We start from the raw sequence: 115,343 nt of genomic DNA, 5'->3' as shown, positions 1-115,343 counted from the left end.
ACATAAGCCAGCCCCTGGCGGGCGATCTGAAATGTTTTCAGGCCGGCCAGCTGGACGCCGTCCAAGCGCACCGAGCCGCTACAGCGCAACATGCCCATGGCAGCTTTAAGCGTAGTGGAGCGGCCGGCGCCGTTGCGGCCCAGCAGGCTGACGATTTCTCCGGCGCCGACATCGATATCGACGCCATGCAATACATGGCTTTTCTCATAAAAAGCATGCAAACCACGGATCTCAAGCAAGACGCTCATGGCTGCTGTACCTCCAGGCTGCCGAGATACGCCGCCTGCACAGCGCCATTGGCGCGGATCGCCGCCGGCGTATCGCAGGCGATGATGCGGCCGTCGACCAGTACCGCGATGCGGTCCACCAGGCCGAACACCACGTCCATGTCGTGCTCGATCAGCAGCAGGGTCTTGCCGGCGCTCACGCGCTGGATAAGCTCAGTGGAGGCGGCAGCCTCCTCGCGGTTCATGCCGGCGGTCGGTTCATCCAGCAAAATCACATCGGCATCGCCGGCAATCGTGATGCCGATTTCCAGCGCGCGCTGGCCGGCGTAGCTGAGATCGCCGGCCGGTGTGGCGCTGTTCGCCTGCAAGCCGCATTGCTGCAGCAGTTCCTGGATCCGATGATTGACTTCCTTCATCCCCGACAGGCGCCGCCAGAAGGTATAGCGGTGGCCATGCGCGGCCAATACCGCCGCTCGCAGGTTATCCGCCACACCCAGGCGCGGGAAAATGCTGGTGATCTGGAAGCTGCGCGCCAGGCCCAGCCGACTGACCTGGAACGGACTCATGCCGCCTATCTCGCGCCCGTGCAGCAGAATCTCGCCGCTGCTGGCGGCCATGCCGCCCGATATCAGGTTGAACAAGGTCGATTTTCCGGCGCCGTTGGGGCCGATCAAGGCCAGCCTTTCCCCTTGCCGCAATTGCAAATCGGCGCCCTTGATGATGCGCGTGGCGCCGAACTGCTTGTGCAGATTGCGCAGCTCCAGAATGGCAGGATTTACTGTTCCGCTCATAGGACCGCCGCGCGCCGGTACAGCATTTCGATCAGGAACACGGCGGCGCCGGCCATCAGCAGCGCACCGGCCAGGCGCAGCAGAAATCGCATTGTGATTCGGCGCCAGCCGGCCAGCGAACTCATCCAGACACCAGCGATACCGCCCGGCGCAAACAGCACCACAAGCACAAACAGCAAACCCAGATACAGCTGCCAGCCGCGGGTATAAGCCGATAGCAAAGAAGAAAACAGCACGCCGACAAGCGCGCCTATCATTGGCCCGAAAAAATAGCCGATGCCGCCAATGAAGGTGAACAGCAGGATTTGCGCGGAGCGCAGCAGGCCGAGGTTTTCGGCGCTGACGATTTCAAAATTGATCGCGGTCAGCGCGCCGCCGACACCGGCGAAGAACGCCGACAGCATGAACATCAGGTAGCGCACCCGGCGCGGGTCGTGGCCGATGAAGGCAGCGCGCTGCGGATTGTCGCGCACGGCATTGGCGATGCGCCCCAGCGGCGTCTGCGTCAGCCCGTACATGGCTGCCGTGCAAAGGAAAAGCCAGAATGCGATCAGGTAGTACACCTGCAACTGCGAGGCAAAATCAATGCCGAGCAGGGGCGCGCCTAGCACGCGATCGGTGCTGACGCCGCTCTCGCCGTCAAACCAGCCGGGAAACATCAACGCCGCGGCGGCAATCAACTCGACCAGCGCCAGGCTGATCATCGACAATGCCGTGCCTGCCCGGCGCGTAGTGATATAGCCAAATAGCGCGCCCGCCAGCATGCCGGCCACGCCGCCCGCCAAAGGCACCAGCAACAGCGCCGCCGGACTGCTGCCGGCCAGCCGGTTCATCAAGTGCACGCTGGCGAAAGCCGCCAGCCCGGCATACAGAGCATGGCCGAAGGATAGCATGCCGCTCTGCCCCAGCAACATGTTGAAGGACAGCGCCAGGAGCATCATGCAGCCGCATTGCGACAAGATCGAGAGCGCGCCGCTTTGGCGGAATGCCAGCGGCGCCGCCAGCAAGATCAAGGCGAACGCCAGCCACGCCGATTTGCCGCGCCAGGAAGAAAGCATCAATCCCGCACCCCGAACAAGCCGCGCGGGCACAGCAGCATGACTAGCACCAGCAGCAGATAGGGCAAGACCGGCGCCACCTGGGCCAGCGTCAGCCGCAGTAAGGGATAGCCGACGGCGTCGGGCGCCAGCTGGATGCCCCAGTGCGCCAGGCCGCTCAACAGGGAAACATCGAGCGCCACCGCATAGGTTTGCAGAATGCCGATCAGCAGCGATGTAATAAAGGCGCCCTTCAGCGAACCCAGGCCGCCGACCACCACCACCACGAAAATGATGCTGCCCACCCCCGCTGCCATGCCTGGCTCGGTAACGAAGGCGTTGCCGCCGACCACGCCGGCCAGGCCGGCCATGGCGCAACCGGCGGCAAACACCAGGGTAAACAGCCGCGGCACATTGTGGCCGAGCGCTTCCAGCATCTGCGGATGGGTCAGCGCCGCCTGGATCAGCAAGCCGACACGGGAGCGCTTCAGCAGCCAGCTCGCCGCCAGCAATATCAGCAGCGCGAGCAGCATCATGAAACCGCGATACGCTGGAAAGGCTGTCGAATACAAGGTAAACAAGGGGCCGTCGAGCTGCGCCGGGATCGCGTACGGCAATGCCGATTTACCCCACACCAGCTGCACCAGTTCGACGATCACATAGGACAGACCGAAAGTGAACAGCAGTTCCGCTACCTGGCCGTGGCGCCGCACATGGCGCAAGCCGATCCGCTCGACCAACGCCCCCAGCAAACCGGTCAGCAGCGGCGCCAGCAGCAGCGCCGGCCAGAATCCCAGCTGGATGCTGATGGCATAGGCGAAATAAGCGCCCAGCATATAGAAACTGGCATGGGCAAAGTTCAGCACCCCCAGCATGCTGAAAATCAAAGTCAGTCCCGACGACAGCAGGAACAGCAGCAAGCCGTAACTGAGGCCGTTCAGCAGTGTGATGAGGGTAAATTCCATTGTGCGATATGTAAGGCTCAGGTAATGCTCAGGTCCGGCATTCTACCGCTTTGTCCAATAGCCGATTTTCAGTTTGCCAGCTGCGCCAGCACCATGTCGAGCAAGGCGCGCAGCCGCGCCAGGCGCCGCATGTCGCGATGATAGCCGAGCCAGGTATCGCGGCCGGGCGGCTGTTCGCCCAGGTCGACGCGCTTGACGCCAGGCAGGCGGTCCCCCAGTGGCCGCGGCAAAACCGCCAGCCCGGCGCCGCGCGCACACATCTGCGCCTGCACATCGCGGTCGTTGCTGCGGAATACCACGCGTGCATTCGGCAGCATTCGTTCCAGCCAGGCGGCATCCGGCATGCCGCCAAAGGCCGTATCCATGCTGATCAGCGCTGCGCCCTTGCCATCGCCAGCCACGGGATGCGGCAAGCCGGCCGCAAGATACAAGCCGTAAGGCATGTGCAACAGCTTGCGCGACACCACGTCGGGTTCGTCAAAGGGCAGGATGCGAAACGCCAGATCGGCCTCGCGCCGCGCCAGGCTGAAGAAGCGCGCATCGGTCAGCATTTCAACCGTGACGCGCGGATGCTTGCCGGCGAACTCGGCCAGCACCGGCGTCAGTACATGGGCGGCAAACCAGCCGGAGGCGGTAATCCTCAGCATGCCTTCCAGATGCTGCTCCTGACCGGCCAGCTGCCGCTGGAAGGCTTGCGCCTCCTCTTCCATCCGCTCAGCATGGCTCAGCACCGCAGCGCCCTCGTCGGTGAGGATGAAGCCATCGCTTGTACGCTGGAACAATTGGTGGCCGACCGCCTGCTCCAGGACCCGCAAGCGCCGGCCCATGGTCGGCTGGGTCTGCCCTATCTTGCGCGCCGCCGCGCCCAGCGTTCCTTCCCGCGCGATCGCCAGGAATATGCGCAGATCACTCCATTCCATGCTGTTGCACCTTTATCGGCTGTGTGGATCTATTTATCGCGAATGGCGTCGCGCTAACAATTACATGCATTTTTGCATGGATATCATGCAAAACATTTGATTTTCATGCAGATTACACAGGTATATCTTGAAGCGGTCAACTCAACTTCAAGGAAAATCATCATGACTCAGGCAAACTCAATGCACGCCACCGTATTGGAAAACCACGGCGCGCCATTCCGCCTCACTACTATCGCCCGTCCCATTCCCGGTCCGGGACAAGTGCTGGTGCGCATCATGGCCAGCGGCGTCAATCCGCTCGACCTCAAGATACGCAGCGGTGAAGCAGCCCATGCCAGGCATCCGCTGCCGGCGATCCTCGGCATCGACATGGCCGGCGTAGTGGAAGCAGTCGGGCCCGGCGTCAGCAATTTCCGCCATGGCGACGAAGTGTATGGCATGACCGGCGGCGTCGGCGGCGTGCAAGGCTCGCTGGCTGAGTTAGCCGCAGTCGACGCCGAACTGCTGGCGCTCAAGCCGGCCAACTTCAACATGCGCGAAGCCGCAGCCCTGCCGCTGATCTTCATCACCGCCTGGGAAGGCCTGGTGGACCGGGCCCGCATCCATGGCGGGCAGAATCTGCTGGTCCAGGGCGGCGCCGGCGGCGTCGGCCATATCGCGATCCAGATAGCGCTGGCCTTCGGCATGCGGGTATTTGCCACCGGCTCCGCCGACAAAGCCGGCTTCATCGAACGCCTGGGCGCCACCGCCATCGACTACAAGCAGGCTACGGTTGAGCAATATGTCGCCCTCCATAGCGGCGGCCGCGGCTTCGATGTGGTCTACGACACTGCCGGCGGCGCCAGCCTGGATGCCTCGTTCAGCGCCGTTGCACGCTTCGGCCATGTGGTCAGCTCGCTCGGCTGGGGTACGCATGCACTGGCTCCGCTCTCCTTCAAGGCGGCCAGCTATTCTGGCGTCTTCACCTTGCTGCCCTTGCTCAGCGGCGAAGGCCGTTTGCAGCATGGCGATATCCTGCGCGAGGCGACGCGGCTGGCCGAGAGTGGAAAAATCATGCCGCTGCTGGATCCGCACCGCTTTAACCTGAGCTCAGTCGACGCAGCCTACGCATTGATAAAAAGCCGGCAGGCTGCCGGCAAACTGGTAATCGATATTGCCGGATAAGCCTGCGGAGTCAGGGCGGCCTGAGAAATCCGGCCGTCGTCGGAAGATGGCGTTGCATAAGCAAGTATTTTTACCAAGGTAATATTGACCGCGCAATTAAACCCGGGTAATATTGCATCACTTACTTAACTTATGAGAGTCATTACGCCATGAGCACTCCCACCAATCCGGTAATCGCCTTTGCCGGATCGCACCGCATCGCCGCAGGTCAGCTCGCGCTGGTGGCCTTGAAAGCAAAAGAACTTATAGACCGCAACGACAGCGCCGCCATCCTGATTTTCGACGACGTCACCAGCGAGCAGGTCGAAGTGGATTTCCGCGGCAGCGCAGAGCAAGTGCTGCAGCGCCTGGCGGCCAACGACACTCCTGCCGCCACGCCTAAAGAGAACTCCGGCAGCCAAGAACCTGCGCGCGGTCCCGGCCGTCCCAAACTGGGCGTCATCGGCCGCGAAGTCACCCTGCTGCCGCGCCACTGGGACTGGCTCAACGCCCAGTCAGGCGGCGCTTCGGTAGCCCTGCGCAAGCTGGTAGAGGAAGCGCGGCGGCACAGCGAGCAGCGCGACCAGCTGCGCCGCGCCCAGGAATACGCCTATCGCTTCATGTCGGCCATGGCTGGCAACAGCGCAGATTTCGACGAAGCGGCGCGGGCTTTGTTTGCCGGCGACCAGGCTGGATTCGCACTGCTGGTCGAGTCCTGGGAGCCGGACGTCCGCGATCACCTCAAGGTCTTGGCAAGCCGGGCCTTTACAGCATGACCACGCGAGTATTTAGCGTCAACGCCGAAGAAATCGGCGCTTTAATCCAGCGGCCCGGATAACAATATCAGCGCTGCCTGAGCTTGCAATTGGTGCGCAGAGTCAAACGCGCCCCTCTCAGGATCACTTGCCCAGGCGCGCGGATCCGGACCAAATGCCGCTTCCGGCTGCCAGGCAAACAGGGTGCAGACCAGCTCACCCAGTTCGACCCCAAGATGATCGCGTGCCGCCGCCGCGCCGCCATCGGCCAGATCGGCGGCCAGCGCAAACTCCCTGAAAGCGTTCCAGTCCTTGGCCATATGCGCCACTAGGATACGCGCCAGATCGTAGGACAGAAGATTGCCGTCATCGGTCCGGAGAAAAGACTGGCCCGACCAGAACTCTTGCAACGTGTCTTCGCGCCAGAATGCCAGGTGCTTGCGGTGCAGCTCTTGCGGCGTGCGGCGACGATCAGCCCGCGGTGCGAAACGCTGCTCGGTGTTCACGGCCAACCCTTCGTTCAGCCACGCCGGCAGCGGCAAATGGCTTACGCAGCCATGCGTCATTTCATGCGTGATGACAGGTTCTATCTGGCGCAAGTCTTCCTTCACCGTCACATAATGGCCGCAGCCGCCGTTGATGTACATGCCGCCGCTGAACGCGAACTCCCCGGCATCAGGGTAGCAACAGGAAACATAGTTGTAATAACTGTCGCCGTCATCGAAAATTATCAAGATATCCTTCCCCAACGGCACCACCTGCGCGATGCCGTCAAGAGTCTTGATCACCCGTTTCAGGGTGAGCTCCATGTAGCCGAGCGTGGCGCGGGCTACGTTGTTCTCGAGCGAGGACAACAGGATGGCGTTCTCGGATTCACGTATTGCAAAACCAGTTCCGAGAGCGGCCCTGAAGTGCAGCAGCCATGCTCGCTCGCTCGCCAGCCAGGCTTTCGCCTGGAGATCTGGCGGCACAGTTTCGCTGACCCAGGCCCGCACAGCGTCCCAGTCTAAAATGGGGAATTTTTCGTGATACGCGATTTGACTAGCGAGCTGAAACGAAATATTTTCATCCACCACCACTTCCGCTGGCAGCGTTTCAACGTCGGCAAATATCGGCATTTCGGCGACAACCTGACTTCTCTTGGCTGGCAACAGCGCGTTACGGATAAAATCAAACATGGGATGCGGATTTGTTAAAGAAATATGTCATGTTTCGGAACCTTCTACTTTTCGAAAATCATGTCTTCAAGTGTTCCAGCGCATTTTGCGCGTCAACGACGCCCTCCTCACAAGCTTGCCGGATAAAGTCCAATCCCGCTTCCCGGTTTTTCACAATTCTGTTAGAGCCATGAAAAAGATCCAGCCCATGACTCAGCATGGCGCGCGCGTACCCCGCTTCTGCGGCTTTCTTAAACCAGGCTGACGCGACGCTTTGATCCTTTACTACGCAATCCCCAACGTCGTAATAGACGCCAAGCAGATATAAGGCTGGTGGATGGCCCAACTGCGCGGCTTCTGTCACGAGCGCCAGATGGCGCCGCTCAAAACCTTCTTCCGTTTCTGTCCCTGCAATGCTGAAACTCGCATACAAGAACAATGCTTCTGGCCATTTTTCCGCTACTAACGGCCGCAAGATCTTCTCCGCAGCCTTGCAGCTGCCGCTGTCAATTTCTGCTTGCGCCGTTTCCAGCAAATGCTGCCGTTCATTCGGGCTCATGTCTACCGCTTTCGTATACGCAGGGATCACCAATCCGGCATTTTTCCAATTTCATCGACAACCGAAAACGGCACCTGTAATGCTGAACACGTTGCAACGAGGTCGTTAAAAAGCCTGTCCTGATTTTTACCAAAAAACAAGGGTTGACGTTCGGCGCCCACATAGGAATTCCAAAGGGAGAACTGTTCGCAATGAGCGCCGATCCAATCCAGCAAATCCAGGTCGATCCTTGCCCCATACACAATCAGATCCAGTACCGGACGATCCGGGACCGGGAAGTCTTTGCCATATCTCGCGTAGAGTTTCTGCCGTGCTACTGCGATCCTGTACTAGGACATTTCCCGGGCCGCTAATGCGAAAGCACTATTTGTCTGATGAAAACAGATGCCGCCGAACGCCGATATTCTCGAAAGAAAAGCGCGGGAGTCAGCGGGATTCTCATAGGTGATTATATTTCCGGATTTATCAGCAATGCTGCCATTAAGCAGTATCGAGTTCAGAACCCGCTCTCCCGGTTCACTTGAAAAGAAACAGATCTCCCCTGAATGTTCTCGGTAAGTGATCAAGGTGGAGGACGCATTATCCAAAATTGGAGAGCACATTCCCAGTCCACCATTGCCTTTATGAACGAAGACGCCCGATTTCATTCCTTTTTTCTTTCTGAAAAATAGCCGAAGCGACGGCTTGTTCCCATCGGATGGGCAGTGCTTTGCGACCAGTCACGCCGTCGCGTTTCAGTCAATAGCATTGGCGTCATGGCATCGGAATAACAAAGACACCGCTATGGCGATTCAAGTCCTTGCTGGTTGGCGACCTCGGAGCATATGACCATAAGATTGCAATCGATGATTTAGCATGGACTTGGTCAAAGTCGGCAAATCTCTCATCTAGGGCTATGCTTCCATCAATGAATTCAGTCGGCTTCAGCGTTATCGTGCCCAGTAAATGATGTATACGCCCCTGCTCCATCATTTCCTCAAAATTTGCCGTGAGTGCGATTCCCTTCAGGGACAAATTGCCAGGGCGATCGAGCCAAGGGAGGCCATCCCGATAGAGCGTCAGATCTTCTGTGCCCAGATTCTCCATTTTCAATTTGAGGAAATATTTTTCACCATTTTTCTGCATTTCCGCATGCATTCCCAGCTGCTCTCTTCCATGAGCTGGCATCAGGACCAGAAAACTCCCCGCCACCGATAACATCAATAGCCAATAATTGAATTTCACCATGTCTATTTTCAGGTAAATTGCTTCCGCTTAGATGCTGAATATCGTTGCGGCAATGACACCGAGCACGATCAGGCCCATGATGATTTGCAACCCAGCAGGTCCCAGAAAGCCAAAAAATCGTCTTGCCGCCGCCACATCGCTATTGCCGCATTCAGGACACCCCACATGCGTAAACTCCGATAATGAAAAATGCCTTTTTGCGGAGAACAATAGGTCCCTTGGTTGTGGCGGCTCGGGGCTGTCAAACCCATGCCCGCATTGCGAACACTTGTGCACTTCCATTTACGCACACGCTCCATTGAAAGTAGGGAAGCCTGCAGAATTACATTTTTCTGCGCATTTCAAACTGCCCGCATCGGCTATCGATCGGCTGTCGTTAACGTTGCCAAAGCTGGCTGACAATTGACTTCATCAGGATCCATGTGCAAACACCGGCGGCAGTCGGTAGCAGTAAAGCGATCAAGCTGCCTGCAGTCATGTTCCCGACCAGCGAGATCAACCCTGCCTGCAAATCGTGATATCCGATAAAAATCACTATCGATGTCGGCAACAGGACGGTGAAAATCAAGAGAAGCACCAATATCTCGACAGCCCTGGTTTGTTTGGCAAGGAAAAACATAGCAATGGTCGAAATACAGGCCGAAACGGCGTTCCCGATATGACCACCTATCGGATTGACGAGCGCGACCGATAAAAATATCGCGGCAAATAACAGATAAAAACCTATTCGCTTCATTGCGGCGCTTTCTTGTTGCTGATGTAGCTGCCGGCGGAACAAGCCAGCACGACGACCATATCCCCCCACGGCTAAATCAATTTCATATTTAGCCACATTTTAATTATCCAATTATCAATGCAATATGGCAACTAATTTAATTGCCCAAGGAAAATCTCAGCGGGCTTGCGGGCCAAAACCGAATTTGCTTACATCAGCCGGCCATTCTGCCGCTTCATGCACAAACAACCGCGCCGTAAACTAAAATGCTGTATTAACGTCGCTTGCAACCAAGCCGTAACCATCAGGACTGTTTCCTCCCAATGACCGCCCAACTGAAAACACCAGCTGCACATCCCCTCGACCATCTGAAAATAGCCAACTCCTTTGCCGAGCTGCCGTCGTCGTTCTACACCCGCCTGATGCCAACGCCGCTGCCGGCGCCCTACCTGGTCGACGCCAGCGCGTCCGCGGCGAGCCTGATCGGACTGACGCCAGCGGCTTTGGCCAGCCAGGAGTTGCTGGAAGCGCTGGCCGGCAACCGCCTGCATCCCAACTCGACCCCGCTGGCAGCCGTCTACTCCGGCCATCAGTTCGGCGTCTGGGCTGGCCAACTGGGCGATGGTCGCGCCATCCTGCTGGGTGATGTCGAGGCGGCCGCCGGCGGGCGTATGGAATTGCAGCTCAAGGGCGCCGGCGCAACGCCCTATTCGCGCATGGGCGACGGCCGCGCCGTGCTGCGCTCTTCGATCCGTGAGTATCTGTGCTCGGAAGCGATGGCCGCGCTTGGCATCCCTACTTCGCGCGCGCTGGCGATCGTCGGCTCCGACCAGCTGGCGATGCGCGAGCGGCCCGAGACCACGGCGGTGGTGACACGCATGGCGCCCAGCTTCGTGCGCTTCGGTTCCTTCGAGCACTGGTATTACAACAACCAGCACGACACCCTGAAAACCCTGGCCGACTATGTCATCGCCGGCTTTTATCCGGAATTGCTGGCGGCCGCCAATCCCTATCAAGCGCTGCTGGCCGAAGTAACCCGCCGCACCGCCCATCTGATGGCGCAATGGCAGGCGGTCGGCTTCATGCATGGCGTCATGAATACCGACAATATGTCTATCCTGGGACTGACGCTGGACTACGGCCCGTTCGGCTTCATGGAAGCCTACGACCCCAGCCATATCTGCAACCATACCGACCAGCAAGGCCGCTACGCCTATAACAAGCAGCCACAGATCGGCCACTGGAACTGCTTTGCGCTGGGCCAGGCCTTGCTGCCGCTAATCGGCAGCGTCGAGGCGACCGAAGCGGCGCTGAGCAGTTATCAGGCGCAATATGGGGCGAAACTGGATGAATTGCTGCACGCCAAGCTGGGACTGGCGACGCACCAGCCGGACGACGATAAATTGCTGGATGCCATGTTTGCGCTGATGCAAGCCAGCCATGTCGATTTCACACTGTTTTTCCGCCGCCTGGGCAATCTGCAGCTGGACGGCGCCGGCGCCGATACCCCCTTGCGCGACTTGTTCATAGACCGTGCGGCATTCGATGCTTGGGCGTTACAATACCGGGCGCGCCTGAAACTGGAAAATAGCCGGGACGACAGCCGCAAGCTTGCAATGGATGACTGCAACCCCAAATACGTATTACGAAACTATTTGGCGCAAACCGCAATCGAACAAGCGCAAAATAAGGACTTCTCGGAAGTCAGGAAACTGCTGGAAATTCTTGAAAACCCGTTTGACGAACAGCCGCAACACGCAAAGTACGCCGAATTGCCCCCTGACTGGGCGCGCGGACTGGAAGTCAGCTGTTCGTCCTAGATTGGAATCTTAAAACATGAGCAGCAGCAAAATCGTCAAGACCGATGCCGAATGGCGCGCCGAGCTGGACCCGATGGAATACGAAGTAACCCGCCATGCGGCGACCGAACGGGCATTCACCGGCCGGTTCTGGGATCACCACGAACATGGCATTTACACCTGCGTGTGCTGCAACACGCCCTTGTTCGAATCGGACGCCAAATTCGATTCCGGCTGCGGCTGGCCCAGCTATTTCAAAGCCATCAATCCCGACAATGTAGAAGAGCGCGTTGACCGTACTCATGGCATGATGCGCACTGAAATTTTATGCAAGGTGTGCGACGCCCATCTCGGCCACGTGTTTCCGGACGGACCGCCGCCTACAGGCCTGCGCTACTGCATCAACTCGGCATCGCTGCGGTTCGACCCGGCGGGCTGATTTATCAACCGCGCATTTATCCTGACTTATACTGACTGAAAGCACAGCAAACACATGAAGTTCCTGTTCGACCTTTTCCCGGTAATACTTTTCTTCGGCATCTTCAAGTGGAGCGAAGGAAGTCCTGAGGCCGCGCAATCGCTGGTCAGCCACTATCTGTCAGGCTTCGTTTCCGGCGGCGTCGTCACTGCCGCGCAGGCGCCGGTGCTGCTGGCGACCGCGGTAGCGATAGCCGCTACCGTGGCGCAGATCGGCTACCTGCTGCTGCGCCGCAAGAAAGTCGACGCCATGCTGTGGGTTTCGCTGCTGATCATCACCGTGTTCGGCGGCGCCACCATCTATTTCCATAACGAGACCTTCATCAAATGGAAGCCGACCGTGCTGTACTGGGCCTTTGCGGTGGCATTGATGGTCAGCCAGCTGCTGCTCAAGAAAAACCTGGTCCGCACCATGATGGAAAAGCAACTGGCCCTGCCTGAGCCGATCTGGACGCGCGTCGGCTTTGCCTGGATCGCCTTCTTTGCCCTCATGGGTTGCCTGAACCTGTACATCGCCTTCAATTATCCGACCGCGACCTGGGTCAACTTCAAGCTGTTCGGCGGCATGGGCCTGATGTTCGCCTTCGTGATCGGCCAAAGCATCCTGCTCTCCAAATACATCAAGGACCCCGATGAACCCAAGGCTTGATACCATTCGTAACAAATTGACAGCTGCGCTGGCCCCGCTGGAATGTATAGTGGAGGACGAATCGGCGCTGCATGTGGGACACGCCGGCGCCGCCTCAGGCGGCGGACACTACCGGGTGCGGATAGTTTGCGCGCTTTTTGAGGGACAAAACCGCTTAAAACGGCATAGGCTGGTGTATGATTGCCTAGCTGAAATGATGCACGCCGAAATTCATGCACTGGCTATCACTGCACTGGCACCATCTGAAACAAAAGCTGCGTAGAACATATTTATATGTAATCGGAAAGAATAATTGTCCTTCAAATATACTTCGGTTATTCTGCCCTGGTTTCGCATTAATTTATTAACAACCTCCCCAATTTAGGATTTGATAATGACATTTAAACCTTCACGTTTACTGGTGGTACTTTTTGCAGCTGCTGCATTGCCTGTCATGGCCCAAAACCTGGCAGTCGTGAACGGTAAGGCAATCCCTTCGTCGCGCGCTGACATGATGGTCAAGCAATTGTCCGCACAAGGCGGTCAGGCTGACACCCCGGAACTGCGCAACATGGTCAAGGATGAACTGATCAACCGTGAAGTGCTGATCCAGGAAGCCGACAAGCTGGGCCTGGGCAACAACGCTGACGTCAAGGCGCAAGCCGACATCGCTCGTCAATCGATCCTGATCCGCGCCCTGGTCGCCGACTTCATCAAGAAGAACCCGATCAAGGATGCCGACATCCAGGCTGAATACGACAAGTTCAAGGCACAGGCCGGCGACAAGGAATACCACGCACAGCATATCCTGGTTGAAAACGAAGCCGATGCCAAAGCCATCATCGTCAAGCTGAAAGCCGGCGGCAAGTTTGAAGACCTGGCCAAGCAATCGAAGGATCCAGGTTCGGCAGCCAATGGCGGCGATCTGGGCTGGGCAACGCCAGCTTCGTTCGTGAAGCCATTCTCCGATGCACTGGTGGCGCTGAAGCCAGGTCAACTGACTGAAACACCAGTCAAGACCCAGTTCGGCTACCACGTCATCAAGCTGGATGAAGTCCGCGCCGCCAAGATCCCTACCCTGGCTGAAGTAAAGCCGCAAATCACTGAAGCTCTGCAACAGAAGAAACTGCAAGCTTACCAGCAAGATCTGCGTGCCAAAGCCAAGGTGCAATAAGACCTGCGCAGCATAACCGGCAAAACACCCGCTGGAAAAAGCGCTCTTCGGAGCGCTTTTTTTACGCCCTCGCACTTATCGATCGGCGTTGAGAAAAGCGAAACAAGCAATTACAATGAGGCAACTCAAACTCGGGATTGCACAATGGCCGCCACGCTGCTCAACGTATCCAGCCTTTGCAAATCCTATGGCGACCGCCGCGCGGTCGATAATATCTCGTTCCAGGTCCGGCAGGGGCAAACGCTAGGCCTGATCGGCCCCAACGGCGCCGGCAAGTCAACCACGGTCAGCCTTATCTGCGGCCTGCTGCGGCCGGACGCCGGCGAGATCCTGCTGGATGGGGTGGCCGTCAACGCCGGTAATAGCGCCGCCAAACACAAGATCGGACTGGTACCGCAAGACCTGGCGCTGTACGAAGACTTGTCCGCCAACGAGAACCTGAAATTGTTCGGCGCGCTCTACGGCCTTGGCGGCAATCACCTGAAGAGCCGTTGCAGCGAAGTGCTGGCGCTGGTCAACCTGAGCGACCGCGCGGCCGACAAGCCGAGCAGCTTTTCCGGCGGCATGAAGCGCCGGCTCAATATCGCCGCCGCGCTGCTGCACGATCCGCAACTGCTGATCCTGGACGAACCGACCGTCGGCGTCGATCCGCAAAGCCGCAACGCCATCTTCGACAGCCTTGAGCAGCTCAAGCGCCAGGGCCGCTCGCTGATCTACACCAGCCACTACATGGAAGAAATCGAAAGGCTGGCCGACCACATCGTCGTCATCGATCACGGCAAAGTACTGGCCGATGAAAGCCCGGCTGCGCTGTATCGGCGGCTACCGGCGCAAGCAGCGCTGCGGGTCGATCTGGCGTTGCCCGCCGGCGCCATCCTGCTCGATCAGATCCGCCGTCAGCCGGGCGTCATCGATATCGCCGGCAAAGACAGCAGCCTGGAGATCGGACTGCGCGCAACGGAGGATGCGCTGCCGCTGCTGCAATGGCTCACCGCCAGCGGCCAACCGCCGCTGCACTTCATGACCGCCAAGGCCAAGCTGGAAGACATTTTCCTGGGCCTGACCGGACGCAGCCTGCGCGACTGAGCGCCGGCAAACATCAACATTCCTCCCTCTTCCGTTTCGGAGCACCGCCCATGAGCGCCTTGACCGCCCTGGTCCGCAAGGACCTGATCCTGTACCTGAGCAACCGCCGCGCGCTGCTGATCAGCCTGCTGATGCCGATCGTGCTGGGCGCCTTTTTCGGCTATCTGTTCGGCGGCTCCGGCGCGGTCAGCAACGGCAAGATCGACATCGCCCTGGTCCAGCTCGACGACAGCGGCACCAGCCGCAAGATCGCTGCGGGACTCAAGGGCGACAGCACGCTCAATGTCCAGGAACTGCCGCTGGCTGCGGCGCAGGACAAGGTCCGTCATGGCAAGCTGAGCGTGGCGGTGGTGCTGCCGGCCGGCTTCGGCGCGGCTGCCAAGAACGCCTTCTTCGGCGGCCGCAACAAGCCCGCGATAGCGGTGTACTACGATCCCTCGCAGCAAGCAGTGCTGGCGATGGTGAAAGGCATGCTGACCCAGTACGTGATGCAGAATGTCAGCGCCGAGATGTTCGATATCAAGGCTAGCGATTCCTACCTGAACACCAGCATCGACGCCTTGCAGCGCAATGCCTCGCAGAATCCGGATCTGCTGAAAATGCTGAGCAGCGTCAAGGAATACCAGTCGCGCACCGCTAAAAAAGAAGAAAACAGCGTGGATGAAAAACCGGCAGCGCCAGAGCAAGCAGGCTTGTCCGTGCCCTACTCCACCAACGACCAGGCACTCACTTCCGGCCTGCAGAAATACAATGGCTACGCCCACGCCTTCGCCGGCATGAGCGTGCAGTTCATCCTGTTCATGGGCATCGACGCCGGCATCGCGGTGCTGCTGTGGCGCCGCATGGGGCTGTGGAACCGGCTGCTGGCGGCGCCGATCACGCTCAATACGGTGCTGCTGGCGCGCGCACTGTCCAGCGCGATCATCGCCTTCGTCATCCTGTGCGTGATCTTCCTGTTCGCCATGCTGGTGCTGAAAGTGCAGATCGCCGGCAGCCTGCCCGGCTTCATCGGCGTCGGCATCTGCTTCGCCCTGGTCACCGCCAGCTTCGGCTTGCTGATCGCCGCCTTCGGCAAGACCCCGGAAGCGGCGCGCGGGCTGGCCATGTTCGCGACGCTGATCATGGTCATGCTGGGCGGCGCCTGGGTCCCGAGCTTCCTGTTTCCGCAGTGGCTGCAGACGCTGACGCTGGCGGTGCCGACACGCTGGGCGGTCGATGGCCTGGATGCCATGACCTGGCGCGGGCTGGGATTTGACACCGCATTGCCGGCGATGGCGGTGCTGTTGGGATTTGCCGTGCTGTTCGGCGGCCTGGCCGTATGGCGCTTCCGGCGCGATGCACTCAAAGAATAGGGAGTCAGCCGGCTTGGCTCAAATAAAAACGCAGCCCTGTAACAGCGGCTGCGTTTTTATTTGAAGACCAGATTCTTACAAGACGGCCGACGGCACTTCATGGTGAAGCGCCAGCCCGCTGCCAGCCGGGCTTAGCCGACCCACTTGCGCGCATTGCGGAACATGCGCATCCACGGAGAATCCTCGCCCCACGATTCAGGATGCCAGGACTGCTGGACGCTGCGGAATACCCGCTCGGCGTGCGGCATGCAGACCGTGAAACGGCCGTCCGGCGTCGTCACCGAGGTGATCCCTTGCGGCGATCCGTTCGGATTGTAGGGATAGCCTTCGCTGACCTGGCCCTTGTTGTCGACAAAACGCATGGCCACCAGCGCTTCCTTGATATCGCCGGTTTGCGAGAAGTCGGCAAAACCTTCGCCGTGAGCGATGGCAATCGCGCTCTGGGTGCCGGCCATGTCCTGGAAGAAAATCGAAGGTGACGATTCAACCTGCACCATGGAGAAGCGTGCTTCGAACTTCTCCGACTTGTTGCGGGTGAATTTAGGCCATGCCTGGGCGCCGGGGATGATGGCTTTCAGGTTGCTCATCATCTGGCAGCCGTTGCAGACGCCCAGCGCGAAGGTGTCGCCGCGCTGGAAGAACAAGGAGAACTGCTCGGCCAGCTTGGCGTTGAACAGGATGGTCTTGGCCCAGCCCTCGCCCGCTCCCAGCACGTCGCCGTAAGAGAAGCCGCCGACGGCGATGAAGCCCTTGAAGTCGTCCAGGCGGGCGCGGCCAGCGATCAGGTCGCTCATGTGGACGTCGACCGCGGTAAAGCCGGCCTGGTGCATCACATAGGCGGTTTCCACATGTGAGTTGACGCCTTGCTCGCGCAGGATCGCCACCCGTGGCTTGGCTGCCAGGTTGAGGAAAGGCGCGGCGATATTCTCTTGCATGTCGAACCGGATCTTTGGCGTGATGCCGGGATCGGCCGCATCCAGGATGCGGTCGTATTCGGCATCGGCGCTGGCCGGATTGTCGCGCAGGCGGGCGATGCGCCAGCTGGTTTCGCTCCACAGGCGCTGCAGGTCGATACGGGTCTGGCTGTAGATGGTCTTGGCGTCGCGGCTAAACTCGATGACGTCGCGCGTATTCGGCTTGCCGATGATGTGGCTGCAGGCACCCAGTTTGAAGCTGCGCAGCACATTCATGACCTCCGACTTTTGCTCGGCGCGCACTTGCAGCACCGCACCCAGTTCTTCGCTGAACAACGCGCGCAAGGTCAGCTCGTTGCGGCGCTCGGCCACCTGGCCGGTCCAGTTCTTGGAGTCGCCCCAGTCGGCTGCGTGCTCGCTTTCCATGGTCAGGATATCGAGATTGATCGACAGTCCGCTGTGGCCGGCAAACGCCATTTCGCACAAGGTGGTGAACAGCCCACCGTCGGAACGGTCATGGTAGGCCAGCAGTTTCTGTTCGCTGTTGAGTTGCTGGATCGCTGCGAAGAAGCCCTTCAGGTCTTCCGCACTGTCGACATCCGGCGTTTCATTGCCGATCTGTTGCATGACTTGCGTCAGAGCCGAAGCGCCCATGCGGTTCTTGCCGCGGCCGAGGTCGATCAGGATGATCGCGGTCTCGCCGGCATCACTGCGCAATTGCGGTGTCAGCGAACGGCGCACATCGCTGACCGGCGCGAAGGCGGAAACGATCAGCGACACTGGCGAAGTCACCGACTTGGCTTGATCCTGGTCCTTCCAGGTGGTGCGCATCGACAGCGAATCCTTGCCGACCGGGATGCTGATGCCAAGCGCCGGACACAGTTCCATGCCGACCGCTTTCACGGTATCGAACAAGGCGGCGTCCTGGCCGGGCTGGCCGCAGGCAGCCATCCAGTTGGCGGAAAGCTTGACGTCGGAGATGTCGGCGATCGCGGCGGCTGCAATGTTGGTCAAGGCTTCGCCCACCGCCATGCGGCCGGAAGCCGGCGCGTTGATCACGGCCAGCGGCGTGCGCTCGCCCATCGCCATCGCTTCGCCCAGATAGCCTTCGAAGCTCATGCTGGTGACGGCGCAATCGGCTACCGGGATTTGCCACGGGCCGACCATCTGGTCGCGCACCGAAGTGGCGCCGACGGTGCGGTCGCCGATGGTGATCAGGAAGGATTTGTCGGCCACTGCCGGCAGTTTCAGCACGCGCTGCGACACTTCCAGCAGGTTCATGCCGGTCAGGTCGACCGCCGGAAGCACCGGATTGAGGTGCTTGACGTCACGCAGCATTTTTGGCGGCTTGCCGAGCAAGACATCCATCGGCATGTCGACCGGGTTATTGTCGTGCTCAGGATCGATGACCTTCAGCTGACGCTCTTCCGTGGCGGTGCCGACCACCGCAAACAGGCAGCGTTCGCGCTGGCAGAAGTATTCGAACAGCGGCAGGCTTTCCGGTGCGATCGCCAGCACATAGCGCTCTTGCGATTCATTGCTCCAGATTTCCTTGGGCGCCATGCCGCTTTCTTCCAGCGGCACCTTGCGCAAGTCGAAAATCGCGCCGCGCTTGGCGTCGTTGGTGATTTCCGGGAAGGCGTTGGAGAGGCCGCCGGCGCCGACGTCATGGATAGACAGGATAGGATTCTTGTCATCCATCGCCCAGCAGGCGTTGATGACTTCCTGCGCGCGCCGTTCCATTTCCGGATTGCCGCGCTGGACCGAATCGAAATCCAGGTCCGCCGTATTGGAGCCGGTCGCCATCGACGACGCCGCGCTGCCGCCCATGCCGATGCGCATGCCGGGGCCGCCCAGCTGCACCAGCAAGCTGCCGACCGGCAGTTCGTTCTTCTTGGTGTGCTTGTCGGAGATGCTGCCGATGCCGCCGGCGATCATGATCGGCTTGTGATAGCCCTGCACGTTGCCGCCGACGTTTTGTTCGTAGGTGCGGAAGTAGCCGCCCAGGTTGGGACGGCCGAATTCGTTGTTGAAGGCAGCGCCGCCGAGCGGGCCGTCGATCATGATCTGCAGGGCCGAAGCGATGCGCTCTGGCTTGCCGTACGGCTTTGCTTCGCCCTGGCCGGTGACGGTCACGTCGGTGGCATTTTCCCAGGCTTGCTGCGCTTCCGGCAGCAGCAAGTTCGATACGGTGAAGCCGGTCAGGCCAGCCTTCGGCTTGGCGCCGCGGCCGGTCGCGCCTTCGTCGCGGATCTCGCCGCCGGCGCCGGTGGAAGCGCCAGGGAATGGCGAAATCGCGGTTGGATGGTTGTGCGTCTCGACCTTCATCAGGATATGCGTCAGCTCTTCCGAAGCGCGGTAGGTATTGCCTTCGGCGGCGCCGCGCGCATAGAAGCGCGACACGCTGGCACCTTCGATGATGGAGGAGTTGTCGCTATAGGCGACGATGGTGCCCTTGGGCGCCAGCTGGTGGGTGTTCTTGATCATGGCGAACAAGGACTTGTCCTGCGCTTCGCCGTCGATCACCCAGTCGGCGTTGAAAATCTTGTGGCGGCAATGTTCGCTGTTGGCTTGCGCGAACATCATCAGCTCGACGTCGGTCGGATTGCGCTTGGCGCTGGTGAAAGCGTTCAGCAGATAATCGATCTCGTCGTCCGACAGCGCCAGGCCCAGTTCGCTGTTGGCGTGTTCCAGCGCAGCCTTGCCGCCTGCCAGCAGATCGACGAAGGCCAGCGGCTTGGCGTCCAGTTCGCGGAACAGGCCAGCTGCCTGCTCGGCGCTGCGCAATACGGTTTCGGTCATGCGGTCGTGCAGTACGTCGGCGATGGCGCGTACGCTGTCCTCGCTCAGCTTCTTGGCCCCGCCCAGCAAGCCGCTCTTCAGCTTGACCTGATAGGCAATGCCGCGTTCGATGCGCTTGATATGCGCCATGCCGCAGTTGTGGGCAATGTCGGTGGCCTTGCTGGCCCACGGCGAAATGGTGCCGAAACGAGGAATCACGATGAATTCTTCGCCGCCTTCGCTAGCGCTGAACGGGTCGCCATAAGTCAGCAAGGCGTTCAGGCGGCCGATATCGTCCGGGCTGAGCGGTGTCGAGGCGTCGACAAAATGATCGAAACGGCCGCTGACTTCGACGACATTGCTGTCGATCGCTTGTAACTGGGCCAGAAGGCGTTGGGAACGGAAGGCGGGGAGAGCGTTGGAACCGGGCAAAATCAACATGGCGAGGGGGGAGTTGATGCAGCGTGGCTGCGGGTTAAATCAGAAGCCGTCATTATACAGTGATGCCCTGCCCCTGGCCTCTGCAAGTGATGACAAAATCACCCTTTCTACCCGCACGATAGCCTCGCGGGCCGGAAAAGCTGGAAAGCCCCCGGCCCACAATTGCATTTAAGGCAATTTATTGTTTAAAAATCCTTCAAGACGATCTTGCCGATCACGCGCCCGGTCTCCAGCGTGGCATGGGCCTGGCGCAGGTTGGCGGCGTTAATCGGCGACAAAACCTGGTTCAGCGTGGTGACCAGCGTTTTCTGGTCGATCAGGCGCGCTACCTGGTCCAGCAGATTGCCCTGCTCTTGCATGTCCGCAGTCTGGAACATCGAGCGGGTAAACATGAATTCCCAGATAAAGCCAGCGCTCTTGGCTTTCAGCAGACTGACATCCAACGGCGCGGCGTTCTCAACGATGGTGCAGATCATGCCTTGCGGCGCCACTGCCACGGCGGCGGCCGGGAAATGGCGGTCGGTATCGTTCAGAATCAGCACGTAATCGACGCTGTCGAAGCCTTGTTCCTTGAGCTGCGCCGGCAGGTCGCCGAAATGGTTGATCACGTGCTGCGCGCCCAGTTCGCGCACCCATTGCTCCGACTCGGGACGCGATGCGGTCGCAATCACATTCAGGCCTGCGATCTTGACCGCCAGCTGGATCGCAATCGAGCCGACGCCGCCGGCGCCGCCGATGATCAGCAGCGACTTGGCCGGCGCGCTGGAACGAGCCGGCACCTTGAGGCGATCGAACAGCGCTTCCCAGGCCGTGATCGCGGTCAGCGGCAAAGCCGCCGCCTGCTCGAACGACAGCGTCTGCGGCATGTTGCCGACGATGCGCTCATCCACCAGCTGGAATTCGCTGTTGCTGCCCGGGCGGGTAATGTCGCCGGCATAGAACACCCGGTCGCCGGCCTTGAAACGGCTGACTTCCGGACCCACCGCCTGCACCACGCCGGCGGCGTCCCAGCCCAGCACGCGCGGCGATTTTTCTACCGTGTCTTTCGGCGCGCGCACCTTGACGTCGACCGGGTTGACTGCGATGGCCTTGATGGCGACCAGCAGGTCGCGCCCTTTTGGAACCAGCTGGTCGAGCTGGACGTCGACCAGCGATTCGGGATTTTCGATGGGCAGATAACGGCTTAAAGCGATGGCTTTCATGTTCAAACTCCTGGAATGAGGACCGTTTCAATCTGAATCCGGTCGTGAATTGGGGTACTTGAACGCCATTATGATAATGTTGAATTATTTTATAAACATGCCAGTATTTGATTCACTTTCAATTGAAATTTGATAATGTACTCAACCACCGACCTCCAGCTTTTCATCCACACGGCGGATCTGGGCAGTCTGTCCAAGGCGGCACGCCAGCTCGATCTGCTGCCCGCCACCGCCAGCGCCAGCCTGAAGCGGCTGGAACAACAGCTCAACACCCGCCTGTTCGTGCGCTCCACCCGCAGCATGCGGCTGACGCCCGAGGGCAGCATGTTCCTGGAATATAGCCGCCAGGCGCTGGCCTTGCTGAACGAGGGACAGGCGCTGCTCAACGCCGAGGGGCCGGTGAGCGGCCATTTGCGCCTGTCGATGCCGTCCGATGTCGGCCGCAATGTGTTGCTGCCCTGGCTCGACGTTTTCCAGGCGCGCCATCCGCAAGTCACGCTGTCGCTGCAGTTTTCCGACCGTGTCATCGATCTGTTCCGCGATCCGGTCGACGTCGCCTTCCGCTATGGTCCGCTGGACGATTCGACGCTGGTGTCGCAAGTCCTGGCCGCCAGCCGCCGCGTCGTCGTGGCGGCGCCATCCTATCTGGCAAAGCATGGCCGGCCACAAGTGCCCAAGGACTTGGCCAGCCACAACTGCCTGCTGTATTACCTGCAGCACGGCCTGTTCAACAACTGGCGCTTTTATTCAGGGAAGACGGCGATCGACGTCAAGGTGCGCGGCGACCGCATGAGCGACGATGCTTCGATTGCGCGGGCCTGGGCCGTTGCCGGCATCGGCATCGCCTACAAATCCTGGCTTGATGTGCGGCAGGATGTGGCCGAGGGCCGCCTGGAAATCCTGCTGGAGCAGTTCGGCGGCGAAGACACGCCGCTGAACATGGTGTATCCGCACCGCAGCAGCATGTCGCCGTCGCTGCGCGCCTTGCTGGCGTTCTTGCGGGCGCAGTTTGCCGCACTCAATCTGTCGCAGTAGAGGGCACGACATCACGACCGAAATGCGCCAGCACGAATTCGACGAACGATTTCAGCTTGGGCGTCATCTTGCGGTTCGAAGCCACCACCAGGTGCATCGGCCGGTGCTGCAGTTCGTAATCGGCCAGCAAACGCTGCAGCCGGCCGGCCGCCACCTCGTCGCGCAGCAGGGCTTCTGGCTGCATGATGATGCCGATGCCTTGCAAGGCCGCGGTGCGCAAGGCCATGCCGTTATTCGCGCGGAAATTGCCGTGCACCTCGATCTCATGCTGCACGCCGCCAAGGGAAAACTGCCACAGGTTATAGCGGCTGCCATGGACGAAGCTGAGGCAATTGTGCGCAAGCAGCTGCTGCGGTGTTTGCGGCGCGCCGTGCCGCGCCAGGTAATCCGGTGCAGCGCAAACCATGGCCCTATAGGGTTGCAAGGGCCGCGCGATCAGGCTCGAATCCGGCAGGGGGCCGATCCGCAGCCCGACCTCGAAACCCTCTTCGACCAGGTCGACCACGCGGTCGTTCAGGGACAGGTCCAGTTCAACGTCGGGATAACGCTCCAGATATTCTCGTATCACCGCGGTCAGCATCAAGCCGCCGAATGTCGCCGGCGCGGTCACCCGCAGCACGCCACGCGGCAGCAGCTGCATCTGCTTGACCGAGGCGTCGGCCGCCTCGATTTCCAGCAGCGCCTGTTTGCAGCGCTCGAAATACAGCTGGCCGATCTCGGTCAGGCTCTGGCGCCGCGTGGTGCGGTTGAGCAGCCGCACTCCAAGCTGCTCCTCCAGTTGGCGCACATGCTTGCCGACCATGGTGGGCGAAATCCCTGCTTCCTCGGCGGCGGCGGAAAACCCGCCCTTCTCCACCACGCGGACGAAAATCTGCATGCTGGTCAGTCTGTCCATGATTTGCCGCCCCAATTAAACACCACCAGTTCTAAGTGATATGAATAATATGATATTTATCCATCAATGAGAAGCAATCATAATCAGTTCCTGATCTCACTTATCAAGGAGTGCAACATGAAAATAGCGGTTATCGGTGCCACAGGCACAGTCGGCAAGGCAGTCGTCCAGCAGTTGGCGGCCCGCCACGACATCATCGAAGTCGGCAACAGCAGCGGCCGATATCAGGTCGACATTACCGACATTCACAGCGTCGAACGCCTGTTCGAGCAGATCGGCAAGGTCGACGCCATCGTCTCGACCGCCGGCAAACTGCATTTCGGCCCGCTGCAGGAATTGACTCCGGAAAAATTCCAGGTCGGACTGCGCGACAAGCTGATGGGGCAGATCAACCTGGCGCTAGTGGCCCAGCACCACCTCAACGACGGCGGCTCGATCACTCTCACCAGCGGCATCCTGAGCCACGAACCAATCCTGCAAGGGGTCAACGCCACCACGGTCAACGCCGCGCTGGATGGTTTCGTGCGCGCCGCCGCCATTGAACTCGAGCGCGGCATCCGTATCAACATCGTCAGCCCGACCGTGCTGCAGGAATCGCTGGCCAGCTATGGTCCGTTCTTCTACGGCTTTGAGGCAGCGCCGGCCAGCCGTGTGGCGCTGGCTTACAGCCGCAGCGTCGAAGGCGCGCAGAGCGGCCAGGTTTACCGGGTCTGGTAATTCAGCGCCGCCTCAGGGCAAGCTGCGTCATCGCCGGCAGCGATCTTGTCAAGATATGTCAGGATTTTGTCAAGATGATGCAGTAAGATTGGCTGCAGAATAAGTCAAGCGCAGCCAATCCTTCCCTTTCAAGAGGCCTGTCATGGTGAATGTAGTAAAGCGCATCCAAGAGTACAACGCCGGCCGCGATCCGCAGCGCCTGCAGCTCAAATACAAGAATATCCGCAACGATCCCTTCACCTTCCTGCGCGGCACCTGCCATCTGTTCTATGAGCGCCTGCCATACAGCGGCTTGATGCGGAGCGCGCCGCTGGCGTGGATCTGCGGCGACCTGCATCTGGAAAACTTCGGCAGCTACAAGGGCGACAACCGCCTGGCCTACTTTGACATGAACGATTTCGACGAGGCCGTACTGGCGCCGGCGAGCTGGGAACTGGTCAGGTTCCTGACCAGCGTACTGATCGCGGCCGACGGCTCGTCCGCCAAGCCTGCCGATACGCGCCTGCTATGCCGCAGCTTTATCGACGCCTATGCCAATGCGCTGAGCCTGGGCAAGCCACGCTGGATCGAACGCGACACCGCCACCGGCATGGTGGGCGACTTGCTGAACAGCCTGCGCGGCCGCCTGCGCCCGACTTATCTGGATAGCCGTAGCGTGCGCAAGGGCAAGCAGCGGGTACTGCGGGTGGACGGCAAGAAAGCGCTGCCGGTGTCCGACAAGCAGCGCGCCAAAGTCACCAAGTTCATGCAGAAATTCGCCAGCAAACAAGCCAATCCGGCGTTCTACAAGGTGCTGGACGTGGCGCGCCGCATCGCCGGCACCGGCAGCCTGGGCGTCGACCGCTATGTGATCCTGGTCGAGGGCAAGGGCTCTCCCGACGGTAACTACCTGCTGGATCTGAAGCAGGCGCTGCCTTCTTCATTGGCGCCCTACCTGAAGGTGGCCCAGCCCAAATGGGAGAGCGAAGCACAACGCGTGGTGGCGCTGCAGCGGCGCTGCCAGGCGGTCTCCATGGCCTTTCTGCAGCCGGTCATGCTCGGCAAGACACCGTATGTGCTGCGCGGCCTGCAGCCGAGCGAAGACCGGGTGGTGCTGAAGCAGCCGCGCCATAGCACCAGCGAAATCCAGCAAGTGATGACGGTGATGGGCGACATCGTCGCCTGGGCGCAATTGCGCAGCGCCGGCCGCCAGGGTTCGGCGAATGCCGACCAGTTGATCGCCTTCGGCCAAAGCAAAAAGTGGAAGAAACAATTGCTGGACGCCGCCCAGAGTTGCGCAGCGCAAGTGCGCCAGGACTGGCAAACCTACAGCAAGGCCTACGATGCCGGAGTCTTTGAGCTGTAGCAGTGCGGATCTGCAATCCGGCGCCTGTTTCAATGACTTGCGGCCGCCGGTTTCCGCGGAAAGATGTAATTGCGTACAGTGCTGTCCTATTATCAAGTAATTCAAGGTATGATTCTGATCGCTGCATCCAGTACGCAGACCAGAAAAACATCCAGGAGCAATTGCCGCACCTGCCCGGATATCTGCGAAAAACTCCTTGAGAACAATAGTGATACAGCAACAGACACAGAAACAAATCGTGGTGATCGGCGGCGGCGTGATGGGAGTCTGCAGCGCCTACTTCCTCGCCGAAGCCGGGCACCAGGTCGCCGTAGTTGAACAACGCAGCAATGTGGCCGAACAATCGACGCTGGGTAATTCCGGCATCTTGTCGGCCGGTTCGGCCCTGCCTTGGTCCGCACCCGGCATGCGCAAGAAAATCCTGGCCGGCATGTTCAACCAGGAAGCCGCCAACGTCCTCAACGCCCGTTTCAGCCCCTCGCTGTGGCGCTGGATGCGGCGCTGGATGGCGGAATCCGAAATCCAGCGCTTTCGCTCCCATACCCACCAGATGCAGCGCCTGGCGTCCTATAGCCAGGATTTGCTGGATCAGATACAGCAGCATTTCCAGCTCGATTTCGAGCAAAGCCCGGGTATGCTGCGTCTGTTTCGCAGCGAAGCCGAACTGGCGGCGCTGCAGCCCACGCGGGAGCTGCTGATCGAATGCGGGGTTGCCCACCAACTGCTGGACCAAGCCGCGGTACAGGCGCTGGAACCGGCCCTGGCCAGCGCCGGCAATCTGGCCGGCGGCCTGCATTTTCCCGATCTCGGCTCCGGCAACTGCACCCTGTTCACCAAGCAGCTGAAAGCCATCCTGCAGGGCCTGGGAGTGCAGTTCCATTTCGACAGCACGGTCACCGCCATCGATCCGCAAGGCGCCCGGGTCGGCCTGCACATAGGCGGCGAAGTCTTGAGCGCCGATGCCGTGGTGTGCGCCGCCGGCAGCGCCAGCGCCCAACTGCTGCGGCCGCTGGGACTGCGCTTGCCGCTGCACGCGATCAAGACTTATACCGCCACCGCCAGCGTCAAGAACTATGAGGTGGCGCCGCAGATGGCGGTGCTGGACGACAGCTACAAGATCACCATGGCGCGCATCGGCGCCCGCATGCGCCTGGCCGGCATCGCCGAATTCGGCGCCAAGGACATGGCGTTCGACGACAAAGCCCTGCGCACCTTGCTGAAAGTGGCGCACGACTGGTTCCCCGACGCCGCCAACTTCAACAGCGCCAGCTTCTGGTGCGGCCACACGCCTATGCTGGCCGACGAAGTGCCGCTGATCGGACCGACCGGCGCCAGCAATGTGTTCGTCAACATCGCCCACGGCGGTTCCGGCTGGAGCATGGCCCTGGGCGCCGCCAAGGTCCTGGCCGACCAGGTCTCCGGCCGGGTGCCGGAAGTAGATCTGGACGGCCTGACCGTAGCGCGTTACCGTTAAAACACGGCGCAACGGAAGAGCGGCTGGCGCAGCCAGGCGGCATCAGAGTTTTTTTACGGCCGGCCGTATCGTCGTAAAATGACTCTGTCCCCACTGAATGGACAAGGTCCCAACATGAGCGCCATCTACTCCATCGCCGAGATCCGGAAAATCGAGCAGGCAGCCTTGCGCAATCTGCCCTCCTATACCCTGATGCAACGCGCCGGCCAGGCCGCCGCCCAAGCCGCCCTGCGCCTGCTCCCCTGCCCGCCTCACAGCGCCGCGATCCTGGTGCTGGCCGGTCCCGGCAACAATGGCGGCGACGCCATGGAAGCGGCAGCCGGCCTGGCCGAAGCCGGCGCCGAAGTGCTGCTTTTGCTGACAGCCCCGCCCTCGCAATTGCCGCCCGACGCCTCCCAGGCGTTAGCCCGCGCCCAGCAACAAGGCGTGCACCTGATGCCGCCCGAACAGTTTGCCGACATCGACAGCGCGCAATGGACGCTGGTCATCGACGGCCTTTTCGGCATCGGCCTCAGCCGCCCGCTCGACGGCGACTGGCGCAGCCTGGTGCAGGCGGTGAACGCCATGCCCTGCCCGCTGCTGGCGCTCGATGTGCCGAGCGGGCTGGATGCCGATACCGGCGCCGTGCTTGGCGGCGCCAGCGGCATCGCCGTCGCCGCCAGCCACACCATCACCTTCATCGCCAACAAAGCCGGCCTGCATACCGGCGACGGCCCCGATTATGCCGGAAGCGTCGAACTGGCAACGCTGGAGATTGCAGAGCAGCACCTGCCGGCGCCGGGCATGTGGCTGAATCAGCCTGATCTGTTCCGCGACTACCTTCTGCCGCGCAGGCGTAATTCCCACAAGGGCAGTTTTGGCAACGTCGCCGTGATCGGCGGCGCCCCCGGCATGACCGGCGCGCCGATCCTGGCAGCGCGCACCGCCCTCAAATGCGGCGCCGGCCGTGTGCTGGTCGGCTTTGCGGATAATCCGCCGGCATATGACAGCATGCAGCCGGAACTGATGTGCCGCCACGCCGACGATCTGGATTTTTCTGCCGCCGTGCTGGTGCTCGGTCCCGGCATGGGTATGGCCGACAGCGCGCAGGCCTTGCTGACGCGCGCGCTGGATGCGCTCAGCTGGCTGGTGCTGGACGCCGACGCCCTCAATCTGCTGGCGCGCCAGCCGCAGTTGCAGATCCAGGCAGCGCAGCGCCAGCACGCCATACTGATGACGCCGCATCCGCTGGAAGCTGCGCGCCTGCTCGGCCTCAGCACCAGCGAAATCCAGGCCGACCGGGTAACGGCGGCGCGCAAGCTGGCTTGCCGCTTCAATGCGGTGGTGGTGCTGAAGGGCGTCGGCAGCATCATCGCCCGCGCCGACGGCGCAGTGGCGGTCAATCCCACCGGCAATCCGGCGCTGGCTACCGCCGGCAGCGGCGATGTCCTGTCCGGCATCTGCGGCGCCCTGCTGGCGCAAGGCTGGCCGCAATGGGAAGCGGCGCTGGCGGCAACATGGCTGCACGGCCGCGCCGCCGACCAGCTGGTCGAACAAGGCATGGGACCGGTCGGCCTGACCGCGGGCGAGCTGATTCCGGAAGTCCGGCTACTGCTGAACCAGCTGCTGCAGGAGCGCTGACGGCCAGGCTTTATCGCGGATTATTGTTCCGGCGGACTGCGCCGAAATGGCGCGATAGGTACAGTCCCAGGATCAGGAAGCCTGCCAAGAACAAGACCGATCCAAGGTTGACGCCAACTGTAAACGGATAAGCCGCATACAACAGAGCGCCGGCCACGAGATTGGCCAAACCCCACAGGAAGTTCGCGGCCGGCGACGAATCGCCCACCCCGCGCGGCTTGGCGAACGGCGTGGGAAACAGCTCCCCGCGCAAACCGCAGGACAAGTGCGGGATGCAGTTGCACAGAAACGCGCCGGCGAAAAAAGTCGCCACGTATTGCAGAAAATTCATATCGATCCAGAGTTAAAAGAGAATTTGCAACGTGCCTGACTTTGTTACCGCCCCCACGGCACCACCGCCACTCCCATCAACTGGCGATGGAAAGTCATTACCAGCAGCGCCAGCAGCAATCCCGAAACCACCGCGATCACATCGTACTTCAGTGCCGGCTCGAACGGTTTGTAGCTGCCGCGCCTGAGCACGGAAATCAAGTCAATCACGACAAAAGCCAGGAACGCGGAAAACAGGATGGTCGCCTTTTCGTGGCCATTGGCCAGCAGATGCACCAGCGCCCAGATACCTACCCCCAGCAGCATGGGATGCTTGACCCAGGCGCGGATGTGGCCTTTCATGTTCGCCGCTGCCAGCAGGATGAAACTGATCACCATGGCCAGCGGAGCGCCATGTCTCGCGCCAATGAACGAGTTGAAAAAACGCGGTTCGCCCGGCGCCTTGGCATAGCCGACGATGATCAGGATCAGCGCAAGCGCAGCCAGGATGGCGAACATGGCTTTGTAGCGGTTTTCGCCCAACGATTGCAGCATGCCGGCTTTCAGAGTCGGCAAGGTGGGAATCAGGTGAAGGCCGATGAACAGCAGCAGGCCGAGAATTAAAATTTCCAAATCACTCTCCTTGAAAGGACAGGCTATCGACGGAAGCTGCAATGAAAAATCCCTCCCGGCGTCGCCACCGGGAGGGATTCATTATATGAGAAATGCGCTTTTCCTAGTGCGCCAGGATTTCCTTGGCCAGCTCGCCGCCGCCATAGACCTTTTCCAGGGTTTCCAGGATCGCCCCGCTATGCACCGCCACCGAACGGTTGAAGCGTTGGTCATACCAGAAGGCGCCGCCCAGCGAGTGGATATTGCCGTCGAAAATCAAGCCGACGATTTCGCCGTTGCGATTGATCATCGGGCTACCGGAATTGCCGCCGATGATGTCGTTGGTGGTGGCCAGGTTATAGCGTTGCGCCAGGTTCAGCTTGCTCTTGGGGACGTGCCAGGAAGCCGGCAAGGCGAACGGATCGGCGCCGGTGTCGCGGGCAAAGGCGCCGCCGATGGTGGTGAACGGCGGAATCTGCTGGTCGCCCTCTTTCCAGCCCTTCACTTCACCATACGACAAGCGCAGGGTAAAAGTCGCATCCGGATAAGCGCTGGTGCCTTGCTGGGCAAAACGGGCTTGGGCGATCAGTTCCGAGTTCTTTTGCTGAACCGATTCCACTTCCTTTTCATAACGGCTGCGGATCGCGCGCGCGGCCGGGTCCAGCGCCAGCTCCATCTTGATGAACGGATCGTCGGATTTCAGGATGGCTTCCTTGCCGCCCTGCCACAACGCCTTGCGCACTGCCGGGTCGCCCAGCCTGGTGTTGTCGATCAAGGCCGCGCTGAGCTGATCCGGCGATTGCTTGCCCAGCACCTGCTTGACGAAAGCGTCGTCGGTGCCAAGGATTTCACGCATCTTGGTGAGTGAAAGCCCGAGCGTCACTTTTTCGAAATCAGGATAAACCGGGGCCGTGGAAAACAATTCCTGCTCTACTTCCGGCAGCTTGGCGTCGGCATATTCAGGCAGGCGTTCGCCGTTCGGCTTGGCGCGTTCTTCCGCACCGCGCACCAGGTCGCGCGCGTAGCTGAAGTACTTGCTGCTGAAGCCGCGGCCGCCTTCGATCATGCCGTAAGGCGCTTCGATCTGGCGATAGGCTTGCTGGGAAGCGGCAATCGCATCCCAGGCGCCGCCAACCTTGGCTTGCAGCGCCGGCGTCTGCGCCACGAATTTACGCAAGGCGGTTTCGTCGTCCTGTTTCTGCTGCATCAGCACCGGGTCTTGCAAGGCGCTCAGGCGTCCGCGCAAGGCCTTGTAACCGTTTTCCACGCCGAACAGCATCTGTCCGGCATTGCGCGCTGCTTCCGGGCTGCTCTTGCCGTACTGTTCCAGCACGCCGCGCAATTCCGACAAGCGGATCAGCGTGTTGACCAGGGTCAGGTCGCGCATGGTGGTCAGCTGCGAGACGGTCAGCTGGCGCTGGGTCGAACCCGGCTGGCCGGTGACGAACACCATTTCGCCTTCTTTCGCACCGTCTTTACTGAACGGGAAGTAATCCGCGATCTTGGCAGGCTTGCCGTCTTCATAGGCGCGCAGCAAAGTGATGTCGAGGTCGTAGCGCGGGAAATTGAAGTTGTCCGGATCGCCGCCGAAGAACGCGGCAGCCTTTTCCGGCGCCCATACCAGGCGCGTATCCTGGAAGCGATGGTATTTATAAACCTGGTACTGGCCGCCGTGATACAGGTCGACGACGTCGCAACGGACGGTTTCCTTGTCGTTGCCGACGCAGGCCGATGTCAGCTTGGCCTTGACGGCATTCTGCGCGTTCTTGAAGGCGGCGCCGTCCAGCCCTGCGGTGGCTTTCTTGACCTCGCTGGTGACGTCGGTGATCTGTTCCAGCCGGTTCAGTTCGATTTCCGGGCAGCTCAGTTCCTGCTCGCGGTTCTTGGCCAGGAAGCCGTCCTTGATCAGGTTCTTTTTCGCCGTCGACATCTGGTCCAGGCATTCAGATGCACAGTGATGATTGGTCATCACCAGCCCGTCTTTCGAAACAAAGGATGCCGAACAGCCGCCGGCAATCCGTGCCGATCCCAGCATGGTGCGCTTGATCCATGCATCGCTCGGGGTGAACCCGTATTCGGCCTGCATCTTCGCCTTCGGCAAATTGTCCAAGGTCCACATCCCCTCCGCCGCCATGCTCATGCCTGGAACCAGCAGTACCGCAAAAAGCCAATGAATTCGCATCGTCTTCCTAACAATAAATAATTTTTAGGAGTGAGACATTACCACATTGAAATGAGAATCGTCACCAGGAATCCAGGTCCGATTTGATGGCGATGATTTGACATTCATCTGGCCGTATTTACGCTCTTGTTTGACAATCGGAAGAACGATTCGCGGCGGCTGAAGCGGCTGCGGAAATGCGTAGCCGTTTCAGCCGCTGGCGATCTCGCATGCCTGCCGCTTGTCTAGCGCTTATTGCAGGTGCTCGAGCAAGGAAGGACCAAAGACTTCTTGCTGGATCTGCCGTTCCGGTACGCCGCGCGCCAGCAAGGCATTGCGCTGGGCGCGCATGAACGGCGCCGGGCCGCACAGGAAATACGCAGCGTTCTGCGGCAGCAGTGCATCGGGCACGGCCGCCAGCTGCAGGTAGCCTTGCTGCTGGTAATCCTGCGGCACGCAATCATTCGCCGCCGGCCTTTCATAAGCCACATAGGATTGCATCTGGCTGTGCAGCAGCAGCAGGCTGTCCAGTTCCCGCTTGAGCGGATGATGCCGGCCATCGAGCGTGGCATACAGGAAGTTGACCGGCCGTTGCGGGCTCAACTGCAGGCTGCTGTGCAGCATGCTCATCATCGGCGTGACGCCAACGCCGGCGCTGATCAGCACCAGCGGCGTATCCATGTCACCCGACGGCAGCACGAAATCGCCGCAGGGCGGGCTGACCCAGAGCACGTCGCCTTCCTGGAACCGGTCGTGCAGCAGGTTCGACACCAATCCAGCCGGACTGCCCTCCTCACGCTTGACGCTGATGCGCCAGTGGCCGCTGCCCGGCGCGCCGGACAGGCTGTATTGGCGCAGCTGGCGCAAGGACAGTTCGGCGACATTGACGGCGACGCTGATGTACTGGCCCGGCTGGAATGGCGGCAGTTCGGCGCCGTCGCTGGCCTGCAGATAGAAGGAACTGACAGTGTCGCTTTCCTTCTGTTTGCGGACTATCCTGACCGCGCGGTATTCGCCCGGCTCGACGCCATGCGCTTGGTACAGCCTGCGTTCTTCCGCGATCAGGGTATCCGCCAGCAAGCCATAGGCTTCAGCCCAGGCGGCCAGCAAATCCGGCGTGGCGGCGACGCCGAGGATTTCGGCGATGGCGTCCAAGAGATGCTTGCCGACGATCGGATAGTGCTCGGCGCGGATTCCCAGGCTGACATGCTTTTGCACGATGCGGCTGATGACCGGCGCCAGCGCGGCGGGATTATCGATGTTGGCGGCATAGGCGAAGATGGCCGAGGCCAGCGCCTGTTGCTGGCTGCCGGATTCCTGGTTCGGCATGTTGAAGATGTTCTTCAGTTCGGGATGCGCGGCAAACAAGCGCTGGTAGAAGCAGCGGGTAATGCTGACGCCATGCTCGCGCAGGACAGGAACGGAAGCGGCGATGTAGGGACGGGAAGCGGCTGAAAGCATATCAAACTCCTATTGTGACATTTAAAATACTACAATTAGATTAAAAAAACGCGCCGCCATATTTACCCATACCTGGAAAGGAACGGACGGCGCTCCGGCAATCGATGAAATCAGTGCACGGCCATAGGCTGGAACTGCATGCGCGCAATCACCGTCGAGGTCGGTGGCATCACCAGTTCGGCCAGGTTATACCGGTTCATGCCGGCATAGAATTCGCGCTGACCGATATCCAGCACCCGCTTCAAGTGGCAGCTGCCGCGCAATGCGCACGGCGGCTCATCGCAATCCACCAGCCCCTTGTGTCCTTCCAGCGCACTCAGGATGTCGCCCAGCAGCAAACCGGCCGGCGCCTGCGCCATCCGCAAGCCGCCGTTGCGCCCCGGCGTGGCGCTGATCCAGCCCAGCTTGACCAGGCGGTTGACCACCTTGTTCAGATGATTCTTGGGGATATCGAAATGACTTGCCAGCTCGCCTACCGTAATCATGCCCTGCTCCGGGGTGGCCGCCAGATACATCAAAACGCGCAAGCCGAAATCTGTAAATTTGGTGAATTGCATGACTTTGCTTCCTGCCGAGAGCGGAACATGAGTCCGGGATGTCATCATCATATAATTGTTGCATTTAAAAAGCAACAATAAGTCAATTTAACAATCCTTCCTGAATGACATTTATTGATGAAGAGAGCGTTACCAGCAAACGCAAAGGATTTTTGTGTCCGGCAAAAATACAAAATGTAACTTGACGTTGCTTCTCTATGAAGCCAATAATGGCGCAAAGAAATATTTCCTTGTGGAAAATCTTATTGGGGAAAGTGCGGCATGAACAAATAGCCAGGCATTTGCCTAGGTTTCCACAACATTAAATGTCAATCGGGAGATTTGTCATGAAAAAGTTTGTACGGAACGGCATTTTGATTATCGCTTCAGCAACGGTATACAGCACAGTTTCCAACACCGCTTCCGCAGCCACCGCCACGGCGACCATGACCAATACAGTCACGATTGCCAACAACTGCATCATTTCCACGACCGGCTTCACCACTACCTACGATCCGATCGTCGCCAACCTTTCCACGCCCCAGACCACAACCGCCAGCGTCTCCACCACTTGCACCGTCGGCGCCAGTCCGGTGATTACCCTGGGCCAGGGCGCAAACGCCAATACCGGTTCGACCAACGCGGTGCCGCTGCGCCGCCTATCCAGCGGCGGCGGCAGCCCGACCTACCTCAACTACGGCCTGTTTTCCGACAGCGGCCATACCACAACCTGGGGCAACACCGCCGGCACCGCGCCTGCGGCGGTCACCGCCACCGGCCTGGCAACCCCGATCACCATCTACGCCAGCATCCCGGCTGCCCAGTCCGAGCCCGCTGCAACCTATACCGATACGGTCGTTGCCACCGTCACGTTTTAGGCGCGGCGAGCAATGATGATCATGTTGAATAATGCATGGCAGCGGCTGCTGCTGGCCGGGCTGTGCGCCGGGTTATTCACCGGCTTGGTTAATCAGGCGCATGCAGCATCGTTCAACGTAAATCCGATCGGCTTCGAGCTCAGCAGCGAGCGCAGTTCCGGCGTGCTGCAAATCAGGAATACCGGCGACCAGCCGGTGCGCATCCAGGTGGAAGCAGTCGACTGGAGCAGCGATGGCAGCAAGGAAGTGCTGAGCGATACCGATGCACTGTTGCTGAATCCACCGATCTTCACCATCGAGCCGGACCAGATGCAATTCCTGCGCTTCGGCCTGCGTCATCCGCAGAACTCGCCCAGCGAGAAAAGCTATCGGCTGCTGATCGATGAAGTTCCGCAAGCCAGCTTGCAAGGGTCCGGCCTGAAGACTTTGCTGAGGGTCAGCATTCCGGTATTCATCGGCCCGAAGATTCGCCAGGAAAAGATTTCCTGGCAATTGAAGCACGTGTCCGGCGCGCTGCTGCTGAGCGCCGCCAACGAGGGCAACGTCCACAGCAAGATTAACCGCATCACGCTCCGCAACGCCGAAGACAAGGATGCTGTGCAGATCGCTACACCTGCTTATGTTTTGCCGGGTCAGCGCAAGGAATGGTCCTTGGTAAACGGAAAAATCCGTGACGGCGCGGTCCGGCTGCACATTCAGACAGACAAGGGCGAGATTGAAGAACACCTCACGCTGGAGGCTGACCAGGTATCTAGCCGCTAGCCTGATCGCCTGCCAAACCCCGGCGCTGGCCACGGCGGAGAGGCCATCGGCAGAGCAGGAAATATTATTGGCCGTTGTCGTCAACGACAAGAAATTGACGGACGCAACGCTTATTCTGCGCACTGCGGCAAATGGCATCATCGTGCCGTCGCAATTATTGACGGAGGCCCGCTTGCGCTTGCCGAATTCCGCCGCCATCAGCAGCCATCAGGAAAACTACTATCCGCTGGATGCCCTGCCTGGCGTCCACGCCGAGATCGAAAACAGCACCCAGACGCTGATCATCCAGGCGCAGGCAACCGCCTTCATCGACTCGGAATTCAATCTTGGCGATCACCGCCAATTGCTGGAACAGACTGCCGAAACCGGCGCCTTCCTGAACTACGACATCAATTACGCCAGGGGCCAGGGTCAAAACAATCTTTCCGCGGTGACGGAAGTCGGCGTGTTCAGCGGCGGCGGCACCTACACCAGCCGTTTTGTCGGCCAGGACCTGACCGGCAAGCGCTCGGTGTTCCGGCTCGACAGCCAGTACACCCGGGATTTCCCGGAACAGCAGGCCACCCTGGTGCTGGGCGACAGCGTCACCGGCAGCAGTTCCCTTTCGCGCCAGGTGTATTTCGGCGGCATTCAATGGCACACCAAGTTCTCCACCATTCCTGGCTACCAGGCGATCCCCTTGCCGGCATTCAGCGGCACGGCGGCAGCGCCATCGGTGGTCGACATCTACGTCGACAACATCCTGCGCCTCAAGCAGCCGGTCGACACCGGGCCGTTCACCATCAACAACCTGCCGGTGTATGCCGGCCAGGGCAATGTGCAGATGGTGGTGCACGATGTGCTGGGACGGCAGCAGGTCTACACCCAAAGCTATATCACCAGCGCCCGGCTGCTGCGGCAAGGCAGCAAGGATGTTTCCTATGAAATCGGGGCCTTGCGCAATAATTTCGGCAGCAAGGACAGCGACTATGGCCAGGCCTTCAGTTCCGCCACCGTACGCTACGGCGTCAGCGACAGCAGCACCATCGAAAGCCACGGCGAGGTGATGCGCGGACGGGAGTCGCTGGGCATCGGCGGCGCCGTGGCGCTGACGGATATCGGCTTGCTGAGCGGCGGCGTCGCCGCCAGCAATTCGGAGCGTGGCAACGACACTCTGCAATACCTGCAGTTCGACCGCCAGGGCAGCCAATATGCCATGACTGTGCGCGTACAGACAGCCGGCGCACGCTTTTGGCAGCTCGGCCTGGGCGACGATATCCTGGCGCCGGCACAACAGATCCAGGCCCAGGCCAACTTGTCGCTGAGCGCGCGCACCAACCTGGCCTTAGGCTACTTGAGCCAGGTCAACCGCGGCCAGGACAATGTGCGGGCCGTGAATGCCGGCATCAATTTCAACTTGCGCCGCTACGGTACCGTCAGCGTCGGCTTCCTCAAATCGCTGACGCAAGACCGGCCGCTGTCGGCCAACGTGGTCTGGGTTATTCCGCTGGAACACCAGAGTTTCGCGCAGGTGGTGGCCACTGGCCAGCCGGGCAGCAAATCCTTCAGCGCCGGATACCAGCAAACCGCGCCGCAGGAAGGCGGCTGGGGCTACCGTGCACGTAAGGCGTTCTTCGACAATGGCGGCGAAGATATCGGCGTCAATTACCTGGGCTCCACCGGCGAATATACGATGAGCGCTAATCATGCCGATGGCCAAAGCAACCTGCAGCTGGAGGCGCGCGGCGGCATTGCCCTGCTCGGCGGCCACGCCCGGGCGACGCGCTGGATGGACGAGAGCTTCGCCATGGTGGAAGTGCCGGTGTCCCAGCCTATCGATATCTACGCCAACAATGTCAAGGTCGGCCAGACTGACAAATATGGGGTCGGCTTCGTTCCTCGCCTGGTTCCTTACGAACCGAATAACGTCTACCTGGATACCGCCGGCCTGCCCTTGTCGATGACGCTGGATCTGAACCAGAAATCAGTCACTCCGGGGCCGCGCAGCGGCAGCCTGCTGAAATTCAGCGCCCAGCAGAACCAGAGCGCAACGCTGGTGCTCAGGGATAGGCAAGGAACGCCGCTTGCGACCGGCACCCTTGTGTATTTGAACGGCAGTACGGAAGCGCAGGAAGTGGCCTTGCGCGGCCAGGTCTTTATTCCGGCGATGGTGTATCCGGCCAGGATTGCAGTAACCGACAATACGGCCCGGCCGATATGCAGTTTCGACATTCCCGCACCTGCCAAGGCAGAGGCTTTCCCTGTACTGGGGCCGTTTTCCTGCGGCCAGGAGACGAAATGAAACGTTGCTTGCAATGGCTGGTTTCCCTAGGCATGCTGGCGCTGCCGTTGAGCGCCCATGCCCTGCTTGCAACATGTACCGTAAGCGCTACTGGAATTACGTTTCCTGCTTATACCTCTCCCGGCGGCGGCAACGCCGACAGCACCGGCGACGTTGCCGTCACCTGCACCGCCACACTGGTAGCAGGCACCGGCAGTTACACCATCGCCCTCAGCACGGGTAGCGGCACCTATGCTACCCGCACCCTGAAATCAGGCGTCAATATTCTCAACTACAATATCTATACCGATAGCGCCCGCAGCATCGTCTGGGGCGACGGTTCCGGCACCACGCAAACCGAATCCGACAGTTATCTGATCCTGTTGACGCCGACGACTCGCCACTACACGCCATACGGCCGCATCCCAGGCGCGCAAAACAAACCGGCAGGCACTTATACCGACACGGTGACTGTCACCATCACTTACTAGCAGGCTTTCCCCGCTTCGTCAGGCTCTAGTGCGCGGCGGAGGTGTCCGCAATGCGCGTCGGCTTGGGCGCAAACCACACCGCGATCGCTCCTAGCAGGAAGGACAGCGCCGCCATCATGAACATGTGATTGGTCGACAGCATGATGCTTTGCGACTGCACCGTCTGTTCTATGCTGGCCCTTGCCTGGTCGGCCGACATGCCGGACTGCATCAGGCTGTTGGCGGCGTCGCCGAACTTGTCTACCAGGCCGGACAGTTCCGCGTGATAGTAGGCGGCATTGTTTTCCCAGCCGGTATTGACCAGCGAGGTCGCAATCGCGCCCGACATGGTGCGGCAGAAGCTCATCAGGCCAGCCGCCGAGGCGGTTTCCGAGGGATTCACGCTGCTCAGCGCCAGCGCCGTCAGCGGCACGAAGAACAGCGGCATGCCTATGCCCTGCATCAGCAGCGGCCAGCCGATCTGGAAGGTGGTCATGTCCGAACTGTTGAAACTGCGCAGCAGAGTCACCATGCCAAGCCAGAGCACGCCGCAGCAGACCAGCTTGCGCGGATCGACCTTGGTCGACAGCTTGGCGACGAAGGGCGCGGTCAGCACTGCCAGGATGCCGGACAAGGCCGTGGTCTGACCCGATTGCGTCGCAGTGTAGCCCATATAGCCTTGCAGCCACAGCGGCGTCAGCACGGTGGCGCCGAAGAAGGCGCCGAAGGCCAGGCAGATGGTAGTCACGCTGGCCGAGTAGCCGCGGTGGCGGAACACGCGCAGGTCGACGATAGGATTGCGCTCGGTCAGCTCCCAGATCAGGAAAGCGATGAAACCAATGGCGGCGGTCAGCGCCAGCACCACGATTTCAGTCGAGGCGAACCAGTCGAGTTCCTTGCCCTTGTCCAGCATCAGTTGCAAGGCCGCGACCCAGATTATCATCAGCGCCAGTCCGACCTTGTCGATCGGCAGTTTCACCAACGGTGATTCGAAGCGCTTCAGCATTTTCCAGCCGATATAGCCGCAGATCAGCGCCACCGGCACGTTGATGTAGAAGATGTAGGGCCAGCTGTACTGGTCGCACAGCACGCCGCCCAGTATCGGCCCCGCAATCGGTGCAATCAAGGTGGTCATGGCCCACAGCCCGACCGCCGCCGGCGCTTTCTCTTTCGGGAAAATCCGCAGCAGCAAGGTTTGCGACAAGGGGATCAGTGGGCCGCCGGCCAGCCCTTGCATGACGCGGAAAGCGATCAGCAAGCCGAGCGAATTCGCCAGTCCGCACAGCGCGGAAAAAATGCCGAACATGATCATCGAGGTAATGAACACGCGCACCGCGCCGAAGCGGTTGGCCAGCCATCCGGTGAGCGGCACGGTGATGGCCTCGGCCACCGCGTAAGAGGTGATCACGTAGGTGCCCTGGCTGGACGAAGCGCCCAGTGCGCCTGAGATGGTAGAGACCGAGACGTTGGCGATGGTGGTGTCGAGTACCGCCATGAAGTTGGCGGCCGCCAGCAGCAAGCCGACGCCCAGCAATTGCGCGCCCTGCAGCGGCTTCACCGGCAGTTCGGAAGACGAAGTGGATGACATGATGCTGCTTTCTTACATGGCGGAGGAAGGCGCTGCTTTAGCGGCGCGGGTATCAATCTCGACTTCCATCGACAAGCCGACGCTCAGCGGCTGCTGCAGCAACTGCTTGGGATCGACAGAGATCCGCACCGGCAAGCGCTGCACCACCTTGATCCAGTTGCCGGTCGCGTTCTGCGCTGGAATCACGGCGAAGGCTGAGCCGCTGCCACCGGACATGCCCTCTACCGTGCCGTGGTATTCCACCGACCCGCCGTAGAGATCGGCCTTCATGGTGACCGGCTGTCCGATCTTGACCTGGGTCAGCTGGCCTTCCTTGAAATTGGCGTCGACATGCATCAACTGGGTCGGCACGATAGCCAGCAAGACGGTGCCGGCCTGCACCCGCTGGCCGATCTGCACCTGGCGCCGCGCGATCACGCCGTCCACCGGCGCCCGCAGCACGGTGCGCTCCAGGTCCAGCCTAGCCTGGTCGCGCTTGGCGCGCGCCAGCGCCACTTCCGGATTGGTGTCGACAGTGGTGTCAGCGGTCAGCACCGTGCTGGCTTTTTGCGCGCCTACAGTGGCGAAGCGATTGGCCTTGGCTTGCACTTCGCCTGCTTCCGCCACTTTCAGGTTGGCTTGCATGGTCAGCAAGGCGCTGCGCGCATTGCTCAGTTCTTCTCCCGATACCGAGCCCGATTTGGACAAGGCTTCGCGCCGCTGATAATCCAGCTCGGCGCGCTGCAGGTCGGCCTGCGCCGAAATGGTCTGCGCCGCCGCCCGCTTCTGCTCCGCTTCGCGCGCCAGCACCTGCGCCGCTAGCCCGCTGTCATTGGCAAAATATCCCTGCACCCGGCGCTGCGCCCGGCCCAGGTCCGCTTCGGCCTGCGCCAGCGCCAGCCTGGCGTCGCTGTCGTCGATCACCACCAGCACCTGGCCCTGCTTCACGGCCTGGGTATCAACCACCTTGACGTCGGCGACGATGCCATTGATGGCTGGGGTCAGCTGCGAGATTTCCACCGCTGTATAGGCATTGTCGGTGCTGACATAGCGCGAGCCGATGAAATGCCAGTAAGCGGTGTAGCCGACGCCGGCAATCAGGATCACGCCGGCCAGCGCGCCGAACAGCTTCTTGCGCTTCTGGGTTGTAGCCTTGGCCTCTGCCTTGGCGATGACGTCTTCCACCGCCAGGTCCTTGATGACTTGAGAATCGCTGTGTGACATGTTGCTATCCTTAAAATATATTTTGAATGCTTGATCAGCGCGCAGCCAGTTGGCTGTGCTGATCGTGCTGATCGTGCTGATAACCGCCGCCCAGCGCCCGCACCAGCGCGACATCGAGCGCGAACAGGCGCGAGCGCAGCGTCGACAGCTCGCGCTGGTTGGTCAGCAGGGTGTCCTGGGCATTGAGTACATCGAGGTAGGTGGCCAGGCCGCCTTCATAGCGGTTGCGGGCGATGCGGTAAGCATCCTCGGCCGCAGTGACCGCCTCTTGCGTCTTGTCGAGCCGGCCGGTCAAGGCTTTTTCGCTGACTGCCACATCGGCTACGTCCTGCAAGGCCTGCGTCACCGCACTGTCGTAATTGGCGACTGCCTCGTCATAGCTGCCGCTGGCGGAACGATACTGGCCGCGCAGGCGGCCGCCCTCAAAAATCGGCAGCGAAATCGCCGGGCTGATGCTGCCGACGTCAGAACCGGCCTTGCTCAGCATGCCCAGGCCCAGCGCCTGCAAACCCAGGTAGGCGGTCAGGTTCACATTCGGATAAAACTGCGCCTTGGCCACTTTGATCTGCTTGGCCGCGGCTTCTACCCGCAAGCGCGACGCCACCACATCCGGGCGCCGGCCCAGCAGATCCACCGGCAACTGCTGCGGTATACCAAACGGATGCGAGATGTCGATATCCGGGCGCAGCAGGCGCAAGCCGCGGTCCGGTCCGGCGCCAACCAGCGTGGCCAACTTGTTGCGTTGCAGATTGATGGATTCGGTCACGCTCAGCAAATCGGCTTCCGCCATGGCGCGCCGTGCCAGCACCTGCTTGACGCTGCCCTGGGTTTCCAGGCCGTTGATACGCCGTTGCTCGAACAGATCGTAGGTTTTGCGGCGCACCTGCAGCGCCGCCTCGGCGGTATCGCGCTGGCTCAGCAGCCGTTCGAATTCGGCATAGGCGGCGGCAATCGAGGTCGACAAGGTGATCCTGGCCTGGGCCGCATCGGCGCGCGCTGCTTCCAGCTCCGAGGTGGCGGCGGCCAGCGCCGCGCGGTTCTTACCCCAGAAATCGATTTCGTAGCTGAAATTGAGCGTGGCGCTGCCTTCGTTGTTATAGCCCTGTGGCACGAACTCTGCCGGCACGCCATTGTTGTAGCTCTGCTTCATGTAGTTGACCGAGGCATTCGCGCTGACTTGCGGCAGCAAGGCGGCGCCCTGCTGCTGCGCACTGCCCTCCGCTTTCAGCAGCCGCGCCTGCGCCGCGGTCATCGAGGGCGCGTCTTGCAAGCCTTCGCCGATCAGCGCATCCAGCTGCTTGTCGCCGTAGACGGCCCACCACTTGTCATCCGGCCAGGCGATTGCATTGCCGGCCAGCTGTTCTGAAGTTTGGTAAGCAGAGATGTCTTTCGGTTCGGCACGCGGACCGATTTCTGAGAATTGCGCACAGCCGCCGAGGGTGAACGCCAGCACGCACAGGCTGGCGATCCCGCGCAAAGCAGGCGCCAGATATGGTGAAAAATGTGGGGAAAAACGAGAGCCTTGCATGAGAAAATCCATTCATAACTGAACTGTACGGTACAGTATAGTATTGACTTTTGAACGTCGTCAAGTAAAACTAAGCGGCAACAAGCCCAAAAAGCAACGCACAGATACGGCGGTTTCGATGCCGTAAAACAGGAAAAATTGACACATGCGCAAGAAAAGCGAGGAACGACGACAGGCCATCATCGATGTCGCGGCAACAATCTTTAATGAAATAGGATTTGAACGAGCATCGATGTCGGAAATATCGGCGCGCCTGGGAGGATCGAAGGCAACCTTGTACAACTACTTTTCGTCAAAAGAAGAAATCTTTGTCGAAACCATGCGCCAGCAGATCGGCCAGCACTATGAAGCGGTATTCGAGCAGCTGGTCGAGAGCGACGATCTGCGCCTGACCCTGCAACGCCTGGGCGCCAAGTACCTGCAAGTGATCCTGATGCCGGAAGTGGTGTCGGTCAAACGCCTGGTGCTGTCCCACGCCGAACGCTGGGATATCGGCAAGATGCTGTATGAACGCGGCCCGAAGCTGGGCTGGACTCGGGTGGCCGATTTCCTGAAGAAGGCAATGGACAAGCAGCAGTTGCGCAAGGCCGACGCCTGGGTGGCGGCCCTGCAATTGCGCGGGCTGGTGGAAACCGAATGGATGGAAATGCGGATGCTGGGCGTGGTGACGGCGGCGACGCCGGAGCAGATCAAGGGGTCCACCGAGCGCGCCATAGATGCCTTCATGCGCATCTATGCGATTTAAATAGCACCGGGCTGGCTCCGGCGGTGGTTTCAATTCAACTGCAAGCGAGCATAAAAAAGCCCATCTTTCGATCGTAATGCCGTTCAGTCAAGACTGAACGGCATTTTTATTTGCGGAGCTCGTAGGGTGGGCACTCCGTGCCCACGCGGACGGGTCGGGGCGCGTAGCCGGGGCACGAATGTCAGGGACACGAATATCCACGATACTGCGTGGGCACGGAGTGCCCACCCTACGCCATGTCGTTCTGTCCTAACTGAACAACATTAGGTCTTTCGACCGGCCTTTTTATCTCTGTGCGAGCATGCGGCGCATGCGCCGCCAGCCAGACTTAAATTTCCTCGTACAGCGGCAGCGTCAGGAACTCGGCAAACGAAGCCGATGTCGACATTTCTTCAAAGATCTTGGCGGCGCGGTCGTAGGTAGCGCCATCGCCGACCAGCGCCTTGACCTTGGCCAGCTCTTCCGGAATCATCGCGACCACCATCTCTGCAGTCACCTTCTTGCCGTCTTCCAGCACACCCTTGGTCGAGCGTATCCATTGCCACACTTGCGCACGGCTGATTTCCGCGGTGGCGGCATCTTCCATCAGGTTGTGGATAGGCACGCAACCATTGCCGGCCAGCCAGGCGCCGAGGTAATGGATGCCGACATTGATGTTGTAGCGCAGGCCGGCTTCGGTGATCGGCGCTTCCGGCTTGAAATCGAGCAGATCGGCGGCGCTGACGTTGACGTCTTCACGCTGCTTGCTGATCTGGTTCGGCTTGTCGCCCAATACCTTGGTGAACTCGGTCATGGCCAGCTCGACCAGACCTGGATGGGCAACCCAGCCGCCGTCGTAGCCATCGGTAGCATCGCGCGCCTTGTCGGTGCGCACGCCGCCCATGGCGATCTCGTTCTTGGCCGGATCGTTCTTGATCGGGATCAGCGCAGCCATGCCGCCGATTGCCGGTGCATTACGCTTGTGGCAGGTCTTCAGCAGCAACAAGGCGTAGGAACGCATGAATGGCGCGGTCATGGTGACCTTGGCGCGGTCGGCCAGGCAGAAATCCTTGTCCAGCTTGAACTTCTTGATGCAAGAGAAAATGTAATCCCAGCGGCCGGCGTTCAGGCCTGAGCTGTGCTCACGCAGCTCGTACAGGATCTCATCCATCTCGAAAGCGGCCAGGATGGTTTCGATCAGCACGGTGGCCTTGATAGTGCCTTGCGGCAGGCCGAGTTCGTTTTGCGTCATCACGAAGATGTCGTTCCACAGGCGCGCTTCCAGATGCGATTCCATCTTCGGCAGGTAAAAGTAAGGACCGGCGCCGCGCGCCAGCTGTTCCTTGGCGTTGTGGAACATAAACAGGGCGAAGTCGAAGATGCCGCCGGAAATGCGCTTGCCGTCGACCAGCACGTGCTTCTCATCCAGGTGCCAGCCGCGCGGACGCACCACCAGGGTGGCGACCTTGTCGTTCAGCTTGTAGGACTTGCCGTTCTGTTCCAGGGAAATGGTTTTGCGGATGGCGTCGCGCAGGTTGATCTGGCCGGTGATCTGGTTGTCCCAGACCGGCGAGTTGGAATCCTCGAAGTCGGTCATGTAGCTGTCAGCGCCGGAGTTGAAGGCGTTGATCACCATCTTGCGCTCGACCGGGCCGGTGATTTCGACGCGGCGGCATTCCAGTGCGGCCGGGATAGTCGCGATCTTCCAGTCGCCGTTGCGGATATGTGCGGTTTCAGGCAGGAAATCCGGGCGCTCGCCGGCGTCCAGGCGCTTGGCGCGCTCGACCCGCACTGCCAGCAATTCCTGGCGGCGCACTTCGAAAGCGCGGCTCAGCTTGGCGACCAGGGCCAGCGCCTCAGGCGTCAAAATTTCTGCGTAGCCGGCTTCAATCGCGCCGTTGATTTCCATTCCTGCGGGCAGTGTCAGTTGCGTCATGCTCTACTCCTGTTTGTTCTATGAATTGATCAGTGTCTTCTACAGCATGCACCATGGTGCAGTGCTACATTCCGCTTTTTACCATGTCGGCTATGCATAAACCCGAATGGCATTATCTAATTTTTACGCTATATAGTATATTTAAACTAAATCATCATAGGTTGAACGAATTATCATTTGATCTATGCGTTTTAGTCACAAGTGAGCTTACCACAGCTCCCTTTCCACAAACCCGAGGCGGCAGCAGTAGATCAACGCAATGGATCAATTCAAGCAGATTTCTACCTTCGTCGAGGTGGCCGCCAAAGGCAGCCTGTCAGCCGCCGCGCGCGCCGAGGGGATTGCCCCGGCCATGATAGGAAGGCGGCTGGATGCATTAGAGGAACGCCTCGGTGTCAAACTTTTGCAACGCACCACGCGCAAGATCGCGCTGACCAACGAAGGCGAAGCCTTCCTCGAGGATTGCCAGCGCATCCTGTCGGACCTGGAAAACGCCGAATCGGCGGTGTCGGAGCGCAGCGCCCACGCCAGCGGCCATTTGCTGATATCGGCGCCGGCCGGCTTCGGACGCCAGCATGTGGCGCCGCTGATGCCCTCCTTCCTGACCGAACACCGCGACGTCACCCTGACCCTCAACCTCAATGACCGCGTGGTCGACCTGATCGGCGAAGGCATCGACGTCGCCATCCGCATCGCCTCCTTGTCCGACTCCTCCCTGATCGGCGCCAAGCTGGCGGACAACAAGCGTATCGTGGTGGCCTCGCCCGCCTATATCAAACGGCACGGCAAGCCGCTCACCGTGGACGACCTGCAAAAGCACAACTGCCTGGCGATCAGCAGCGAAGGCAGCCAGCGCGGCTGGAGCTTCCGCCAGAACGGCAAGATCGTCACCGTCAGGGTAGCCGGCAACATGGTCTGCAACGACGGCCAGGTGCTGCACGACTGGGCGCTGGCCGGCAAAGGATTGGCCTGGCGCTCGATGTGGGAAGTCGGCAGCGAGATCGAATCCGGCAAGCTGGTGACGGTGCTGGATGAATTCGCCGCACCGGGCAACGATATCTATGCCGTTTTCGCGCAACGACGGCATTTGCCTTTGCGGATCCGGGTATTTGTCGATTTCTTGCGGCGCGCCTATGCCCAGCCCGAATATTGGCGCCACGGCTGACTGTCCTTGCCATTTTTTTCTTTGCCGATGTACAATAGCGCCCAGTTGCACGGCATTCTGCGTGCAACACCCTCTCAAAGGGGAGTAGCTCCTGAACATTGGTACGGCGTCTTATTCGCTGCTCAATGTTCTGCAAGGTAGTCGTCATCACGGAACAGGCACAACGCCTGCGCCCGGTTACCTTGGCAGCAGCGCTGTTGAGCAAGACCTTTGTCAGCATGGATTCCATGCAGGCAATGTGTCGCGTTTACTTCCCGCCACTCCTGTTGTTATCCATGCTTGAGGTTATTTGCTAACCCTGTTGGAGACTACTTTATGGATTTTTCTGGTTTATTTTCAATGCTGGGCATGGCGGACTGGAATGTCGGCGCCTTCTTCGCCGCACTCGCCGCCATCGTCGTGATCGACCTAGTGCTGGCCGGCGACAACGCCATCGTGATCGCGATGGCGGCGCGCAGCCTGCCCGACCACCTGCGCCGCAAAGCCATCATCTGGGGTACTGCGGGTGCGGTCGTCATGCGTGTGCTGATGACTATCGGCGTGGTCTGGCTGCTCAAGATACCCGGCCTGCTGCTGGTCGGCGGACTGGCCTTGCTGTGGATCGCCTACCGCCTGCTGACGCAGTCGGATGACGGCGAAGCGCATGGCGTGAAAGCCACCACCATGGCGGCCGCATTGAAAACCATCATCATCGCCGACACCGTCATGGGCATCGACAATGTCCTGGGCGTCGCCGGCGCAGCCAAAGGCAGCATGGCGCTGGTGATCATCGGCCTGCTGATTTCCGTGCCTATCATGGTCTGGGGTTCGACCCTTGCGCTGAAGCTGATCGAACGCTTCCCGCTGACGATCTTCATCGGCGCCGCGATCCTGGTCTACACCGCGATACACATGATCGTTACAGAACCGGTCTTGCAACCGTTCTGGGACAGCCTGCCCGGCCTGAACTATGCAGCTTACGTACTGGGCTTTGTGGTGGTGCTGGGCGGCGGCTGGATGGTTTCCAAGCGGCGTGACGGCGTCAAGGTCACTGAGTAAAATCCTGGAATTGAGAAGTACGATTTGAAAATCCCGCCTGAGCGCCAGGCGGGATTTTTTTCGGTTCAGGAATCTGCCGACAGTATCCGCTGGTGGAAAGCCAGATGATCCTCGATCAAGGTCGAGATGAAGTAGTAACCGTGGTCGTACCCTGCATGACGGCGGAGCATCAGGCGCTGCCCCGCCTGCGCGCAGGCTGCTTCAAACTGTTCCGGCAGTAGTTGCTCGGCCAGGAATTTGTCCCCCAGGCCCTGGTCGATCAATATCTCTTGCGGAAACGGCCGCTGCAAACCCAGCATCAGCTGCGTCGCATCATAGTCGCGCCAGCCGGCCTGGTCCGCCCCTAGATAATTGCCGAATGCCTTTTTCCCCCACGGACATTGGCTGGGCGCAGCAATCGGCGCAAATGCCGACACTGAGCGAAACACATCCGGATTGCGCAAGGCCAGCACCAGTGCGCCATGGCCGCCCATCGAGTGGCCAAAGACGCCGATATTGCCGGCTTGCGCTGGAAACTCCTGAATCACGGTTTGCCGCAGCTCATGCAATATATAGGAGTACATCTTAAAATGCTGCGCCCACGGCGCCTGCGTCGCGTCCAGATAGAAGCCGGCGCCATTGCCGAAATCCCAGCTGTCGCCCACGCCGTCTATGCCGGTGTCGCGCGGGCTGGTGTCCGGCGCCACCAGCATGATGCCGTGCTGCGCTGCATAGCGCTGCGCCCCGGCTTTGATCATGAAAGTCTCTTCAGTACAGGTCAGCCCTGCCAGGAAAAACAGCAGCGGTACCGGCCCCAGCCTGGCCTGCGGCGGCTGGAAGACGGAAAAGCGCATAGGCAAGCCGATCTCGGCCGACTGATGGCGGTAAAAGCCCTGCATACCGCCGAAACAGGCGTGCTCGCTGATGATTTCCATCAGTAGATCACCACCGAACGAATCGACTCGCCGCTTTTCATCAGGTCGAAGCCTTCATTGATGCGCTCCAGCGGCAAACGGTGCGTGATCAGGTCGTCGATATTCAGCTTGCCATCCATATACCAGTCGACGATTTTCGGCACGTCGGTACGGCCGCGGGCGCCGCCGAAAGCCGAGCCCTTCCAGACCCGGCCGGTCACCAGCTGGAATGGCCGGGTGCTGATTTCCTGGCCGGCGGCGGCGACGCCGATCACGATCGACTGGCCCCAGCCCTTGTGGCAGCACTCCAGCGCCTGCCGCATGGTAGTCGTGTTGCCGATGCACTCGAAGCTGTAGTCGGCGCCGCCGTCGGTCAGGCCGACGATGGCGTCCACCACGTTTTCCACTTCCTTGGCGTTGATAAAATGGGTCATGCCGAACTTGCGCGCCATCGCTTCGCGCGCCGGATTGATGTCGACGCCGATGATCTTGTCGGCGCCCACCATGCGCGCCGCCTGGATCACGTTGAGGCCGATGCCGCCGAGGCCGAACACCACCACATTCGCACCCGCCTCCACCTTGGCGGTGAACAGCACCGCGCCGACGCCGGTGGTGACGCCGCAGCCGATATAGCAAACCTTATCGAACGGCGCATCTTCGCGGATCTTGGCCAAGGCGATTTCCGGTACCACGATGTAGTTGGAAAAGGTCGAGGTGCCCATGTAGTGATAGATCGGCTTGCCGTCGATGGAAAAGCGGCTGGTGGCGTCCGGCATCAGGCCGCGGCCCTGGGTCGAGCGGATCGACTGGCACAGATTGGTTTTCTGCGACAGGCAGAATTTGCACTGGCGGCATTCCGGCGTGTAGAGCGGGATCACATGATCGTTCTTTTTCAGGCTCTTGACGTCAGGACCGACATCGACCACCACGCCCGCGCCCTCATGGCCCAGGATAGATGGGAAAATGCCTTCTGGATCGGCGCCGGACAGGGTGTAGTAATCGGTGTGGCAAATCCCGGTGGCTTTGATCTCCACCAGCACTTCGCCGGCGCGCGGGCCGCCCAGTTCGACTTCCTCGATGGTCAGTGGCTGACCGGCTTTCCATGCGATAGCTGCTTTGGTTTTCATTTGATTGACCTTTGCCAGAATGTATTGGGGACTACAGGATTATTCGCTAAAAATGGCAAGCTTGCCGTTTATTCAGCGTCGCGTATCTTGCTCAAGGCGTCATCGATGCGTTCGACGCCAATCACTTTCAAGCCTTCAATCTCTTGTTTCGGCATATTCGCCTTGGGAATCATGGCGATCGAAAAGCCCAGCTTGGCGGCTTCGCGCAAACGCTCCTGGCCGCGCGGCGCCGGCCGGATCTCGCCGGCCAGGCCGACTTCGCCGAACACCACCAGCCCGCGCGGCAGCGGCCGGTTGCGCATGGAGGAATTGATCGCCAGCAGCACCGCCAGATCGGCGGCCGGTTCGGTGATCTTGACGCCGCCGACGGCGTTGATGAACACATCCTGGTCGAAGGCGGCAATGCCGGCATGCCGGTGCAGCACCGCCAGCAGCATCGCCAGGCGGTTCTGTTCCAGCCCCACCGACAAACGCCGCGCGTTCGGCACGTGCGAGGCGTCGACCAGCGCCTGGATTTCCACCAGCAAGGGGCGCGTGCCTTCCTGTGTCACCATCACGCAGGAGCCCGGCACCTGGCTGTCATGCTGCGACAGGAACAGCGCCGACGGATTCGACACACCCTTCAAGCCTTTTTCGGTCATGGCGAACACGCCAAGTTCATTGACGGCGCCGAAGCGGTTCTTGAACGCCCGCACCAGGCGGAAACTGGAATGGGTGTCGCCTTCGAAATACAGCACCGTATCGACGATATGCTCCAGCACGCGCGGCCCCGCCAGCGCACCTTCCTTGGTGACATGGCCGACCATGATGATGGTGATGCCGGACTGCTTGGCGACCCGCGTCAGCTGCGCCGCGCATTCGCGCACCTGCGCCACTGAACCGGGAGCGGAACTGAGAGCGTCGGAATACACGGTCTGGATCGAGTCGATCACCGCCACTTCCGGCTTGTGCTCGACCAGCGTGTTGAGGATTTTTTCCAGCTGGATTTCCGCCTGCAGCCGCAGGTCGCCGGCATCCACCGCCAGGCGCTTGGCGCGCAAGGCGATCTGCGCGCCCGATTCTTCGCCGCTGACGTACAGCACCTTCTTGATTTTGGAGAGGTTGGCCAGCGCCTGCAGCAGCAAGGTCGATTTGCCGATGCCCGGATCGCCGCCGATCAGCACCACGCCGCCGGCCACCAGACCGCCGCCCAGCACGCGGTCGAATTCCTCGATGCCGGTGCCGAAGCGCGGCACGTCGATCGCCTCGATATCCGCCAGGGTCATCACCGGCGCGGTCTGCGCCAAGCCCTGGTGCTGATTTGAAAAACGGTTGCCGACTGCTTCCACAATGGTTTCCACCAATGTGTTCCATTGCCCGCACGAGGGGCACTGGCCAGTCCATTTATTGGCGACGCCGCCGCATTCGGTACAGGTGTAGTTGGTTTTAGCTTTGGCCATTCGCTTCTATAGTTTCATAAGGTGCATGCATAACTGATTTGTCCGCTTATTTGCCGACGCATTTTTCGATTTTTGTGGACGCTTTTTATTGCCACGCAGTCAAGACTCCACCACTTTAACCCGCGCGGCCAATGCACACATCAATTCATAGCCTATCGTGCCGGCAGCATGGGCCACTTCATCTATAGGCAAGCCGGCGCCCCACAAGGTCACGTTGCTGCCGACCGCCGCGCCGGGCACGTTGCTCAGGTCGACCGAGAACATGTCCATCGACACCCGGCCGACAGTGACGGTGCGGACACCATCGACCAGCACCGGCGTGCCGTTGGGGGCGTGACGCGGATAACCGTCGGCGTAGCCACATGCAACTGCACCGACGATCATCGGCGCGGCGGCGACAAAACGGCTGCCATAGCCTATCGCCTCGCCTGCGCTTATGCGCTGGATGCCGATGATCTTGCTGGTCAGCGTCATCGCTGGCTTCAGGCCGAACTGCTCGGCGCTGGCGCCGCCGGGGCTGGCGCCGTACAGCATGATGCCTGGCCGCACCCAGTCCGACTTCAGTTCAGGATGCATCAGGTCCGCGGCAGAGTTGGCGATGCTGCGCTCTTCCTCGATGCCGGCCGTGCCCTGCTCGAACAGCTGCACTTGTTGCTGCAATGGCAAGCCAGGATTGAGTGGGTCGTCGGCATTGGCGAAATGCGTCATCAAGGTGATCTTGCGGACAGCGGGAATCGCCCGTAGCCGCTGATAGGCAGCACGGTAGGGCTCGGACTTGAAACCCAGCCGGTTCATGCCGCTATTCATTTTCAGGTGGACGTCGAGCGGCCCTTTCAAGGCAGCGCGCTCCAGCAGCAGGATCTGGTCCGGGGAATGCACAGCGAATTCGAGGCCGGCCTGCACCGCGGTTTCCAGATCGGCCGCATCAAAAATACCCTCAAGCAACAGAATCGGCTTTTGCCAGCCCAGTTCGCGCAAACGCAAAGCGTTTTCGGGTTCGATCAGGGCCAGTCCATCGGCTTCGGCGAAACCGCGCATGGCGCGCTCCAGGCCATGGCCGTAGGCATTGGCCTTGACCACCGCCCAGATTTTCGCCAGCGGGGCATGCGATTTGGCAATACGCAGGTTGTGACGCAACGCAGAAATATCTATCGAGGCAACGAGGGGTCTGGGCATGAATGGCAGAAATGTTGAGGATTCGTAGAGCTCTATTTTACCGGAAGCAAGTGCGACAAAGGATTGGCAATTTCCCAATAATTCGCCTGAACGTTTTGCCTTTTGCATCCGTCATAATCACGGACCGGTCATATTTTCATGGTATAAAGCAGGCCGGGGACACATTGTTACATTCTGGGATGCGGATGAATCGCGGTTTTTACACCATCATGGCAGCGCAGTTTTTTTCTTCGCTAGCCGATAACGCCCTACTTATAGCGGCCATCGCCTTACTGGCGGAAATGTCCTCGCCGGACTGGATGACACCCTTACTGAAGTTGTTTTTTGTCCTGTCTTACGTGCTGTTAGCCGCTTTTGTCGGCGCTTTTGCCGATTCTTTGCCAAAAGGCAAAGTCATGTTCATCACCAACATGATCAAGATCGCCGGCTGCCTGATGATGTTCGCCGATGTCCATCCATTGATTGCCTATGCAGTCGTCGGCTTCGGCGCGGCGGCATATTCGCCGGCCAAGTACGGTATCCTGACAGAATTATTGCCCGCAGAGAAACTAGTTGCCGCCAACGGCTGGATCGAAGGCCTGACCATGGCTTCCATCATCCTCGGCACGGTCCTCGGCGGCGCCCTGGTCAGCCCGCACGTAGTCTCGATACTGCTGCAGTGGCACATACCCATCATCAACTGGCACCTGAACACCCCTACCCACGCCGCACTGATGGTGATCGGCGCGCTGTATGTAATCGCCACCATCTTCAACCTGAAGATCCCCGACACCGGCGCCCGCTACCCGCACCAGCAACACAGGCCGAGCAAACTGATCGCCGACTTCGCCAACTGCTGCGCGATCCTGTGGAAAGACAAGCTGGGACAAATCTCGCTGGCCGTCACCACCCTGTTCTGGGGCGCCGGCGCCACCCTGCAGTTCATTGTCTTGAAATGGGCGGAAAAGTCGCTCGGCATGCCGCTCGACAAGGCCGCCATCCTGCAAGGCGTGGTGGCGTTTGGGGTAGCCATCGGCGCCGGCGCCGCGGCGCGCATGATTCCCTTGAAAAAATCGCTGACGGTGATGCCCATGGGTATCGTAATGGGCATAGTCGTGATGGCCATGACCGTGGTGCACTCGATCTGGGTGGCCTACCCGCTGCTGATCATCATCGGCGCCCTTTCAGGCTATTTCGTGGTGCCAATGAATGCGCTATTGCAACATCGCGGCCACGTGCTGATGAGCGCCGGCCATTCGATCGCGGTGCAGAATTTCAATGAGAACCTGTCCGTGCTGACCATGCTGGTGCTGTACGCCCTGATGATCAAGATCGATCTGGACGTGAATATCGTCATCCTGATGTTCGGCTCGTTTGTGGCCTGCATCATGCTGCTCATCATGCGCAAGCATGCCGCCAACCAGCGCGAGCATGATTCGCTGGCCTTGATTGGCGAAGTCAAGCATTAGCCAAATAGCTGTACGGCAAAAAAAAAGCGGGCAAGCCCGCTTTTTTAATCGTGCGGCATCGCCAGTACGATTAAAACTCCTTCTGTACAGTCAGCGATGCACCGAGGGAATTCCAAGTACCGACATAGCTGCTACGCTTGCCGGTATGGGTTCCGCTCAGGCCGGGCGTGATATTCCAGCCTTTAACCGGCGTATAGCGCAGCTGCGCGCCGCCAGCTATCGTGTTATAGCTGGAAAGCCCCTGATATCCGTCGATACGACTGGCGCGGACATACGGCACGAAGGTGATTTGCGGCGATGCCTGCCACATGAGATAAGCACCCAGTCCAGCGCTATCAGGCCCTCCTTGCACTTTTTCAAAATTCAGCGAAAAAGCTGTCTTGATTGCCGGAGTAAATATATGCAGGTAGCTTGCGTCAGCATTGACAAATCCCGACGAACCGCTGTGATGCAAGACAGAGGCCCTGAGCAGCACTTCATCGCTACCGTCAGCGCTTTTAAAAGCGCGATATTTCAGACCGAAAGTCGCATCGCTGAAGCCCTTGTCACCTTCAAAGTCGCGGGAAGCACTATTACCCGCATAGGTATAACGTAGTCCAACATGATTGCTTAGGACATAAGGAAGATCGGCAAACAATTCGATGCCATAGCCCAGTCCGATATTTCCACCAAGAATTGCCCTGCTTTCGTAATCATGCTGTTCCGCTGAATATCCTGGGGCATAACGGCTACTGTAAGAAGAATTACTGCGGCTGCCCGACAAGCTGCCGTCAACGGCAAACTGCCCCTGATCGCGAACGGTAAAACGAGAAATGATGTCCTCCGCTTGAGCGGCAGACGAAAAAAAAGCACCAAGCAGTGCTGTTGTCATTATTACCAACTTCCCCATGTGTTCCCTTATTATTGACGCAACGATTTTGACATATTAAGTTACATTCGCATTATGCCGGGAACAACATTGCCTGGAAAGAAATTCTTAACGAGGAGAACTCTTCGCCTGTCAGGCTGAACAAATAAATCGCTAACGCCGATAGCGCCGGACAGCCGCACGCGCCGCCCAGTCGGATGGCACTACGAAACCGCGATCGGTTTCCAGGCCAAATTCGCCCTCGGGACGTAAAGTGACCAATAGCACTGGCGAGGCATCGCCGGCAAAATATTCCGACAACGCCAATTGCATTTGCGCCGCGCTTCGCACATCTTCAGACGCCACCTTGGCCGGAGCCAGCCAGCGCTGGCGGGGCAAGAGATAGTATCCGGCGGTCTCATCCAGCTGCAAATCGGGCCAGGCGCTCCAATATCCACGGCAGGCATTTGCGGATACGCCGGGAACGGTAGCCGGCTGCCGCTGGTCCTGGTAAAAGAGCCAGCCTTTCATCAATACCTGCGCCGACATAACCGCTTCGCTCAGATGCGCCTGGGCTGCAGGATGCTGCGACAAAGCCAGCTGGTGCTGCAAAAGCTTCTGCATTTTCGACCCCAGCGAATCCGCCATGTCGCGGCCGATAAAATCGTCCGCCTGCAGGCTGACGCCGCTGGTTTCCAGCAAATAGAACTTGCTGGCGAACTCCCAGTGGACCAGGCCGCCATTGAGGCGCAGCAGGAAATCGAATTCGCCGACCGTATCGTTCTTGCTGGCCCGCACCTGCACGCTGTGCGCCACCAGCAGTTGCCGCCGTTCGAAATAGAACGCCAGCAGTTTTTCCGCATACAGGCCGAGGCGGGTCGACGGCAAGCTGCCTATATATCCATGCAAATCCTGGAGTTTTTGCGGCTGCTGATCCAGCTCATTGAGCCATGTCGCCAGATCCGCATCGACATAGGTGGCGATCCGGCCCTGCCATTGCGGCGCCTGCGGATCGAGCAGGTCCGGAGCATCCAGCAGCCATGCCAGCGCCCGGACGTGCGGATCGCGCAAGTGATTCCAGCGGCGGTGAAACTGTTCCTGGCAAGTGCCGCCAGGCGTCAGCGCCGCAAGCCCTGCGGCTTCATTCCGGAATGTCGGCATAGGTGCTCATGGCCAGGCACAGGTCGCTCCAGACCTTGCCCTTGTCTGCCAGCTGCCGCAGCAGGTAGGCCGGGTGATAGGTCACTATCAGAGGCCGATCGGCATAACGATGGACGCTGCCGCGCAGTTTGGAAACCGGCGTGGACGGATCCAGTCCGAGCAGGGACAAGGCAGCGGTCTTGCCCAGCGCCACCAGCACGGTGGGCTGGATCAGTTCGATCTGGCGCTGCAGATACGGCAGGCAGGCCGCAACTTCATCGGCGGCAGGCGGCCGGTCGCGGCCATTTTCATCGGTCGGACGGCATTTGACGATGTTGGCGATGTAGGCGTTTGCGCCGCGCGCCAAGCCCATCGCCAGCAGGATATTATCGAGCAGCTTGCCGGCCGGGCCGACAAACGGTTCGCCCTGGATATCCTCGTTGCGTCCCGGACCTTCGCCGATGAACAGCCATCTGGCCTTGCTGTCGCCGACGCCGAACACGGTATTCTTGCGTCCGCGGCACAATCCGCATGCAGTACATGCCGCGACGGCTTTCTGCAGCTGCGGCCAGTCCATCGCCATCGGCGACTGTAGCGAGACAGCCGGCGCCAGCGCTGGCGGTACAGAGACGACGACGTCATCGTCATTCCAGGCCGAGCGGGATGCGTCCTGCACTGGCACGGCATTCGTCGCCGGCGCAGCTGCGATGTCGACTTGCGGAGCCGGGTCGTTCATCGCAGAAACTGGAATCTCCGCAGCCATATTCTCCTGCTGCGCAACATCGATCGATTCTGGCGCATCCTCGAACAAGGCAACAACACCCTCACGCCGCAGCCAGATCGGCCCCAAGCCGATTTCATCAAGGAAAACGCTGCGCCGGGTCATTTCGCTCATAAGGGCAGCCTCATGACGATGGCTTCTTCGCGCTTGTCGTCGGCGGCCGGATAATAGTCGCGGCGGCGGCCGATCTCGGCGAAACCATAGCGCTGATAAATCTCGATCGCGCGCGTATTCGATGGCCGCACTTCAAGCAGCACCGACTGCATCTGCTGCTGATGCGCCAGGATGCATACCTTATCCAGCATCATTTTGCCGATGCCGCGCCGGTGCATGTCGCCGTGCACGCTGATATTCAGCAAATGCGCTTCGTCCAGCGCCGCCATCATGAAAAAATACCCCAGCAAGACGCCGCCGGCATCACGCAGCACCCAGCATTGGTAGCCGCTCTGGATCGAATCGACAAAATTGCCATGGGTCCATGGATGGGAATACACGCTCTTTTCGATCGCGACCACTTCATCCAGATCTTCGACACGCATCTCGGCGAATGCCAGCGGCCGCCGCAAACCTGGGGACTGTTGCACGCTGGCGTTCATGGCTGCGCCTTGGCCGCGCGCTCGGCGGTAGTGAGTGCGACTTTGTTACGTAAATACAAGGGCTGGGCTTCTACCGCATTCAAGCCTTTTCCTTGAGAAAAAGCGCTGCTGCCCAAAGCAGCGATCTGGCGCGCATTCGGCATCACGTCCGGCAAACTCGCTGCGCCAAACGGCGCCGCCGCAAACGCCTCGGCATATGCCGACAAACCGTTGCCGCAGGCCTGCAAAGCCTTTGCGCCGGGATTCAAAGGCAGCGGCAGCACGGCTGCCGGCGCCGACAAGGTCGGCTCGACAATAACTTGCCAATGAGCGTCGGCAAAGCGGTACTGCGCCCAATAGACCTCGCCCATGCGCGCATCCAGCACCGCCAGCACGTCGTCGGCGCCGTTGAGATCGCGGCAGGCCTGCGCCATGGCGGCCAGGGTCACCACCGGCAGCACCGGCAGGTCGGCGCCGAACGCCAGGCCCTGGACGATGCCGCAGGCGGTGCGCACGCCGGTGAACGAACCGGGACCGACGCCGAACGCCAGCGCGTCGCACTGCGCCAGGCTGATGCCGGCTTCAGCCAGCAAGCTTTGCACCATCGGCAGGATGGCGAGGGAATGGGTTTGAACGCCCGCCGATTCGCGGGTAATCACCTGGCCGCCGCGCAATAAGGCGGCGGAGGCCAGTTCGGTAGATGTTTCGATGGCAAGAATGGTCTGCATGGGCAGTATTTTACCGCGCCGGACGCGGCCCGGATCGCTATTCAACCAGAATCAGGCGCAGTCACGGTAAAATACCGCGTATGCGGATCCTGACTCTCGACCACCACAATCACTCACAGCTCGCCGATATCCTCAGCGAAGACGGCTGGGTGGTGGCTTGCCTGTGCGCCGCCTGGTGCGGCAGTTGCCGGGAATACTTCGCGAACTTCACGGCGCTGGCGCAACGCCATCCGCAAGTGCAGTTTGCCTGGATCGATATCGAAGACCAGGCAGAACTGGTCGGCGATCTGGATATCGATAATTTTCCTACCTTGCTGATCCAGCGTGGCGATGTCGTGACTTTCCTGGCCCCGGTGGAAATGGATTTGCGCCTGGCCGAGCGCATCCTGCTGGCGCAGATGAGCAAGAGCGTGGAAGAATTGCAGAGCGAAGCCCAGAGCAGCGAAGAGCGCCGCCTTTGGCAGCAGGAAGGCAATCTGCTGCGGCGGCTCACCAACAGCTGAAGCGCCGCCTGCTCAGGACACCAGCCAGGGATCGCAATCCGGATGCGGGAACTGCGCCATCATGAAGTCGACAAAGCTGCGCACCTTGGCCGACAGCAGCCGCCGGCTCGGGTACACCAGGCGCACCGCTACCTTATTGATCTGATGATCCGGCAACACCCGCACTACCCGGCCCGCCGCCATGTCGTCGCCCAACGTGTAGGAGCTGCGCATGGCGATGCCCATCCCTGCCAGCAGGCAATGGCGCAACAGTTCCGTGTTATTCGACATCACCTTGCTGGCAATCGGGATCACCGAGGTGCCTTCCGCAGACTGGAAAGTCCAGTGATGGCGCAAGTGTTCCAGCGAAAAATTCAGGCAGGCGTGCCGCGCCAGATCCTCCGGCGTCTGCGGCGCGCCGTGCTCGGCAATATAAGCCGGCGAAGCGCACAGCAGTACTTCAGCGATGCCAAGCTGACGCGCCACCATGCTGACGTCGAACTTCTGGTTGACCGAGAAGATCCCGACATCGAAACCTTCTTCGATCAGATCGGCGGTGCGGTCCGACAGCGTCACGTCCAGCTGGACATCCGGATACTGCTTCGAGTACAGCGGCAACAAGCGCGCCAGCTGGGTCTGGCCGAAGCCGATCTGCGAATAGATATGCAAGGTGCCGGCAGGATTGGTCGACAGCACCGAGGCGGCGGCCTCGGCCTCGTCGATTTCATCGAGGATCTGGCGCACCCGCTCCAGGTAGGCCTGGCCCGGCTCGGTCAAGGCCATGCGGCGGGTCGAACGGTGTAGCAGGCGGATTCCGAGATGATTTTCAAGATCGGCGACCAGGCGCGTGACGACCGCGTTCGACATGTCCAGCACCTGGGCGGCAGCGACAAAGCTGCCCTGCTCCACCACTTTTGCAAATACGCGCATGGATTGCAAGCGGTCCATCTGAATTTTCCTTATTGTCTGATTGCCCTGGCGATTGAGCGTCGCGGTATCAATGAAGCGTTGCCTTGACGGCCGGCGCATTCCAGCCCAGCAGGTTATAGGCATGATAGCGCCATACGCCGATGTACTCGCTGAGCGCCAGGTCGGTTACCCAGAAGTTATAGGCGACGGGAAACCAGTTGCCCTTGCCAGCAAGATAGTCAGCCCGCACAGGTTTGGCTTCAATGCCAAAGTGCGAAAAATAAAGCAGGCTGCGGCGCATATGGATGCCCGATGTCACGAGCACCACGTCGCCCGCATAGGGCTTTAGCAAAGGCGCGCTGAACTGCGCATTCTGCCAGGTATTCCTACTGCTCGTCTCCAGCATGAGATCGGCCTTGTCCACTCCCAGCTGCTCCAGGTAGGCGGCATAGACGACTGCTTCAGCAACGCCGCGCTGCTGCGCATCGCCGCCGCTGACGATCACCGCGCATTGCGTCGCGGCCTTTCTGCAAGCCGCATACAACGCCGCCGTCCTGGCCACGCGGCCATGCGCGAATGTGCCAGCCTCAACCTTGTCGCCGGCCGGTTCGGTGCCGGCGCCCAGCAAGACGATAGCATTGCGCGCGCCCCATCGCATATCTGCAACCGCAGCGGATGCCAGATAGGGTGTTTGCAGATCGCTGAGCAGATATTTCGGCAGGATGCCGACGCCGATGGCGATAAACAGCAGCAGCGCCAGCGCATACAGCAGCCGGCCGAGGCGTCGCCATTGAATCAAGGTGAGAATACTGGCAGTTGCAACAAGGAGAAAGAGGACGATGAAAGTCATGTGGAAAACATCAAATCGGCTAAAGAAAATCTTTGAATTTCAGGCATGCCTAAGACCATTCATTTGCTCAGCAAAGCCATGAAGCTGACCACCAATGCCAGTACGGCGACACCGATGCTTACCCCGCACAACAGGCCGGCACGCGCCAGTTTGGCGTCAACCGCCCGCACTTCCCGCTCCAGCATGGGCAAGGCCGCGCTCAGCTGCTCTGCCAGCGCCTTGATGTCGCCGACGTTCTGCAAAGAAGCTCCCTGCAACTCTGTCACCTGCTGCTGCAGAATCTGGATCTGGCTCTCCTCCGTATTCCCTTTGCGACGGGTAAATACCGGCACCGCCACCGAAATAATGTCGCTTACATACGGAAGTACCGCCTTTGTTACCGAAAGCCATGCTGACATCCACCAACCTCCAATTCCCTGCCTGTTCTGTACCCTGCACCGCGAATCCGAGTTGATCCGGGCTTACTGAAATATTTGCTTATCTGTCGCCGCCGTATCGCCTGGCCGCAGCAAACGTCCGGCAGCGATGGTAATGGTCTGGCGGCACAGCTCGGCAATCGAGGCATCGTGCGTCACCAGCACCAAGGTAGAGCCGCGTTCCTGGTTCAGATCGAACATCAGTTGGATCACCGCATCGCCGGTAGCAGCGTCAAGGCTGCCGGTAGGCTCGTCGGCAAACAGCAGCGGCGGCTCGGTGACGAAAGCACGCGCCAGCGCCACCCGCTGCTGTTCGCCGCCCGACAGGTATTTAGGATAATGCTGCAAACGACTGCCCAGGCCAACCCGCTCCAGCTTGGCTTGCGCCTTTTGCCGCGCATCTTTGTCGCCACGCAGTTCGAGCGGCAGCATGACGTTTTCCAGCGCGCTCAGATGGCTCAGCAACTGGAAAGACTGGAACACGAACCCAAGTTTTTCCTTGCGCAATCCGGCGCGGCCGTCTTCGTCCAGCGAAAAAATATCGCTGCCGTCAATGCGCACCGTGCCCGCGGACGGCGTATCCAGGCCAGCCAGCAAGCCCAGCAAAGTCGATTTGCCGGAACCCGAGGCGCCGACAATCGCCAGCGTGGTGCCGCCCTGGACGTTAAAATTGATATCATCAAGAATCACCAGCTCGCCGCTGGCGTCGGCGACCCGCTTGCTCAAGTGCTGGACATCGATGGCAGGCGCCCTGGCACTGACCGTTGCAGGATTAACAGAAGAGGACTGAGGCATGCAGATTATCGACTCCGGGTTGGGGAATGGTTGTCAGAAACGGATTGAACGTATGACCGGCAAGATCGCCAGCAGTTCGCGGCGGGCACTCTTGCTGCTTGGGCTGCTGGCTCTAGTATGGACGAACAATGCCTATTCTGCATCAAAATCGATCCTGGTGTTAGGCGACAGCCTTTCCGCCGAATACGGACTGGCGCGCGGCAGCGGCTGGGTGGCGTTGCTGCAGCAGCGGCTGCGGGCGGAAAAAATCGACGCCACCATCACCAATGCCAGCATCAGCGGCGAGACCACCAGCGGCGGCAAGACGCGCCTGCCGGCTTTGCTGCAGCAAAAGCCTGACATCGTCATCATCGAGCTGGGCGGCAACGATGCCTTGCGCGGCCTGCAGCTGAGCGCTACCGAAAGCAACCTGAAGGCCATGATCAGCGCAGCGCAGCAAGCAAAGTCGAGGGTGCTGCTGGTTGGCATGCGGATTCCGCCGAATTACGGCCGCGACTACACCGAAAAATTCTTTTCGCAGTATGCGACAGTGGCGAAACAAACCAAGGTGCCGCTGGTGCCCTTTCTGCTGGACGGCGTCGCCGACAAAACGGACATGTTCCAGGCGGACCGGATCCACCCGCTTGCCCAGGCGCATCCGATCATCTTGAATAACGTCTGGTCTGGATTGAAGCCGCTGCTGGCGAAATAGCATCAGGCCTGGCTCCTTGCACTGGGGGCGATCAAACGCCGGCACCAAGGCCCTCGCCAGGCCCGCATCGAGAGATTTCCAGAAAAACCCTTGCCGCTCATGGGATTAATCCTACATATTTGCAAGAGCTCTTTTCTTAGAATATGGCTTGCTGTGATCCAGCTCGATCGCAGTCCCCTTCCATTTCTTAGAGCAAACCATGAAAAGATTTCTCACATCCGCGCTTGCCGGCGGCCTGCTGGCAAGCGCAATGACATCGGCTTTCTCAAGCGAAACCGGCGTGCACTGGTCGTACGCGGGAAAAGCCGATCCGACTCACTGGGCCGACGGCGTTCCAGAAAATGCCGTCTGCCGTTCGGGCCAACGGCAATCGCCGATTGCCTTGTCCGAGGCCAGCGCCGAACGCGTAGCCAGCAAAGATTTTACGATCCACTACGAGGCCGGCCGCGTCGCCCTGTTGAATAACGGCCACACTATCCAGGCCAATGTCAGCGACGCCAACGACACCGTGGTTTTCAAAGGCGAAACGTACAAGCTGGATCAATTTCATTTCCACACGCCCAGCGAGCATACCCTGGATGGAAAATCCTATCCCATGGAACTCCACCTGGTGAACAAAAGCAGCAGCGACCAGATCACCGTGGTCGGCATCTTCATCCAGGAAGGTGAAGAAAATCCGGCGCTGGAACCGGTCTTTGCCGATCTGCCGGCAACCCAGGCAACAGCTGGACGGCAGGCACAAGTCGATATCGCAGCCTTGCTGCCGAACGATAAAAAAGCCCTGGTCTACTCCGGCTCCCTCACCACGCCGCCCTGCTCCGAATCGGTCAACTGGATCGTGCTGGAGCAGCCGATTGCCATGTCAAGGCAACAGATTACCGCATTCAAGGCGATCTTCCACGACAATCATAGGCCGCTGCAAAAATTGAATGGGCGCCAGATCAGCGAAGAATAGTTTCCACGCTTAAGTCCTGCCGTCCGCGCAGATATGCAAAAAGCCCGTGCAACTTGCGTTGCACGGGCTTTTCCTATTCCACTCGCAGCTCCTGGCTTTACTTGCTGCTGCCGTCGCCGTCAACCGGCGCTACTACTATCGGCTTGAGGATCTTGACCTTGGCTTTCTCTTTCAAGACGTCCACGTAAGCCAGCATTTCCTGCTGCGCCAGGATGCCGGTGATCTGTTCCTGTTCTGCGGTGCGGCGAGCCTGATCCTGGGCAGCCGGCTGCCCGACCTTGCCGATGCGATACAGGACGTAGCCTTGCTGCGGCAGGGTGACGCCGACATAGGCCGGCAGTTTATTGGCGTCAGCCTTCATCACTGCTTCAAACGCCAGCGGATTGACGCCCTGGTTCTTGCTGCGCGATACGGTTTGCGCGGCAGCGAAACCGCTTGCGTTGTCCAGCGCCTTCAAGGCGGCCAGCTTCTCTTCGCCGGCTTTCTTGGCCAGCGCGGCTTCTTCAGTGCGCGTCACCTTGTCGCGGATGACCGCCTGGACTTCTTCAAACGGCCGCTTGGTCACAGCCTTGTATTCGAGGACGTGGCCGGCGATAAAGGTGCTCGGGGCAATTTCGATAGCCTCGGTGTTGTGCTTGTTCTTCAGCGCCTCGTCGGCATACAGGGCAGTCAGGAATTTCTGATTATTGTACGGAGCGGTAGGCGCGGCAGCAGGATTAGGCTGGCGGCCCAGATTCGCCGCGGTCTGGATTTGCAGATGCAATTTGTCGGCAACTGCCTTCAGGCTGTCCGCTTGCTCATACACGGTATTGCTGAAGGCTTCAGCCATTTCAGTGAATTTGCGTGCCGCCAGCTGCTTCTTGATTTCACCGGCGATTTCCGTCTTGACTTCATCCAGCGGCTTGACCTTGGCTGGCTTGATGCCGGTCAATTCAATGATGTGATAGCCGAAATCGGATTGCACCAGGTCGCTGATCTCGCCTTGCTTCAGCTTGCTTGCAGCATCCTCGAAAGGCTTGACCATGCTGCCGGCGCTGAAATAGCCGAGATCGCCGCCCAGTTCAGCGGAAGCGGTATCCTGCGAATTCGCCTTGGCGACTTTCGCAAAATCGGCCGGCGTCTTGCGTACTTCCGCCAACAGACTTTCCGCCTTGGCCTTGGCTGCAGCTTGCTCTGCGGCCGGCGCGTCTTTTTTCAGCGCGACCAGGATATGGCTGGCGCGGCGTTCTTCCGCCTCGGTATAGCGGCTGACGTTCTGATCGTAATAGGATTTGATATCGGCATCGCTGACCGTGATCTGGCTTGCCACGGCGGCGCTGTCGAGCATCACGTATTCAGCCTTGATCTGCTCAGGAATCTCGAATTCCTTCGGATTCTTGCTGTAATAGTCTTGCAGCATGGCGTCCGTGACCTTGACCTGGGCAGCATAATCGGCGGCCTTGAACGACAGTTCCTGCACCTCGCGCTCCTGATCGTTGATATCAGACAAGCGGGTGGCGACGGTCTTCGGTGTGAATGCGGTCGACTGCACAGCGCCGTTCAGCTGCTGCATGGCCATATCCTGGCGCAAGCGGGCAGCGTAGGAAACCTGCGTCATGCCCTGCATTGCCAGCAGTTGATCAAATGCCTTGCTGTCGAATTTTCCGTCCGCTCCAACCAGGTTTGAAAACTGGCTAAGGATGATTTGCTGTATGGCCGGATCTGTGACTGTCAAATGCTCGCTGTTGGCAGTTGCCGCCAGCACCCGTTGCGAAATCAGGTTATCCAGCACGCCCTGCTTGGCTTCCGGAGTTTCCATCATTTTCGGATCGAAACGGTCGCCAAACGCCTGGCGCATGCGCTCCATCTGCTGGCGCAAGGCGCCATCCAGCTCTTGCTGGGTGATCGGCTGGCCGGCGACTTTCGCTACCGTGTTGGCGCCGTCGCCAAAGCTGCTGTAGCTTTGCAGACCGACTAGAGCAAAGGAAGGGATGATCAATAGCAGCAGCAAGAACTGCATCAAGCGCTGATGGGTACGGACAAATTCAAACATGGTCGGCCAATCGAGATCAAGCGGCTAATAAATAAATAAAGCTGCAACATATAGGAATACTTCATATGAGGCAACAATATAAATCAAATGCACATAAGAAAAAAGGCGAACTTTCGTTCGCCTTTCTTGTATTTTGGCGGAGTGGACGGGACTCGAACCCGCGACCCCCGGCGTGACAGGCCGGTATTCTAACCAGCTGAACTACCACTCCTAAAACTGCTCGCAAATCTTATAAAACAAATTCGCACTTTCCTGCTCAACCACATCGTAAAAAATACGACAATCCAGCCGGTCGAACATTTTGGCGTTTGTCACCACGCCAAAGAACGCTAGTTTACAGCATCTTTCAAAGCTTTGCCAGGCTTAAATTTAGGAACTTTCGCTGCCTTGATCTTGATTGCTTCTCCGGTGCGTGGATTACGGCCGGTGCGGGCCGCGCGCTTACCCACGGAAAAGGTGCCGAAACCAACCAGCGTCACGCTGCCGTTCTTCTTCAGCGTGGTTTTTACTGCCGCGATCATCGCGTCGAGCGCGCGTGTGGACGCCGCCTTGGAAATGTCTGCCGACTTGGCAATATGATCGATCAATTCGGTTTTATTCACTTAGGTCCCCTCATATGAATGGAAATTCGAGATGCGGTTTTCGGGATGCAAGCGAAGCTGGCATCGGCTGCGAAAACATCGCGGGCGGAGTGCAGAAAAAATCTGCAAGCTGGTATTAAACAAGCCGCAAAGCCTTGTGTCAAGCGCCTTCCCGGGATTATGGGGTGGGTTTAACTTGATTTTACAAACTTGATAGATTCAACACTGAATGAATGCGCGCATAAAAAAAGCGCCCTTGCGGACGCTTTTTTAAATCACGGAAATTAAGACCGTGAATTCAACAGCTTAGCGAGTCTTAGTGCTTGACTACGCTAGGGTCGCTCTTCTCGCCGGTCTTGCCGACCGTGGCCGCATCTAGCACTGCTTCTTCTTCGGTCAACGGCACCGGCTGACGCTCCAGGGCAATTTCCAGCACCTTGTCGATCCAGCGCACCGGCACGATTTCCAGCTTGTTCTTGACGTTGTCCGGAATCTCGGCCAAGTCCTTCACGTTCTGCTCTGGAATCAATACCGTCTTGATGCCGCCGCGATGCGCCGCCAGCAGCTTTTCTTTCAAGCCGCCAATCGGCAAGACTTCGCCGCGCAAGGTGATTTCACCCGTCATCGCCACGTCGGCGCGCACCGGAATGCCGGTAAAGATAGACACCAGCGCGGTGGTCATGCCGACCCCGGCCGAAGGTCCGTCTTTCGGTGTCGCGCCTTCTGGCACGTGGATGTGGATATCGCTCTTTTCAAAAGCCTCGCCCTTGATGCCCAGCTTCGCTGCGCGGCTGCGCATCACGGTACGGGCTGCCTCGATCGACTCCTTCATCACGTCGCCCAAGGTGCCGGTACGGATGATGGCGCCCTTGCCAGGCATCTTGACCGCTTCAATGGTCAGCAATTCGCCGCCGACTTCAGTCCACGCCAGGCCGACTACCTGGCCGATCTGGTTTTCTTTCTCGGCCACGCCGTAGTCGAAGCGCCGCACACCGAGGAACTTGTCGATGTTCTTGGAGGTGACGGCCACTTTCTTTTCTTGCTTCTTCAACAGCAGCAGCTTGACCACCTTGCGGCAGATCTTGGAGATTTCACGTTCCAGCGAACGCACCCCGGCTTCACGCGTGTAGTAACGAATGATGTCGCGGATCGCGCCTTCGGCGACGCTGATTTCTTCTGCCTTCAAACCGTTGTTCTTGATTTGCTTAGGCAGCAGGTAGCGTTGCGCGATGTTGGTCTTTTCATCTTCGGTGTAGCCGGACAAGCGGATCACTTCCATCCGGTCCAGCAATGCCGGCGGAATGTTGAAGGAATTCGAGGTCGCCACGAACATCACATCCGACAAGTCGAAATCGACTTCGATGTAGTGATCCGAGAATGTATGGTTCTGTTCAGGATCCAGCACTTCCAGCAGGGCCGAAGACGGATCGCCGCGGAAATCCATGCCGAGCTTGTCGATCTCGTCCAGCAGGAACAACGGGTTGCGCACTCCGACCTTGGTCAGGCTTTGCAGGATCTTGCCAGGCATCGAACCGATGTAGGTACGGCGATGGCCGCGGATCTCAGCCTCGTCGCGCACGCCGCCCAAAGCCATGCGCACGAATTTGCGGTTGGTGGCGCGGGCGATCGATTGCCCCAGCGAGGTTTTACCCACGCCTGGAGGACCGACGAAACACAGGATCGGCGCTTTCAGCTTGTCGACGCGCTGTTGCACGGCGAGGTATTCCAGGATGCGTTCCTTGACCTTGTCCAGGCCATAGTGATCGCCTTCCAGAACTTTTTCAGCGTTACCGAGCTCGTTGTTGACCTTGGATTTTTTCTTCCACGGCAAACCGACCAGCGTATCGATGTAGTTACGCACCACGGTCGCCTCGGCCGACATCGGCGACATCAGCTTCAGCTTCTTCAGTTCGCTCTGGGCTTTTTCCAGCGCTTCCTTAGGCATCTTGGCAGCCAGGATCTTCTTTTCCAGCTCTTCCAGATCCGCGCCTTCTTCGCCTTCGCCCAATTCCTTCTGGATCGCCTTGACCTGCTCGTTCAGATAGTATTCGCGCTGCGATTTTTCCATCTGGCGCTTGACGCGGCCGCGGATGCGCTTTTCCACCTGCAGGATGTCCAGCTCGCCTTCGAGCTGGCCCAGCAGGTGCTCGTAGCGCTTGGCGATATTGAAGATTTCCAGGATCACCTGCTTTTGCTCCAGCTTCAGCGGCAAGTGGGCGGCGATGGTGTCGGCCAGGCGGCCGGCGTCATCGATACCGGACAGCGAAGTCAAGATCTCTGGCGGGATTTTCTTGTTGAGTTTGACGTACTGGTCGAACTGCTGGACGATGGCGCGACGCATCGCTTCCACCTCAGCCTCGTCGCCCAGCTCGGATTCCAGCGGCGTCAGGTCGGCAACGAAATGCGTGTCGAGTTCGCTGATGTGATGGATGCGGGCGCGCTGCGCACCCTCCACCAATACCTTGACGGTGCCGTCAGGCAGTTTCAGCATTTGCAGGATGTTGGCGACGCAGCCGATTTCATAGATGTCGTCCGGCGACGGCTCATCCTTGGCGGCGGCTTTCTGCGCTGCCAGCATGATGCTCTTGCCCTGCTCCATGGCGGCTTCCAGGGCCTTGATGGATTTAGGGCGACCGACGAACAATGGGATCACCATATGCGGAAATACAACCACATCCCGCAAAGGCAAGAGAGGCAACTGAGTCTGTTCAGTAAATGTAGAAGTCGTCATGGCGAGCCTTATCAAAAAAACTTACTAATGATGTTGGCACGAGTGGCCGAAACTCAAGCCCCAGTTTCAACAATAAATCACCACTTCTACGAGGACTTTCAAGAAAGCCCCCGGTTTATGCGCGGGCAAATAAAAAAGCCACACGCGAAGCTGACTTCGGGTGGCTTTGCGATTGAAGCCAAATCGTATATTTTGGGAAATTGTACTACTTTTGGCTCAAAAACCTGCTTAAACCCCTGCTTTTTACAAGGCTTTACAAATCTGCCGGTTTTGCCCGCCTGGCGCCGGCCGACCCGAATCGGCTGCGGCCAGCGCCTGCGGAACCCTGGCGCTTACTTGGCGCCGGAGACCTTTGGCTGTTCATGGTAAATCAATAAGGGCTTGGCGCCGCTGTTGACAGTATTTTCATCGACCACCACCTTGGCAACGTTCTGCTGGCTTGGCAAATCGTACATAACGTCGAGCAAGACGTGCTCCAGGATCGAACGCAGGCCGCGGGCGCCGGTTTTACGGGCCAGCGCACGCTTGGCGATGGCTTGCAAGGCGGCAGGACGGATTTCCAGCTCTGCACCTTCCATCTGCAGCAGTTTCGAATATTGCTTGACCAGCGCGTTCTTCGGCGCGATCAGGATCTCGATCAGGGCGGCTTCGTTCAGCTCCGCCAAGGTAGCGATCACCGGCAAACGGCCGACCAATTCGGGGATCAGGCCGAAACGCGTCAGATCCTCAGGCTCGGCATCCAGCAAGACTTCGCTGGAAGTACGCTGGCTCTGGCTCTTCACATTTGCCGAAAAACCAATGCCGCTCTTTTCCGAACGCTCGGAAATGATCTTCGTCAGGCCGTCGAAGGCGCCGCCGCAGATGAACAGGATATTGGTGGTGTCGATCTGCACGAAGTCCTGGTTCGGATGCTTGCGGCCGCCCTGCGGCGGCACCGACGCCATGGTGCCTTCGATCAGCTTCAGCAAGGCCTGCTGCACGCCCTCGCCCGAGACATCGCGGGTGATCGACGGGTTGTCGGACTTGCGCGAGATCTTGTCGATTTCATCGATATACACGATGCCGCGCTGCGCCTTGTCGACTTCGTAATTGCAGTTCTGCAGCAACTTCTGGATGATGTTCTCGACGTCCTCGCCGACATAACCGGCTTCGGTCAGGGTAGTCGCATCGGCAATCACGAAAGGCACGTTCAGCATGCGCGCCAGCGTCTGCGCCAGCAAGGTCTTGCCGGAACCGGTCGGACCTACCAGCAGGATGTTGCTCTTGGCCAGCTCGATGTCGTCCTTCTTGCCGAGATGCTTGAGACGCTTGTAGTGGTTATATACCGCCACCGACAAGATACGCTTGGCCGGCTCCTGGCCGATCACGTACTGGTCGAGCAGCTCGCTGATTTCCTGCGGGGTCGGCAATTCCGATTTCTGACCATCCAGCGTTTCGACGTTCGAAGCTTCATCGGTAATGATGTCATTGCAGAGATCGATACATTCATCGCAGATGAATACCGATGGCCCGGCGATGAGTTTTTTCACCTCATGCTGGCTTTTGCCGCAAAAGGAGCAGTAAAGCAGTTTTTCGCCGCTGGAAGATTTTTTATCAGGCATAAAGGCAGTATTTAATTAAAACTAGAGTGGCGCATTAAGGGGGCACATGACGAACATTGATTTTATATTACCCGCGAAATCAAGATTCGTCACGCGCAGGCCATTTTTGAAAAGCAAAACGCCCGTACCTTATGGCCGGGCGCTCAGCAATTCCTTCAATTACGCAGTAATCAAGCGCGCGTCGCCAGGACTTTATCAATCAGACCATATTCCACGGCGGCATCCGCCGACATGAAGTTGTCCCGATCCGTATCCTTGCTGATCTGCTCGATGGTCCTGCCGGTCTTGTCGGCCAGGATGCCATTCAGGCGCTCGCGCAGATACAGGATTTCACGCGCCTGGATTTCGATATCCGAAGCCTGCCCTTGAGCGCCGCCCAGAGGCTGGTGAATCATGATGCGCGAGTTCGGCAACGAGAAACGCTTGCCCTTGGCGCCGGCGGCCAGCAGGAAAGCACCCATCGAAGCAGCCATCCCGGTGCACAGCGTCGATACATCCGGCTTGATGAACTGCATGGTGTCGAAAATCGCCATGCCGGCTGAAACCGAGCCGCCAGGGGAATTGATGTACAGCGAAATGTCCTTGTCAGGATTTTCGCTTTCCAGGAACAGCAACTGCGCCACGATCAGATTGGCGGTCTGGTCATTGACCGGGCCCACCAGGAAAATCACGCGCTCGCGCAATAAACGCGAATAAATATCGTACGACCGCTCACCGCGGCCGCTTTGCTCAATCACGATAGGCACCATGCCGAGCATGTCAGTATCCAGTGCCGAATTACGATTAAAGCCTGTCATAGTATTCCTTATGGAGAGCGCTCAAAACCTAATCAATCCACTGACCGCCGCCAGCTTAGCCGGCGGCGGTTACGCAGGCTGATTAAGCCTGTTGCCCGTTGTTGCTCATCAATTCATCGAATGCAACCGACTTGTCAGTCACTTTCGATTTGCCCAACACGTAGTTAACGACGTTTTCTTCCAAAACAAGGGCTTCGACCTCTGCCAGACGGCGACGATCGCTGAAATAATACTTCAGGACTTGTTGCGGGTCTTCGTAGCTCTGAGCAAAGTCTTCGACTTGCGCCTTGACCTGCTCTGGTGTTGCTTGCAATTTGTTTTCCTTGACCACTTCGGCCAGGATCAGGCCCAGGCGGACGCGACGCTCGGCTTGCGCTGTGAACAGCTCAGGCGGGAAAGGCATGTCATTGACCTTCATGCCGCGTTGCGCCATGTCCTGGCGTGTCATTTCGACCAGACGCTCGACGTCCTGGTCAACCAGCGCCTTAGGCACTTCCAGTTCGCTGACCTTGATCAGCGCATCCATCACGCTGTCTTTGTTCTTGGCCTTGACGCGGGAACCGACTTCACGCTCCAGGTTGAGCTTGATGTCAGCGCGCATCTTGGTCAGGTCGCCGTCGTCGATGCCCAGGGTCTTGGCGAATTCCGCGTCGACTTCCGGCAGGTGCGCCCATTCCAGCTTTTTCAGGGTGATGGTGAACTCGGCAGTCTTGCCGGCCACATCCTTGCCGTGGTAATCCGCAGGGAAAGCCAGTTCGAAAGTCTTGGCTTCGCCGACTTTCAGACCGATGGTCGCGGCTTCGAACTCAGGCAGCATGCGGCCTTCGCCCAGAACGTAAGCGTAGTCATCAGCCTTGCCGCCCTGGAATTCAACGCCGTCGATCTTGCCGACGAAGTCGACCGTCACGCGGTCGCCGTTCTTGGCTGTCAGGTCGCTGCCGCCATCGCCGTGCGCGCCTTGCTCGCCCTTGACGTGGTAGTGCACGCGCTGCTTGCGCAGGATGTCGATGGTCTTGTCGATTTCCGCATCGCTGACTTCAGCCTTGGTGCGCTCGACTTCAACTGCGGTCAGATCGCCGATCTTGACTTCAGGGTAGATTTCGAAAGTAGCATCGAAGGCCAGCGTGCCTTCAGCCACGCCTTCGCTATTCTTTGGCTCGATCTTCGGATAGCCGGCGACGCGCAGATTGTTTTCGTTGGCTGCAGTGTTGAAAGCATTGCCGACCTTGTCGTTCAACACTTCAGTTTCCACCTGATAGCCGTATTGTGCGGCGACCATCTTCATCGGCACTTTACCTGGGCGGAAGCCAGGAGCTTTAGCGGTGCGAGCGCGAACCTTCAGGCGTTTCTCGACTTCGGTTTGCACTTCGCTGATCGCGATAGTGAGGGTAAGGCGGCGTTCAAGTTTATCCAGAGTTTCGACTGCAGTTGCCATGTGGATCGTCCAAAAATTAAAAATTCCGTGGTGCGACCAGGGTAATCAGGTTAAATGTTGTCATTTTCACCCCAACCCCGTCGCGCTAAAGTCCGATATTCTATACGTAAAACAGGCGGTTGCGCCAAAACGCATCGCCACGCGCCTATATAAGCGAGCTATTTAGGCGGCAAAAGCCGGCCAGGCCAGCTTATTTCAGCGGAATCGGGCTGCTGGCCGGCACCGGCACGGCGGTCACGCTGTTTTGCGGACTACCATCCACCAGCTTATCCGAATAGGTAAGATAAACCAGCGTATTTCGCTTCGGATCGACCAGGCGCACAATATGTAGACGCTTGAACAATATCGACATGCGCTCGGTGAATACATCTTCCTGCAACGGCAATTTGCCGGTGAATTGCACCGTAGCGGCAACCTGGCGGCAGGCGATCGAAGCCTCGGCCCGGTCTTCCGCCAGGCCCACCGTGCCCTTGACGCCGCCGGTGCGGGCGCGTGACACATAACAGGTCACGCCCTGCACCTTGGGATCGTCGTAAGCCTCCACCACGACCCGGTCATTGCGGCCGACCCAGCGAAAGGCGGTGCTGACCTCGCCGACCTGCTCAGATGCGGCCTGCACCGGCGCCGAAGCTGCGGCAACGGCAGCAAAACCAAGCAAGGCCGCCAGGCAGCGGGATGTTGTAGGCATAGTTATTCCAAGAAAGAAAAATTCGAAAAATCCGATTGTATGCCGAAGCGCCCGCTTTTTTACCTGGCCCCGATACAAAATACAGGGACGTAAAAAAACCCTCGGCTGAGGGTTCTTGAATATTCAGCCAGGCGGTAATTGAATACCGACAGAGCTGGTGCGACCGAGAGGACTCGAACCTCCACAAGATTGCTCTCGACAGGACCTAAACCTGTTGCGTCTACCAATTTCGCCACGGTCGCATTTACTTCACGCCACCCGACACTGTTCAGCAATATCGGGCAGCCCGCTATTCTACTGCAAGCTGCCCGATATGGCGAGGGGCATGACTGTTTTCCTGACAAAATTCTGCCCTCGCGGGCATCCCCGGGTATCCTTTCACTACTGCGGTTTCTTGACCCGGAACCAGGCCGCATACAAAGCCGGCAAAAACAGCAGGGTCAGTCCGGTAGCGACAATCAGGCCGCCCATGATGGCTACCGCCATCGGCCCCCAGAACACCGAGTGCGACAAGGGGATCATGGCCAGCACGGCCGCCGCCGCGGTCAGCATGATAGGCCGGCAACGACGCACCGCCGATTCGACAATCGCATCCCAGGGCGCCACGCCACTGGCGATATCGTGCTCGATCTGGTCGATCAGGATCACCGAGTTGCGGATGATCATGCCGAACAGCGCGATCACCCCGAGCTGGGCGACGAAGCCGAACGGCCGGTGCAGGATCAGCAGCGCGGCAGCGGCGCCGGCAATCCCCAGCGGCCCGGTCAGGAACACCAGCAGCGAACGCGAAAAGCTATGCAATTGCAGCATCAGCAAAGTAAAGATGATGAAAATCACCAGCGGCACATTGGCGGCGATCGAATCCTGCGCCTTGCCGGCATCGTGGGCGGCGCCGGCGATATCGATCACATAGCCCGGCGGCAGCTGCGCCCGGATCTTGTCCAGCTGCGGATTGATCTGGTCGGTCACGGTCGGCCCTTGCACGCCGTCGATGACATCGGCCTGCACGGTAATCGCCCAGTTGCGCCACTCGCGCCAGACCACCCCCGGCTCCCATACCAGCTTGACCGTGGCGACCTGCGCCAGCGGCACCGACTTGCCGCTGGCGGTCGGGATATTGGCCTGGTTCAAGGCGTCGATGGTGGCGCGCTCGTCCAGCGGCTGGCGCACCACGATGTCGATCAGGCGATCGTGCTCGCGATACTGGCCGATGGTGCTGCCGGTCAGCAGAGTGTTGACGGTCTGCATCACGGTTTGCGAACCTATCCCCAGCGTACGCAATTTATCCTGGTCCAGATCGACCCGCAGCACCTTGACCGATTCATTCCAGTTGTCGTTCAGGCCGATGATGTTCGGATTGCCGTTCATCACGCTCTTGACCTGGTCGGCAATCGCCCTGACCTTGGTGGCATCGGTGCCGCTGACGCGGAACTGCACCGCATACGGTACCGGCGGTCCGCTCGGCAGCAACTTGACCCTGCCACGCACTTCGGGGAAACCGCGCTTGAAGGCGTCAGTGATCTTCAGGCGCAAGGCATCGCGCGAGGCCAGGTCCTTGGTCAGCAGCACCAGCTGCGCCACATTGGTCTGCGGCAGGATCTGGTCGAGCGGCAGGTAAAAGCGCGGACTGCCGCTGCCGACATAGGTGGTCATGCTTTCCAGCTCCGGCGCGTTGTGGATAAACGCCTCGAATTTCTTGGCCTGCGCTTCGGTGGCGGCAAAGGACGAGCCTTCCGGCAGCCACAGTTCGATCATCAGTTCCGGCCGGCTGGAATCGGGGAAGAACTGCTCCTCGATGAACTTAAAGCCGAACACGCCCAGCGCAAACACCATCAGCGTCAGCGCGATGGTGGTCTTGCGCCACTCGACGCACCAGTTGACGGCGCGCCGCACGCGTGAATAGAACGGCGTGTTGAACAGTTCGTGATGGCCGTCGGCGCCGGCGGCAGGCTTGACCTTCAGCAGCAGATAGCCGATATACGGCGTGAACAGCACCGCCACCAGCCAGGAAATCAGCAGCGCCAGCGCATTCACCGAAAACATTGAAAACGTGTATTCGCCGGCAGCCGACTTCGCCAGGCCGATCGGCAGGAAGCCGGCGGCGGTGATCAGAGTGCCGGTCAGCATCGGCATCGCGGTCGAGGTGTAGGCAAAGGTCGCCGCTTCCAGCCGCGACAAGCCCTCCTCCATCTTGCGCACCATCATTTCCACCGCGATGATGGCATCGTCGACCAGCAGGCCGAGGGCGATGATCAGCGCGCCCAGCGAGATCTTGTGCAGGTCGATGCTGAAGATGCGCATGAACAGGAAGGTCACCGCCAGCACTAGCGGGATCGTCAACGCCACCACCAGGCCCGGCCAGATATCGATGCGGAACGGCTTGGTATGGAATCCGAGCGAAAGAAAACTCACCGCCAGCACGATCAGCACCGCTTCCATCAAAGTCTTGAGGAATTCATCGACCGATTCGGCGACGATTTTCGGCTGGTTGGAGACCCGCTCCAGGTTAATGCCGACCGGCAGCTTGGCCTTGATTTCCGCGGTGATGCGCGCCATGTCCTTGCCCAGCGCAATGATGTCGCCGCCCTTCACCATCGAGACCCCGAGCCCGATCACTTCCTTGCCGTTGTAGCGCATCTTCTGCGACGGCGGATCGATGTACTCGCGCTTGATAGCGGCGAAATCGCCCAGCCGGAAGGTGGTGTTATTGGCCCGCAGCTGCAGGTTTTCCAGGTCCTTGGGCGAGGCCAGCGCGCCGCTGACGCGGATCTGCAGGTTGTCACTGGCAGTCACCAATATGCCATTGGCTTGCAGGGCGTTCTGCGCACTCAGCTGGTTGACGATGTCTTGCGCCGAGATGCCCAGCTGGGAGAATTTTTTCTGCGAAAATTCAATGAAGATCTTTTCATCCTGCACGCCGAACAAATCCACCTTGGCGACCGACTGCAAGGTCAGCAGCTGCTGGCGCACGAAGTCGGCGTAATCCTTGACATCGGCATAATTGAAACCGTCGCCGGACACTGCGAAGATGGAACCGTAGGTTTCGCCGAACTCATCGTTGAAGAATGGCCCCAGCACGCCCTGCGGCAAAGTCAGCTTGATGTCGCCGACCTTCTTGCGCACCTGATACCAGGCGTCCACCGTATCCTTGGGCGTGGCGGATTCCTGCAAGGTCAGGATGATCAGCGTTTCGCCCGGCTTGGAATAGCTGCGGATGGTGTCTATATGCGGCGTTTCCTGCAGCTTCTTTTCCAGCTTGTCGGTCACCTGGTCAGCCATCTGCAAGGCAGTGGCGCCCGGCCATTGCGCCGACACCACCATGGCGCGGAAAGTAAACGGCGGGTCTTCGTCCTGCCCCAGCCGGCCGTAACTCAGGATGCCGCCGATCACCAGCACCACCATCAAGTAGCGCGTCAGCGGAATATGCTCAAGCGCCCAGCGCGAGAGATTGAAACCACCCTTTTTGCCGTCGCTCATCGGGCCGCTCCGCTGACAGCGGCAGCGGCGCCGGCAGCCGCTGTCTTGGCGGCTGGCAGGCTGGCTTCCGGCGCGTTCAGGATGGTGACTTTCTGGCCAGGCTTCAATTGATTCACGCCTGCCGTGACCACCTGCTGGCCAGCCTTCAGCCCGCCCTGGATCCAAACTTCATTGCCGTGCTGGCCAGTGATTTCCACCGGCACCTGGCGCACCTGATGCACGCTGCCGCCCTCGACCACCCACACCACGCTGTGGTCCTGCACCCGCAGCAGCGCGGTGAGCGGCACCTTGATGGCGTCGTCGCTGGTCTTGCTGATGAACGAGGCATAGGCCGTCATGCCCAGCTTGACGTTGGGCGTATCGTCAGGAATCGCAATCTTGATGGCATAGGTGCGCGTCACCGGATCGGCGATCGGCGACACTTCACGCACCGTGCCGCGAATCAGTTGCTTGGGATCGGCCCACAGGCGCACCTGGACGTCGCTGCTGCGACGCAACTGATCGACCTGGTTTTCCGGCGCCCCCACCACTACTTCCTTGGCGCCCTGGCGCGCCACGCTGACCACCGGCGTGCCGGCCGCCACCACCTGCCCGGCTTCCGCACTGATGGCGGTCACCACGCCATCGACATCGGATTCCAGGGTGGCATAGGCGGTTTGATTCAGCTGCCCCTTGAACGCCGCCTCGGCCTGGTCATAAGTCGCTTGCGCCGCCTTGAAAGCGGTGTCTTTCGCATCCAGCACCGCCTGGCTGACGAAATTCTTGTCGCGCAACTCCTGATAGCGCTTCAAGTCGGCCTTGGCGGTATCGCGGTTGCTGGCGGCGGAGGTCACCGCCGCCACCGCCTGCGCCTGCGCCAGCTGCAAATCCTTCGGATCCAGCCGCATCAGCACCTGGCCGCGCTTGACCACTGCGCCGAGGTCTACCTGGCGAGCGATGATCTTGCCGCCGACACGAAAACCCAGCTGCGATTCATAGCGCGCCTGCACTGCGCCTGGAAGCTCGGAAGTGACGTCGGCGTTGGCCGGATTCAGTACGGTCACGCGCACCGGGCGGATATCCTCGGCCTTTTCCGGCGCCTTGGAGCAAGCCGCCAGCAAGAATAATGTATAAACAAGCAATAGCCGGGGAACACGCCGGCGGGCACTCATCAAGCCATGGGCAGGGGCGAGAGAACGCGGATTTATCAAGGTCGACACGTTTTTTCCTTTACTATTCTGGGCTGTTGTCGGTTTGCGCATTGCCATCAGGACACATTGCTATATATAGAAAGGCGGGCTGCTGCTACAGCTTTCATCCCGCCTTCAAAAATTACTAACTCCAAAGTCAGTAATTATAATTGCGAGCGATCAATTTTGCTCAAGGCTTTTTTGCGCCTGTCGACAACAGGCATGAAAGTATCTTTTTAATCAATGTTTTACCGGCCTGCGCCTCATGTCTACTAACCATTACGAAAATTTCCCGGTAGCATCAATACTCTTGCCGGCTCGCTTGCGCCCCGCGGTCAAGGCCATCTATGCCTTTGCTCGCAGCGCCGACGACATTGCCGATGAAGGCGACGCCAGCCCTGAGCAGCGTTTGCGAGAACTGGGCGCCTATGAAGCCGCGCTGGACCGGATAGAACAGCAGCAAGCGGCCGAAAGCCCGCTATTCAAGGCGCTGCAGGAGGTCATCATGGCATATCGCTTGCCGCTGGCGCCGTTTCGCGACCTGCTGTCCGCCTTCAAACAGGATGTGGTCACCACCCGCTACGACCAGTTTATCGACCTGCTTGACTATTGCCGCCGCTCGGCCAACCCGGTCGGCGTGCTGATGTTGCATTTATATGGTGCGGCCAGCGAACAAAACCTGCGCGATTCGGATGCGATCTGCTCGGCGCTGCAGCTGATTAATTTTTGGCAAGACGTCGCCATCGACTGGGACAAGGCGCGGATTTACCTGCCGCTGGAAGACATGCAGCACTTCGGCGTGTCGCAGGCGCAGCTCGCCAGCGGCGCCTGCGACCTTGCCTGGCGCCGCCTGATGGAATTCGAAGTACAACGCGCACGCACCATGATGACGGGCGCCCAGGGCCTGGCGCTGCGGCTGCCGGGGCGGATCGGCTGGGAGCTGCGGCTAGTGGTGCAAGGCGGCTTGCGCATCCTGGAAATGCTGGAAGCAGCGCAATACGATATGTTCCGCCAGCGGCCGAAGCTGGGGAAAGCCGACTGGCTGCTGCTGGCTTGGCGCGCCTTGCGCATGGCATAACAAAAATCGATAAAAATCAGCAAGCAAGCAGCATTTCTTACGTATACTTCGGACAAGTTGTTTTCAAGCTGTCCGCAGCCAAGAATATCCAAGTATTCATTACCGCTCATTACCGTTCTATATCCATGTCCCCAGACGATTACTGCCAGCAAAAAGCCGCCCAAAGCGGTTCCAGTTTCTACTACAGCTTCCTGTTCCTGCCGGTCGAGCGTCGCCGCGCCATTACTGCCCTGTACGCGTTTTGCCGCGAAGTGGACGACACCGTCGATGAATGCACCGACGAAAGCGTGGCGCGCAGCAAGCTCATGTGGTGGCGCAAGGAAATCGCCGCCATGCTGGCCGGCAATGCATCACACCCGGTGACCCAGGCGCTGCAACCGCATCTGCTGACCTATGGACTGGAAGGCAAGCACCTGCAAGCGATCATCGACGGCATGGAAATGGATTTGAACCAGACCCGCTATCTGGACTACCCCGGCCTCAAGCAATACTGCTGGCATGTGGCCGGCGTGGTCGGCATCCTCTCGGCCAGCATCTTCGGCGTAAGCCAGCCGCAAACCCTGCAGTTCGCCGAAAAGCTCGGCCTCGCTTTCCAGCTCACCAACATCATCCGCGACGTCGGCGAAGACGGCCGCAAAGGCCGCATTTATTTGCCGGTGAACGAGCTGCAGCAGTTCAATGTCACCGCCGCCGATATCCTCAACGCCCGCTACAGCGAGAACTTCGTCAACCTGATGCGCTTCCAGGTAGCGCGCGCCCAGCAAGCCTACGATGAGGCTTTTACCCTGCTGCCGAAGCAAGACCGCCGCGCCCAGCGCCCCGGCTTGATGATGGCGGCGATCTACCGCGCCCTGCTGAGCGAGATCGAACGCGACGGTTTCCATGTGCTGAACCAGCGCATTTCGCTGACCCCTATCCGTAAATTGTGGCTGGCGTGGAAGACTTATGTGCGCGGCTAAATTGATCCCGTCCTCCCTCTTTTCCATTTCTTGAGATGACCGTCCAAGCGCAGCATATTGCAGTGATCGGCGCCGGCTGGGCCGGCTGCACCGCAGCCGTCGAACTGACGCAAGCCGGCCACCAGGTTGCCTTGTTCGAAGCCAGCCGCCAGCTGGGCGGCCGCGCGCGCCGGGTCGACATCGACGACATCGTGCTCGACAATGGCCAGCACATCCTGCTCGGCGCCTACAAGCAAAGTTTGCAGATGATGCGCAAGGTCGGCATAGCTCCGGAACAAGCCATGCTGCGCCTGCCGCTACAGATGAACTACCCGGCCGGCAGCGGCGGCATGACCTTTACAGCACCACGCCTGCCGGCGCCCTTGCATCTGCTGGTGGCGCTGTGGCGCGCCAGTGGACTGCAACGTGAAGACAAGCTGGCGCTGGCGCGCTTTTCCTCGGCCGCGCGCTGGATGGACTGGCGCCTGAACGACGATTGCAGCGTCAGCACCCTGCTGGAACGCTTCGACCAGACAGACCGCCTGATCCAGCTGATGTGGCGCCCCTTGTGCATCGCCGCCCTCAACACCCGCCCCGAGCACGCCTCGGCCCAGGTCTTCCTGGCGGTGCTGCGCGACAGCCTGGGCGCCCGCAGAAGCGCTTCCGACATGCTGCTGCCGCGGCGCGATCTGAGCAGCCTGTTTCCGCAACAGGCTGCAGCCTTCATTGAAGAACGCGGCGGCAGCCTGGAGTCCGGCCGCAGCGTCAAGCAAGTGCGGCGCGACGGCCAGCAATGGCAGCTGCAAAGCAACGACGCCAGCCAGAACTTCGACGCCGTGGTCATCGCCACGCCGCCGGAAACCGCGGCCACGCTGCTGGATGGCAGCGCCAGTGCCGAGCTGTTGGCCACATTGCGCAGTTTCGCCTACGAACCGATCACCACCTGCTATCTGCAATATGCCAGCGCCACACGCCTGCCACAGCCCTTCTTCGCTCTGGTCGACGATCCGGCCAACGCCAGCGGCGCCGCGGCCTGGGGTCAATTCGTGTTTGACCGCGGCCAGCTCGATCCGGCTCAGGCCGGCCTGCTGGCGGTGGTCATCAGCGCATCGTCCGAAGCGATCCAAGACGGCCATCAAGCTTTGGGCAGCGCGGTCGCAACCCAGATTGCCACCGCATTCAAGCAGCCGCAGCTGGCGCAGCCCTTGTGGACCAAGGTAATTTCAGAGAAACGCGCCACCTTCGCCTGCACCCCGGGTCTGGCGCGGCCGGCCAACGACAGCGGCCTGGAACGGCTGATGCTGGCAGGCGACTACATCGCCAGCGACTATCCTGCGACCCTGGAATCGGCGGTGCGCAGCGGCCAGCAGGCGGCAAAGGAATTGCTGCTGCAGCTGCGTTGACATCCTGGCCACTTGAAAAAGCTTCATGTCAGGCATCAATTGAATTGCATTGCGGATGCATTCTTTTCATCTAAGATAGCGGCACACTATAAATATCAGATTTTTGGAGAGTCCCATGTCTGTCATCACCTGCGTTGAAGATCTGCGCCTGCTGGCCAAGAAACGCGTCCCCAAGGCATTCTACGACTACGCCGACAGCGGCTCCTATACTGAAAGCACCTATCGCGCCAACAGCACCGACCTCGCGGCCCTGAAATTGCGCCAGCGGGTCGCCATCAACGTCGACCAGCGCTCTACCCGCAGCAGCATGATTGGCGAGGACGTAACCATGCCGGTGGCGATTGCGCCGACCGGACTGACCGGCATGCAATGGGCCAACGGCGAAATGCTGGGCGCCATCGCGGCCGAAAAATTCGGCATTCCATTTACCCTGTCGACCATGAGCATCTGCTCCATCGAAGACGTCGCCAGCGTGACCACCAAGCCGTTCTGGTTCCAGCTGTACGTGATGCGCGACCGCGGCTTCATCAAGTCGCTGATCGAACGCGCCAAGGCCGCCAAGTGTTCGGCGCTGGTGCTGACGCTGGATCTGCAGATCCTCGGCCAGCGCCACAAGGACCTGAAGAACGGCATGTCGGTGCCGCCCAAGATGACCATCGCCAACCTGCTCGATCTCGCCAGCAAACCCGGCTGGGCCCTGCGCGCGCTCAGTGGCCGCAAGTCCTTCGGCAACCTGGCCGGCCATGTCTCCGACGCCGACGGCATCATGACCCTGAGTAAATGGACTGCCAGCCAGTTCGATCCGACCTTGTGCTGGGATGATATCGCCTGGATCAAGGAGCAATGGGGCGGCAAGCTGATCCTGAAAGGGATTCTGGATGTGGAAGACGCCAAGATCGCCGCCACCACCGGCGCCGACGCCATCGTCGTCAGTAATCACGGCGGCCGCCAGCTAGATGGCGCGGTCTCGTCGATTTCAGCCTTGCCGGCGATCGTCGACGCGGTCGGCGACCAGATCGAAGTCTGGTTCGACGGCGGCATCCGCAGCGGCCAGGATGTCTTGAAAGCGGTGGCGCTCGGCGCCAAGGGCACCATGATCGGCCGCGCTTTCCTCTACAGCCTCGGCGCCATGGGCGAAGCCGGCGTGACCCGCATGTTGCAGATCCTGCAGCAGGAACTCGATGTCAGCATGGCCCTGACCGGCACCAGGGATATCAAGGATGTGGGACCGCAGATCCTGAGCTGAACTGCGGGTAATCCCTTAAAGCTTGCCGGCCTTTTGCAGGCGCTGCGTCAAGCCTTCGGCGATATCGTCGTGATCGAACTTCTTGGCCAGGTCGATCGCATTCATTCCGACATCGTTTTTCAGGGTGACGTCGGCGCCGCTGTCGAGCAGTAGCTTGACGGTTTCGATCTTGCCGGCGCGCGCAGCCATCATGATCGGCGTCGTATTATTGGGTGAGCCGGCGTCGATATAGGCAGACGCATCCAGCAGCATCTGCACGATTTCATTATTACCGATCGCCGCCGCATAATGCAGCGCAGTCCAGCCGGTATTGTTAGGTTCGGCCTCCTTGTCCAGCAGGGCCTTGACTGTCGCCACGTCGCCTTTGTAGGAAGCAATCATCAAAGCCGTGTCGCCGTTGCGCGCGCGCAGGTTGAGATCGATGCCGCGCGCATTGAGCAAGACATTGAACACTTTCTTAGAATCCTCGCGCACAGCTATCATCAGCCCGGTTTCGCCGCGCTCTTTCTTCGCCAGGTTGGGATTGACGCCCGCGGCCAGCAGCGCCTTCATGCTGCGCTCATCGTCCAGCTGCGCTGCCTTGAAGTAATCGTCGGCATTGCTGGCCTGGCTCACGGGCGGCAAAAATGCCAGCGCCGACAGCAGCAGCAAGGCTGAAAAGCGCGCACGATTATGCATGCGATTGAGTAAATTAAACATGCGCCTGATCCTTTGCCAGCTTGAACAAATTGAAAAAATTATCGGTGGTTTGCTGCGCCACCTGGCTCGCCGGCACACCCTTCAGATTGGCCAGGAATTCGCCGACATGCATGACCCAGCCCGGCTCGTTCATCTTGCCTCGATGCGGCACCGGCGCCAGGTAGGGCGAATCGGTTTCGATCAAGGTGCTGCTCAGAGGCACGGCCAGCGCCACCGCCTGCAACTCCTTGGCGCTCTTGAAGGTGACGATGCCGGAAAAGGAAATATAGAAACCCATGGCGATCGCCGCTTCGGCTACCGCCAGCGACTCGGTAAAGCAATGCATGACGCCGCCGGCGCCGCCGGCATCGGTGCCGGCGCCCTCTTCCTGCATGATGCGGATGGTGTCTGCCGAGGCAGCACGGGTGTGGATGATGAGCGGCTTGCCGGTGGCGCGCGAAGCGCGGATATGGCGGCGGAAGCGCTCGCGCTGCCATTCCAGGTCGCCCTGCAGGCGGTAATAGTCGAGGCCGGTTTCGCCGATGGCGATGATCTTCGGATGGTCGGACAGGCGGATCAGGTCGTCGACGCTGGGTTCCGGCGTATCTTCATAATCGGGATGCACGCCGACCGAGGCATAGATATGCGGATAGGTCTCGGCCAGCGCCAGCACCTGCGGGAAATCCGGCAGATCGACCGATACGCACAATGCATGGGTGACCTGGTTTTGCGCCATCTTGGCGAGGATTTCCGGCATCCTGGCGGACAGTTCCGGAAAATTGATATGGCAATGGGAATCGATATACATGGACAGGATTATATCGCTTGCACGCCCATCATCAATAACGGGAGCGTAGAGTGGGCACATTTTGCGCCCACTGCATTTATTCCGCCAGGCCCAAAGCTTGTTTCTGCAGCTGGATCAGTTCGCTGATGCCGCCTTGCGCCAGGTCAAGCAAGCTGTTCAAGGTAGGACGGTCGAAGGCGACGCCTTCCGCCGTGCCCTGCACTTCGATGAAATGGCCGGTATCGGCCATCACCACGTTCATGTCGGTATCGCAGCCGGAATCTTCGACGTAGTCCAGGTCCAGCACCGGTGCGCCCTGATAGACGCCGACCGAAATCGCGGCGACAAAATGCTTGAGCGGAATCGCGGCAATCGCCTTGCTTTCCAGCAGCTGCGTGAAAGCATCGTAGGCGGCGACCATGGCGCCGGTGATGGCAGCAGTACGGGTGCCGCCGTCAGCCTGGATGACGTCGCAGTCCAGATGCAAGGTGCGTTCGCCGAAAGCCTCCAGATCGAAAGCGGCGCGTAAGGAACGTCCGATCAGGCGCTGGATTTCCTGGGTGCGGCCGGATTGCTTGCCGCGTGCGGCCTCACGGTCCATGCGGGTATTGGTGGAGCACGGCAGCATGCCGTATTCCGCGGTCAGCCAGCCCTGCCCCTTGCCCTTGAGGAAGCCAGGGACTTTTTCTTCCAGGCTGGCGGTGCAGATCACTTTGGTGTCGCCGAACTCGACCAGCACCGAACCTTCGGCGTGCTTGGTGTAATTGCGGGTCAGGCGCACGGTGCGCAAGGCATCGGCGGCGCGTCCGCTAGGACGGGTAATAGTTGGCATACTCAACTCATTTCTTATAGTGTTGGGGACAGAGTAATTCGCCACGCTACGGTGGCTCTCAAACTCTGTCCCACAATTAAATTAAATGTTCTTCTCAATAGCGCCACGGATTTCCGCGATCGCCTGTTCAATGTCGGCATCGCTGAAGCCGTCCGGCACATCCACTGCGCCCAGGCGCGGCGCCTGGATGGTGGTGGTCAGGCTGCCGATCGGCAGCGTGTGGGTGACGATGGAACTGGATGGATCGTCAATATTCGGATCGCTGCCCCAGGCCATTGCCAAAGCGGTAATATTATCGCTGGTTTTACCGGCAATCCCAAGTGCATTATTCACCAGCTCCGGCACCGCGCGGACGATGGTGCTGGTTTGCAGGCGCTGCGCCAGCACGTGGTCCGGCAGCATCGACCACAGTCCGTCCGAGCACAGTAACATGACGTCGCCGGCCTGCAGGCTGACGCGGCGCGACAGTTCGACGATCGGCATGTTGGTGGCGCCGAGGCAGTTGAACAACTTGTTGCGGTCAGGATGGGTGGCGCGCTCCGAGGGATCGGCCTTGCCCTGGGCGATCAGGCTTTCGATGCGCGAGTGATCGCGCGTACGCGCCAGGATCTGGCCGTTGCGCATCCAGTACAGGCGCGAATCGCCGCAGTGCGCCCAGAAAGCGCTGTTGTGCTGGATCAGGCAAGCCACCACCGTGGTGCGCGGGGTTTCCGACAGCTTGTGTACTTCACGGTAGCGGTGGATTTCCATGTGCGCGGCATAGAAACTGTCTTCCAGGAAGCGCTCCGGCTTCTTGATGTACGGCTGGGCATTCTTCTGGAACAGCGAGCCTATGGTTTGCATCGCGATGTTGGCGGCGATCTCGCCGTGCAGGTGGCCGCCCATGCCATCGGTCAGCAACAGCAACAAGGCGTCACGCGTGAAGCTATAACCCATCCGGTCCTGATTGACCTTGCGGCCGCCGATATGGCTTTCTTGATAAACAGAAAATCGCATGACTTCTCTATATGGTGTTCTTACTAACAATAAGGCTGAAACACGGCCGGCACGGGCGCGAGGCGCCCGGCCGGCAGGTTACTGGGTGTTTTCCTGGATGGTCGTATCCGGGTTGCTCTCGGCCTTGCGGCGGAACTGGATATGCGTGAAAAAGACGTTGCGGATCTTGCGCGTCACCATGTCGCGCATGCTCACTTCTTCTTCCTGCACCGGCTCCATCAATGCCCGCTGCACCGCGAACACGCTTTGCGGCCGCTGCAGCGGATCGATCATCAGACACCAGCGCACCACCTGGATCAGCTCCGGCGAATACAGGCCTTCCAGCTTGCGGAAATGGCCTTCCATCTTGTCGTTGACCTTGCGCTGGTCGACCGGCTGCGGCGGCGCGCCAACCATACAGGCGAAAATCGAGGCGCCGATACTGTAGATATCGGTCCACGGTCCGAGGTTGCCATTGCGCTCATACAATTCAGCCGGCGCAAAGCCGGGGGTGTACATCGGATACAGCTTGGGCGAATCGGAACGCAGCGTCTGGCGGGCGGCGCCGAAATCCAGCAGGATCGGCGTGCCGTCGGCGCGCAGGTAGATGTTGGCCGGCTTCAGGTCCAGGTGCAGCAGCTTGTGCGTATGCACTTCGCGCAAGCCGTTCATCACGTGGCGGAACATCTTGCGGATGAATTTTTCCGACACCAGCGGCTTCTCGCCCTTGTCGCGCCGGCGCAGGATATGTTCCTGCAGCGAGCGGCCGGACTCGTAAGCCATCACCATGTAGACGGTTTCATTAGCGCGGAAGAAATTGATCACGCTCACCACGTTCGGATGTGCGATGCGCGCCAGCGCGCGCCCTTCCTCGAAAAAGCATTTCAAGCCGATCCTGAAAGTCGGCAGGTTTTCCGGCGAAATTGCCGGCGCCAGTTCGCCCCACTGGCGCAAGGCCAGCGAGCTTGGCAGATATTCCTTGATGGCGACTGCGTTGCCATCCTCATCGTATGCCAGATAGACAATACTGAACCCGCCAGAAGCAATCTTCTTTACAATGCGGTATCCAGCAATTTTTAGCCCATCAGGCAATGGAGCATTGTTTTGTGCGGCCATGCGATCCTACCCTAGTAAATGGTGTAAGGATTGTCTTGATAAATCGCTGATTTGTAAAGAAAAACCCTTGCAAACCAGAAACAAAGGACAGCATTTTGACTATCTGTAGCATGACAGGTTATGCCGTTGCCAACCGCGACACGGCCGCAGGCACGATTACCATCGAGATCAAGAGCGTCAATTCGCGCTTTCTCGACCTCCAATTCCGCATCAACGACGATTTGCGTTCGCTCGAACCGGCGCTGCGCGATGCCATTATCGGCCGCGTTGCGCGCGGCAAGGTCGAATGCCGGCTGAGTTTCGGCCGTAAAGCGGCATCCGGCGCGTCGCAAGCCTTGAACACCGAGCTGCTGGCCTCTCTGGCCGAGCTGCAAAGCGCGGTGCGCCAGCAATTCATCGAAGCCGCGCCGCTGACGGTCAACGAACTGCTGCGCTGGCCCGGCGTCATCGAAGAAGCCGTGATCAGCCAGGACACCCTGCAAGCCGATGTCCAGGCCACCATGCACACCGCCCTGGAAGCGTTTGTCGAATCGCGCGCGCGCGAAGGCGCTGCGCTGCAGGCTACGCTGATCACCCGCATCGACGCCATGGATGCCATCGTACAGCGGATTACGCCGCTGGTGCCGCAGATAGTGGCGCAATTCCAGCAAAAAGCCACGGAGCGGATGCAGGAAGCTCTCGGCCTGGCGCAGCAGGATGCCGGCAATGCCGGCCTGTCGCGCGAAGAAGCCTTGGACCGCATCCGCCAGGAAGTCACGCTGTATGGCATCCGCATCGATATCGCCGAAGAGCTGTCGCGCCTCGCCGCCCACCTCAATGAAACCCGCCACATCCTGAAAAAAGGCGGCCAGGTCGGCAAGCGCCTGGATTTCATGATGCAAGAACTCAATCGCGAAGCGAATACGGTAGGCTCGAAAGCCGCAATCAAGGAACTGGCCGACGCTTCCATGGAACTGAAGCTGCTGATCGACCAGATGCGCGAACAGGTGCAAAACCTGGAATAAAGCAGTCCCGCTTGACCGCTGCAGAAACAGGGTTTCTGCAGCTCCGCATCCCTCCCAGAAAAAACACCTCCTCTTCTAAGCCTAATCCTACAGGCAAAGTTAATTATCAATATTGCCACACCAGATACCCTTGCGTAGCATCGGTGGCTCGAACTCATGATAAATACATAATTCCGCCGAGCGCACTTGCAACAGCCAGGGCGGGGAGGAGCCACCATTGAATATCCTTGCCGTAGTGCGTCATCTGACGCCGCTGGCAGCCGCTGCGACGATCAGCGTCCATGCGGCGAATACTGACGCAGCCAAGCCCGCCAACCACCCCAGCCCGTTCGGCAGAACCGATGAACACGGCGAACATGGCATCATCGATGGCGACGCCATCGATCAGGGCCATGCCGCTGCGGCGCCACCCGCCGCCAGCACGCAACAGGCCGATAGCAAGGGCCTGATCGCCGACAGCCATCTGAACTGGCTGCTGCGCAGTTATAGCGACCATCTGGAAACCCAGGGCTCCAATACCCGCAACGCCTCGGTGCTGGGCAGCCAGCTGAATTTCGAATCCGGCTTCACCACCGGCGCCATCGGCCTCGGCGCCGACGCTGGTTTGTTCAGCGCGCTGAAGCTGAATGGCGGCAACGGTGCCGGCAACATGGTGCATGTTGATCCAAACGGCGGCGGCAGCAATCAATTGGCATGGAGCTACTTCGGGCTGTACGATCTGAAAGCACGGATTTCGAACACAGTGCTGAAATATGGCGCGCAAATCGTCCATAACCCTTTCCTGGAGCCGCATGACAACCGCGCCCTGCCGCCGACTTTCCTCGGCGCCTCCTTCATCAGCACTGAAATTGCCGGCCTCAGCCTGGCAGCCGGCAGCTTTACCAAGAGCCAGCCGCGCGGACAAACCCGCTCGCAACCCTTGCGCACGGCCTACGGCGGCATCCAGCTCAATCGCTTCAGCTATCTTGGCGGCGACTACAACTACAGCCCAGACACCAAAATCTCGCTATACGCCAGCCGCGCCGAAAACGTCTGGAATCAATACTATTCAGCCTTCTCGCACAGCATCGGCGATGCCAATACCCTGCGCTGGACCGGCCAGCTGAATTACTATGCGACGCGCAACCAGGGCAGCAGCCGGCAAGGAGCCGTCAACACCAATGCCTACAGCGTGGCCCTGAGCGCCCAGCACAAGGCGCATACGGTGCTGCTGGCCTACCAGAAAATCCAGGGCAAGCAGTTCTTCGACTATGTCGGCGAAGGCGCCGGTGATTTCTTGAGCAATTCGATGAACGTCGATTACAACGCGCCCGGCGAACAGTCGCTGCAATTGCGGCATACGGTCGACCTCGGCAGCTATGGCTTGCCCGGCTTGAAAATCATGACCTGGGGCGTACAGGGTTGGGGCGCGGACGCCTCGGCCAGCGCAGCCGCCAATGCCGATCCGGCCGGCAGTCTTTATCGGCTGTACTGGAAGAACGGCGCGCCGGTGCGCGGCAAGCACTGGGAGGTCGGCATGATCCCCACCTATGTGATACAGAGCGGCAAACTGAAGGGCAGCAGCGTCAACCTGACCTTGATGCATCATCTTGCCAATGCACAGTACTCGGACGCCGGTAATACCATCTACCGGCTGGCCCTGAACATGCCGATGAATATTTTTTAAAGTCCAGGACAAAAGTGCGGGCGATAAAAAGCCGCGGCAGAATGCAATCTGCCGCGGCTTTTTATCGCCCGCTCAGGTCATCGACCCAAGGCGGGCATATTATTTCTCGACGATGAAGTTCTTGAGTTCCTTGGTGCGTTGCTCCGTGTGGGCGCGCATGCATCCGAGGAATTCGATATCGCGAATGGTCCCGCTTTCGTTGTAGGTATACACGGCGTCGCAATCCTTCTTGCGGAAACCGACCCAGGCGCGCTGCGCTTCGATCAGCTTTTTCTTGACCTCGCCGTAGCGCACGCCATCCTGGTCGGGTTTGGTGATCTGCTTGACCAGCTGCTGATAGGTTTCGTTCAAGGTTTTTTCATCCTTGTCGAAAGCGGTCTTGGCGCAGGTATTCATTTCGACGGTATTGCTCTGCGACAGACATGGATCAACCTGGGCAAACGCTGCCGCAGGCACCACCAGGCAAAATGCCATCAACATCTTACGCATACACTCTCCTTGGAGTCGCTTCGCTCTGCCCGGCGCATGACGGCCGGCAGACAGGCGAAGCGGTACATCGATCAACCCAGCTCTTCCAGGCGAATCTTGGTGACGCTGCCAACCACGGTGCTCAATGCTTCGATCTTGGCAATCGCCGCTTCCACATTCTTTTCCTGGGTCTGGTGCGTAAGCATGATGATATCAGTACGGGTCTCGTCTGCGGCAGGCTCTTTTTGCAGCATGGCATCGATCGAGATCGAGGAGTCGGCCAGGATCCGCGTAACGTCGGCCAGCACGCCCGGCTGGTCGGCGACATGCATGCGCAGATAGTAGCTGGTGGTGATTTCCGCCATCGGCAGGATCGGCGTGTCGGCCATGGCGTTCGGCTGGAACGCCAGGTGCGGCACCCGGTGCTCAGGATCGGCGGTGGCCAGACGGGTGATGTCGACCAGGTCGGCAATCACGGCCGAAGCAGTCGGCTCGGCGCCGGCGCCCTTGCCGTAGTACAGCGTGTCGCCGACGGCGTCGCCGCGCACCAGCACCGCATTCATGGCGCCTTCGACATTGGCGATCAGGCGCTTGCTCGGGATCAGGGTCGGATGCACGCGCAGCTCGATGCCGCCGGCAGTGCGCTTGGTGATGCCGAGCAGCTTGATGCGATAGCCCAGCTGTTCGGCATAGCGGATGTCGGTGGCTTGCAGCTTGGTGATGCCTTCCACGTGCGCCTTGTCGAATTGCACCGGGATGCCGAATGCGATCGAGGCCATGATGGTCAGTTTGTGGGCGGCGTCGACGCCTTCGATATCAAAGGTCGGGTCAGCTTCGGCATAGCCCAAACGCTGCGCTTCCTTCAGCACGACGTCGAAGTCCAGGCCCTTGTCGCGCATTTCAGACAGGATGAAATTGGTGGTGCCGTTGATGATGCCGGCGATCCACTGGATGCTGTTGGCGGTCAGGCCCTCACGCAGCGCCTTGATGATCGGGATGCCGCCGGCCACCGCCGCTTCGAACGCCACGATCACGCCCTGCTCTTGCGCAGCCTTGAAGATCTCGTTGCCATGGCTGGCGATCAGCGCCTTGTTGGCGGTCACCACGTGCTTGCCGTTGGCGATCGCCTGCAGCACCAGGTCCTTGGCGATGCCATAGCCGCCGATCAGTTCGATGACGATATCGATGTCGGGATTGTTGACCACCAGCCTGGCGTCGTTGACTACGGTGACTTCGCCGTTGGTCAACAGCTTGGCGCGCTCGGTGTCGAGATCGGCCACCATGGTAATCTCGATAGCTCTCCCTGCGCGCGCTGCAATCTCTTGCTGATTGCGCTTCAATACGTTGAACGTGCCGGAACCGACCGTACCTATGCCAAGCAAACCTACCTTGATGGATTTCATGATCTCTGCTGTCTGTGAAAAATTGAATAAAAATCTAACTGAACCTTACAGTCGCGTCGTCCCCGCGAACGCGGGGACCCAAATTACGGCGCAAAATGGATTCCCGCGTTCGCGGCAATGACGTGGCCGACGAGGCGCGCACTCTTAAACCTTGCCGTGACGCCGGCGATAACCTTCCAGGAAACTGGCGATACGCCCCATCGACTCCGCCAGGTCATCGGTATTCGGCAAGAACACCACGCGGAAGTGGTCCGGCGTCGGGCAATTGAAGCCTGTGCCCTGCACGATCAACACGCGCTGCTCGGCCAGCAATTCGTAGGCGAAATCCTGGTCGTCGGCGATCGGATACATCTTCGGATCGAGACGCGGGAACATGTACAGCGCGGCCTTCGGCTTGACGCAGGTCACCCCCGGAATATCGGTCAGCAGCTTGTACGCCATATCGCGCTGGCGCGTCAGGCGGCCATGCGGTCCGACCAGGTCGTTGATGCTTTGATAGCCGCCCAGCGCAGTCTGGATCGCATACTGTCCCGGCGCATTGGCGCACAGACGCATCGAGGCCAGCATGTTCAAGCCTTCAATATAGCCCTTGGCATGTTTTTTCTCGCCCGACACCACCATCCAGCCGGCGCGGTAGCCGCAGGAACGATAGTTTTTAGACAAGCCGTTGAAGGTGATGAACAGCACATCGTCCGCCAGCGAGGCCAGCGAAGTGTGGGTTTCACCGTCGTACAAGACCTTGTCGTAGATCTCGTCGGCAAAGATGATCAGCTGGTGCTGGCGCGCCAGATCGACGATCTGCTGCAGCAGTTCCACCGGATAGAGGGCGCCGGTCGGATTGTTCGGGTTGATGACGACAATCGCCCGCGTGTTGCTGTTGATCTTCTTCTTGATGTCTTCGATATCGGGAAACCAGCCGGCCTGCTCGTCGCAGACGTAGTGGCGCGGCGTGCCGCCCGACAGGCTGACCGCGGCAGTCCAGAGCGGATAGTCCGGCGCCGGCACCAGCACCTCGTCGCCGGTGTTGAGCAGCGCGTTCATGCTCATCACGATCAGTTCGGAAGCGCCGTTGCCCAGATAGATGTCGTCGATCGTGACGCCCTGGATCCGCTTCTGCTGGCAATAATGCATGACCGACTTGCGCGGCGCAAACATGCCTTTGGAATCGGTATAGCCGGAGGCATTGCCCATGTTCAGGATCATGTCCTGCACGATTTCATCGGGCGGCTCGAAACCGAACACGGCCAGGTTGCCGATGTTCAGCTTGATGATCTTATGGCCCTCTTCCTCCATCTGTCGTGCTTTTTCCAGCACGGGGCCGCGAATGTCATAACAAACGTCGTCCAGTTTTTTCGATTTTTGAATCGGTCGCACAGCACAATTCCTTGTATTTTACGCAACATTATCCAGCTTTAAAAAGCTGTCTGGAAAATTGGGGTATCGTCACACGGGAGTAGGTGCGCCGCAATAAATGCTTGCGGCTACCCCTTGTAAGGGTGCCCCGGAGCTATGCGCCCCAGCATTTCACGACTTTTCAGACAGCTTTTCGGCGGTGCACAAAACACTGCCAGAACTATCCATTCTGCCGAAAGCGTGGGGTTTTATCAATCAATAACGCAAGCTTATCGACGGAAAACGCTACAATGCAGCACTTTATTTTCCATTTTTCGGGAATTTGCACGCCGTCTGCGGTCTATCCTTTGGTTTTTCCCATTGTCACCCCGCCGGTCATGACGTGTTTACGTGTGCGGGACCGGGCATTGCGCCCGGTCCTCGCAGCTATTTAAAGACAAAGCTATGAAGCTACATACCACCTCTACCCAGCAGTACCAGACAGTCACTGCCTACGATGACAAGGGCGTGGAAATCAACGCGCTCCGATATGAGCACAGCCTGCTGGTGCTGCCGGAATCGGCGCCGGCAATCTGGCCGGTCAGCAGTTTCGACGCCCTTACCCCAGAACACTTTGCCCATATAGACAGCACCCGGCCTGATGTCGTGATCCTCGGCACCGGCCTGCGGCAACGTTTTGTGCACCCGAAACTGACCACTGTGCTGACCGCGCGCCGCATCGGCGTCGAATGTATGGATAACCAGGCTGCTTGTCGCACTTATAATATTTTGATGGCTGAAGGACGTAAAGTCGTCCTCGCCCTGATTTTCGACACCAACAAGGAAACCGCCCAAGATGCGTGAACTGCATAAATCAAAAACTTTCGTCTGGCTGCTGTTCCTGCTGTTCTGCATCGTCTGGTGCTATATGCTGGGCGCGCGCACGCTGGTGCCTACCGATGAGGGACGCTATGCCGAGATGGCGCGCGAAATGGTCGCCACCGGCGACTGGATCACCTTGCGCCTGAACGGCATCAAGTATTTTGAAAAGCCGCCGCTGCAAACCTGGATGAATGCCCTGACCTTCGAGCTGTTCGGGTTGGGCGAATGGCAAGCCCGTTTGTGGACCGGCCTCTGCGGTTTGCTAGGCGTGGTGCTGGTTGCCTTTACCGGCGCCCGCGTGTTCTCGCCGCGCATCGGCTTTTTTGCCGCGCTGGTGCTCGGCTCCAGCTTCCTCTGGGCTGGCCTGGGCCACATCAACACGCTCGACATGGGCTTGTCCGGCATGATGACGATTGCGCTGTGCGCGCTGCTGCTGGCGCAGCGCAGCGACATCAGCAACAGCGAACAACGCAACTGGATGCTGCTGTGCTGGGCTGGCATGGCTTTGTCGGTCCTGTCGAAGGGCTTGATCGGCTTGCTGATACCCGGTGCGGTGCTGGTGCTGTACACCTTGTTCTCGCGCGACTGGTCGATCTGGAAGCGCTTGCACCTGGTGCTCGGCCTGATCCTCTTCTTCCTGATCACCACGCCGTGGTTCGTGCTGATTTCGCTGAAGAATCCTGAATTCCCGCAATTCTTCTTTATCCACGAACAGTTCCAGCGCTTCACCAGCAAGATCCACAACCGCTATGGCCCGCCCTACTATTTCGTGCCTATCCTGATCCTCGGCATCGTGCCGTGGCTGGGCGTGATGTTCCAGAGCTTGTGGAACGCCGCGCGCGAAAGCCATACCGTGTCCGGCTTCCAGCCGAAGAAAATGCTGTTGATCTGGAGCATCTTCATTTTCGTGTTCTTCAGTATTTCCGATTCCAAGCTGCCTTCGTACATCCTGCCGATCTTCCCTGCGTTGGCGCTGCTGATTGCCTGCCATCTGGACAAGGCGTCTAGCAAGGCGATCACAGCTTCCGCCGTGTTGCTGCTGTTGCCGGCGGTGGCCGGCCTGGCCTTGTCCTGGAAAATCCCTGCGCTGGCCAAGGATGCCTACTCGCTGCCGCTGCTGCAAGCGCACGTGCCTTGGGTATTCGCCGCTTCCGCGGTTGCCTTTGCCGGCGCCGTCGCGGCGCTGATGCTGGCGCGCCGCCAGAAGGAATGGGCCATCGTCGCCCTCGCCGCCGCCGGCTTCGTCGGCGGCCAGCTGCTGATGTACGGCCACGATCCGCAGGGCCGCTACTCGGCCGGCATCGACCTGGTGCCAGCGATCAACGCCGAGATGACGCCGCAAACCACGCTGTACGTGGTCGACAAGTATGAGCAGTCGCTGCCGTTCTACCTGCGCCGCACCATGACCATGGTCAAGCACATGGATGAACTGGAGTTCGGCCTGGGGCAGGAACCGCAGCTGTGGATCCCGACGATCGAAGCCTTTGTCGTCAAATGGAATGCCGACGCTGCTTCCGGCAAGAAGGACATTGCCATCATCCGCCCGGAAAAATACAAGGAAATGGCTGAGCAAGGCGTGCCGATGCGCGTCATCGGCCAGGATCCGCGCCGCGTGGTAGTGACCAACCAAGGCATTCCCGCCGCCGCATCTGCTCCGACCCCGCCTGCTCCTGTGGCAAATCCCGAAGCGTCGACGGAATCGTCTGCACCGGCAACTTCCAGCGCCCCCTAATAACCCTGCACCGACATGAACCTCACTACATTTGCTTTTATCATCACCGGCGTCTGCCTCAACGCCGTGGCGCAGCTCTTGCTGAAAGCCGGCACCAACGCGGTCGGCATCATCAGCCTGACGCCGCAAAACTGGTTCGCCACCGGCATCAAGCTGGCCACCCAGCTGCCTATCCTCGGCGGCCTGACCTGCTACGTGATTTCGCTGATCGTCTGGATCATCGGCCTGTCGCGGGTCGATGTCACGATTGCCTACCCGATGCTGTCGCTCGGCTACGTCATCAGCGCCGTCGGCGCCTGGTACTTCCTGGGCGAGGCGGTATCCGCCCAGCGCCTGGTGGCTATCGGCGTCATCATTGTCGGCGTAGTATTGCTAACCCGCAGCTAAGCCGCTCCAGCTAATCTACCTTCTCATTTCAAGATCATACTTATAAGACAATATGAGCCAACAACCATTCCTCCCGTTCGCCAAGCCCACCATCGATGAAGCCACCATCGCCGCAGTCGGCGATGTGCTGCGCTCCGGCTGGATCACCAGCGGTCCCAAGGTGCAGGCATTCGAAGCGCAGCTGTCTGAATATTTCGGCGGCCGTCCGGTGCGCACCTTCAATTCCGGCACCTGCACCATGGAAATCGCGCTGCGCATCGCCGGCATCGGCGCCGGCGACGAAGTCATCACCACGCCGATTTCCTGGGTCGCCACCGCCAATGTGATCATCGAAACCGGCGCTACGCCGGTGTTCGCCGACATCGACCCGGTCACGCGCAATATCGACCTGGCCCAGGTCGAAGCCGCCATCACGCCGCGCACCAAGGCCATCATCCCGGTCTACCTGTCCGGCCTGCCGGTCGACATGGACCGCTTGTATGCGCTGGCCAAGAAACATAATCTGCGCGTGGTGGAAGATGCAGCACAGGCACTGGGGTCGACCTGGAACGGCCAGCGCATCGGCGCCTTTGGCGACTTTGCCTCGTTCAGCTTCCAGGCCAACAAGAACATCACCTCCTCCGAAGGCGGCTGCCTGGTGCTGAACAACGCCGAGGAAGCACGGCTGGCGGAAAAATACCGCCTGCAGGGCGTGACCCGCAGCGGCTTCGACGGCCTCGACGTCGACGTCCTCGGCGGCAAGTTCAACATGACCGATGTCGCGGCCGCCATCGGCCTCGGCCAGTTTGCTCACATTGAAGCCATCACCGCCCACAGGCGCGAGCTGGCGCAATATTATTTCAGCTGCTTCGGCAGCGACTTTGAAGCCAAATACGGCGCCCAGCTGCCGGTACCGGATTTCGAGAGCAGCAACTGGCACATGTTCCAGCTGGTGCTGCCGGAACGTCAGGACGGCAAGCCGGCGCGCGCCACCTTCATGGAGCAGATGCAGGCGCTCGGCATCGGCATCGGCTATCACTATCCGGCCATCCATCTGCTGAGCATGTACCGCGCGCGCGGCTTCAAGGACGGCATGTTCCCGGTCGCCGAAAAGGTCGGCCGCCTGATCGTCTCGCTGCCTATGTTCAATGCAATGACCAAGAACGATGTCGAACGCGCTGTGTCCGCGGTAAAATCCGTGCTTCAATAAATTGACTATCGCTTGATGAAACCAGAACTTTCCGTCGTCATCCCGGTATACAACGAGGAATCGGGCCTCGCCAAACTGTTCGAACGCCTCTACCCGGCGCTCGATGCACTTGGCATCAGCTATGAAATCCTGTACGTCAACGACGGCAGCCGCGACAAGTCGGCGGCCATCCTGGCGGAACAGTTCCGCTTGCGGCCGGACGTCACCCGCGTGGTCCTGTTCAACGGCAATTTCGGCCAGCACATGGCGATCCTGGCCGGCTTTGAAGCGACCCGCGGCGACATCGTCGTGACCCTCGACGCCGACCTGCAGAACCCGCCGGAAGAAATCGGCAACCTGGTCGCCAAGATGCGCGAAGGCTACGATTATGTCGGCTCGATCCGCCGCAAGCGGCAGGATTCGGCCTGGCGCACCGTCGCTTCCAAGGCCATGAACCTGCTGCGCGAGAAAATCACCGGCATCAAGATGACCGACCAGGGCAATATGCTGCGCGCCTACGGCCGCAACGTGGTGGACCTGATCAACCAGTGCAAGGAAGTCAATACTTTCGTGCCGGCGCTGGCTTACACCTTCGCCCGCAAGCAGGCGGAAATCGTGGTCGAGCATGAAGAACGCTCGGCCGGCGAATCGAAATACTCGCTGTACAGCCTGATCCGTCTGAACTTCGACCTGGTGACCGGCTTTTCCATCGTGCCGCTGCAGCTGTTTTCGCTGATAGGGATTGTGCTGTCCTTTGCGTCCGCCGCGCTGTTCGTGGTGCTGGTGGTGCGCCGCTTCCTGTTCGGCGCCGAAGTACAGGGTTTGTTCACCCTGTTCGCTTTTGCCTTCTTCCTGATGGGCATGATCCTGTTCGGCATCGGCCTGGTCGGCGAATATGTAGGCCGCATCTACCAGCAGGTCCGTGCGCGTCCGCGCTACGTGGTGCAAGCCATGCTGGAGCAGTCTTCTTCAGAGGATAAGCAAGCCTCATGAAAGCCGTCGTCTTTGCCTATCATAATGTCGGCGTACGCTGTCTGAAGGTCCTGCTGGCGCGCGGCGTCGAAGTGGCGCTGGTAGTCACCCACGAAGACAATCCGCAGGAAACCATCTGGTTCGAATCGGTAGCGTCGCTGTGCAAGCAGCACGGCATCCCGACGATTGCGCCGGACAATCCGGCTGCACCGGAATTACTGGCCCAGGTCGCTGCCCTGGCTCCTGATTTCATTTTCAGCTTCTATTACCGCCACATGCTGCCGGTCGCCCTGCTAGCGCTGGCCAGGCACGGCGCCTTCAATATGCACGGCTCCTTACTGCCGAAGTATCGCGGCCGCGTGCCGATCAACTGGGCAGTCCTGCATGGCGAGACCGAAACCGGCGCCACCTTGCATGAAATGGCCGCCAAGCCCGACGCCGGCTGTATCGTGGCGCAAACTTCGGTGCCCATCCTGCCCGACGATACGGCTTATGAAGTATTCGGCAAAGTGGTGGTGGCGGCAGAACAGACGCTATGGATGGCATTGCCGTCCATGCTGGCTGGTAACACCCCGAAGCTGCCGAATAACCTGGCGCAGGGCAGTTACTACGGCGGACGCAAGCCGGCCGATGGCGAAATCGACTGGAGCCAGCCGGCGCAGCAGGTATACAACCTGTACCGTGCGGTGGCGCCGCCCTATCCCGGCGCCTGGAGCATTGCCAAAGGCCACACCTTCATTGTTGGGAAAGCAAGCTTTCCTGCCAACTTCGCTGCCGATACGCTGGTAAATTTGCCTCAAGGCTTGGCGGTAGTGGATAATCACATTGTTGGCGTCTGCGGCGATGGCCGGGCGTTGTTGATTAACCAATTGCTGGCGAATGACAAGGCGGTCACGCCGGAAGCACTGAAAAACATCCTTTTATAAACGGCTGCGTGGTTTCGCGGGCAAGACGGCCTTTGCCGCCGCTCTGCTCTTCGGGAATCGCAGCGCTTCATGTTCTGCCGCGGTTCCGCCGCGCGGAATGCTACTCTAACAACAATAGAATATTATGAAAAAAGTCCTCATCCTCGGCGTTAACGGTTTTATCGGCCATCACCTCTCCAAGCGCATCCTGGAAACCACCGACTGGCACGTCTACGGCATGGACATGATGACCGACCGCATCCGCGACCTGCTGGACAACGAAGAATACAAGTCGCGCATGCACTTCTTCGAAGGCGACATCACCATCAACAAGGAATGGGTCGAGTACCACGTCAAGAAGTGCGATGTGATCCTGCCGCTGGTGGCGATCGCCACGCCGTCCACTTACGTCAAGCAGCCGCTGCGCGTATTCGAACTGGACTTCGAAGCCAACCTGCCGATCGTGCGTTCCGCCGCCAAGTACGGCAAGCACCTGGTGTTCCCGTCGACTTCGGAAGTGTACGGTATGTGCCACGACGAAGAATTCGATCCTGAGCAGTCCGAACTGATCTGCGGCCCGATCAACAAGCCACGCTGGATCTACTCCTGCGCCAAGCAGCTGATGGACCGAGTGATCTGGGGCTACGGCATGGAAGAAGGCTTGAACTTTACCCTGTTCCGTCCGTTCAACTGGATCGGCGCCGGCCTCGACTCTATCCATACGCCGAAGGAAGGCAGCTCGCGCGTTGTAACGCAATTCTTCGGCCACATCGTGCGCGGCGAGAACATCTCGCTGGTCGACGGCGGCCAGCAAAAGCGCGCCTTCACTTATATCGACGATGGCATCGACGCCTTGATCAAGATCATCGCCAACAAGGACGGCATCGCCAGCGGCAAGATCTACAACATCGGCAATCCGGTCAACAACTATTCGATCCGCGACCTGGCCGACATGATGCTGAAGCTGGCTGCGGAATATCCCGAGTACGCCGACTCCGCCAAGAAGGTCAAACTGGTCGAGACGACTTCCGCCGCCTACTACGGCAAGGGCTACCAGGACGTGCAGAACCGCGTGCCGAAAATCACCAACACTTGCGACGAACTGAGCTGGCAGCCGACCACCACCATGGCCGACACCCTGCGCAATATTTTCGACGCCTACCGCGGCCAGGTGGCCGAAGCGCGCGCCTTGATGGACTAAGTTTTACACCACGGTCCGCGCGAGACACAAGACGCCTTGTGTTTTTCGCGGACACTGTTTTTCCTTACTACAGCCAGACCAGACAACTTGCCCCTCCTCACCCTAAAAATCGACGCCGACACTTATCGCGGCACCCGTGAAGGGGTACCTAACCTGGTGCGCCTGCTGAGCAAATACCAGGCGCGCGCCACCTTCCTGTTCTCGCTCGGCTACGACCATACCGGCTGGGCCTTGAAGCAGGTGTTCCGTCCTGGTTTCTTCCAGAAAGTATCGCGCACCTCGGTGGTTGAGTATTACGGCCTCAAGACCCTGATGTACGGCGTGCTGCTGCCGGCGCCGGATATCGGCAAGACCTGCGCCAGCTACATGCAGGCGGTGGACGCCGCTGGTTTCGAGTGCGGCATCCACACCTGGGACCACCGCGTCTGGCAAGACCATGTGCGGCAGCGCGGCGCCGACTGGACCGGCCAGCAGATGCAGCGTTCGTTCGACCGTTTCAGCCAGATTTTCGGCCGGCCGCCGCAGACCCATGGCGCCGCCGGCTGGCAGATGAATCCCTACGCCTTCGAGCAGCTGGAAAAATTCGGCATGGCCTATGCCTCCGATGGCCGCGCCATGCTGAACGACGACGGCGCGCTGGCCGACCAGGCAGCCGGGCCGCATCGCCTGCAGGTCGACGGCAAGACGCTGGCATGCATCCAGCTGCCGACCACCCTGCCGACGCTGGACGAACTGCTGGGCCGCAGCTTCAACGGCGTTGAACTGACGCCGGCGAATATCGCCGATCACATCCTGGCATTGACAGCGACCCCACGCGATCATGTATTTACTCTGCACGCAGAGCTTGAAGGGCAAAAACTCGCCCCCATATTCGAGCGGTTGCTGCAGGGCTGGCAGGCGCAAGGCTACGATCTGGTCTCGATGGGGGATTATTATCAGCAGGTCAAAGACCAAGTGTTACCCGTTGCGCCGCTCACGTGGGCGGAATTACCCGGACGTTCAGGCGAAATGATCATGCAGGCAACGATATAGAAGAGGCCTCTGCTGATCACTCCCTGTTCTGCAAAGGCATCTTTTGCTTGGAACGTCTTTTCTAGTCAGTTGGGGACAGAGCTGCGCGGGTAGTGTAATTCACCACGCTACGGTGGCTCTTAAACCCTACCCGGGCAGCTCTGTCCCACAATGTATATAAAATAATCTAGTGAACAGGACAAGACAGTGGCAGACCATCCTTCCATCATCAACATGACGGTGCCCGACTTCTCTGCAGCCATGACAGGTGCACAGACATTCAAGTTGTCGGACTATCATGGCAAGAAAATAGTGTTGTATTTTTACCCTAAAGACAACACGCCAGGCTGCACTACCGAAGCCATCCAGTTCCGCGACCTGTACCAGGAATTCCAGGGTCACAACACCGTCATATTCGGCGTCAGCCGCGACAGCATTCGCTCGCACGAAGGTTTCAAAGCCAAGCTGGATCTCCCCTTCGAGCTGATCGCCGATCCGGATGAAACGCTATGCGCCATGTTCAACGTCATGAAAATGAAAAACATGTACGGCAAGCAAGTACGCGGCATCGAGCGCAGCACGTTTGTGATTGACGCCGCCGGCACATTGGTGAAAGAATGGCGTGGAGTGAAGGTGCCTGCGCATGTTGAGGAAGTACTGGAGTTTTTAAGTCATTGAATTCACAAAAAATTACTTTGTTAAGCCGTTTGAGGAAAAGGCCCGAGGGCCTTCCCAAACGGCTTTTTTACTTTTTAATTTGTGTTTAACCGGCCAGGCCTGCCCTCATGGCGTGTTATGGGCTTGTTTATCGTGAGTGATCCTTGATGTTCCTTACCAATATTGTTGTTCCAGCCGTAGCTTCATCTGTTTGGTCCAGTTCGCGTTGCCACCCAAGCGAACATTTTTTCATCTTTAAAGCGAGGTTCTGATGCCCTTACCAAAATTACCGACCAAACCCGCTGCTTTACTGTCCGTTCAAGATTATCCGAAAGCGGAAGCCGGCAAAGCCGTCAAACCACGTATCGCCGTTGTTGAACCGATTACCCGTAACAAAGAAATAGCACCACAGGCACGCGACAAGTCGGTCGCCAAACCGGCTGTCAAACCGGTGGAAAGCCGCAAGACCAAGACGCCGGCGGAAAATGTCCGTGCCGTCGCCGATAAGCCGGCCAAGCCTGCCGAAGGCCATAGCCGCCCGAAATCGAGCACCAGCCGCGCCGCCGACAAATCCGGCGTGACCAAGCTGTTCGTGCTGGACACCAATGTGCTGATGCATGATCCAAGCTCGCTGTTCCGTTTTGAAGAGCATGACATTTATCTGCCGATGGTGACCCTGGAAGAACTGGACAACCACAAGAAGGGCATGTCGGAAGTCGCCCGCAACGCCCGCCAGGTATCGCGTTCGCTGGACGCGCTGGTCGGCGATATCGGCGACGACCAGATCGACCACGGCATCCCCCTGTCCAAACTTGGCAACAAGGATGCCAAGGGCCGTCTGTTCTTCCAGACCAAGCTGCAAAACGCCGACCTGCCGGAAGGTTTGCCGGTCGGGAAAGCCGACAACCAGATCCTCGGCGTGGTGCGCGGACTGGAAGCGGAAACACCGGGCCGTCCGGTAGTACTGGTGTCGAAAGACATCAACATGCGCATCAAGGCGCGCGCCATGGGCTTGCCGGCGGAAGACTACTTCAATGACCACGTGCTGGAAGATACCGACCTGCTGTACTCGGGCATCCAGCAATTGCCGGACGATTTCTGGATCAAGCACGGCAAGGGCATCGAATCCTGGCAAGAAAACAAGCACGGCACCGGCTATACCTACTACCGCCTGAGCGGACCGCTGGTGCCGACCCTGCTGGTCAACCAGTTCGTTTTCATCGAACCGAAAAACGGCGAACCGGCGTTCTACGGCCAGGTCACGCAGATCAACGGCAAGACCGCGGTGCTGCAAACCTTGCGCGACTACGGTCACGCCAAGAACAGCGTGTGGGGCATTACCGCCCGCAACCGCGAGCAGAATTTTGCGCTCAACTTGCTGATGAATCCGGACTGCGATTTCGTCACCCTGCTGGGCCAGGCCGGCACCGGAAAAACCCTGCTGGCGCTGGCGGCCGGCTTGGCGCAGGTGCTGGAAACCAAGACCTACAACGAAATCATCGTGACCCGCGTCACGGTGCCGGTCGGTGAAGACATCGGTTTCTTGCCTGGCACAGAAGAAGAGAAGATGGGGCCGTGGATGGGCGCCTTCGACGACAATCTGGAAGTACTCAACAAGTCCGATTCCGATGCCGGCGAATGGGGTCGCGCCGCCACCCAGGATCTGATACGTTCGCGCATCAAGATCAAATCGCTCAACTTCATGCGCGGCCGCACCTTCGTCAACAAGTTCCTGATCATCGACGAAGCGCAAAACCTGACGCCGAAGCAGATGAAGACGCTGGTGACGCGTGCCGGTCCAGGCACCAAGATCATCTGCCTGGGCAATATCGCGCAGATCGATACACCGTACCTGACCGAAGGCTCCAGCGGCCTGACTTATGTGGTCGATCGCTTCAAGGGTTGGTCGCATAGCGGCCATGTCACCTTGGCGCGCGGCGAGCGTTCACGCCTGGCCGACCACGCCAGCGACGTGCTGTAATCACGCTTGAAAGCAGCGCAGCAATGCGTTGCCAGGATAGCCAAACGGGTGTAATTCGAGGTGCGCGATGAGCGCTCTGATTGAATTACACCCGTTTTTATTTGATGATGTGATACTCGCTTCATCAGCCAAGGAGTACGCCAATGAGAATCGCCATCCTTTCCGACATCCACGCCAATATCTGGGCGCTGGAGGCCGTCCTGGCAGATATCAGGTTGCAAGGCGCGGACCTCGTCGTCAACGCCGGCGACATCCTCTCCGGCCCTCTAGCGCCGGCCGCCACGGCCGATCTGCTGATGTCGCTGGGTTTGCCCACCATCGCTGGCAACCACGAGCGCCAGCTGCTGTCCTGCGCGACCAAAGCCGGACATCCGACCGACCAGTTCGCCTTTGAAAACACGACCCAGGCGCAGCGCGACTGGATCAAGGGATTGCCTGGCACGCTGGCTGTCGCCGACGACGTCTACATGTGTCACGGCACGCCGGCCAGCGATCTGATTTATTTCCTGGAAGAAGTCGACCCGCATGGCTGCCACATGGCCCCGGCGGCGCAGATTGAAGCGTACGCCGCCGGCGTCAGCCAGCAGCTGATTATCTGCGGCCATAGCCACAAGCCGCGCAGCTGTGCCGTTTCCGGCGGACGGCTGGTGGTGAATCCAGGCAGCGTAGGCCTGCAAGCTTATGACGACGACCAGCCTTGGTTTCATGTCGTCGAAAACGGCAGCCCGCATGCGCGTTATGCGATTTGCGAAAAAGACATGCATGGCTGGCGCGTCGGCCACCATTGTGTCGGCTACGACCATCACAAAGCCGCAGCCGAGGCCGCAAGGAACGGCCGGGACGACTGGGCCCGCTGGCTGCTGACGGGAAGAGCCGCGTCCTGAGCTGCCAGGCCATTCAGGGGCGCTGGCGCTGCGCAGCTGGATTTCGCTTGTCTCCAGCCGGCTGACGCCCTCGCGATTAATTGTTACCTGCCTTCCAGGACAAAACCGCAGATTGCGAAAATGTAATCCCGCGGTCACCTTCCCGCAGCCACATCCTTTTCATACTTGGCATCAAAGTCACAGCGGCTGACGCCGCCGTTGACTTTATTGAAACGGCTCCCGCCAGCAGCTTTCAGAACAGGAAAGCATGCCGGAAAAAACGGTGTCGTTTGCGTAGTCCAATCTCTCAATACAAAGGAGTCTGCAATGAAATTCAATCAACTGATGCTGGGGCTGACCGCGGCGTCTTTTTCATTGGGCGCGGTTGCCGCGGAAAGTACATCGAACGCCAAGGGCAAGACGCGGCAAGAGGTCAAGCAAGAGCTGGCGCGGGCGCAGCACGACGGGGAAATTCCTGCCAGGAACGCGGACTATCCGCCGTCGCGGGAAACAATCAAGCGGAACCAGCAAAGCCATAAGGCCGCCGTGCATCCCAAGAACGAAAAGGCGAATGGGATTGACTCGCATGACGACCGCAGCGGCGGCAAGCCATAGCTACAAAAAAAAACGGCGCATCTTACGATGCGCCGCAACCTTAAGCCACTAAATTGCACTTGGAAACTAGAATGCCACAGGACGCCATTTCAGCAAACGTTTTTCTAGCGTAGTCAGCAAATAATCTGCCGCCAGGGCCACCACAGCCAGCACGATCATGGCGGCGAACACGCCGCTGGCGTTGAAAGCGCCCTGCGCGGTCGAAATCAGCAAGCCGATGCCCTGCTTGGAGCCAAGGAATTCGCCCACCACGGCGCCAACCAGCGCAAAACCGAAGCTGACATGCAGGCTCGCCAGGATCCAGCTCAGCGCCGACGGAATCACGACCGACATGGTGACCTGGCGCGGCGATGCGCCAAGGATTTGTGCATTTGCAATCATGTAACGGTCGGCTTCACGCACGCCCTGGAAGGCATTGCCGAACACCACGAAGAACACCATCACCACCGCCAGCGCCACTTTGGAAGCCATGCCCAGGCCCAGAGCGATCACGAAAATCGAACCCAGCACTACCCGTGGAATCGAATTGGCGACCTGGATATAGATGCTGAAGACATCCGACAGCAGCTTGTTGCGGCCCAGCAGGATACCGCACACCACGCCGGCCACCGAGCCGATCAGGAAGCCCAGCACGGTTTCTTCCAGCGTCACCAGCACCTGGGTCCAGAGCGGCCCTTGCGACGTACCGTCCTTGATCCAGTCGTAGATCTGGATCACGATCAGCGAAGGTTGCGAAAAGAAAAATGGGTCTATCCATTGCAGCCTTGCCGCCAGCTCCCAGCCGCCCAGGGTCAGGATCAGGATGGCGACGCGCAAAGATATCACCAGCCAGTAGCGCTGCTTGATTTTTCGTTGTGCTTCTTGTTCGACGGTAGCCAGGCTGGCGGCGCTGAGCTTGTCGACGGTTTGTGCTTGATTCATGGTTTGCCTCTTTGCTGCCGCCTGCCCTGGAATCCAGAGCGGCAGGCGACACTGTAAAATGGGATAAAACGATTCAGCTGATGTGCACTTCTTCGCGCAGATCGGCCCAGATCTTGCGCGAGATATCGATGAAGCGCTGTTCATAGCGCACCTCGGACATCACGCGCGGCCGCGGCAGATCGATTTCATACACGCTCTTCAAGGTGGCCGGACGCGCGGTCAGCACATAGACCTTGTCGGCCAGCGCAATCGCTTCTTCCAGATCGTGGGTGACGAACACCACCGAGCCGGCTTGCGACGACCACAGCTGCAGCAGCTCATCCTGCATCAGGGTGCGGGTCTGCATGTCGAGCGCGCTGAACGGCTCGTCCATCAGCAGGATTTCAGGGCTGTTGATGAAAGTCTGGGCCAGCGCCACGCGCTTGCGCATGCCGCCCGATAGCTGGTGTGGGTAATGATTGCTGAACTTGTCGAGGCCGACGCGGCGTATCCATTCTTCCGCCAAGGCATACGCAGCATCCTTCGGCTTGCCGCGGAACAGCGGCCCCGCCGCAACGTTATGCAGCACGCTGCGCCACGGGAATACCGCGTCGTTCTGGAATACAAAGCCGATGCGCGGATCGATGCCGTTGACCGGCTCGCCCATGATGCGCACCTCGCCTACCGTTGGTTTGAGCAGACCGGTGATCATGCTCAGGGTGGTCGATTTGCCGCAGCCGGTGGGACCGACCACCGCCACGAATTCACCGCGCGCCACGCTCATGGTGAAGTCGCGCAAAGCCACGGTGGCCTTGCCATCCGGCGAGATGAAGCGGCACGAGACATTGCGCAGTTCGATGGCTGGCGTATCACGCGACGGTTCCGGCGTCACCAGCTTGGCGGGCGAGGCTGGCGCAGCCGAGGCGTATGCTGTTTGGGTCATTTCAGTTTCCTTGTTAATTCTGGACGGCAGGACTCCCGCCGCACGCGAACATCGCGCCGGCCAGGGCCATCCGTTTGCCGGCCGCCCTGCGCCTAAGCGCAGGAGATGCCGGCCTTCACACTCAGCGTCGCGTTTATTTGGCTGGGCTGACGAACTCGTTGGTATAGGTTTTAGCCAGGTCGATGTGCTTGCCCTTGACGTTCGGATTAAATCCGGACAGAACCTGCAATACGGTTTCCGGACCGCCTGGCGGCATTGTTCCGTCGGCGGAAAACATCGGCAGGGAATTTTGCAGCGCCTGCACGTACATCGGCTTGTTATTGCCGTAGTAGTCCTTCGGCATCTTGTCGGCGATCTCGGCAGCGGTGTGGGTGTTGATGAATTTCAGTGTCTTGACAAAGGCGCGCGCCAGCTTGGCCGCTTCCACCTTGTGCGTGTTCAGCCATGGCCGCTGCACATACAGGCTGGAGGCCGGATACAGGCCGCCCAGCGCTTTGACCGTACCTTCGACGGTGCGCATGTCGACCAGCACCGAAGCTTCGCCGGTTTTCAACAGCTGCGAGACAGTCGGTTCGGTGGTCATGCCGGCATCGATGCGGCCCTGCTTGATCGCCACGATGAAGGTATTGTCGGCGCCGACCGGCAGCACCGAATACTGGTTGGAGGTGATGCCGTGCTTGGCCGCCAGGTACTGGGTCAGGAAGTTGGTGGAAGAACCGAGCCCGGTCACGCCCAGGGTCTTGCCCTTGACGTCGGCCATGCTCTTGATGGTGGCGGCAGCCTTGGTCGAGACCATTTCGACTTCGCCGGGAACCTGGCCGAAGATCGTGATCGCGGTGACTTCCTTACCCTTGCTTTGCAGATCGATGGAGTGATCGTAGAAGCCGACCACCGCTTGTACCGCGCCGGCCAGCAATTCGTTTTCCGCATCGACGCCGGCCGGTTGCGATTGCAGCTCGACGTCCAGTCCTTCTTCCTTGAAATAGCCGAGCTGTTCAGTCAGCTTGGCCGGCAGATAGATCATCTTGGTGATGCCGCCGACCATGATGGTGATTTTTCCTGAATCTGCCGCGACGGCCTGGCTGGCGCCAAGCACCGCGCCGGACAGCAGCACAGCAGAAATCAATGAACCGCGGATGAGGGTGTGCATTGCGTTGTCTCCATTTGTTTTTTGGGATAATCGCTGGATACATATGACAGGCTGCCATTGTTCCAATCTTGAGCGTATTCTAGGATGCGATAACTTTCATCCAGCTTTCCAAATCGGTACAATTTAGATTGCAGTGCAACATAACCTAGCCAGCATCCATGAAATTACTCCTGATCGAAGACAATCCGCCGCTTGCACTATGGCTCAGCAAGATACTCAAGGAGGACAAATTCACCATCGACCTCGCCACCGATGGCGAAATGGCCGACAGCCTGCTGCAAAGCGAAAGCTACGATGTCGTCCTGCTTGACCTGCAACTGCCGAAAATGAACGGCAAAAGCGTCTTGCGGCGGCTGCGCCAGCGCCACAACAACGTGCCGGTGATGATCCTGACCGCCAGCGGTTCGATCGACGAGAAGGTCGATTGCCTGGGCGCCGGCGCCGACGATTACCTGGTCAAGCCGTTTGAAGTACGCGAACTGGTAGCCAGGATCAAGGCCCTGATCCGCCGCCAGACGTCCGACAAGACGGCGGAAATGCATTGCGCCGACCTGCACTACGACAGCAATACCCGGCAATTCTCGATCGCTGGCCAGCTGCTGGCGCTGCCCTCCCGCGAGCACGACGTGCTGGAAATCCTGATGCTGAAGCAAGGCAAGACCGTATCGAAGACGGCTCTGATGGATGGCGTGTTCGGGCTGGACGACGAACCCAGCGCGGACGCCATCGAGATCTATATCCATCGCTTGCGCAAGAAAATGGAACACTGCCAGGCCGCCATCATGACCTTGCGCGGGCTCGGCTACCTGCTCAAACAGAAAGACCTCACTTGATCATCAGCCTGCGCCTGCGCTTACTGTTGTGGTTGCTGATTCCGCTGACATTATTCGTCGCCATCAGCGCCACGCTGTCGTATCGCAGCGCGCGCCAGACCGCGGACCTGATCCAGGACCGCGCCTTGCTGGCCGCGGCCCAGGTGATCGCCGGTGAGATCCAGTGGCTGGACGGCGTGCCGCACGCCAGCGTGCCGCCGGCGGCACTGGAGCTGCTGGTCTCGCCCGAACAGGACCAGGTGTTTTACCAGGTCGTCACCGATCACGACAGCCTGCTGGCCGGACGCCCCGATTTCCCGCCGGCCTTGCGCTTTCCGGTAACGGCGCCGGCATTCAACAGCATCGATTATCACGGCCAGGCGCTGCGCGTGGTGAGCCAGGTGCGGACCCTGTACAACGCCGGCCAGCTGCGCAAGATCGCCGTGCTGGTAGGACAGACCACGCGCGCCCACGACCAGATGCTGGCCGATCTGTGGCGCCCTGCCCTGCATGGTCAGATCGCCATGCTGTTGCTGGCCATCGCCCTGGTGGTGATCGGCCTGAGCATGGAGCTGCGGCCGCTGATGCATCTGAAGGACCAGCTGGCCTTGCGCGACGCCACCTCGCTGTCGCCGATCAAAGCCGGCCAGCTGCAGCTGGAGCTGCGGCCTATCGTCGAAGCCATCAACCAGACCATCCAGCGCCTCAATACCCAGGTAGCCGCGCAAAAGCGCTTTATCGCCGACGCCGCCCATCAGCTGCGTACGCCGTTGACCTTGATCGATTCGCAAATCCAGTTTGCCCGCCGCCTGACCGACGAGCAGCGGCGCGGCGAAGTACTGCAGGCGCTGCAGGAAAGCAGCCACAACATGACCGAGCTGACCAACAAGCTGCTGCTGCTGTCGCAGGCGGAAGCATCCAACACCACCGCTTTCCTGCGCCATCCGGTAAACCTGATTGCGGTGGCCGCCACGGTATTGGAAGAGATTGTCGACCTGGCGCAACGCAAGAATATCGACCTCGGCCTCGACACCGCGCTCGAGCACGCCTGGGTCATGGGTAACGAGGCCTTGTTCAACGCCATGATGATGAACCTGGTCGACAACGCCATCCGCTACACCCCGGCGCATGGCAAGGTCACCGTGAGCATTGCCGCCAGCCCCGAGCAGGTCGCCATCCGCGTCAACGACAACGGCCCCGGCATTCCGGCCGAAGTGCGCGACCGCGTGTTCGAACGCTTCTTCCGCAACGCTGCGCCAGGCCAGGAAGGCACCGGCTTGGGCCTTGCCATCGTCAAGGAAATCGTGATCGCCGCGCAAGGCTCGGTGACGCTGGCGGCCTCCGGCCAGCAAGGCGGCCTGACCGTGCTGGTACATCTGCCAGCTTGCGCAGAGTCCGGCAATCCAAACAAAACTTGAGCAACAGTTCTAGGACATCGCCAGCAGAGAAGTTTGTTTTGCAGTACATTATTGCCTAGGCAACGAATATTCATGCAAGTATTTACCCGAACAAGCGGTGAATAAATAATAAATAGTCAATGTGTCAGCAAAGAAAAGCAAACAATCCGTGAGCAAGCGAGCAGCCGTATTCACTGTGGAAAACTACCAGATAGAAGAAAGCATCGGCTATCTGCTGGCGCGCTCGCGCGCCATGCTGGTCAAGAGTTCGGATGAATCGCTGGCGGAATATGGCATTACCCATGCCCAGGGCGCAATTCTGCTGATGCTGTCAACCGGCAAATACTCCACTGCCGCCGACCTGGCGCGTGAGACGTATACCGATGCGGCATCGACCAAGCGTATGATCGATCGTCTGGCGGCGCGCGATTTGATCACGCGCGAACCGTGCGCGCACGACAGGCGCCTGATGAAACTGCACCTGACCGCTGACGGCCTGGAGCTGTCGAAAAAAATGCCAAAAGCATTTTGCGGCGTACTGAACAAGCACTTTTCGGATTTCAGCCCGGAAGAAATCGGCTTTTTGAAATCAATGCTGCGACGTCTGCTGGCAAGTAACGCGCCGGCGGAGAAAACACATTGACTATGCAAGAACTATCCATACAGTATTATTTTTAAGCAAGCAGCAAGCGCCTGTGTCATTCCCTGTTGTTATTCCTTATAGTCATTTATCCGTGGCCGCTAAATCAACTCGTCAAATCAACACCGACATGAACTCTCTTTCATCTTCATCCAGATGCAGCCTGCCGAAACTCGCAACGCAACGCCTTGCCATCAGCGCGGCCGTGTTGCTGCTGGCGGCTTGCGCCAACTTCAGCGGCATTCACAGCAGCGCCCATTCGAACAGCGCCGATGACTACGCATCCGCTTCCTCCCTGCCGGGCCAGGGCGGTGTGTGGCCGAGCAGCTCCTGGGTAAGCGCGATCGGCGGCAGCCAGCTGCAGCAACTGGTCGATGAAGCGCTGGCCACCAATCCGAACCTGCAGGCGGCATCCGCACGCATCGCCGCCTCGCGCGCGATGGTGGAAGCGGCCGGCGCCACCAGCAAGCCGCAAGTCGGCGCCAGCTTGTCGGCTACGCGGGAACGCTTTTCCGAGAACAGTATTTACCCACCGCCATTCGGCGGCATGTACGTGACCGATTATGAAACAGCGCTGAACTTTAGCTACGACCTGGATTTCTGGGGCAAGCACAGCGAGCAGCTGCGCTCCGCCATCTCGCAAAGCAAAGCCGCGCAAGCGGAACATTACGCCGCGCGGCTGGTGCTGACCGCCGCCATCTCGAAAGCATGGCTGCAATTGGGACGCCAGTATGCCCAGCTGGACCTGACCAATCAGCAGCTGGCATTGCGCGACAAGCTGGACAAGCTGACCCAGCAGCGTTTTGCCGCCGGCCTCGACACCCAGAGCGACAACCAGCAGAGCCGCCAACAGGTCGCCGGCCTGCGCGCCGAACGCTCGCAATGGCAGGAAGCGATCGGCCTGACCCGCAACCAGATCGCGGCATTGATGGGCCAAGGCCCGGACCGCGGCCTGAAGATTGACCAGCCGACGCTGCCGGCCGACAGCGCCATCGCCCTGCCCGACCAGCTGCCGCTGGGCCTGATGGGACGGCGGCCGGATGTGCTGGCGGCGCGCTGGCAGGTAGAAGCGGCGCAAAGCGATATCAAGGTGGCCAAGACCGAGTTCTATCCAGACATCAACCTGTCGGCGATGATCGGCTTTTCCAGCCTGAGCTTTTCGCAGTTCCTGAACCACAGCAGCAAGGTTGTTGGCGGCGGACCTGCCATCCATCTGCCGATCTTTGAAGGCGGCGCCCTGCGCGCCCAGCTCAAGGGCCGTGTCGCCGCCTATGACGGCGCGGTGGCAACCTACAACCAGGCGCTGAACGACGCCTTCCACGAAGTGGCGGACAGCGTGCAGTCGCTGCGTGCGGCTGAAGAGCAAGGCAAGAATCAGCAGACCGCGGTAGATGCAGCCGAGCGCGGCATGAAGCTGGCCGAGCAGCGGCAACAGGTCGGCACCGCCAACATGCTGCAGGTGGTGAGCAGCCAGATCAGCTGGCTGGCGCAGCGCAAGCTTGAGCTGGATACGCGCGCGCGCCGGGCCGATCTGCGCGTCAACCTGATCAAGTCGCTGGGTGGCGGCTTTGACGCAGACGCCGCCGGCCTCGGCCCTGCCGCGGCGGATGCCGCCAGCAATCCGCAAGCCAGCGCTGCTAACTGATTAACTAAAACAACCGTTCACTTATTGCGAAATCCGCGCCATGACAACATCAAATCAAAACCCACAAGAAGCAACAGCGCAGCCGGCTGCCGCTGCCAGCAACGGCAAGCGCCGCGGCTTGCTGATCGGCGTCACCATTGCCCTGATCATTATCCTGATCGCCTACGGCATCTGGTGGTTCATCTACGCCCGCCACTACGAGAGCACCGACGATGCATACGTCGGCGGCAATGTGGTGCAAGTGACGCCGCAGGTCGGCGGCACGGTGCTGGCGATCAATGCCGACGATACCGAACTGGTGCAGGCCGGCAAGCAGCTGGTGGAACTGGACAAGGCCGACGCCAAGGTCGCGCTGGACCAAGCCGAGGCTCAACTGGCCCAGACCGTGCGCCAGGTGCGCACGCTGTTCGTCAACAATAACACCCTCACTTCCGCCGTCACTGCCCGCAGCGCCGAACTGGAACGCGCTCGCGCCGACCTCGCGCGCCGCCAGCAGCTGATCAGCACCGGCGCCGTCTCCAAGGAAGAACTGGATCACGCCAAGGTTGCGGTACAAGGTGCGGAAGCGGCCTTGCAATCAGCGCGCGAGCAATTGTCGTCGAACAAGGTGCTGACCGACCGCACCACGGTTGAGCTGCACCCGAATGTGCTGAACGCCGCCGCCCAGGTCCGCAACGCCTATATCAACCTGGCCCGCACCAGCCTGCTGGCGCCGACCACCGGTTATGTCGCCAAGCGCTCGGTGCAGGTCGGCCAGCGCGTCGCCGCCGGTACCCCGCTGTTATCGATCGTGCCGCTGAACGCCTTGTGGGTGGACGCCAACTTCAAGGAAGTGCAGATCAAGAACATGCGCATCGGCCAGCCGGTTACCTTGGATTCCGATGTCTACGGTTCCAAAATTGAATACCACGGCACAGTGGTCGGCCTGTCGGCCGGCTCCGGCTCCGCCTTCGCGTTGCTGCCAGCGCAAAACGCCAGCGGCAACTGGATCAAGATCGTGCAGCGTATTCCGGTGCGGATTTCGCTGGATCCAAAGGACCTGGAAAGCCATCCGCTGCGTATCGGCGTCTCGATGAACGTCAGCGTCGATGTCGCCAAGACCGAAGGCACTTCGCTGACTGCGGGCACGGCGCGCACCGCGCCGGCCTATACCACCGACGTGTTCGACAAGAGCGGCCAGGAGGCCGATGCACGTATCGCCAGCATCATCGCTGCCAACAACAATGCAGCGGCAGCGCACTGATACCCAGCAGCTTGCCGGCGAATGCCGCAGCGCAAACCGCCGTCCTGGCGGCTGCGCTGACGGCGGCGGACATGCAATAACCCTTACCGGAATGCCTTCATGAGTTCCCCAAAACCAGCGCCGCCACCGCGGCCGCCTTCGCAACCACTGCCGCCGCTGACCGGCGGCAAGCTTGTCATGGGTACGGTAGCGTTGTCGCTCGCCGTGTTCATGAACGTCCTCGATTCGTCGATTGCCAACGTTTCCATTCCAGCCATTTCCGGCGACCTTGGCGTCTCGCCGCAACAAGGCACCTGGGTCATCACCTCGTTCGCAGTGGCCAATGCCATCTCGGTGCCGCTGACTGGCTGGCTTACGCAGCGCTTCGGCCAGGTACGCCTGTTCGTCACCTCGATCATCCTGTTCGTGCTGTCCTCGATCCTGTGCGGCCTGGCGCCCAGCATGGAAGTACTGATCGCCGCCCGCGTACTGCAAGGCGCCGTCGCCGGACCAATGATTCCCTTGTCGCAGTCGCTGCTGCTGTCCAGTTACACCCCCTCCAAGAGCGGGATGGCGCTAGCCTTCTGGGGCATGACCACGCTGGTGGCGCCGGTCATGGGGCCGCTGCTGGGCGGCTGGATCTCGGACAACTACACCTGGCCATGGATTTTTTACATCAACATCCCGGTCGGCGTGTTTGCCGCCTGGGCCACCTGGTCGATCTACCACAAGCGCGAATCCGCCACCTACAAGCTGCCGATTGACAAGGTCGGTCTGGCCTTGCTGGTGGTCTGGGTCGGCTCGCTGCAGATCATGCTGGACAAGGGTAAGGAACTCGACTGGTTCAATTCCTCTACCATCGTGATCCTGGGCGCGGTGGCGCTGGTAGCGTTCATCTACTTCATCATCTGGGAACTCGGTGACGACCACCCCGTGGTCGATCTCAGGTTATTCAAGGGCCGCAACTTCAGCGGCGGCGTGATCGCCATCTCGGTCGGCTACGGCCTGATGTTCGGTGGCCTGGTGATCCTGCCCTTGTGGCTGCAGACCACGCTCGGCTATACCGCGACGCTGGCCGGCGAAGTGATGGCGCCGGTGGGGATCTTTGCGATCATCCTGTCGCCCTTCATCGGCAAGCTGCTGCCCAAGATCGACGCGCGCTGGGTCGCCAGCACCGCCTTCTTCATCTTTGCGATAGTGTTCTACCTGCGTTCACAGTTCACCGAGAACGTCGACACCTTCACGCTGATGATCCCGACCATCATCCAGGGTGCGGCGATGGCCATGTTCTTTATCCCGCTGACTTCGATCATCCTGTCCGGCCAGCCGCCCGACAAGATTCCTTCGGCCGCGGGCCTGTCCAACTTCGTGCGGATCATGTTCGGCGGCATGGGCACCTCGATTACCAGCACCTTGTGGGATCGCCGCACTTCCTTGCACCACTCGCAGCTGACGGAGTTCACCGGCCCGCACAGCCCGGCATTCATCGACGCAGTGCGTAACCTGACGGCACAGGGAATGCCCGAACCGGCAGCCTGGGCCACCGTCGACCGCCTGATTTCGGTCAAGGCAGCCACCCAGGGGGCGACCGACATCTTCTGGATCTCGGCGGTATTGTTCCTGATGCTGATTGCACTGGTGTGGCTGACCAAACCGCAGCGTTCCAGCTTACCGGTGGATGCCGGCGGCGCACACTAAGAGCCATAAGGCAAAACAGCAAGCAGGCGTAAAGACATTAGCTCCGGCAACGGGGCCTATAAAAAACGGGCGGTGCATAGTTTGACTATGCACCGCCCGTTTTGTCTTTGGAAGCCGGGTTAGCGCAGCGCAACCCGAGCGGCATCAATTACAAGATATGCTTGCCGATCCACCAGGCTATCGCTGCCATGAAAGCCGAAGCTGGAATCGTCAGCACCCAGGCCCAGACGATATTGCCGGCAACACCCCAGCGCACCGCAGAAACACGGCGCGCGGCGCCAACGCCGACGATGGCGCCGGTGATGGTGTGGGTAGTCGAAACCGGAACGCCGAGCATGGTCGCCAGGAACAGCGTGATGGCGCCGCCGGTCTCGGCGCAGAAGCCACCCACCGGTTTCAGCTTGGTGATTTTCTGGCCCATGGTCTTAACGATGCGCCAGCCGCCGAACAAGGTGCCGAGGCTGATCGCGCTATAGCAGGAAATAATCACCCACCATGGCGGCAGAGCATCGCTGGCTTGCGAAAATCCGGTGGCGATCAACAGCATCCAGATGATGCCGATGGTCTTTTGCGCATCGTTGCCGCCGTGTCCCAAGCTATACATGGAAGCTGACACCAGCTGCAGGCGGCGGAACCATTTATCGACCTTGCGCGGCGTCGAACGCACGAAAATCCACGACACCAGGACCATCATGATGGAGCCGAACACGAAGCCCAGCAGCGGCGACAGCACGATGAAGGCTATCGTCTTGATGAGGCCGGCCGAAATCAGCGATCCGGTGCCGGCCTTGGCCACCGCGGCGCCG

107 protein-coding genes and 2 tRNA genes (2 of these 109 running past the window's edge) are annotated in these 115,343 nt (G+C 59.7%); 49 read left to right on the top strand and 60 right to left on the bottom strand.

Annotated elements, in window-relative coordinates; genetic code table 11:
- The 5 genes from BCF11_RS22880 to BCF11_RS22860 form a co-directional block, all read right to left on the bottom strand.
- A protein-coding gene (locus BCF11_RS22880) for an ABC transporter ATP-binding protein (protein WP_199111007.1) crosses the window boundary here: on the bottom strand, window positions 1–248 show its beginning. The gene continues 448 nt to the left of window position 1, outside the view; 248 of the gene's 696 nt are visible here — the first part of the coding sequence; it begins with the start codon at window positions 246–248; the stop codon falls past the left edge of the window.
- Window positions 245–1,018, bottom strand: coding sequence for an ABC transporter ATP-binding protein (locus BCF11_RS22875; RefSeq protein ID WP_098496776.1), 774 nt, complete (start codon window positions 1,016–1,018; stop codon window positions 245–247). Before BCF11_RS22875 ends, BCF11_RS22880 begins: the two co-directional genes overlap by 4 nt.
- Window positions 1,015–2,076, bottom strand: coding sequence for a branched-chain amino acid ABC transporter permease (locus BCF11_RS22870; RefSeq protein WP_098497657.1), 1,062 nt, complete (start codon window positions 2,074–2,076; stop codon window positions 1,015–1,017). The genes BCF11_RS22875 and BCF11_RS22870 overlap by 4 nt, the downstream gene beginning before the upstream one ends.
- Window positions 2,076–3,020 (bottom strand): branched-chain amino acid ABC transporter permease, encoded by a 945-nt coding sequence (locus BCF11_RS22865; RefSeq protein WP_098496775.1) that lies wholly within the window; start codon window positions 3,018–3,020, stop codon window positions 2,076–2,078. The genes BCF11_RS22870 and BCF11_RS22865 overlap by 1 nt, the downstream gene beginning before the upstream one ends.
- Before the next feature lie 68 nt (window positions 3,021–3,088).
- Window positions 3,089–3,940 carry a LysR family transcriptional regulator gene (locus BCF11_RS22860; protein ID WP_098496774.1) on the bottom strand — a complete coding sequence of 284 codons (852 nt, stop codon included), beginning with the start codon at window positions 3,938–3,940 and terminating at the stop codon, window positions 3,089–3,091.
- 162 nt (window positions 3,941–4,102) lie between these two features.
- Between BCF11_RS22860 and BCF11_RS22855 the strand changes: the two genes are divergently transcribed.
- On the top strand, window positions 4,103–5,104 hold the full coding sequence (locus BCF11_RS22855; protein ID WP_098496773.1) for a zinc-dependent alcohol dehydrogenase family protein: 1,002 nt from the start codon (window positions 4,103–4,105) through the stop codon (window positions 5,102–5,104).
- Between the two features lie 149 nt (window positions 5,105–5,253).
- Window positions 5,254–5,859, top strand: a complete 606-nt coding sequence (locus BCF11_RS22850; protein ID WP_098496772.1) for a DUF2239 family protein — start codon at window positions 5,254–5,256, stop codon at window positions 5,857–5,859.
- Between the two features lie 41 nt (window positions 5,860–5,900).
- Here BCF11_RS22850 and BCF11_RS22845 read toward each other — a convergent pair whose 3' ends face one another.
- The 7 genes from BCF11_RS22845 to BCF11_RS22830 all read right to left on the bottom strand — a co-directional run bounded on the left by BCF11_RS22845 (window position 5,901) and on the right by BCF11_RS22830 (window position 9,613).
- Window positions 5,901–7,016 (bottom strand): hypothetical protein, encoded by a 1,116-nt coding sequence (locus BCF11_RS22845; RefSeq protein WP_098496771.1) that lies wholly within the window; start codon window positions 7,014–7,016, stop codon window positions 5,901–5,903.
- A gap of 58 nt (window positions 7,017–7,074) precedes the next feature.
- Window positions 7,075–7,554, bottom strand: coding sequence for a tetratricopeptide repeat protein (locus BCF11_RS22840; protein WP_143751421.1), 480 nt, complete (start codon window positions 7,552–7,554; stop codon window positions 7,075–7,077).
- 26 nt (window positions 7,555–7,580) lie between these two features.
- Complete coding sequence (locus BCF11_RS27755; protein ID WP_143751419.1) at window positions 7,581–7,769, bottom strand: hypothetical protein; 189 nt, start codon at window positions 7,767–7,769, stop codon at window positions 7,581–7,583.
- 114 nt (window positions 7,770–7,883) lie between these two features.
- Window positions 7,884–8,201, bottom strand: a complete 318-nt coding sequence (locus BCF11_RS27750) for a hypothetical protein (protein WP_143751417.1) — start codon at window positions 8,199–8,201, stop codon at window positions 7,884–7,886.
- Window positions 8,202–8,307: 106 nt separating this feature from the next.
- Window positions 8,308–8,781, bottom strand: a complete 474-nt coding sequence (locus BCF11_RS22835; RefSeq protein ID WP_098496769.1) for a hypothetical protein — start codon at window positions 8,779–8,781, stop codon at window positions 8,308–8,310.
- Window positions 8,782–8,808: 27 nt separating this feature from the next.
- Window positions 8,809–9,063 (bottom strand): hypothetical protein, encoded by a 255-nt coding sequence (locus BCF11_RS27745; RefSeq protein ID WP_143751415.1) that lies wholly within the window; start codon window positions 9,061–9,063, stop codon window positions 8,809–8,811.
- A gap of 94 nt (window positions 9,064–9,157) precedes the next feature.
- Window positions 9,158–9,613, bottom strand: a complete 456-nt coding sequence (locus BCF11_RS22830) for a hypothetical protein (protein WP_143751414.1) — start codon at window positions 9,611–9,613, stop codon at window positions 9,158–9,160.
- Between the two features lie 206 nt (window positions 9,614–9,819).
- On the opposite strand from BCF11_RS22830, the gene BCF11_RS22825 reads away from it, so the two are divergent.
- The 7 genes from BCF11_RS22825 to BCF11_RS22795 all read left to right on the top strand — a co-directional run bounded on the left by BCF11_RS22825 (window position 9,820) and on the right by BCF11_RS22795 (window position 16,012).
- On the top strand, window positions 9,820–11,316 hold the full coding sequence (locus BCF11_RS22825; protein WP_098496767.1) for a YdiU family protein: 1,497 nt from the start codon (window positions 9,820–9,822) through the stop codon (window positions 11,314–11,316).
- 16 nt (window positions 11,317–11,332) lie between these two features.
- Window positions 11,333–11,734 carry a peptide-methionine (R)-S-oxide reductase MsrB gene (msrB, locus tag BCF11_RS22820; protein WP_098496766.1) on the top strand — a complete coding sequence of 134 codons (402 nt, stop codon included), beginning with the start codon at window positions 11,333–11,335 and terminating at the stop codon, window positions 11,732–11,734.
- A gap of 54 nt (window positions 11,735–11,788) precedes the next feature.
- Window positions 11,789–12,421, top strand: coding sequence for a septation protein A (locus BCF11_RS22815; RefSeq protein WP_098496765.1), 633 nt, complete (start codon window positions 11,789–11,791; stop codon window positions 12,419–12,421).
- Window positions 12,405–12,683, top strand: coding sequence for a BolA family transcriptional regulator (locus BCF11_RS22810; RefSeq protein WP_098496764.1), 279 nt, complete (start codon window positions 12,405–12,407; stop codon window positions 12,681–12,683). Before BCF11_RS22815 ends, BCF11_RS22810 begins: the two co-directional genes overlap by 17 nt.
- 111 nt (window positions 12,684–12,794) lie before the next feature.
- Complete coding sequence (locus tag BCF11_RS22805) at window positions 12,795–13,574, top strand: peptidylprolyl isomerase (protein ID WP_098496763.1); 780 nt, start codon at window positions 12,795–12,797, stop codon at window positions 13,572–13,574.
- Between the two features lie 144 nt (window positions 13,575–13,718).
- Complete coding sequence (locus BCF11_RS22800; protein ID WP_098496762.1) at window positions 13,719–14,660, top strand: ABC transporter ATP-binding protein; 942 nt, start codon at window positions 13,719–13,721, stop codon at window positions 14,658–14,660.
- 50 nt (window positions 14,661–14,710) lie between these two features.
- Window positions 14,711–16,012: an ABC transporter permease gene (locus BCF11_RS22795; RefSeq protein WP_098496761.1), complete on the top strand. Its 1,302-nt coding sequence runs from the start codon at window positions 14,711–14,713 to the stop codon at window positions 16,010–16,012.
- A 131-nt stretch (window positions 16,013–16,143) separates the two neighbouring features.
- Here the strand turns inward: BCF11_RS22795 and purL are convergent, their stop codons facing one another.
- Window positions 16,144–20,148 carry a phosphoribosylformylglycinamidine synthase gene (purL, locus tag BCF11_RS22790; RefSeq protein ID WP_098496760.1) on the bottom strand — a complete coding sequence of 1,335 codons (4,005 nt, stop codon included), beginning with the start codon at window positions 20,146–20,148 and terminating at the stop codon, window positions 16,144–16,146.
- A 185-nt stretch (window positions 20,149–20,333) separates the two neighbouring features.
- On the bottom strand, window positions 20,334–21,350 hold the full coding sequence (locus BCF11_RS22785; RefSeq protein ID WP_098496759.1) for a zinc-binding alcohol dehydrogenase family protein: 1,017 nt from the start codon (window positions 21,348–21,350) through the stop codon (window positions 20,334–20,336).
- Window positions 21,351–21,485: 135 nt separating this feature from the next.
- Here BCF11_RS22785 and BCF11_RS22780 point away from each other — a divergent pair, with 135 nt between their 5' ends.
- The gene (locus BCF11_RS22780; protein ID WP_199111004.1) at window positions 21,486–22,385 is read left to right on the top strand and encodes a LysR family transcriptional regulator; all 900 of its coding nucleotides are present in this window, start codon (window positions 21,486–21,488) and stop codon (window positions 22,383–22,385) included.
- Here BCF11_RS22780 and BCF11_RS22775 read toward each other — a convergent pair.
- Window positions 22,369–23,280, bottom strand: coding sequence for a LysR family transcriptional regulator (locus BCF11_RS22775; protein ID WP_098496757.1), 912 nt, complete (start codon window positions 23,278–23,280; stop codon window positions 22,369–22,371). The genes BCF11_RS22780 and BCF11_RS22775 overlap by 17 nt on opposite strands.
- Before the next feature lie 66 nt (window positions 23,281–23,346).
- On the opposite strand from BCF11_RS22775, the gene BCF11_RS22770 reads away from it, so the two are divergent.
- From BCF11_RS22770 to BCF11_RS22755, 4 genes are all read left to right on the top strand, one after another.
- Window positions 23,347–23,997, top strand: coding sequence for a short chain dehydrogenase (locus BCF11_RS22770; protein WP_098496756.1), 651 nt, complete (start codon window positions 23,347–23,349; stop codon window positions 23,995–23,997).
- A gap of 142 nt (window positions 23,998–24,139) precedes the next feature.
- Window positions 24,140–25,342, top strand: coding sequence for a DUF2252 domain-containing protein (locus tag BCF11_RS22765; protein ID WP_098496755.1), 1,203 nt, complete (start codon window positions 24,140–24,142; stop codon window positions 25,340–25,342).
- Window positions 25,343–25,550: 208 nt separating this feature from the next.
- Complete coding sequence (locus BCF11_RS22760; protein ID WP_233212603.1) at window positions 25,551–26,816, top strand: D-amino acid dehydrogenase; 1,266 nt, start codon at window positions 25,551–25,553, stop codon at window positions 26,814–26,816.
- A 114-nt stretch (window positions 26,817–26,930) separates the two neighbouring features.
- Window positions 26,931–28,436, top strand: a complete 1,506-nt coding sequence (locus tag BCF11_RS22755) for an NAD(P)H-hydrate dehydratase (protein WP_098496753.1) — start codon at window positions 26,931–26,933, stop codon at window positions 28,434–28,436.
- Window positions 28,437–28,446: 10 nt separating this feature from the next.
- Here the strand turns inward: BCF11_RS22755 and BCF11_RS22750 are convergent, their stop codons facing one another.
- From BCF11_RS22750 to BCF11_RS22730, 5 genes are all read right to left on the bottom strand, one after another.
- Window positions 28,447–28,758, bottom strand: a complete 312-nt coding sequence (locus BCF11_RS22750) for a hypothetical protein (RefSeq protein ID WP_369827867.1) — start codon at window positions 28,756–28,758, stop codon at window positions 28,447–28,449.
- A 53-nt stretch (window positions 28,759–28,811) separates the two neighbouring features.
- The gene (locus BCF11_RS22745; protein WP_158229261.1) at window positions 28,812–29,378 is read right to left on the bottom strand and encodes an NnrU family protein; all 567 of its coding nucleotides are present in this window, start codon (window positions 29,376–29,378) and stop codon (window positions 28,812–28,814) included.
- A 103-nt stretch (window positions 29,379–29,481) separates the two neighbouring features.
- Entirely contained in the window at window positions 29,482–31,539 is a 2,058-nt protein-coding gene (locus tag BCF11_RS22740; RefSeq protein WP_233212602.1) for a S46 family peptidase, read from the bottom strand.
- 231 nt (window positions 31,540–31,770) lie between these two features.
- A complete protein-coding gene (gene hmpA / locus BCF11_RS22735; RefSeq protein ID WP_098496749.1) occupies window positions 31,771–32,979 on the bottom strand; it encodes an NO-inducible flavohemoprotein in 1,209 nt (402 codons plus the stop codon).
- A 110-nt stretch (window positions 32,980–33,089) separates the two neighbouring features.
- On the bottom strand, window positions 33,090–33,536 hold the full coding sequence (locus BCF11_RS22730) for an Rrf2 family transcriptional regulator (protein WP_098496748.1): 447 nt from the start codon (window positions 33,534–33,536) through the stop codon (window positions 33,090–33,092).
- 326 nt (window positions 33,537–33,862) lie between these two features.
- Here BCF11_RS22730 and BCF11_RS22725 point away from each other — a divergent pair, with 326 nt between their 5' ends.
- The 4 genes from BCF11_RS22725 (at window position 33,863) to BCF11_RS22710 (ending at window position 37,906) form a co-directional block, all read left to right on the top strand.
- A complete protein-coding gene (locus BCF11_RS22725; RefSeq protein WP_233212601.1) occupies window positions 33,863–34,393 on the top strand; it encodes a spore coat U domain-containing protein in 531 nt (176 codons plus the stop codon).
- Window positions 34,394–34,414: 21 nt separating this feature from the next.
- The gene (locus tag BCF11_RS22720) at window positions 34,415–35,155 is read left to right on the top strand and encodes a molecular chaperone (protein WP_158229260.1); all 741 of its coding nucleotides are present in this window, start codon (window positions 34,415–34,417) and stop codon (window positions 35,153–35,155) included.
- Window positions 35,156–35,222: 67 nt separating this feature from the next.
- On the top strand, window positions 35,223–37,436 hold the full coding sequence (locus BCF11_RS22715; RefSeq protein WP_158229259.1) for a fimbria/pilus outer membrane usher protein: 2,214 nt from the start codon (window positions 35,223–35,225) through the stop codon (window positions 37,434–37,436).
- Entirely contained in the window at window positions 37,433–37,906 is a 474-nt protein-coding gene (locus tag BCF11_RS22710) for a spore coat U domain-containing protein (RefSeq protein ID WP_158229258.1), read from the top strand. Before BCF11_RS22715 ends, BCF11_RS22710 begins: the two co-directional genes overlap by 4 nt.
- Window positions 37,907–37,931: 25 nt before the next feature.
- On the opposite strand, the gene BCF11_RS22705 is transcribed toward BCF11_RS22710, so the two are convergent.
- The 3 genes from BCF11_RS22705 to BCF11_RS22695 are packed head-to-tail and all read right to left on the bottom strand — an operon-like array spanning window position 37,932 to window position 42,204.
- Window positions 37,932–39,473, bottom strand: coding sequence for a DHA2 family efflux MFS transporter permease subunit (locus BCF11_RS22705; RefSeq protein ID WP_098496743.1), 1,542 nt, complete (start codon window positions 39,471–39,473; stop codon window positions 37,932–37,934).
- A 12-nt stretch (window positions 39,474–39,485) separates the two neighbouring features.
- Complete coding sequence (locus tag BCF11_RS22700) at window positions 39,486–40,676, bottom strand: HlyD family secretion protein (protein ID WP_098497656.1); 1,191 nt, start codon at window positions 40,674–40,676, stop codon at window positions 39,486–39,488.
- Window positions 40,677–40,710: 34 nt separating this feature from the next.
- Window positions 40,711–42,204, bottom strand: coding sequence for an efflux transporter outer membrane subunit (locus BCF11_RS22695; protein WP_143751413.1), 1,494 nt, complete (start codon window positions 42,202–42,204; stop codon window positions 40,711–40,713).
- Window positions 42,205–42,349: 145 nt separating this feature from the next.
- Here BCF11_RS22695 and BCF11_RS22690 point away from each other — a divergent pair, with 145 nt between their 5' ends.
- Window positions 42,350–42,949, top strand: coding sequence for a TetR/AcrR family transcriptional regulator (locus tag BCF11_RS22690; protein WP_098496742.1), 600 nt, complete (start codon window positions 42,350–42,352; stop codon window positions 42,947–42,949).
- Window positions 42,950–43,277: 328 nt separating this feature from the next.
- On the opposite strand, the gene aceB is transcribed toward BCF11_RS22690, so the two are convergent.
- Complete coding sequence (gene aceB, locus BCF11_RS22685; protein WP_098496741.1) at window positions 43,278–44,864, bottom strand: malate synthase A; 1,587 nt, start codon at window positions 44,862–44,864, stop codon at window positions 43,278–43,280.
- Window positions 44,865–45,123: 259 nt separating this feature from the next.
- Here aceB and BCF11_RS22680 point away from each other — a divergent pair, with 259 nt between their 5' ends.
- Both BCF11_RS22680 and BCF11_RS22675 read left to right on the top strand, forming a co-directional pair.
- Window positions 45,124–46,029: a LysR family transcriptional regulator gene (locus tag BCF11_RS22680; protein WP_098496740.1), complete on the top strand. Its 906-nt coding sequence runs from the start codon at window positions 45,124–45,126 to the stop codon at window positions 46,027–46,029.
- Window positions 46,030–46,344: 315 nt separating this feature from the next.
- Window positions 46,345–47,067: a TerC family protein gene (locus tag BCF11_RS22675; RefSeq protein ID WP_369827814.1), complete on the top strand. Its 723-nt coding sequence runs from the start codon at window positions 46,345–46,347 to the stop codon at window positions 47,065–47,067.
- Window positions 47,068–47,132: 65 nt separating this feature from the next.
- Here the strand turns inward: BCF11_RS22675 and fghA are convergent, their stop codons facing one another.
- From fghA to alr, 4 genes are all read right to left on the bottom strand, one after another.
- A complete protein-coding gene (fghA, locus tag BCF11_RS22670; protein ID WP_098496738.1) occupies window positions 47,133–47,984 on the bottom strand; it encodes an S-formylglutathione hydrolase in 852 nt (283 codons plus the stop codon).
- Entirely contained in the window at window positions 47,981–49,087 is a 1,107-nt protein-coding gene (locus BCF11_RS22665) for an S-(hydroxymethyl)glutathione dehydrogenase/class III alcohol dehydrogenase (protein ID WP_098496737.1), read from the bottom strand. The genes fghA and BCF11_RS22665 overlap by 4 nt, the downstream gene beginning before the upstream one ends.
- Before the next feature lie 68 nt (window positions 49,088–49,155).
- Window positions 49,156–50,526 carry a DNA repair protein RadA gene (gene radA / locus BCF11_RS22660; protein WP_062114656.1) on the bottom strand — a complete coding sequence of 457 codons (1,371 nt, stop codon included), beginning with the start codon at window positions 50,524–50,526 and terminating at the stop codon, window positions 49,156–49,158.
- A gap of 99 nt (window positions 50,527–50,625) precedes the next feature.
- Entirely contained in the window at window positions 50,626–51,702 is a 1,077-nt protein-coding gene (gene alr, locus BCF11_RS22655; protein ID WP_098496736.1) for an alanine racemase, read from the bottom strand.
- Window positions 51,703–51,887: 185 nt separating this feature from the next.
- Between alr and lplT the strand changes: the two genes are divergently transcribed.
- Complete coding sequence (lplT, locus tag BCF11_RS22650) at window positions 51,888–53,150, top strand: lysophospholipid transporter LplT (RefSeq protein ID WP_098496735.1); 1,263 nt, start codon at window positions 51,888–51,890, stop codon at window positions 53,148–53,150.
- Window positions 53,151–53,220: 70 nt separating this feature from the next.
- Here the strand turns inward: lplT and BCF11_RS22645 are convergent, their stop codons facing one another.
- The 5 genes from BCF11_RS22645 to tsaB all read right to left on the bottom strand — a co-directional run bounded on the left by BCF11_RS22645 (window position 53,221) and on the right by tsaB (window position 57,221).
- Entirely contained in the window at window positions 53,221–54,021 is an 801-nt protein-coding gene (locus BCF11_RS22645) for a hypothetical protein (protein ID WP_143751412.1), read from the bottom strand.
- Between the two features lie 150 nt (window positions 54,022–54,171).
- Window positions 54,172–55,158, bottom strand: a complete 987-nt coding sequence (locus BCF11_RS22640) for a DUF1853 family protein (RefSeq protein WP_098496733.1) — start codon at window positions 55,156–55,158, stop codon at window positions 54,172–54,174.
- Window positions 55,139–56,032, bottom strand: coding sequence for a uracil-DNA glycosylase family protein (locus tag BCF11_RS22635; protein ID WP_098496732.1), 894 nt, complete (start codon window positions 56,030–56,032; stop codon window positions 55,139–55,141). The genes BCF11_RS22640 and BCF11_RS22635 overlap by 20 nt, the downstream gene beginning before the upstream one ends.
- Window positions 56,029–56,514, bottom strand: coding sequence for a ribosomal protein S18-alanine N-acetyltransferase (gene rimI / locus BCF11_RS22630; protein WP_098496731.1), 486 nt, complete (start codon window positions 56,512–56,514; stop codon window positions 56,029–56,031). Before rimI ends, BCF11_RS22635 begins: the two co-directional genes overlap by 4 nt.
- On the bottom strand, window positions 56,511–57,221 hold the full coding sequence (gene tsaB / locus BCF11_RS22625; protein ID WP_098496730.1) for a tRNA (adenosine(37)-N6)-threonylcarbamoyltransferase complex dimerization subunit type 1 TsaB: 711 nt from the start codon (window positions 57,219–57,221) through the stop codon (window positions 56,511–56,513). Before tsaB ends, rimI begins: the two co-directional genes overlap by 4 nt.
- 80 nt (window positions 57,222–57,301) lie before the next feature.
- Here tsaB and BCF11_RS22620 point away from each other — a divergent pair, with 80 nt between their 5' ends.
- Window positions 57,302–57,724 carry a thioredoxin family protein gene (locus tag BCF11_RS22620; RefSeq protein ID WP_098496729.1) on the top strand — a complete coding sequence of 141 codons (423 nt, stop codon included), beginning with the start codon at window positions 57,302–57,304 and terminating at the stop codon, window positions 57,722–57,724.
- 12 nt (window positions 57,725–57,736) lie between these two features.
- On the opposite strand, the gene BCF11_RS22615 is transcribed toward BCF11_RS22620, so the two are convergent.
- The 4 genes from BCF11_RS22615 to BCF11_RS22600 all read right to left on the bottom strand — a co-directional run bounded on the left by BCF11_RS22615 (window position 57,737) and on the right by BCF11_RS22600 (window position 60,673).
- Window positions 57,737–58,651: a LysR family transcriptional regulator gene (locus BCF11_RS22615; RefSeq protein ID WP_098496728.1), complete on the bottom strand. Its 915-nt coding sequence runs from the start codon at window positions 58,649–58,651 to the stop codon at window positions 57,737–57,739.
- 49 nt (window positions 58,652–58,700) lie between these two features.
- Window positions 58,701–59,462, bottom strand: a complete 762-nt coding sequence (locus BCF11_RS22610; protein ID WP_098496727.1) for a YdcF family protein — start codon at window positions 59,460–59,462, stop codon at window positions 58,701–58,703.
- A gap of 59 nt (window positions 59,463–59,521) precedes the next feature.
- A complete protein-coding gene (locus tag BCF11_RS22605) occupies window positions 59,522–59,860 on the bottom strand; it encodes a hypothetical protein (RefSeq protein ID WP_098496726.1) in 339 nt (112 codons plus the stop codon).
- Between the two features lie 63 nt (window positions 59,861–59,923).
- Complete coding sequence (locus BCF11_RS22600) at window positions 59,924–60,673, bottom strand: ABC transporter ATP-binding protein (protein WP_098496725.1); 750 nt, start codon at window positions 60,671–60,673, stop codon at window positions 59,924–59,926.
- A gap of 52 nt (window positions 60,674–60,725) precedes the next feature.
- Here BCF11_RS22600 and BCF11_RS22595 point away from each other — a divergent pair, with 52 nt between their 5' ends.
- Window positions 60,726–61,364 carry an arylesterase gene (locus BCF11_RS22595; RefSeq protein WP_233212600.1) on the top strand — a complete coding sequence of 213 codons (639 nt, stop codon included), beginning with the start codon at window positions 60,726–60,728 and terminating at the stop codon, window positions 61,362–61,364.
- A 199-nt stretch (window positions 61,365–61,563) separates the two neighbouring features.
- The gene (locus BCF11_RS22590) at window positions 61,564–62,319 is read left to right on the top strand and encodes a carbonic anhydrase (RefSeq protein WP_098496723.1); all 756 of its coding nucleotides are present in this window, start codon (window positions 61,564–61,566) and stop codon (window positions 62,317–62,319) included.
- Window positions 62,320–62,416: 97 nt separating this feature from the next.
- Here the strand turns inward: BCF11_RS22590 and BCF11_RS22585 are convergent, their stop codons facing one another.
- The 11 genes from BCF11_RS22585 to BCF11_RS22535 form a co-directional block, all read right to left on the bottom strand.
- A complete protein-coding gene (locus BCF11_RS22585; RefSeq protein ID WP_098496722.1) occupies window positions 62,417–64,351 on the bottom strand; it encodes a SurA N-terminal domain-containing protein in 1,935 nt (644 codons plus the stop codon).
- 134 nt (window positions 64,352–64,485) lie between these two features.
- Window positions 64,486–64,562: transfer RNA gene (locus tag BCF11_RS22580), tRNA-Asp, on the bottom strand.
- 118 nt (window positions 64,563–64,680) lie between these two features.
- Complete coding sequence (locus BCF11_RS22575; RefSeq protein ID WP_062114624.1) at window positions 64,681–64,953, bottom strand: HU family DNA-binding protein; 273 nt, start codon at window positions 64,951–64,953, stop codon at window positions 64,681–64,683.
- Window positions 64,954–65,248: 295 nt separating this feature from the next.
- Window positions 65,249–67,663, bottom strand: a complete 2,415-nt coding sequence (lon, locus tag BCF11_RS22570) for an endopeptidase La (protein ID WP_098496721.1) — start codon at window positions 67,661–67,663, stop codon at window positions 65,249–65,251.
- A gap of 332 nt (window positions 67,664–67,995) precedes the next feature.
- On the bottom strand, window positions 67,996–69,264 hold the full coding sequence (clpX, locus tag BCF11_RS22565; RefSeq protein ID WP_061941512.1) for an ATP-dependent Clp protease ATP-binding subunit ClpX: 1,269 nt from the start codon (window positions 69,262–69,264) through the stop codon (window positions 67,996–67,998).
- A gap of 170 nt (window positions 69,265–69,434) precedes the next feature.
- Entirely contained in the window at window positions 69,435–70,061 is a 627-nt protein-coding gene (gene clpP / locus BCF11_RS22560) for an ATP-dependent Clp endopeptidase proteolytic subunit ClpP (RefSeq protein WP_092412075.1), read from the bottom strand.
- An 82-nt stretch (window positions 70,062–70,143) separates the two neighbouring features.
- Window positions 70,144–71,496: a trigger factor gene (gene tig, locus BCF11_RS22555; RefSeq protein WP_098496720.1), complete on the bottom strand. Its 1,353-nt coding sequence runs from the start codon at window positions 71,494–71,496 to the stop codon at window positions 70,144–70,146.
- Window positions 71,497–71,686: 190 nt separating this feature from the next.
- Entirely contained in the window at window positions 71,687–72,184 is a 498-nt protein-coding gene (locus tag BCF11_RS22550) for a CreA family protein (RefSeq protein ID WP_098496719.1), read from the bottom strand.
- 155 nt (window positions 72,185–72,339) lie between these two features.
- A tRNA-Leu gene (locus tag BCF11_RS22545) sits at window positions 72,340–72,426 on the bottom strand.
- Window positions 72,427–72,565: 139 nt separating this feature from the next.
- The gene (locus BCF11_RS22540) at window positions 72,566–75,661 is read right to left on the bottom strand and encodes an efflux RND transporter permease subunit (protein WP_098496718.1); all 3,096 of its coding nucleotides are present in this window, start codon (window positions 75,659–75,661) and stop codon (window positions 72,566–72,568) included.
- Window positions 75,658–76,860 carry an efflux RND transporter periplasmic adaptor subunit gene (locus BCF11_RS22535; protein ID WP_233212599.1) on the bottom strand — a complete coding sequence of 401 codons (1,203 nt, stop codon included), beginning with the start codon at window positions 76,858–76,860 and terminating at the stop codon, window positions 75,658–75,660. The genes BCF11_RS22540 and BCF11_RS22535 overlap by 4 nt, the downstream gene beginning before the upstream one ends.
- Before the next feature lie 235 nt (window positions 76,861–77,095).
- On the opposite strand from BCF11_RS22535, the gene hpnC reads away from it, so the two are divergent.
- From hpnC to BCF11_RS22515, 4 genes are all read left to right on the top strand, one after another.
- On the top strand, window positions 77,096–77,908 hold the full coding sequence (hpnC, locus tag BCF11_RS22530) for a squalene synthase HpnC (protein WP_098496716.1): 813 nt from the start codon (window positions 77,096–77,098) through the stop codon (window positions 77,906–77,908).
- A gap of 125 nt (window positions 77,909–78,033) precedes the next feature.
- Entirely contained in the window at window positions 78,034–78,867 is an 834-nt protein-coding gene (hpnD, locus tag BCF11_RS22525; RefSeq protein WP_098497654.1) for a presqualene diphosphate synthase HpnD, read from the top strand.
- A gap of 35 nt (window positions 78,868–78,902) precedes the next feature.
- Window positions 78,903–80,249: a hydroxysqualene dehydroxylase HpnE gene (gene hpnE, locus BCF11_RS22520; RefSeq protein ID WP_098496715.1), complete on the top strand. Its 1,347-nt coding sequence runs from the start codon at window positions 78,903–78,905 to the stop codon at window positions 80,247–80,249.
- Between the two features lie 115 nt (window positions 80,250–80,364).
- Complete coding sequence (locus BCF11_RS22515) at window positions 80,365–81,495, top strand: alpha-hydroxy acid oxidase (protein ID WP_098496714.1); 1,131 nt, start codon at window positions 80,365–80,367, stop codon at window positions 81,493–81,495.
- Between the two features lie 15 nt (window positions 81,496–81,510).
- Here BCF11_RS22515 and BCF11_RS22510 read toward each other — a convergent pair whose 3' ends face one another.
- The 5 genes from BCF11_RS22510 to BCF11_RS22490 all read right to left on the bottom strand — a co-directional run bounded on the left by BCF11_RS22510 (window position 81,511) and on the right by BCF11_RS22490 (window position 85,883).
- Window positions 81,511–82,194: an ankyrin repeat domain-containing protein gene (locus tag BCF11_RS22510; RefSeq protein ID WP_098496713.1), complete on the bottom strand. Its 684-nt coding sequence runs from the start codon at window positions 82,192–82,194 to the stop codon at window positions 81,511–81,513.
- The gene (locus BCF11_RS22505) at window positions 82,187–82,981 is read right to left on the bottom strand and encodes a TatD family hydrolase (RefSeq protein ID WP_098496712.1); all 795 of its coding nucleotides are present in this window, start codon (window positions 82,979–82,981) and stop codon (window positions 82,187–82,189) included. The genes BCF11_RS22510 and BCF11_RS22505 overlap by 8 nt, the downstream gene beginning before the upstream one ends.
- Window positions 82,982–83,057: 76 nt before the next feature.
- Window positions 83,058–83,792, bottom strand: coding sequence for a ribonuclease PH (gene rph, locus BCF11_RS22500; protein ID WP_098496711.1), 735 nt, complete (start codon window positions 83,790–83,792; stop codon window positions 83,058–83,060).
- A gap of 81 nt (window positions 83,793–83,873) precedes the next feature.
- On the bottom strand, window positions 83,874–84,788 hold the full coding sequence (locus tag BCF11_RS22495; protein ID WP_098496710.1) for a PP2C family serine/threonine-protein phosphatase: 915 nt from the start codon (window positions 84,786–84,788) through the stop codon (window positions 83,874–83,876).
- A gap of 78 nt (window positions 84,789–84,866) precedes the next feature.
- A complete protein-coding gene (locus BCF11_RS22490) occupies window positions 84,867–85,883 on the bottom strand; it encodes a serine/threonine-protein kinase (RefSeq protein ID WP_098496709.1) in 1,017 nt (338 codons plus the stop codon).
- A 95-nt stretch (window positions 85,884–85,978) separates the two neighbouring features.
- Between BCF11_RS22490 and BCF11_RS22485 the strand changes: the two genes are divergently transcribed.
- Both BCF11_RS22485 and BCF11_RS22480 read left to right on the top strand, forming a co-directional pair.
- Complete coding sequence (locus BCF11_RS22485) at window positions 85,979–86,887, top strand: YicC/YloC family endoribonuclease (RefSeq protein ID WP_233212598.1); 909 nt, start codon at window positions 85,979–85,981, stop codon at window positions 86,885–86,887.
- A 217-nt stretch (window positions 86,888–87,104) separates the two neighbouring features.
- On the top strand, window positions 87,105–88,553 hold the full coding sequence (locus BCF11_RS22480; RefSeq protein ID WP_098496707.1) for an OprD family outer membrane porin: 1,449 nt from the start codon (window positions 87,105–87,107) through the stop codon (window positions 88,551–88,553).
- A gap of 99 nt (window positions 88,554–88,652) precedes the next feature.
- Here the strand turns inward: BCF11_RS22480 and BCF11_RS22475 are convergent, their stop codons facing one another.
- The 3 genes from BCF11_RS22475 to BCF11_RS22465 all read right to left on the bottom strand — a co-directional run bounded on the left by BCF11_RS22475 (window position 88,653) and on the right by BCF11_RS22465 (window position 91,798).
- The gene (locus BCF11_RS22475) at window positions 88,653–89,042 is read right to left on the bottom strand and encodes a lysozyme inhibitor LprI family protein (protein ID WP_098496706.1); all 390 of its coding nucleotides are present in this window, start codon (window positions 89,040–89,042) and stop codon (window positions 88,653–88,655) included.
- Between the two features lie 71 nt (window positions 89,043–89,113).
- Entirely contained in the window at window positions 89,114–90,424 is a 1,311-nt protein-coding gene (locus tag BCF11_RS22470; protein WP_098496705.1) for a homoserine dehydrogenase, read from the bottom strand.
- A 144-nt stretch (window positions 90,425–90,568) separates the two neighbouring features.
- Complete coding sequence (locus BCF11_RS22465; RefSeq protein WP_098496704.1) at window positions 90,569–91,798, bottom strand: pyridoxal phosphate-dependent aminotransferase; 1,230 nt, start codon at window positions 91,796–91,798, stop codon at window positions 90,569–90,571.
- A gap of 423 nt (window positions 91,799–92,221) precedes the next feature.
- Between BCF11_RS22465 and BCF11_RS22460 the strand changes: the two genes are divergently transcribed.
- The 12 genes from BCF11_RS22460 to BCF11_RS22405 all read left to right on the top strand — a co-directional run bounded on the left by BCF11_RS22460 (window position 92,222) and on the right by BCF11_RS22405 (window position 104,130).
- Window positions 92,222–92,620 carry an Mth938-like domain-containing protein gene (locus BCF11_RS22460; protein WP_098496703.1) on the top strand — a complete coding sequence of 133 codons (399 nt, stop codon included), beginning with the start codon at window positions 92,222–92,224 and terminating at the stop codon, window positions 92,618–92,620.
- Window positions 92,613–94,370: a glycosyltransferase family 39 protein gene (locus tag BCF11_RS22455; protein WP_098496702.1), complete on the top strand. Its 1,758-nt coding sequence runs from the start codon at window positions 92,613–92,615 to the stop codon at window positions 94,368–94,370. The genes BCF11_RS22460 and BCF11_RS22455 overlap by 8 nt, the downstream gene beginning before the upstream one ends.
- 15 nt (window positions 94,371–94,385) lie before the next feature.
- Window positions 94,386–94,757 (top strand): multidrug efflux SMR transporter, encoded by a 372-nt coding sequence (locus BCF11_RS22450; RefSeq protein WP_098496701.1) that lies wholly within the window; start codon window positions 94,386–94,388, stop codon window positions 94,755–94,757.
- Between the two features lie 52 nt (window positions 94,758–94,809).
- Window positions 94,810–95,946 carry a DegT/DnrJ/EryC1/StrS aminotransferase family protein gene (locus tag BCF11_RS22445; RefSeq protein ID WP_098496700.1) on the top strand — a complete coding sequence of 379 codons (1,137 nt, stop codon included), beginning with the start codon at window positions 94,810–94,812 and terminating at the stop codon, window positions 95,944–95,946.
- Window positions 95,947–95,961: 15 nt separating this feature from the next.
- Window positions 95,962–96,918, top strand: a complete 957-nt coding sequence (locus BCF11_RS22440) for a glycosyltransferase (protein ID WP_098496699.1) — start codon at window positions 95,962–95,964, stop codon at window positions 96,916–96,918.
- Window positions 96,915–97,823 (top strand): formyltransferase, encoded by a 909-nt coding sequence (locus BCF11_RS22435; protein ID WP_098496698.1) that lies wholly within the window; start codon window positions 96,915–96,917, stop codon window positions 97,821–97,823. The genes BCF11_RS22440 and BCF11_RS22435 overlap by 4 nt, the downstream gene beginning before the upstream one ends.
- A 124-nt stretch (window positions 97,824–97,947) precedes the next feature.
- Window positions 97,948–99,003: a bifunctional UDP-4-keto-pentose/UDP-xylose synthase gene (locus BCF11_RS22430; protein ID WP_098496697.1), complete on the top strand. Its 1,056-nt coding sequence runs from the start codon at window positions 97,948–97,950 to the stop codon at window positions 99,001–99,003.
- A gap of 87 nt (window positions 99,004–99,090) precedes the next feature.
- A complete protein-coding gene (locus BCF11_RS22425) occupies window positions 99,091–100,035 on the top strand; it encodes a polysaccharide deacetylase family protein (RefSeq protein WP_098496696.1) in 945 nt (314 codons plus the stop codon).
- A gap of 213 nt (window positions 100,036–100,248) precedes the next feature.
- A complete protein-coding gene (locus BCF11_RS22420) occupies window positions 100,249–100,692 on the top strand; it encodes a peroxiredoxin (protein WP_098497653.1) in 444 nt (147 codons plus the stop codon).
- Between the two features lie 250 nt (window positions 100,693–100,942).
- Entirely contained in the window at window positions 100,943–102,652 is a 1,710-nt protein-coding gene (locus tag BCF11_RS22415; protein ID WP_098496695.1) for a PhoH family protein, read from the top strand.
- Between the two features lie 143 nt (window positions 102,653–102,795).
- A complete protein-coding gene (locus BCF11_RS22410; protein ID WP_098496694.1) occupies window positions 102,796–103,536 on the top strand; it encodes a metallophosphoesterase in 741 nt (246 codons plus the stop codon).
- 306 nt (window positions 103,537–103,842) lie between these two features.
- Window positions 103,843–104,130, top strand: a complete 288-nt coding sequence (locus BCF11_RS22405) for a DUF4148 domain-containing protein (protein ID WP_098496693.1) — start codon at window positions 103,843–103,845, stop codon at window positions 104,128–104,130.
- 66 nt (window positions 104,131–104,196) lie between these two features.
- On the opposite strand, the gene BCF11_RS22400 is transcribed toward BCF11_RS22405, so the two are convergent.
- The 3 genes from BCF11_RS22400 to BCF11_RS22390 form a co-directional block, all read right to left on the bottom strand.
- Entirely contained in the window at window positions 104,197–105,051 is an 855-nt protein-coding gene (locus BCF11_RS22400; RefSeq protein WP_098496692.1) for an ABC transporter permease, read from the bottom strand.
- A 73-nt stretch (window positions 105,052–105,124) separates the two neighbouring features.
- Entirely contained in the window at window positions 105,125–105,973 is an 849-nt protein-coding gene (locus BCF11_RS22395; protein WP_098496691.1) for an ABC transporter ATP-binding protein, read from the bottom strand.
- A gap of 133 nt (window positions 105,974–106,106) precedes the next feature.
- Window positions 106,107–107,123 (bottom strand): ABC transporter substrate-binding protein, encoded by a 1,017-nt coding sequence (locus BCF11_RS22390; protein WP_098496690.1) that lies wholly within the window; start codon window positions 107,121–107,123, stop codon window positions 106,107–106,109.
- A 158-nt stretch (window positions 107,124–107,281) separates the two neighbouring features.
- Here BCF11_RS22390 and BCF11_RS22385 point away from each other — a divergent pair, with 158 nt between their 5' ends.
- The 6 genes from BCF11_RS22385 (at window position 107,282) to BCF11_RS22360 (ending at window position 114,537) form a co-directional block, all read left to right on the top strand.
- Complete coding sequence (locus BCF11_RS22385; RefSeq protein ID WP_098496689.1) at window positions 107,282–107,956, top strand: response regulator; 675 nt, start codon at window positions 107,282–107,284, stop codon at window positions 107,954–107,956.
- Window positions 107,953–109,353 (top strand): sensor histidine kinase, encoded by a 1,401-nt coding sequence (locus BCF11_RS22380; protein ID WP_098496688.1) that lies wholly within the window; start codon window positions 107,953–107,955, stop codon window positions 109,351–109,353. Before BCF11_RS22385 ends, BCF11_RS22380 begins: the two co-directional genes overlap by 4 nt.
- 148 nt (window positions 109,354–109,501) lie before the next feature.
- A complete protein-coding gene (locus BCF11_RS22375) occupies window positions 109,502–109,975 on the top strand; it encodes a MarR family winged helix-turn-helix transcriptional regulator (RefSeq protein WP_098496687.1) in 474 nt (157 codons plus the stop codon).
- Window positions 109,976–110,102: 127 nt separating this feature from the next.
- Window positions 110,103–111,617, top strand: a complete 1,515-nt coding sequence (locus BCF11_RS22370; RefSeq protein WP_233212597.1) for an efflux transporter outer membrane subunit — start codon at window positions 110,103–110,105, stop codon at window positions 111,615–111,617.
- 40 nt (window positions 111,618–111,657) lie between these two features.
- Complete coding sequence (locus tag BCF11_RS22365) at window positions 111,658–112,860, top strand: HlyD family efflux transporter periplasmic adaptor subunit (protein WP_098496685.1); 1,203 nt, start codon at window positions 111,658–111,660, stop codon at window positions 112,858–112,860.
- Window positions 112,861–112,959: 99 nt separating this feature from the next.
- Window positions 112,960–114,537: a DHA2 family efflux MFS transporter permease subunit gene (locus BCF11_RS22360; protein ID WP_304441870.1), complete on the top strand. Its 1,578-nt coding sequence runs from the start codon at window positions 112,960–112,962 to the stop codon at window positions 114,535–114,537.
- 148 nt (window positions 114,538–114,685) lie between these two features.
- On the opposite strand, the gene BCF11_RS22355 is transcribed toward BCF11_RS22360, so the two are convergent.
- Window positions 114,686–115,343: the 3' portion of an inorganic phosphate transporter gene (locus BCF11_RS22355; protein ID WP_098496684.1), read on the bottom strand. It continues 353 nt past the right edge of the window; 658 of the gene's 1,011 nt are visible here — the last part of the coding sequence; its start codon lies beyond the right edge, outside the window; the stop codon is at window positions 114,686–114,688.

It is taken from the genome of Collimonas sp. PA-H2 (genome assembly GCF_002564105.1).
In the GTDB taxonomy this organism is placed as follows: domain Bacteria; phylum Pseudomonadota; class Gammaproteobacteria; order Burkholderiales; family Burkholderiaceae_D; genus Collimonas.
The sequence above is the reverse complement of the archived record's forward strand: the minus strand, read 5'-3'. Positions and strand labels throughout refer to the sequence as shown.

Bases quoted from the DNA above. Each gene is read 5' to 3' on its own strand.
- BCF11_RS22875 (WP_098496776.1), bottom strand. From the start codon at position 1,018: ATGAGCGGAACAGTAAATCCTGCCATTCTGGAGCTGCGCAATCTGCAC.
- BCF11_RS22870 (WP_098497657.1), bottom strand. From the start codon at position 2,076: ATGCTTTCTTCCTGGCGCGGCAAATCGGCGTGGCTGGCGTTCGCCTTG.
- BCF11_RS22865 (WP_098496775.1), bottom strand. From the start codon at position 3,020: ATGGAATTTACCCTCATCACACTGCTGAACGGCCTCAGTTACGGCTTG.
- BCF11_RS22860 (WP_098496774.1), bottom strand. From the start codon at position 3,940: ATGGAATGGAGTGATCTGCGCATATTCCTGGCGATCGCGCGGGAAGGA.
- BCF11_RS22855 (WP_098496773.1), top strand. From the start codon at position 4,103: ATGACTCAGGCAAACTCAATGCACGCCACCGTATTGGAAAACCACGGC.
- BCF11_RS22850 (WP_098496772.1), top strand. From the start codon at position 5,254: ATGAGCACTCCCACCAATCCGGTAATCGCCTTTGCCGGATCGCACCGC.
- BCF11_RS22845 (WP_098496771.1), bottom strand. From the start codon at position 7,016: ATGTTTGATTTTATCCGTAACGCGCTGTTGCCAGCCAAGAGAAGTCAG.
- BCF11_RS22840 (WP_143751421.1), bottom strand. From the start codon at position 7,554: ATGAGCCCGAATGAACGGCAGCATTTGCTGGAAACGGCGCAAGCAGAA.
- BCF11_RS27750 (WP_143751417.1), bottom strand. From the start codon at position 8,201: ATGAAATCGGGCGTCTTCGTTCATAAAGGCAATGGTGGACTGGGAATG.
- BCF11_RS22835 (WP_098496769.1), bottom strand. From the start codon at position 8,781: ATGGTGAAATTCAATTATTGGCTATTGATGTTATCGGTGGCGGGGAGT.
- BCF11_RS27745 (WP_143751415.1), bottom strand. From the start codon at position 9,063: ATGGAAGTGCACAAGTGTTCGCAATGCGGGCATGGGTTTGACAGCCCC.
- BCF11_RS22825 (WP_098496767.1), top strand. From the start codon at position 9,820: ATGACCGCCCAACTGAAAACACCAGCTGCACATCCCCTCGACCATCTG.
- msrB (WP_098496766.1), top strand. From the start codon at position 11,333: ATGAGCAGCAGCAAAATCGTCAAGACCGATGCCGAATGGCGCGCCGAG.
- BCF11_RS22815 (WP_098496765.1), top strand. From the start codon at position 11,789: ATGAAGTTCCTGTTCGACCTTTTCCCGGTAATACTTTTCTTCGGCATC.
- BCF11_RS22810 (WP_098496764.1), top strand. From the start codon at position 12,405: ATGAACCCAAGGCTTGATACCATTCGTAACAAATTGACAGCTGCGCTG.
- BCF11_RS22805 (WP_098496763.1), top strand. From the start codon at position 12,795: ATGACATTTAAACCTTCACGTTTACTGGTGGTACTTTTTGCAGCTGCT.
- BCF11_RS22800 (WP_098496762.1), top strand. From the start codon at position 13,719: ATGGCCGCCACGCTGCTCAACGTATCCAGCCTTTGCAAATCCTATGGC.
- BCF11_RS22795 (WP_098496761.1), top strand. From the start codon at position 14,711: ATGAGCGCCTTGACCGCCCTGGTCCGCAAGGACCTGATCCTGTACCTG.
- purL (WP_098496760.1), bottom strand. From the start codon at position 20,148: ATGTTGATTTTGCCCGGTTCCAACGCTCTCCCCGCCTTCCGTTCCCAA.
- BCF11_RS22785 (WP_098496759.1), bottom strand. From the start codon at position 21,350: ATGAAAGCCATCGCTTTAAGCCGTTATCTGCCCATCGAAAATCCCGAA.
- BCF11_RS22780 (WP_199111004.1), top strand. From the start codon at position 21,486: ATGTACTCAACCACCGACCTCCAGCTTTTCATCCACACGGCGGATCTG.
- BCF11_RS22775 (WP_098496757.1), bottom strand. From the start codon at position 23,280: ATGGACAGACTGACCAGCATGCAGATTTTCGTCCGCGTGGTGGAGAAG.
- BCF11_RS22770 (WP_098496756.1), top strand. From the start codon at position 23,347: ATGAGAAGCAATCATAATCAGTTCCTGATCTCACTTATCAAGGAGTGC.
- BCF11_RS22765 (WP_098496755.1), top strand. From the start codon at position 24,140: ATGGTGAATGTAGTAAAGCGCATCCAAGAGTACAACGCCGGCCGCGAT.
- BCF11_RS22755 (WP_098496753.1), top strand. From the start codon at position 26,931: ATGAGCGCCATCTACTCCATCGCCGAGATCCGGAAAATCGAGCAGGCA.
- BCF11_RS22740 (WP_233212602.1), bottom strand. From the start codon at position 31,539: ATGCGAATTCATTGGCTTTTTGCGGTACTGCTGGTTCCAGGCATGAGC.
- hmpA (WP_098496749.1), bottom strand. From the start codon at position 32,979: ATGCTTTCAGCCGCTTCCCGTCCCTACATCGCCGCTTCCGTTCCTGTC.
- BCF11_RS22730 (WP_098496748.1), bottom strand. From the start codon at position 33,536: ATGCAATTCACCAAATTTACAGATTTCGGCTTGCGCGTTTTGATGTAT.
- BCF11_RS22725 (WP_233212601.1), top strand. From the start codon at position 33,863: ATGAAAAAGTTTGTACGGAACGGCATTTTGATTATCGCTTCAGCAACG.
- BCF11_RS22720 (WP_158229260.1), top strand. From the start codon at position 34,415: ATGTTGAATAATGCATGGCAGCGGCTGCTGCTGGCCGGGCTGTGCGCC.
- BCF11_RS22710 (WP_158229258.1), top strand. From the start codon at position 37,433: ATGAAACGTTGCTTGCAATGGCTGGTTTCCCTAGGCATGCTGGCGCTG.
- BCF11_RS22705 (WP_098496743.1), bottom strand. From the start codon at position 39,473: ATGTCATCCACTTCGTCTTCCGAACTGCCGGTGAAGCCGCTGCAGGGC.
- BCF11_RS22700 (WP_098497656.1), bottom strand. From the start codon at position 40,676: ATGTCACACAGCGATTCTCAAGTCATCAAGGACCTGGCGGTGGAAGAC.
- BCF11_RS22695 (WP_143751413.1), bottom strand. From the start codon at position 42,204: ATGCAAGGCTCTCGTTTTTCCCCACATTTTTCACCATATCTGGCGCCT.
- BCF11_RS22690 (WP_098496742.1), top strand. From the start codon at position 42,350: ATGCGCAAGAAAAGCGAGGAACGACGACAGGCCATCATCGATGTCGCG.
- aceB (WP_098496741.1), bottom strand. From the start codon at position 44,864: ATGACGCAACTGACACTGCCCGCAGGAATGGAAATCAACGGCGCGATT.
- BCF11_RS22680 (WP_098496740.1), top strand. From the start codon at position 45,124: ATGGATCAATTCAAGCAGATTTCTACCTTCGTCGAGGTGGCCGCCAAA.
- BCF11_RS22675 (WP_369827814.1), top strand. From the start codon at position 46,345: ATGGATTTTTCTGGTTTATTTTCAATGCTGGGCATGGCGGACTGGAAT.
- BCF11_RS22665 (WP_098496737.1), bottom strand. From the start codon at position 49,087: ATGAAAACCAAAGCAGCTATCGCATGGAAAGCCGGTCAGCCACTGACC.
- radA (WP_062114656.1), bottom strand. From the start codon at position 50,526: ATGGCCAAAGCTAAAACCAACTACACCTGTACCGAATGCGGCGGCGTC.
- alr (WP_098496736.1), bottom strand. From the start codon at position 51,702: ATGCCCAGACCCCTCGTTGCCTCGATAGATATTTCTGCGTTGCGTCAC.
- lplT (WP_098496735.1), top strand. From the start codon at position 51,888: ATGAATCGCGGTTTTTACACCATCATGGCAGCGCAGTTTTTTTCTTCG.
- BCF11_RS22645 (WP_143751412.1), bottom strand. From the start codon at position 54,021: ATGACAACAGCACTGCTTGGTGCTTTTTTTTCGTCTGCCGCTCAAGCG.
- BCF11_RS22640 (WP_098496733.1), bottom strand. From the start codon at position 55,158: ATGCCGACATTCCGGAATGAAGCCGCAGGGCTTGCGGCGCTGACGCCT.
- BCF11_RS22635 (WP_098496732.1), bottom strand. From the start codon at position 56,032: ATGAGCGAAATGACCCGGCGCAGCGTTTTCCTTGATGAAATCGGCTTG.
- rimI (WP_098496731.1), bottom strand. From the start codon at position 56,514: ATGAACGCCAGCGTGCAACAGTCCCCAGGTTTGCGGCGGCCGCTGGCA.
- tsaB (WP_098496730.1), bottom strand. From the start codon at position 57,221: ATGCAGACCATTCTTGCCATCGAAACATCTACCGAACTGGCCTCCGCC.
- BCF11_RS22620 (WP_098496729.1), top strand. From the start codon at position 57,302: ATGCGGATCCTGACTCTCGACCACCACAATCACTCACAGCTCGCCGAT.
- BCF11_RS22615 (WP_098496728.1), bottom strand. From the start codon at position 58,651: ATGGACCGCTTGCAATCCATGCGCGTATTTGCAAAAGTGGTGGAGCAG.
- BCF11_RS22610 (WP_098496727.1), bottom strand. From the start codon at position 59,462: ATGACTTTCATCGTCCTCTTTCTCCTTGTTGCAACTGCCAGTATTCTC.
- BCF11_RS22605 (WP_098496726.1), bottom strand. From the start codon at position 59,860: ATGTCAGCATGGCTTTCGGTAACAAAGGCGGTACTTCCGTATGTAAGC.
- BCF11_RS22600 (WP_098496725.1), bottom strand. From the start codon at position 60,673: ATGCCTCAGTCCTCTTCTGTTAATCCTGCAACGGTCAGTGCCAGGGCG.
- BCF11_RS22595 (WP_233212600.1), top strand. From the start codon at position 60,726: ATGACCGGCAAGATCGCCAGCAGTTCGCGGCGGGCACTCTTGCTGCTT.
- BCF11_RS22590 (WP_098496723.1), top strand. From the start codon at position 61,564: ATGAAAAGATTTCTCACATCCGCGCTTGCCGGCGGCCTGCTGGCAAGC.
- BCF11_RS22585 (WP_098496722.1), bottom strand. From the start codon at position 64,351: ATGTTTGAATTTGTCCGTACCCATCAGCGCTTGATGCAGTTCTTGCTG.
- lon (WP_098496721.1), bottom strand. From the start codon at position 67,663: ATGACGACTTCTACATTTACTGAACAGACTCAGTTGCCTCTCTTGCCT.
- clpX (WP_061941512.1), bottom strand. From the start codon at position 69,264: ATGCCTGATAAAAAATCTTCCAGCGGCGAAAAACTGCTTTACTGCTCC.
- clpP (WP_092412075.1), bottom strand. From the start codon at position 70,061: ATGACAGGCTTTAATCGTAATTCGGCACTGGATACTGACATGCTCGGC.
- tig (WP_098496720.1), bottom strand. From the start codon at position 71,496: ATGGCAACTGCAGTCGAAACTCTGGATAAACTTGAACGCCGCCTTACC.
- BCF11_RS22550 (WP_098496719.1), bottom strand. From the start codon at position 72,184: ATGCCTACAACATCCCGCTGCCTGGCGGCCTTGCTTGGTTTTGCTGCC.
- BCF11_RS22540 (WP_098496718.1), bottom strand. From the start codon at position 75,661: ATGAGCGACGGCAAAAAGGGTGGTTTCAATCTCTCGCGCTGGGCGCTT.
- hpnC (WP_098496716.1), top strand. From the start codon at position 77,096: ATGTCTACTAACCATTACGAAAATTTCCCGGTAGCATCAATACTCTTG.
- hpnD (WP_098497654.1), top strand. From the start codon at position 78,034: ATGTCCCCAGACGATTACTGCCAGCAAAAAGCCGCCCAAAGCGGTTCC.
- hpnE (WP_098496715.1), top strand. From the start codon at position 78,903: ATGACCGTCCAAGCGCAGCATATTGCAGTGATCGGCGCCGGCTGGGCC.
- BCF11_RS22515 (WP_098496714.1), top strand. From the start codon at position 80,365: ATGTCTGTCATCACCTGCGTTGAAGATCTGCGCCTGCTGGCCAAGAAA.
- BCF11_RS22510 (WP_098496713.1), bottom strand. From the start codon at position 82,194: ATGTTTAATTTACTCAATCGCATGCATAATCGTGCGCGCTTTTCAGCC.
- BCF11_RS22505 (WP_098496712.1), bottom strand. From the start codon at position 82,981: ATGTATATCGATTCCCATTGCCATATCAATTTTCCGGAACTGTCCGCC.
- rph (WP_098496711.1), bottom strand. From the start codon at position 83,792: ATGCCAACTATTACCCGTCCTAGCGGACGCGCCGCCGATGCCTTGCGC.
- BCF11_RS22495 (WP_098496710.1), bottom strand. From the start codon at position 84,788: ATGCGATTTTCTGTTTATCAAGAAAGCCATATCGGCGGCCGCAAGGTC.
- BCF11_RS22490 (WP_098496709.1), bottom strand. From the start codon at position 85,883: ATGGCCGCACAAAACAATGCTCCATTGCCTGATGGGCTAAAAATTGCT.
- BCF11_RS22475 (WP_098496706.1), bottom strand. From the start codon at position 89,042: ATGCGTAAGATGTTGATGGCATTTTGCCTGGTGGTGCCTGCGGCAGCG.
- BCF11_RS22470 (WP_098496705.1), bottom strand. From the start codon at position 90,424: ATGAAATCCATCAAGGTAGGTTTGCTTGGCATAGGTACGGTCGGTTCC.
- BCF11_RS22460 (WP_098496703.1), top strand. From the start codon at position 92,222: ATGAAGCTACATACCACCTCTACCCAGCAGTACCAGACAGTCACTGCC.
- BCF11_RS22455 (WP_098496702.1), top strand. From the start codon at position 92,613: ATGCGTGAACTGCATAAATCAAAAACTTTCGTCTGGCTGCTGTTCCTG.
- BCF11_RS22450 (WP_098496701.1), top strand. From the start codon at position 94,386: ATGAACCTCACTACATTTGCTTTTATCATCACCGGCGTCTGCCTCAAC.
- BCF11_RS22445 (WP_098496700.1), top strand. From the start codon at position 94,810: ATGAGCCAACAACCATTCCTCCCGTTCGCCAAGCCCACCATCGATGAA.
- BCF11_RS22440 (WP_098496699.1), top strand. From the start codon at position 95,962: ATGAAACCAGAACTTTCCGTCGTCATCCCGGTATACAACGAGGAATCG.
- BCF11_RS22435 (WP_098496698.1), top strand. From the start codon at position 96,915: ATGAAAGCCGTCGTCTTTGCCTATCATAATGTCGGCGTACGCTGTCTG.
- BCF11_RS22430 (WP_098496697.1), top strand. From the start codon at position 97,948: ATGAAAAAAGTCCTCATCCTCGGCGTTAACGGTTTTATCGGCCATCAC.
- BCF11_RS22420 (WP_098497653.1), top strand. From the start codon at position 100,249: ATGACGGTGCCCGACTTCTCTGCAGCCATGACAGGTGCACAGACATTC.
- BCF11_RS22415 (WP_098496695.1), top strand. From the start codon at position 100,943: ATGCCCTTACCAAAATTACCGACCAAACCCGCTGCTTTACTGTCCGTT.
- BCF11_RS22410 (WP_098496694.1), top strand. From the start codon at position 102,796: ATGAGAATCGCCATCCTTTCCGACATCCACGCCAATATCTGGGCGCTG.
- BCF11_RS22405 (WP_098496693.1), top strand. From the start codon at position 103,843: ATGAAATTCAATCAACTGATGCTGGGGCTGACCGCGGCGTCTTTTTCA.
- BCF11_RS22400 (WP_098496692.1), bottom strand. From the start codon at position 105,051: ATGAATCAAGCACAAACCGTCGACAAGCTCAGCGCCGCCAGCCTGGCT.
- BCF11_RS22395 (WP_098496691.1), bottom strand. From the start codon at position 105,973: ATGACCCAAACAGCATACGCCTCGGCTGCGCCAGCCTCGCCCGCCAAG.
- BCF11_RS22390 (WP_098496690.1), bottom strand. From the start codon at position 107,123: ATGCACACCCTCATCCGCGGTTCATTGATTTCTGCTGTGCTGCTGTCC.
- BCF11_RS22385 (WP_098496689.1), top strand. From the start codon at position 107,282: ATGAAATTACTCCTGATCGAAGACAATCCGCCGCTTGCACTATGGCTC.
- BCF11_RS22370 (WP_233212597.1), top strand. From the start codon at position 110,103: ATGAACTCTCTTTCATCTTCATCCAGATGCAGCCTGCCGAAACTCGCA.
- BCF11_RS22365 (WP_098496685.1), top strand. From the start codon at position 111,658: ATGACAACATCAAATCAAAACCCACAAGAAGCAACAGCGCAGCCGGCT.
- BCF11_RS22360 (WP_304441870.1), top strand. From the start codon at position 112,960: ATGAGTTCCCCAAAACCAGCGCCGCCACCGCGGCCGCCTTCGCAACCA.